Raw genomic sequence first — 96,937 nt, 5'->3', positions numbered from 1 at the left:
TAAGATACCTGCCTGTGTGTACTCATGTACAGGCTTGTTGGCGTGATTTTGGGAAGTTTTTATTTGGGGGAAAACGGGCGAGAAAGTCGGTTTGTAACTAGAAAAGAGGACGCGCGATGAGGAAGGAGTTTAACCGCAGATTACGCGGATGGTCTTTCTCTTGAAATGTGAGAGAGCGGGTACCTGGTTCGCACGCCCAAGCGGACTTGGGCGTGGCACCCGGATGATTTTTCGAATTGTTCCGTTGGTACTTGGTTCGCTGGTGTGCCACTGTCCTCTGGCCAGTGCGTCATGGGTACACGGTTACCATTCTCGATCAAGCTATAAGAGCACTGGCCAGAGGACAGTGGCACACGGAAGACTTTCGCTTGCCGTCTTCTTATCAGCGTAATCCGCGGTTCTCTTCCGAGCAGATCGAGCGACTTACCATCGCCCGCCTACAGATACATCCCCATGAAGCCTTCGTCCGATTCGCTTTCGGCTTTGATCTTGGCGATTCGTTCTTCGGTTTTCTTCAGGTCGCCGGCTTGGATGTAATGGTCGAATTCGACGGCGACACTGCGCTGGACGGTTTCCTGGAACCAGTGGACGATTGGTTCGGAAAGCCAGGTGCATGTTTCTTTGACTAGTTCCACTTCCAGATCGCTGCCGCGGGTGGTCATGTCGTCGGCGTCGGTCATGACGGTGCCGTGGAACTTGAACTGAATCATGCCGTCGACCGGGTGATTCAGCAGGTGGTAGGTGCACTTGGCGTTGTGCAGGTAGTACGTGTTGTGCGAACCATGCTTCTCCATAGCCGCTTTCACCCGCAGACAATGCTCCTGAAACTTCGGCGAGGCATCCATCGGAATATCGAGCCGATCGATGCTGCGCAGTGGAAGACAGTCGAATTGAATTTCTACCCAGCGGTCCATGAGCGCTCCTTCGGAGCTTTGGTTGGAAGTTTTCATTGTTCAGTTTTCAGTGAGGAGATCAGCTTCGAGACCGATTGGCCACGGCAAGCGAAGACACGGTTCATGGTCGAACGCGTCTCTTACTGAAAACTGAACCACTTCACACTGAAAACTCGCGACGCGGCTTAGTCTACCACAGAAGTGACTTCCGTCGCAGCGGTTGGCGTGGGAGCTTCCAGACGCCAGCTTCCCACAAACCATCCTGGCGTGACGGCCAGGGACGAAATGCGGAGGGTACCGGCCTTTTCCCACTGGCCTTCGAGCTTGATCCCTTCGCCAACGATCTCCTGTTTGAAGACTGCTTCAAACTTCTTTCGCAGGAAGGTCTTGGCAGTCAGATCGAGTGGGCCCAGGCGTTCCTGGGTGGGGAAATCGACCACGACGTCGCCGGTTCGCGTCAGCAGGGTACCGCTTTCCCCTTTTTCGATCTTGTAATCGGCGCTGATGGCGATGGTGCGATTCACTTCGTTGTCGCCGCGGGTAAACTGCCGCCCGCGGATGCCGATCTTGACGGTGTCGTTATCGAAGACAACCTGAATCGGGCTCTTGTAGTCGAACGTGATCGACCAGGGATCGGTATCCGGCGTGATCTGCAGTTCTTCGGGAATCTCGGCACCCCGTTCTTTGAGCAGTTCAACTAACTTCTCGTCGGTCAGCTTCACACCGGCCAGAAACGTTTCGCCGTAGTTGTTGACGATCGACTCGTGCAGTTTCAGCGTCAGGTCGGCCTCTTTGTCCTCGGTAGCCGGAGCAGGACCAGGGGCGGCCAACTGCGACTGGCTGGCTTGCATCACTTCCAGATTCAGATGGTCGGTGGTGGTCGAAACGTTGATTGCGTCGGGGAATTCATCGCGACCGATCAGCGGGCGGTATAGCTTTTCCTTCAGCCGATTGTTGGCATCGGCGACGAGATCTTTCGTTTCGTTATCGAAGCGATTCTGAATCCGAAATTCGGTACGATCGGAAGCGATCGCTTCGGCCTGCGATTTCTGCTGATAAGCCCTTTTCGTCGCAATCTTCTGCACCAGCTTCATCTTGGCGCAAATCGCGTTGAAGGTCGTGCTGGTGTCGGCATTGGCGACCGACGGATTGGCCGTCAGGCCGTCTTTGTCGACGCTTAGCAGCTTGGAAGCCCCGATGGTGCTGAAGCCGGTCGAGTAGATCGTCGCAGGTCCGTTCACGCCGACATTGTCGGACGAGACGGTACCGGTCAGCGAGAGCTCGATGAGCCCTTTGGTCTTGCTGGGCACCAGGTTCACGTCGACATCACCCACCATGTGTGCCGTTCCCCGGACGTTCGTACCGAGGATGATTTCGTGCACAGGGTTCACCTGATCGACTGGGCGACGGATACCACCGGCGATCAATTCACGGGAAACCGAAGCATAGAGGTTGGGCTGATCCAATTTATTTCGGATCGTTTTGACGGAAGAGGGCACCTGGTTGCCTTGTTCGAGCCAGCCGAGAATCGCGCCGATCGCGCGGGCATCGTCTCCGGTGGCCATGTTCGAATAGCGTTTTACCGCATCAGCAAGCGATTTTATCTGCATATCGAACAGTTGCTTGTATTTATCGACCTGCGAGAAATAGGCCAGGTTGATGTACGTGCGCAGGGCCTGACGGGCCTCGATCACTTGCCGCTTGTCAAGGCCCGCATACGACCCCTTAAATTTCAGGTAGATTTCTTCCAAGGTTCGCATGTCCGGTTTTTCGGCCGACAGCTGAGCCTGCAGGTCATCCCAGCGCAGATAGTCTTTCCAAGCTTTTTCGTTCTCGGACGAACCATTGGAAAGCAAGCGTTGCAGCGAGTTGAGTTTGGCTTGCAGCGTAGATTTAGCCGCAGCGACATCCTCGGAAGTAACCGGCTTGAAGCCTGACTTTGCGTTTTCGATCGACTGGGTCAAATCACCAGCAGGAGTCGGCTCTTGAGCCAGGACATTGCCTGTGAGAATGAGAAATCCTGAAGCCAGGATCACAAAACTGTGCGCCGCCGTACGCCGTAGATTCCAAATCATGATGTTCCTCATCCGTGGGGGAAGGGGCTGAATACGGTTTGTGAGGTTTAGGCAGCCCACAAGATATACCGATTAGGTGATCTCGTGAAGCTTTCATCGCCAGCATTCTCTCGAAAAGCCGCCTAATACACAAACAATTCCAAGACCACATCCTTTTTCTATAATTCGCCATTTACCCATTTTAACGTCACAGCAAAGATCTGAGGAAATTCCATCTCTCAGGTGTCCATGACGGTACTAGTAGATTGACTGCTACAACTGACCCACTTACCTTTACGTAAACAACTTGACCGGTATATCCAGCTTTTTCTGCCTAAATGCTGGAAGCTTTACCATCGATATCGCTCCCTTTAACCTCCCCCGATCTCCATGAACAATTCACTTCGCTCACTTTGCCTGCTGGCCAGTCTCTTGCTGCTTGCGAGCTGGAACGGTACCGCAACAGCGGAAACCTCGGAACTGCAATGGCACGACGATTATTCGAGTGCCGTGAAAGCTGCTTCGGCAGATAAGAAGATGTTATTCATCGTCTTCAGCGATGAATCGAACGCGGCCACGCGCTTTGAAAACGAAGTCCTCACCGATCGTCGCGTCAGCCAACTGCTGGAAAACTACGTCGTGGCGAAGCTTTCCGTGGATGCCAACGTGAAGGTCGATGGCAAGCCAACGCGTGTCTTGAATCATGGTGCGTTCAGCTACATGTACGGAAGTGCCGGGATCGCAATCATCGATTACACGAACAACGACCCTTCGCAGTACGGACAGGTGGTCAGCCAGTTCAACTTCCGTTCGGCCCAGGGACGTACCGTGCAAGAGATGGAAGTCATTCTGACTTTGCCTCCTGGATCGCTGACGCAGCGGACATTGATCTACGCCGTGCGGATGCATCCGGAAAAGCCCAGCAGCACCAAAGGCATCTTCCGCCGACTGCTGGCCCTCGAAACGTTTCGACATAGTCGCAACCAGGCCAATATGCAGCTGCAGGGACATCACCAGTGGGAATCGCGGTTCCACCAAATCAAGGCGCAGCTTCCCGGTGGCCTGGTTCCCACCGAAGTTTGTGCCGAAAGCTGGCCAGGTCAGCGACTGGAAGACGCCGCGATCGAATGCGTTCGCAGCTGGCGACACTCGTCGGGCCACTGGTCGGCCGTCAGCGACAGCAATGTTTATTACGGCTACGACATGAAGCGAGGCCGCAACGGTATCTGGTACGCCACGGGTATCTTCGCTCGTAACCGCTAACCAGCTGGGCCGCAGGCCTTTCAATCTGAATAACCACTTCGACCCGTGCAGTTTGCGTAACTGCACGGGTCGCGTTGTTTTTTCTCAACATCGCATGATGAAAAAAAGCCGCATGTTGCCTAACCGCGTGCTAAGTTTTCACGGCTTGTCATTCTGGGCAAGCTGCGTAGGGAACTCCACGTCCCAATTTTGGAAACAGTCATGCGGTGGTCAACTAGCACGAAGCGAACGTTGCTCCTTACGACGCTATGGATTGCGATCGTCAGCTCCGGCTGCGCGCCGCTTCGCGTTCCTCGCATCGATCCAACTGGACAGCGTATCTTCACGCACGACACCACTCCGGTCGAATGCAACCTGGGCTGCTTCAACCAGCAGCCAGCCTTCCGGCAGCCACCTCCCCTTTCCCCCTGCCCTGCTTCCGGCGTCACTCCTTTAACTCCCCTGCCGGCACCGCCCAAGGGCGTTGTCGATACCGAGGCCCTCCAGCTTTCCCCTTCCCGCGTGGTGGCTCCGGTTGGTACCGAAGTCGTTTTGGTGGCCGGACTGAATCGCAAGAAGCACCTGCACGAAGCAGGCCGCCCGGTGAACTGGATTTTGTCGCGTGAAAGCGTCGGCTACATCACCGAAGTAGGCAAGGACTCGAACATGTTCGATCTGGTCTCGAACCGGGACTACGGCGTTCAAGGTCCTGACTTCGCGACCAGCAGCACGCTGCTTTGCGATAAGACCATCGACCGCGGAACCGAGCTTCCCGGCGACGACGTGCGTGTGCTGAAGGGGCAAACCTGGATGTCGATCAGTTCAGCCGCGCCCGGCGTAAGCCGCGTGACGGCGTTGGCCCCGACGTTTGAAAACTGGCCAGCTCGCCAACAGACGGCCACCATCTATTGGGTCGATGCCCAGTGGCAGTTCCCTGCCGCGGTAGTTGTTCCGGCGGGCGATAAGGCCGTTCTCTCCACCACGGTACTCCGACAAACCAATCGCCAACCGGTGGAAGGTTGGAAGGTCCAATACGAGGTCCTCGACGGTCCTGCTTCCGCATTCCTGGTCAATGGACGCCCTGCCGAGCAAGGTGCTCCGATCGAAACGCGTAGCGACTCAAACGGCTTCGCCACGGTCGAGCTCGCGCCATTGACCAATCAGCCAGGGACTGCGCAGGTTCGTGTGACCATCATTCAGCCGAATCTTGATCCCGAGAGCAACGCCGAGAACCTCATGCTCGGTTCAGGCGTGACGACCGTGACCTGGAGTGCTCCGCAGTTGGCAGTCGACATGACCGGTCCGCAGGTTGCCGAGTTCAACGCCCAGGCCGTTTACAATATTAACGTGCAGAACGGCGGCGACGTCGCGGCACGCAATGCTTTGGTCAGCGTGATCCTGCCGGATGGTTTGAAATATGAGTCGAGTGTTCCCGCTGCACAGCAATACGGTAACCGTCTGGAATGGTCGATCGGCGATCTCGAGGCCCGCGGCTTCCGTCAGATTTCGCTGACTACCCGGGTGCAGACATCCGGCACCGTGGAAAACTGCGTGACCGTCACCGCCGAGCCAGGATTGCGTAGCGAAGATTGCACCAGCACCCAGATCTCGGTCGATGCGATCCACCTGGAAATGACCGGCCCTGAAGCGGTCACCGTGGGAGATCCGGTCGAGTACGTAGTGACGATCCGAAATACGGGAGACCGCGCCCTGACGAATATGAAACTGGAAGATGTGTTCGACAACGGTCTGATCTATCCGAATCAACAGAGCCCCATGTATAACGACCTGGGAACGCTGGGTATCGGTCAGGCCAAGACGATTCGTTTGAACTTCCAAACCCAAGTTCCTGGTCGCTTCTGCCACCGGTTGACCGTTTCGGCCGACGGTGTGCAAGGAAAGTCTTCCACGGCATGTGTTTCCGTCAATCCGCCACCACCGGAACCGACCTTCACGCTGGAACTGCGAGCCCCAGCCAGCCGCGAAGTAGGTCAGCCTATCCTGTTCCGTGCAGTGTTAACCAATACAGGTGCGACGCCACTGACCAATGTGGTGGTCGAAGAGCTGATCGATCCTGAGTTCCAGATCACGGGACGCACCGATCCGGCTCGCGACGAACAGAACAAGGTCATCTGGACGTTCCCACGCATCCTGCCCAATCAACAGGCGATCCTGGAAGTTCAATGCCAGGCGAACCGCCCGGTAGGTCAGGCATGCAATCGCATCTCGGCCCGCACCGACGAAGGGGTATCGCAGAACGCTCAGACTTGCACCACGGTCACCCCGTCTAGCCAACCGGCAGCCGAACCGCCACCGGCGGTCGGTCAGAACGGACAACCAGGTGCTGGCGGTAACCAGCCAGTTACCGGCCAGTTGGAAGTAACGATGACCGAACTGCAAGACGGCATCCCAGCCGGCCAGAACGTTCGCTACTACCTGACGATCAAGAACAGCCGAAACGTCGACGACGAGAACGTGCAGATCATGCTGCGGCTGGGCGAAGGAATGCGTTTTTTGCGACTCAACGGGCCGGTGAATCCGCAAGTATCGCAGTCGCCTGATGGGCTGACTGTCGGGGTGCAGCCGCTGCAATACCTCAGGGCCGGTGAATCCGTCAGCTTCCAGGTCGATATCCAGACCGCCACGCCAGGCAAGAAGATCGTCAAGGCAGAAGTTCGCAGCCAACGATCGCCGCAGGGAGTTTCGGTCCAGGAAGATACGACCGTATATTAAAGTAATGCCTCGCTTCGCCCTACTTCATCACGTTACGCCAGAGTGTGCCGAGAAGCCGGATCACTACGACTTGCTTCTCGAAGATGGGGATGTGCTGAAGACCTACACGCTGTGGAGTTTCCCCAGCATGGGCATACCGGCGGTAGCAGTACCCGACTTCGATCACCGGATGATCTACCTCGACTACGAAGGCCCCATCACAGGCAACCGGGGTGAAGTAACCCGGGCCGACGAAGGAACCTTCAGTTGGATCATTCGGCAAAACGAACTTGTCACGGTTCACCTGCAAGGGCAGCGGCTCCAGGGAAGATTAATCCTGGAGATTCAAGATTCCGCCGGCGGCTCTGGCGGTGGGGAAGAAACTGGCGAAGCTTGATCTGCATCGGCCGCTTCGACTTTGAGTTCTTCCTCGCTCTTGATCGTTTCGCCAGAAAGTAAGATCTCGCCATCTTTGAATTCGAGCGCATCGATGCGGATCTCTCCTTCGATCTCTTTACCGGTGCTGGGGATAGTGATCAGAGCAACCGGGTCTCCATCGCGCTGCTGCCAGCGGATCGGAATGTTGGCTTTGGTGGCGTAGGTATCGATTTCAGAAATCAACTGCCCAATCGGAATCGGCAGCGCCCCAGCGGTCACGTTGTGAAGCTGGATCCCCACGACGTTGGGTTCCCCTTCGACCAGGAAGCAGTCGAGCGACACCGCCAGAATCGAATTGAGGGACTGGCCGTTGTACTTGCACCCGACCAGCAGCGCCTTCCCCTTCACAGCGATGCGGGGGTCTTGGATGTGCTCTGGCAGAAGCTCGGGGAACTTCTCTTTCAGGTCGACGGCCAGCCAGCTGTTGATTTGCTTGTCAGTCAGACTGAGCGACCAGGGCCGGGGCTTTTTGACCTGATTGGAAAAGGCAAAGACTTGCTCTTCCAGGACTTCGCCTGTTTCGTGAGCGGTTGTCGGTTCGACGTAAAGGGCTTCGGTGTAGAAGTCAGGCACATGCTGCGTGGCGTTGTAGACCGCCCCGGTCACTGCCGCGATAAGCACTGCCGCACCAACGAACACCACTAAAAACGTTTTCTTCCTCGCCAATTTCGACCTAGCCGTCTGGGAGAATGCCCCACCCCAAATAGGAACCGCCTGGGGGAATGGTAGGAGTTTGCCGCCCAGGCGTCAATTTGGATTGAGCCATCGCTAGCAGCTTTGTTCCAAGCTACGCATCTGACCAAGAGGCTCTCAAGGCCTGGCAGGGCAACCGAAACTCAGCAAATACTGCTTCGGGTGCCCTGCCAGGCCTTGCTTGTTTTTCACTTACTACCAGGTGCTTTCGCCCCTGGCTACATTCGACCGGGCCTCCTGCCCTCAAGAGGACACTCAATCGCGACTTAAACGAATCGCAGCAGGGCGTACTTCTTCTTGCCGCTGCGAAGGACCATGACCGTTTCGCTGGCCAGGTCTTCGGTAGCCAGTTGCCTCTCGCCCTCTTCCACGCGACGATTGTTGACGTAAGCTCCGCCCTGCGAGATGGTTCGACGAGCGTCTCCCTTGCTTTTGCAGAGCCCCGATTCGACCAACGCATCGACGATGTTCAATCCATCATCTGCGGTCAAACGGTCGCGGCTCAACTCTTGGCTGGGAACGTCCGCGAAGATCTCGATGAGCTGCTTATCGCTCAGGTTGTCGATCTCGCCTCCGAAGAAAATCTCGGTGGCTCGCTGGGCACTCGCAACCCCTTCGCTGCCGTGTACCAGTTCGGTGAGGGCCTCGGCCAACCGCTTCTGGCTTTGCCGCTTGTGCGGTTCCTCTTCCCGAGCTTTATCGAGCGATTCGATCTCTTCGCGATCGAGTTCGGTCAGGAAACGCAAGCACTTGCCGGCATCTTCGTCGGCGACGTTGATCCAGTATTGGTAGAACGCGTAAGGACTGGTGCGGTCGGGCGAAAGCCAGATGGCACCTGACTCGGTCTTGCCCATCTTGCTGCCGTCGCTCTTGGTCAAAAGCGGACAGGTCATGCCGAAAAGCTGGGCCGATCGCATGCGGCGTCCCAGGTCGATCCCGGCGGTGATGTTCCCCCACTGATCGCTTCCGCCGATTTGCAGCGTGCAGCCGTGCTTGTCGAACAGGTGCACGAAGTCGTACGCCTGCAGCAGCATGTAGCTGAATTCGGTGTAGCTGAGCCCAGAGTCTTCACGTTCCAGCCGCCCTTTGACCGAGTCTTTCGCCATCATCACGTTGACCGGGAAGTTCTTCCCAATATCGCGGAGGAAGTCGAGGTAGCTGAAGCTTTGCATCCAGTCGAAGTTATTGACCAGCACGGCCCCGCTGCCGGCTTCGTCGAAGTCGAGGAACTGCCGCATCTGGACTTTGATCGCGTCGACGTTGGCCCGCAGTTGTTCGACCGACAGCAAATTGCGTTCGGCGCTCTTCCCGCTGGGGTCGCCGATCATGCCGGTGGCACCACCGACCAGGGCGATCGGTTTGTGGCCGGCGGCTTGAAAGCGGCGCAGCAGCATCAGCGGCAGCATGTGCCCTACGTGCAGGCTCTCGGCCGTCGGATCGAACCCGGCGTAGACGGTCCGCGGCTGCTCATTCAGCCAGGTGCCGAACGAGTCGTCCCCGGTTGTTTGATTGATCAGACCACGCCACGAGAGTTCTGCGAAAATATCGTTCATCTGCCCAGGTTCGCCACCGTTAAGGGTTTGGTTGCCTTGTGAAACCGGCATTCTAAGAAAAATTGCCCTAAGGAACTACGGGACGACACCGAAACTCACCCCCAGGTTCAACTTACGTCAGCCAGAAGCTGCTCGGCCACGACCAGATCGTCCTTGGTGGTGATCTTTAGATTCTTCAGCCCGCCACGCACCACGGAAACTGGGTGGCCAAGCCGCTCGACCAGGCTGGCATCGTCGGTGGCAGGCTCGTTGCCGAACTTTTCGTACGCTTCCAGAATCAGTTGCCGCCGAAAGACCTGCGGAGTTTGCGCTTCCCAGACCCCTTCGCGGGGAACCGTTTCGACGATCTTTCCTTCAATCGAAACACGCTTGAGCGTGCCAGGTACCGGCAACGCGAGAATCGCGGCACCACTTCCGGCGGCCGTGTTAAAGACTGCGTCGATCATCGCGTCGTCGATCCCAGGGCGGGCCGCATCGTGAATGGCGATGAACTCGCCAGGGGAATTTAACGCGCGGATCCCGTTGGCGATCGAATCGGTGCGGGTTTCCCCTCCGAGGGCAATCTGAATACCGAGCTGGTCGCAGACATCGGCGAACTGTTCGCAGAAGTAGACTTCGTCATCGGGAGAGATGACCACCACCACACCACGAACGTCTGGCCTCGTGGCGAACCGCTTGGCGCTGTGCAGCCAGACCGGCTGACCGTGCAGGGGGACGTAGACCTTTTTCAGCTCGCCGCCGCCGAAACGCGTGCTGCGGCCGGCGGCTGGCAGAATGACACTGAAGTGAATCACCGATACGGTCCTTCCTGGCAAGGTAGTAACAAAGCGTTACTTATCATACCGCATCAGGATTTCATCGGGGGGAGCGCTGACGCCGGGGAAGTTTCCTTCGGCAACCATGCCCCCCACTTCCGACACGCGGCGGAAGTAGCGATCGCTCGGCCGGGTGAGCAGGATCTTCCGCTTCAAGTCGCGGCAGGCGATATCGGCCGCGGCGCGGATCGTTTCGTTTTCCTGCTTCGCCGCGTACAGCGCCGTGCACAGAATGGTCATCAGGTCCTGCACATTGGCCGACAGGTACGACATACGGCACTGCCGATCGGCCAGCTTCAGCTGATGCTTGCGCATCGTGCCGGAGATGTGCAGCGGCATGTCCTGCAGACGATCGGCGGCGAACTGGGCGTGGGCCTTCAGGTCGTCCGGCATCTGCGGGAACTTGGGACGCGGCTTGCCTCCCATGTACTCCTTCATCATCCAACTGGCATAAGGTGCCAATGCCCCTTTGAGTGCCCAGGCATGTGCCGGATTGAGGGGGTTCGGCTTCTTGATGCCGGCTTCGTGCAGGGCCTTGCCGATCGGTTCGAAGAACTGCGTACCGTGCTTCTTGACCAGCGACTTGAAGAACGCCATGCCGAGCATCTCCCCTTCCCCTTCGTAGATGCAAGGGGCGAGGTACTCGTGGACGTTGTCGCCGAACATGTGCCCATGCAGGAACGAACGTCCGCCGTGCGTCTTCATGAACAACTCGATCGCCGCTTCCTTTTGCGATTCGCTACCGAAGATCTTGGCAATGATGCATTCCATCTCGCCGCGGTAACCGGAATCGATCAACGTGCTGCACCAGGCCACCAGCGCGTCGGAGGCCACGATCATTCCGGCCAGCTTGCCTAAGCGTCGCTGCACCAGTTCTCGCTTGGCGATCGGCTCGCCGTATGTTTCGCGGAAATGGACCCACGGAATCATGCTGGCCATCATCAGCCGCATCGTACCGGCCGCGTTCGCGCACAAGCTGATACGACCGAGATTGAGCCCGTGATAGGCGATCGTCAGGCCATTCCCCTTGCCGGGCAGCAAGAGGTTCTCTTTCGGCACACGTAGGTCTTTGAAGATGATGCCTTGGTTGTAGGTGTGCTTCAGCGCCCAGATGCCGTACTTGCGCAGCTGGAAATTGTCGTTCTCTTCGGCCGGAAGATCGACAACCAGCACCGCGGGAACCTCGTCGATGAGGCACACCACGCCGATCGTTCGCCCTGGCACCACGTTGGTGATAAAGAGCTTCTCGCCGTTGAGAACGTAGCTGTCCCCATCGAGCCTGGCAGTCGTCCGTAGGGCGGTCAGGTCCGAGCCGGCACATGGTTCGGTGAGAGCGAACGCCGAAAGCTTTTCGCCGCTGGCTAGTTTAGGTAAGTAGCGTTGCTTCTGCTCTTCGTTACCGAACGTGCTGACCGGATCGACCGCACCAATACAGCCATGCACCGAAGCGAGACCGGCCAAGGTCGGATCGACCATCGCCATCTCGGTGAGGAACGGAGCGAACGCCCGAAATGGCGTGCCGCTGCCGCCGTACTTCTTATCGACCAGCAACCCCCAGTAGCCAGCATCGGCCAGCCCCTGGAGGACCTCGTTGCGGATCTTGCCCTTCTCGTCGGTGATGGTCTTGCTCTTTCGGAAGCCGCGTACGACCTCCAAGCTATCGTCCATTACCTTGCGAATTTCCGGCGGTGCCGCGATTGGATCGGCCTGGAACAATTCGATGGGAATGCCACGATCCCATACCGCACGATGTGCGGGGCTGTTGGCCGTTTGATACTGCGGCTGGAAGAGCTTTTCGACTTGATCGTCCGCCGAATCGATCGCCCCGGTGCGTCGCGCTTCGTCTTCACTCTTACCACCCAGCTTGAGCGCGGTTTCGGCAAACGAGGTCTCTTGTGCTTCGGCTGGCTGGGATTCTTCCGGAACCGAAGGCTTGGTCGTGTCACTGCTCATGGCTGCTGCTCCTGCCGGGGTTCGAGTGTACGCGTAACGAGGGACTCACCCCCATTAGCAATGCTTCCTGGCTACCTAACTCTACCTTATTTTCGTTCGGCTGGCTTCCCACAGGACACCAGAACTATCCATAACCTATTGCAAATCCAGCAATTACGACGTCCACAACCTCCACCAGGGCCGCGACACTTCCTGGGGCTTGTACATTTGCTCGATCGTATCGTGGTAATTTTTCACAATTGCATCTCGGCGAAGACTTAGTTTGGCGGTCATTTCTCCGGTCGACGGGGTGAATCCTTGACCGAGAATGGTGAACGGTCCGACCTGTTCGTAGTCGGCGCGGTTGGCCAACTGACAGTCGAGCGCATCGCGATACCAACCGCGAACGGTCGGGTGCTGCAAGGCTTGCTGTTTGGAAAAGATCCACAATCGGGCCTCTTTGATTCGACGGCGTAGTTGCTCGGGATCTGGCACAATCAGTGCCGAGAGGCACTTGCGACCTTCGCCGCACACCACAACCTGAGCCACCAGCGGATCGCTACCGATGGCCAGTTCGAGCGCCGCCGGGTTGACCTTCCGCCCAGTTGAAAGGACGAGCATTTCTTTCTGCCGGCCCGTGATCCAGAGGAAGCCTTCGTTGTCGATCAAGCCGATGTCGCCGGTCCGTAGCCAGTCGCCATCCATGACTTGCCGCGTGGCTTCGTCGTCGTGGTAGTAACCCTTCATCACGTGCGGGCCGCGCGTTTCGAGTTCTCCCTGTTCAGAGATACGGACCTCAATGCCATCCAGCTTCATGCCCACGCTGCCAGCACGATGGGCTCCTTCGGTCGAAACAGAGATTACCGGCGAGGCCTCGGTCATGCCGTACCCTTCCAAGAGCGTCAGGCCCTGTTTCTCGAACGCTTCGATCACCCAGCCGGCCAGGGGAGCGCCACCGCTGGCACACATGCGGACTTCGCCACCCAGCGCTGTTTGCAGTGTGCCAGGTGAATTGAGTTTGCCTTTCGCTTTGAGCCCTTCGACCACCTTTTGATAGAAGTACGGCACGCCGTTGATCAGCTTTGGCTGAATCGCCTGGCAATCGGCCAGGATCGTTTCGCGGGAATGGGCCAGCGCCAACTGCGATCCGCGGGCCATCCAGGTGTAGACATCGCAGGTCCGAGCATACAAATGGCTGAACGGCAGAAAGCTGAGCCGCTTGTCGGCCGGCTTTTCTTCGTACGCATGCACGACCGCCAACGCATCGAAAGCCAAATTGCGATGCGTCAGCATGACTCCTTTCGGTGGACCTGTCGTCCCGCTGGTGTAGACCAGCGAGCAGACGTCGTCCGGATTGATGCTTTCCGCCCGTCGCTGTAAATCGGCCAGCGCATGCTGGGCGGTCAAAGTCGGTGCGTCCGCCAGCTTGGACATGACCCGTGACGAGGCCTTGCCGTCATCGTCGAAAGAGATTGTGATGACCGACTCGGTAATATCTTGGGCGATCCAACCATCTTTCAGCGTCGACTCGACCACAATGATGGCCGGGTCGCAGTGATCGAGTATCTGCCGAATCTGGCTGGGGGAAGCGTGTGTGCTGATTGGTACATGCCAGGCCCCGAGAAACTGCAGGGCCAGGTCGAGCACGATCCACTCGCGGCGATTTTCGCTCAACTGAACAACGCGCGTGCCGCGGGTCACGCCTTGTTGCTCGAGAGCATCCGCGACGCTGGCAACTTCGAGAAGAAGTTCTTCCCAGGTGGTCGCTCGGTAAGCGGTATCGGCGGTTCGCGTCCACAGCGCAGACAATTTCGGCCCTACGCGAACTCGCTCTAAAAAGATGGTCGCGACCGAATCGGCTTGCTGGATCTCTTCCCCCGTGTCCATCCGAGATCTCCGGCGTGGCGTTAGTCGAGTCGCTCGAAGATGGTCGCGATGCCCTGCCCGACACCAATGCACATGGTGGCCAGTCCGAAGCGAGCCCCGCGGTCGCGCATCGCATGAATCAGCGTAGTGCTAATGCGAGCGCCCGAGCATCCCAGCGGGTGACCAATCGCGATCGCTCCGCCGTTGACGTTGACCTTGTCGACGTCGAGCTTAAGGCCGCGAAGGCAGGCGAGGGATTGAGCCGCAAAGGCTTCGTTCAGCTCGATGAGGTCGATCTGATCGAGCGTCATGCCGGCTCGCTTCAGAACTTTGTGCGTTGCGGGAATCGGGCCGGTTCCCATCACCGAGGGCTCGACGCCAGCGACCGCGGTAGCAACCACCTTGGCGATGGGCTTCAAACCTAATCGCTTAGCGCTCGCGTCTGACATCATGAGCATCGCGCACGCGCCGTCGTTGATTGGCGAAGCGTTACCGGCGGTGACCGTTCCCCCGTCGGGCATGAACGCAGGTCGCAGAGCCGCCAGGGCTTCCATGCTGGTATCGTCGCGGACGCACTGATCGGCCGTGAGTAGCTTTCGCTGGCCGGCTTCATCGCGTCCATGCGTGGGGATGATCTCTTGGTTGAACTTGCCGGTGTCCTGTGCGGCGATCGCCTTTTGATGGCTGGCCAGGGCGAACTCGTCCTGCTCTTTTCGCGAGATTCCCTGCGTCTGGGCCAGGAACTCGGCCGTGATTCCCATGTGCAAAGCGGCTTCGGACGTGTGGCGGTACAACTTGGGATTCACGTCGAGGGCATGATCCATAGGAACATGCGTCATGTGTTCCAGGCCACCCACGATCTGCACGTCTTCGGCCCCGGCAGCAATGCTATGCGCTGCCTGATTAAGGGCTTGCAGGCTGCTTCCACAAAGCCGATTGATCGTGGCACCGGCCACCGTGACTGGCAGGCCTGCGGTCAGCCCGAGGATACGCGTGACGTTCAAGCCTTGTTCCAGCGTTTGCTGCGTACAGCCGAACAGAACGTCTTCGATCTCGTGTGGGTCGATCCCGGTTCGCTCGATCAGGGCCTGCACGCAGTGCACGGCCAGGTCGTCGCTGCGGACGTCGCGATAATAGCCGCGCTCGGGGTGGGCACGACCGATCGGAGTTCGCAAACAGTCAATGATTACCGCCTGATTCATGATGATGCCTTCTCTACTTTCCTCGTGCGTTTAGTCCGAGGTCCGGTCGTAAAACTTACTGCTCTCTTTGGCCATATCCAGAAGCATGGGGGTCGGTGCGAACCGCTTGCCCAGTGCCTGGAGCGGCTCGAGCCACTCGACCAACGCCTTCGCTCCGACGGTATCGGCCCAGAACAACAGCCCTCCTTTGAAAGGTGGGAAGCCAATCCCGAAGATCAGTCCCAGGTCGACATCGCGTGGATCGCGAACGATCCCTTCGTCGAGGGCACGCGTTGCTTCCAGCAGCATGGGCAAGATAAGCCGATGCTGGATCTCTTCGTCGGTGATCTCCCGCTCAGGTGCGTCGACATACCGAGCGATCAGTTCCAAGGCCATCGGGTCGGGCTCGGGACGCCCCTTCTTCTTTTCGTGGTTATAGAACCCGTACCCCTTCTTCGTGCCGAGCCGTTCGTTCTTGATCAGCGCTGGCAGAATTGGGGAAACGAGCGTCCGATCGGGGAAGGCATCGTACATGGTGCGGCCTGCGTAGAAGGACGTATCGATCCCCACCATGTCGTATAGGGCGATCGGTCCCATGGGCATGCCGAACTTCACGGAAACCTTGTCGATCCGCTTCATGTCGACGCCGTCTTGCAACAGCTGCGTCGCTTCGTTCATGTACGGGAAGAGCAATCGATTGACCAGGAAGCCAGGGCCGTCGTTGACCACGATCGGGAACTTACCGAGCCCCTTCGCGTAAGCGACAGCCGTGGCGGCCGTTTCGTCCGAGGTCTTCTCACCGCGAATCACTTCCACGAGCTTCATCTTGCGGACTGGGTTGAAGAAGTGAATCCCCACGAAACGCTCGGGGTGCTTCAGATTCTCGGCCAGCTTGGTGATGGGTAGCGTCGAAGTGTTGCTTGCCAGGATCGCCTCAGCCGGAAGCTTATCTTCCAGGCCGGCGAAAATCTTGCGTTTGAGTTCCAGGTTCTCGACGACTGCTTCGATAACGATGTCGGAGCCGATCAGTTCGTCGCCGCTGGTGGTGCTGTGCAGGCGACCGGCGAAGTGAATCGCGCGTTCGACGCTTTTACTGCGGGTATCTTTATCGAACGACACTTCATCCAGCACGCTGCTGGCACCACGTTCGAGCGCTTCGGGATTGGCATCGTTCAGCGTGACGGTTAAGCCTCGCTTGAGATTGGCTGCGGCAATTCCACTTCCCATGATGCCGGCACCGATGACACTAGCCGACTGAAGCTTGCGCGGCTGGGGGCCGTCTCCTTCAACACCGCTATCTTTCTTGTTGCGGTCGGTCAGCAGAAAGACGTTGATCAACGCCGCATTGACCGGGGTGCCAAACAACTTGGCCATCCCCTGGGCTTCGGCTTCCAAGGCCGACTGGGCATCGACCATCGCTCCGCCGAGCAGCGTTTCTAATGCTGCCAACGGTGCAGGATACTGCCCCTTGGTTTGCTGCTGGATATAGGCCGAAGCGGTGGCACCGAGGAAGCCGAGTTCCGTTTCGTTGATCGCGATCGGCTTGATGCGTTCGGCGCGATCGTTCAGGTACTGGCCTGTTTCCTGTTCTTCGCGAATCATGCGAATGGCCGCCTGCACTAACTGATCGGCTGGCACCATGTCGTCTGCCAGGCCCAGTTTCAAGGCCATCTGGGGCGAGACACTTTCGCCGGAGGTGATCATTTTGACAGCGTTGCCCAGCCCAACCAGACGCGAAAGGCGAACCGTTCCACCCCATCCGGGATAGATCCCTAGCTTTACCTCAGGCAGGCCGATTTCGGTTTTCTCGTGGGTCGAGACGATTCGTCGATCGCAGCCCAATGCGAGCTCCGTTCCACCTCCAACACATGTGCCGTTGATCGCCGCGACGGTCAGCCACTTGTTGGCATGCAGCCGACCAAACAAGTCCTGTCCTCGGCGGCTCATCTCGTAGGTGCGTTTTTCGTCGACTTCCATCGAAGCCGCGAACTCGTTGATATCGGCACCGGCAATGAAGATGCTGGGCTTCGCCGAGTCGATTATCACGCCGACAATATCGTCGCGATCGGCCAGCGTATCGAGGTGACCGGCGAGCTCTTCCATGACAGGATGGCTCAGAATGTTCGCCCCCTTGTCAGGCAGGTCGAATGTCAGGCAGGCAATGTCCTGTTCAGGGAAGCTAAGCTTGATGCTGGAGTTGGGGGCCATGTCTGGTTCCGTTTCGTCCCGGGCCAGGCAAGCACGACTTGCGTGACCACGTAACTAATCTTGGGGAGCGCAACATGTGGGGTGCTCCCAGACGTTGGAATTATAACGCGCCAGCCAGAGGAAGGTTGAGTAGGTTAGCCCTGGGGCGATAAGAATTCGCGTTGGGCCTGGCCTGCTTGCCGGTCGAACCAGTTTTTCCAGGCAGCACACTTGGCTTCTAAAGAAATTGCGTCAGAAATCGTCTCGGGCCATTGATCTTTCGGCACAATACTGGACAGTCCGTCGAGAGCCGTCGAGCGAATTGCCGTTTCATCATCCAGAGCACGCACCAGGACAGCGATATCACTTTCCTGCTGACGAGCCGCAATGGCTTGCACCGCTTTCAGACGCACCGACTTGGATGACGAGTAGGTCATGCGGCTCAAGTGGTCGATTCCTCGCGGGTCGTTGTGGGCATCTAGCGCGTGACAGGCGGCCAGTTGCACATCGATATCGCTGTCTGTCAATCGCCGGACGAAGTCGTTGATACTTTCCTCGCCCGCGACGCTGGACAGTGCTTCGATTGCTGCGACTCGCACGTTCGGCATCTCGTGGTTCAATCCATCTTTGACCGGCGAAGTTGTGCCATCCAGTGGAAAATCGGCGATGTAACGATAAGCGGCAATTCGCACTTGAGGACTGTCATGCGCCAATGCCCGCCGCACGATTTGCTGTGCGGCCTCGCGTTGGTCACTTCGGATCAATTCCATCAGTACTGGCCATGTCATCGGCGTGAACTGTTCGATATGCGAGTTCAGTCGCCACAACACAAGCTCCGGCAGCATTTCCTGGCGAGCCTGCTGTTCGAGCTTCCGCAGCGCCGAAAGGGATAGGGTCGGATCGCCGGAGGTTGCCTCTTGCAGATAACGATAAGCAGGGTCGCATTGAGGAAGCAGTACGTCAAACAGGTAGGGATTTTCGTACGAGACCAACGGTTTGGCTGCCTGATCGACCGCGGCGAGGACTGCTTCTGGCTGCAGCAATAAGTCCCGCCGGGCTTCGGTTCTTTCCATTTCGACGGTCGCGTGCTCGGCCTTCTCGATCAGGTCGAGAACGGCCATCGCCTCTTCCGCGGTCAGCGTGGGGATTTCTTTAGGACTGGTTACCTGGGGGGACTTCACTGGTCGCTTCTGTTGGGCGACCAGTTCCGGTGAACGGTGGACCATGGCCTCGCGAACCTGGCGGCTGTTGTCATCTTTCAGGCGAGCGAAGACGTCTTGGTACTTGGCCTGCAATGGTACGAGTTCTGCGACCGCCAGCCGCACGCGCCAGGAAGACGATTCCGACAAGCGAGACCACTGATCATGACCAGGAATCAAACTCCAGGCGAAGACCGCCGCAACCTGGACGAGGGCAGGATCTTTGTCGCCGATTTCCTTCAGCATCGCTTGAGCCGCCGCCGAGCCGTCTCGGCCGAGCCCGATGATGGCGCTCGATCGGGTTGGGAACTCGGGAGAACGCGTCTGTGCGATGAGTGTTTCCAGCGGAGCCACGCTGCGGAGATAGGGCTCCCAAAGCCCAAGCCTGCGCATGGCCTGCGGCGAGAGCTGCTCGAAGTGCTGGGTAATCTCGTCACTCTCTGCCGAGCGATAGAACAGGAGCAAATCGAGTAGTATGCCTTGCTGTTGGGGCGAGGACTGCAAGAACTGCTCGGTGAACAACGCGACTTGCTGTTCCGGCGGCAGAATCCAAGCCAGCGATATCCAAAACTGTTGCTGGAGCGCCTCGGTAGCGGAGGTATCGGTCGATTCGGCAGCAGCAAGGAGCTTGTCACGCTTTTGGAAAAGCTGCTCGACGATCGGCTGGGCCTGCTTGGGAGAGGTCGTCGCCAAGGCTTCCAGCAGAGCGGCTTTCGTGGTCAGCGCGAGCTCGTCGTTCTCGATCAACTCGGCCAGTCGCTGCGGCTCGACTGTCTCGTCACTTCGTACCAAACCAATGAGCGCGGTTGCAGCGATTTCCGGGTTAGATGACTTCGCTCCACTAGCAAGCGTGGTGAGCGGCGATTCAGGCTGATCCAACAGCGACTCCAGTGCTGGATGACGCCAGCGTGGGCTGCGTTGAGCGACGGCCTGATAGATAGGCGTGCCGTGATCGAGATACCAACCACGCGACTCGATATGTTGTGGGCGGAGGGCATTCTCCGAGGTTTGAACGACGCTGGCGGCCAGCACTCTTTCGGCCGCTTCGACAGCCGGATCGTTTTCGGCGGCCGGTGCAGAAGCAGTAATGGGCCGGGATGTCGGCTCAGGCTTCGACTCTCGCGGGGTCGAGGCCAACTCGGTCAGATCTCGGGAACGGTCGACAACACTACGACACCCTTGCCCCGTAACGAGAGCCAAGGTCATAGTCACTGCTAGCAGAGCAGCGAGAACCGGAGGGTTGCGAACGTGATCAGCGGTCATGCCGCTGCTTTTAGCTGGCAGCGGCAGCTACGACAAGAGCAGTCGCGACGGCTTAGCTGGGAACGTCGGCGGCAGGCCCGCCTGGGACGTCTTCCATTGGGGCCGGAGCGGCACCTGGGACATCAGCGGGTGCCGCACCAGGAACATCGGCTGGGGCGGCTCCTGGCACGTCCGCAGGAGCTGCGGCTCCGGGAACATCGGCCGGAGCACCGCCTGGCACGTCGGCTGGAGGACCAGCTGGACCGCCAGGGATATCCGCAGGAGCAGCGCCACCTGGAACATCTGCCGGTGCAGCCGCGTCAGGCGAAGCGATCTCGACGGCGGCCTTCGAGGCCAGCTTCTGAGCGGCGATGGTGAGCGCGTCAAGACGCGTCTTCGAGTTCTTGAGCAAATCGTCTTCCCATAGCTCGTCGTCATCGACGGTTGCCAGCATGGATAGCATCGACTTGGACAGATCGACGATCAGTGCTCGATCTTCCGCGTTCTTGGCGTAGCGAATGAGCCCTTCGCGAATCGAGCTGCCGTCTCCTTGGATTTGCGTGGTCTGGCCGACCAGAGCTTGCTTGCAATCATCGAGGTGGGTCTTCACACGACGACGGAACAAGGTCTCCATGCGGACCATGATGGGATCGCGGATGATCTCAGGCTCCATCATCTCTTCGCCCGGACCGCCGAATTCGCCATATTCGCTCGGAGGCCCCGAGGTGCCGCGATTACGAGTCGAACGAGAAGGACGCGACGGGCGTGGCGAGGTAGGACGTGCCATGGGGCCTATCATCCCGCCACCACCGGGACCATATTCGCCGCCCATCATGCCGCCGGTACCGCCTGGGGCCATCAGCGCTTTGAAGTATTCGGTCATCGTATTGTCGTACCAGGCGACGTCGGCAGAAACGGCTTCGAGAGCCACCTTGCCGATCTCGGCAGATTCTTTGGCGACATCGAGCTTGGCTGCCGTTTGTGCGTCGTAGTTGAGATGCCCTATGGCGGCGATGGCGTTGCATCGCATTTCGATCGGCAGGCTTTCATCAAGAATGATGATGTTCAAAGCGTTGGCCAACGCGCCATCTCGGCCTGCGTTACCAATGCTACGTGCCACGTCGATCGCACGTTTTCGCATCCAGGTATGAGCGTCCGCTCCGCGACCTTCCGGCGGTGCTTTCTCGCTCAATGTTTTGACAACCAGGTCCATTACCTTGGTTTTCTCGGGACCGGCCATCGCTCCGAGATTCACCCCGTACAGTTGGCACTGTTCCATCAGACCAATCCAAGCACCGACCTTCACGGCATCGCTTTGATTCGGATCTTCCAAGGCCGACAACAGAATAGCAGTTGCCGGGGCATAGGGAACTTCCGGGGTTTGGTTGATGTTGTCCATCTCCTTCGACCGGAGATCGCCCACCAGCAAAATCGCGTTATAGCGAAGCACTGGGTGATAGTTCGGCTTGATGTATTCGCGCATAAACTCGACCATGATCTCGTTGACCATCGCACGAGCTGCCTGATCGGAGTAGAGAGGGCCGTAATAGGCACGCAAGAACTCTTGGCGTTTGGCACCGGCTTGCGTCCAGTTCGCCTTGCTGGTCCAACTCTTTAGATAGGCATCGCGGAAGAATTTGCGAATGAGTGTCCGGCCTTGCTCGTCCATCGTTTTACCGCTGAGGTATTCACGCACAGCGGCTTGAGCCTGACCGAATCGAATACGCGTTTGCGTATCACGCGAATCAGGATCGATATCGGTGGCCGTAACCGGAATCTCGTTGTACTGAGCCCAGCTGGTTTGCGCACAACAGGCCATGATGGCGAGTACCAGGGTCGAGACAGCAACTCGTTTCATGCCACGGTGTTCCTATTAATGAGAGTCATCCCACCTCAGTCTGGCTGAGGTAGCGATTCGACGAGAGGAGCGAGGGAATTAAGGGAGATCTTTCCCCCAATCGACAAGTAATGTAATCATACCCTCTGACTTCGGTTAGGTTAAGAATAGTTGCTCCTACGATTTCGTGTCAACGAATTCGCACCAGCCCCCCAGAAGAGCCGCCATCGGCCATGACCAGCCTGCTTTATTACCACGATCGCTATCTTCAGCACCTCACCGGCAAACATCCGGAATGTCCGTTGCGTCTGACGACCTGCGCGACGCAGCTTCGCGACAAAAAAATTTGGGAAAAATGGACCGCTCCAACCTTCGAGACAGCCACCACCGAGCACGCCAAACTAGTTCACGACCGCGAGATGATCGATCGGACACGTGAGCTGGCAAGCCGCGGCGGGGGGCACCTCGATGCCGATACGATTGTTTCGCCCGAATCGTACAAGGTCGCTTTGTTGGCGTCTGGTGCGGCGATTGATGCCACCCGAAAGGTCGTGCAGGGGGAAGCGGCCAACGCGTTTTGCATGATTAGGCCGCCAGGGCATCACGCCACAGCCGACAAGGCGATGGGGTTTTGCCTGCTTAATAACATCGCCATCGCGGCGACTGTAGCGTTACGGGAACTGGAAGTCCCCAGGATCTTGATCGTCGACTGGGACGTTCATCATGGGAACGGTACGCAAGACATTTTCTGGCGCGACGAGAACGTGGCGTTCTTTTCCATGCATCGCTATCCCTTCTACCCGGGATCGGGCGATCGGGATGCGATTGGCGAAGGGCCTGGTAAGGGCTACACGTGGAATCTGCCCATTCCGTACGGGACCGATCGCATGGCTACGCTCACGATGTTCGAGTACCAGTTACAGGAGTTCGCCGAACGGGTTCAGCCAGACCTGGTAATGATTAGCGCCGGCTTTGATGCCCACAAGGACGATCCCGTCGGTGACTTGGGTCTCGAAACCGAAGACTTCGCCACGTTGACCAAAATCGTCCAGGAAGTGGCTGATGCCTGGTGCGGCGGGCGCATCGTCAGCATGCTTGAAGGGGGATACAACCCGCCGAGGCTCGCCGATTCGATCGAAGTTCACCTTCGTGAATTAGCCAAGGCCGCGGCGAAGAATAATCCATAGCGTCCGTTCTTACAGGTCGATATCCTCTCCGTCAGAGATCTCGTCCGCCACGCTCAGCATCTTGAGCAGCACCACAACGTATGGAGTGTCTGGGTGCGGATTGGCTGGAAGTGGCCGCGAGAAAGATTCCATATCCAGGCCTGGATTGGAATCGGACAGAGGCCACTCAAAGTGGTTGACGTTGCAAACCATCGATGCGTCTTTCAACAAACCGGGGGGAGACGAGGGGTGATTAGCCGTTCCATTCTGCAATCGGAATGCCAAATTCCCGGAATGACGTCCAAAATTATCTCAAGTCGCTAATATGCGAGATTCTCGATGTCGCCCCTCAGGCGGCACAATTTGCCCGGTTTATGCCTTCGGATCAGCCCCTCAAGTCGATGGAAGAAATTGCAATTCGCTTTTGCAAAACGTACCAGAAAGCCTACTTCCGCGCTTCTTCAATCGCTTCGATCGCCAGCTGTAACTGGGGATCTTCAAAGTCGAGAAGCTCTTGTTCGGCTTCCGAGATTTCTCGCTGGGTGGCCTCATCCGGATTCGAGAAGTTGGTCCGGTCGATGTCGTGCAAACGCCTCGCTTTGATGACTTTCGTCAACGTCTGGTCGTCCAGTTCCAGTTCGCGTCCCTCGTCCGGGCTTACGCCCCAGTCGTCTTCTTCCTTGGAATCGGGAAAACGATGAATATTGCTGCCGTTGGGTCGCCAATAGGTGGCCGTGGTGATTTTCATGGCCCGACGATCCCCATCGAGCGGGAAGATACTTTGTACGGTGCCTTTACCGAAGGAACGTTCGCCGACCACGATCGCGCGGTCGTGATCTTGCAAGGCAGCCGCAAAGATCTCGCTCGCGCTGGCACTGAACCGGTTCACCATCACCACCACCGGCAGGTTCTTAGGTACCATCGTTCCACCAGCCGATGCCTCGTAGACGTCGCGAATGCGGTTGTTGCGGGTACGGGTTGTGACAATATCCCCTTCGTCGAGGAACATGTCGACCATATGAATCGCCGCCGTCAAGTAGCCCCCGGCGTTGCCTCGCATGTCGATGATCAACCCTTCGGCGTCACTGCCGATCGTTTCGAGAGCGGCTTCAAAATCCTCGGCGGTGCGGTCCCCAAACGAGTCGACGCGGATGTAGCCAATCTTTGGGTTGGTGGCGAGATGGAAATCCCACTTCCCCCCATCGCCGTGTGTATCCCCCATGACCGATTCGACCATGATATTGGCCCGGGTCATGGTAATATCGACCGGGTCTTCCTGGCCAATGTGCTTCACGGTTAACGTTACCGGCGTGCCAGTCTCGCCGTGCAAGCGTTCCAGCGACTTGTCAAAGTCTTCCCCATTCAGGTCGACTCCGTCAATCGCCAGAACGATATCTCCGGCCTGAATCCCTGCCTCGTAAGCAGGAGCCCCGGCTAGTGGCGTGATGATCACCATTTCGCGGGTTTCTTCATCGAAATCGACATGCACGCCAATACCACCGAATTCCTGGCCAAGTTCGCGGCGGAAATTGGAATAGCGAGGTGGCGCAATGTAGACCGAGTTCTGATCCAGCGGCGCGGTCAGCCCTTCCATGGCGGCGTTGAAAAGGTCTTCATCCTCGACCGGACGCACATAGTAATCCGAGATCGTCCGCAGTCCCTGCTGAAACATCACCGCATAGCGTGATTGAGCCGCGGACTGATAACAAATCATCGCCACGACAAAGGCGATACAAATCACGATCAGGTTTCCACGCGGCATGGAACACTTCAACCTAAGAGATTGGAGAGAAAGGAACCGATGGTTCTATCGTACCCCTTTGCCAGAGACGGTCCTAGTGCCAACCTCGGGCCCCAGCGAACTAGGCCCCCAAAAATGGTACCGGGACCAGGAACGCATGCTGCTCCAACAGGCTATCGGCCCCGCGCCACGAGATGTAGAGAAACAAGTACATGAAGAAGATGTAAGACACCACGACGGGAATCGCCGCCAGGCGGCTCATCCAGCGCCAGACGAAGTGGGCTGGCTTCTCGCGTTTCTTGGCCACGGCAACCGCCCAGCCAGAAAGCATCCGGGCCGGAAAGATGAAGACCACAAAGAACAAGCTCGGCAGCCAGGCAATCTCGCGATCGATCATCTCGATCTTCAGCAAATACAGTGGCAACGCAAACAGCAGCGTAGTAAACAGGGCCAGCCACCATGCCAGGGGTGCCTGACGAAACAAACCGCGAATGGCCCGAACTTCAAATAACGCCTTGAAGCGATTCTCGGCAGCAAAGCGAGCTTGCAGAAACGGCAAGTACAAAAGGACGAACGCAAACACGAACATGCCTGGCAAGCTCACGACAAACGCCGCACCAGGATCGTTAATCTGCCGAGCACCTATCATCCACAACACCGGCACCAACAGCCATAACAGCGTTCCGACAAACCCTCGGGCACCCAGCGAAAAGTAGTGCCAAAGGTGTAGTTCTTTGATGAACGTCAGCGTTCCTTCCCGGGCCTGGGCATACATCCCACCGTGGAAGATCGTTTTGAAAAACTTGATCGGAGCGGGCCAAAGGAAATGCCGCAGCCGTCCCCCTCGGTAACATGCCCACGCCACGTGCAGGCTCACGGCCACGGTGGCGATCATCGTAACCACCCACAAGTTCCGAGTTTGAACGCTTTGCGGATCGATCAGCCAGGCACTTTGCCACGCATCGGATAGCAGCCGCAGCGGTAGAAACATCAGCCAGGTCCCGGCGACGATACTTCCGATGCGGGCCGCTTTGCGAATGCCTACGAACCCCTGCGTGAACTTGCCGGTCCGAACGATCCGCCCGCTCACTTCCAGCAAGTAACCCAGGCTCATCAAGTTCAAAATAGGGACGGTTGCCAGAAACGCCAGAATAACGATCATCGAGACGACGCCAAAGCACCACTCCCAGGCGCTCATCAGCCCGTGGGCAATTCGCCAAACGACATTCTTTTTCGGTGGCGAATCCGCCTCGACCAGGGCTTCGCCTGCAGATTGTTCCTGCATATCGCCAAGCGGGGCAATGATTTCCTCAGACAGGTCCTCGGAGGGAACCAGCGTTTCGTCATGCCAGGTTGAATTGACCACAGACATTGGGGAGATCCAGGAATCGATGAGTCGGGAATCCGCGTAATTCCTTATGTCTGTTCTACCTAACGCAATGTCGGCTTGGTTTTGATAATTCTATGAAAACAGAAAGTTTTCTCAACAACAGGAAACAAACAGGGGCAAATCCCGGTAAGAATAGGTACTTAGCCGTCCCTTTTCTTTGCTTGAGAGTCTCAGAGCGAGTCTCCCCATGTGGCTCAAGAATATTGCCTTTATCGCCCTGGCCACCGTCGTGCTGGCATCGATCGCCAACTGGCTGCTTTCGCCACCGAAGGTCGAAGCGGTCGATGATCCGCATGTTGTCGTGTCTGATGATTTCCAGGCAACTCAGGAAGCCGTCGACGCGCAGTTTCATGAAGTGTGGAAGGCCCGCGATTTGGAACCCGCACCCCAAGCCGATGACCTTACCATCGCCCGGCGTATCTCGCTGGGGCTAACTGGTTCGATTCCTTCGCTGGAAGAGATTCGCCTGCTTGAGAATCGCCCTGAGGAAGATCGCCTGGCCTGGTGGGTCAATCACCTGCTGGAAGATCGCCGCTATGGCGACTACATGGCCGAGCGTCTTTCGCGTGCATACGTCGGCACCGAGAACGGTCCTTTCTTGATTTTCCGCAAGCGGCGATTTGTCACATGGCTCAGCGATCAGTTGATGTCCAACCGCCCTTACAACGAGTTGACGCAAGACCTGATCGCCGAGTCGGGACTATGGACCGATCACCCCGCGGTCAACTTCATCACCGCCACGGTCGATCAGGATGGAACCAAAGAGCCGGATGTCGCGAGGCTGGCCGGTCGTGTGACGCGGGCTTTCCTGGCGACACGAATCGACTGCGTGCAATGTCACGACGACAACCTGGGGGGCGATCTGAAGCAAACCGACTTTCACGAACTGGCTTCGTTCTTTAGCGAAGCGCAAAACTCGTTCGTGGGAATCATGGACCAGGAAGGGAAGTCGTACGAGTACAAGTATCTGCATGCTGAAGAAGAAACAACCGTCCCGGCCCAGGTTCCCTTCAATCAGCATCTGCTGGCCGAATCAGGCGGCACACTGCGAGACCGCCTGGCCGGCTGGGTCACCCACCCCGAGAACAAACCGTTTGCCCGAGCACTCGTTAATCGCGTGTGGGCCGTAATGACGGGCCGCCCTCTGGTAGAGCCAGTGGACAACATTCCGCTCAACGGCAGTTTCGAGAGTGGCAATTACCCGGCTGGGCTCGACCCGCTGGTCGACGACTTCATCGCGCACAACTTCGACCTCAAACGACTGATTCGCCTGATCGCGGCGACGGAAGCCTTCCAGCGTGATAGTCGCGCCGAACATCAGATCACAGCCCAGCACGAACAGGCCTGGGCTTCCTATCCGGTAACGAGGCTGCGTCCCGAGCAGATCATCGGCAGCATCAATCAGGCATCCTCGCTTAGCACGCTCAATGCCGATAGCCACGTGCTGACGAAGCTGGTCACTTTTGGTGAAACAAACGAATTCCTTAAACGATACGGGGATGCTGGCGAAGACGAATTCAGCATGGATGGCGGCACCATCCCACAGCGTCTGTTGATGATGAACGGCAACCTGGTCAGCGAGCGGACGAAACAGAACTTTGTTCGTAACGCCGCTACGCGAATTTCTCAGCTCTCGCCCGACAACAAAACCGGTATAGAGACGGCCTTCCTGTGCGTACTGACACGGCGACCGACCGAACATGAGTTGGAACACTTCGTCCACCGACTGGAAAGTGACGAAGTGAAATCAAACCGTACCCAAGACTTCGAAGACATTTACTGGGCACTGATGAACTGTACCGAGTTCGCCTGGAATCACTAGGAAACGCCATGAAACGCTTTCAACATCTTCTCGGCCCCGAAGGTTGTGGTTCGCTCGGTCACTTCAGCCGCCGTACTCTGCTGGGTGCCGGTGCCGGCCTGGCCTGGCTCACACCTCTTTCGCAGCTATTGGCCGCTTCGTCTGAAGAGAAGTCGAGCAGCGGTCGGCCAAAGTCGGTCATCGTCCTTTGGATGCAAGGAGGTCCCAGCCAATTGGAAACATGGGATCCACACCCCGGCAAGATGATCGGGGGCGATACCAAGGCAATCGACACTTCGGTACAAGGACTGCAAATCGCCGACACGATGCCCCGCACGGCGGAGGTGATGCACGAGATGTCCCTGCTTCGCTGCGTGACCAGCAAAGAAGGTGACCACGAGCGGGCCACCTACAACATGCAGACCGGCTATCGGCCTGACCCGACGCTCATTCACCCATCGATCGGGGCGATCCTTTGTCACGAGCTTTCGGCCGAAGGGGTTGAGATCCCGCGTCATGTTTCGATCTTCCCCTCGGCGTTCCCGTCGCGCGGCGGCTTCCTGGGCAACCAGTACGACGCGTTCAAGATGTACGATCCCACCGGCCCGCTGCCAGATCTGCCCAAGCGTGTCCCGGAAGATCGCTTCCAGGCCCGACTCGGCGATCTCGATATCCTCGAATCGAGCTTTGCCCAAGGGCGACGATTCGATCTTGAAAAGAACAAAACCCTGCACCGCAAGACGGTCGATCGCGCCACCACCATGATGACATCCGACCAGATCGATGCATTCAACATCGATGGCGTACCGACCGAAATCAAAGAGCAGTTCGGCGACACACCCTTTGGCCGTGGGTGCCTGTGTGCGACGCAACTGATCGAAACCGGCGTACGCTGCGTGCAGGTAACGCTCAACGGCTGGGACACGCACGCGAACAATCACGAACTTCAATCGGCCAGGGCTGGTGATCTGGATGCCGCACTCAGCGCGACAATCAAGCACCTTAAGGAGCGTGATCGACTGGAAGACACGATCGTCCTTTGCGGCGGCGAGTTCGGCCGCACCCCTAAAATCAACCCAGCCGCAGGCCGCGATCACTGGCCGCACGGCTTTAGCGTGGCACTAGCCGGGGGCGGTATTCGCAAAGGGGTCGTCCTTGGCGAAACGGATCCCGAAGGAGAGAAGATCACGCCTGAAACAAAGCATGCCGTGCGTGTCGAGGACATCCACGCCACGATTCATCATGCCCTGGGCATTAACATCGATAAGGACTATCAAACGCCGATTGGCCGCCCGATGGCCATCTGCCAGGGGACGGCCATTTCGGAAATCATCGCCGACGCCTAATCGACCGGGCGTTTCCGCTCGAACTCCAGGATCGCGTCGAGCGTCATGTTCGATTGCTGGTATTCGATGACCTGCAATTGTGGCTGCTTGAGAAGCGTCTTAATCGCAGCGTTGGTCACCGGTGTATCGGTTAGCCCAATCCCGACCAGCTTCGGCAATAGTGGCAGGCGCTTCAGGTCTTCGTCGGTCACTTCGCACCCAGCCAGGTTGATCTGCTCGAGATTCGGCAGGCCGGCCAGCATTTCCAACAGTTCCGGGCGATAGCGTTTCGGGGGAATCTCGACCGCATAGACCGTGCTTTGCTCTTCTCGACGAAGCATCTTCACGCCGGCCCGAGCCAGCAGAAAACGAACCCGGCGGCTCTCGACTTCCATGCCGAACAGTTCGTCGTTGCTCCCGTGCACGAACTGCTCGCGAGTCTGCTCGACCAAGTTTCCCTCGCTATCCAGTACATAGTATCGGTCCCCCAGCCAGGGCCGCGGTTCCGACAGATGAAGCTTATCGCCCGGCCGTGACGAACGCTGAAAGTACAACGTCAGCAGACGCCGCTCGTTGGGAAACGGCACGCATAGGTCTCCCCATCCGTCGATTCTTTTGGATCCTTCGTGCGTCGTGACCATGCCTTCCGGTAGATGATTCGAGTAAAGCACGCTGGCAATCCCATGATCGACCAGCCCCAGGTAAAACCCGGCAGGGTAGACCAGTAGTAACGCAGCGGTAATCCATTCCCAGCGAAACTGCGGACGATTGCTTGGTGCGTTCCACATCACCCAGCAGCCGATCGTCGCTGTAGCCAGGTTCCAGGGGATCACGCTGAAGTTATGGTTGTAAAACAAGGGGGAAAGAAACGCGACGATCCCCCCATGCATCAGCACGCACGGTATCGCCGCCCAGCGGGGTCGGAAGATGGCCAGCAGTCCGACGGCGATCTCTCCCAACGAAACTCCGTAGGCAAATAGCATCTGGAAGTCTTCCGGATCCACGTGCAGCGACTTCACCATGTACCACGAGCCGAACGAAAACCAGTCTGGCGACAAGAGCTTATGCGTCCCTGCCCAGAGCCATAACGACGCCAGAAACCACCGCACAATGACCGGGCCCACACTTTCCACCGCTGCCAGCATCAGAACGGCATTGGCAATGACCTGCGGCTGCGTGCGATATTGATCGAAGACGAACGACAGCAGCAGCGAAGCCGCATGAACGGCCAGCCCCATGCGTGGTCGACCCAGCACAACAATCAACGTTACCAGAAGCCACCCGCCGAAGGAGATCTGCGGCAGATCGATCAGCGGCATGTGAACCGGCGTATCGCGAACCTGCCACAGGGGCCACGTGATTAAGATCGTCGCGGCCTGGGCCACCACGGCTACCATCAGCAAGGCATAACGCATCGGCGGCAGCCCCAGCACCAGTGGCTGAGCTACTTGCGAGATGTCGGTAGTTTCTCTCTGGGTGGCCGCAGGCATGGTTTCGTCTGATGGCAGGGATATTCGCTATAACCCTTAACCATAGCACATAAACGGTCATTTCCCGGAGGATCGAGAAATCCCAGTGAATCACTTGATAGAGGGGGTCGCCTTATCACACAATGGGGGACACCCAGGTATATCCCCAATGACGACAACAAGGAATCCGCCATGCTGGCTCAACTACGCACCTACTCGATGGCCGGCATCGATGCGATTCCCGTGGAGGTGGAAGTCGACGTTTCCCCCACTGCCTTGCCCAAGACGGTGCTGGTCGGCCTGCCGGAAGCGGCCGTGAAAGAAAGCGTCCACCGCATCGAGCGGGCGATCGTCAACAGCGGCTTCTTCTGCCCTCGTGATCGCGTAGTGATTAACCTTGCCCCGGCTGAACTCCCCAAGAACGCCGCCTCGTTCGATCTGCCCATCACGCTTGGCATTCTGCTGGGCAGCGGGCAACTCGAAAGTGATCGCCTCAGCGAATACGCAATCGTCGGCGAACTGGCCCTCGATGGCAGCACACGTCCGATCCGCGGCATTCTCTCCAAGGCGATGGAAAGCGAAAAGCAGAAGTTGCGCGGCATTATTGTACCGGCGGAAAATGCCCGGGAAGCGGCCGTGGTGGAAGGAATCGAGGTCATCCCGGTCGCCAGCCTGACCGAAGCGGTCGGCTTTCTTTCCGGTCAACTCGATATTGAACCGGTCCCACCCCAGATCCACGCTCTGCTCGAAGAGAACTCGACCTATGAAGTCGACTTCGCCGACGTCCGCGGGCAGGAACTCGCCAAGCGAGCCGCCACCATCGCCGCGGCTGGCATGCACAATATTTTGCTCGTCGGTCCGCCCGGTTCCGGTAAAACGATGGTCGCCAAGCGGGTCCGGACCATCCTGCCGGAACTAACGCCGATTGAATCGGTCGAGACAACACGGATCTACAGCGCCACCGGTCGCCTGGCCACCAATCAGCCGCTGCTGGCAACGCGGCCGTTTCGTTCGCCGCATCATACAATATCAGAGGCAGGCCTGGTGGGGGGTGGCAGCAATCCGGCCCCTGGCGAGATTAGTCTTTCGCACAACGGAATTTTGTTCCTCGACGAGCTGCCGGAGTTCAATCGCCGCACGCTCGAACTAATGCGGCAGCCGCTGGAAGATCGCCAGGTCACCATCAGCCGGGCCCTGCGAAGCGTCACTTTTCCGGCCGACTTCATGCTGGTCGCGGCGATGAACCCCTGCCCTTGCGGCTTCCGCAACGACCCTCGCCGAGACTGCCGCTGCACCGTTCCGCAGGTCGAAAAGTACGTAGGAAAGATATCGGGGCCACTTCTCGACCGTATCGATATCCAGATCGAAGTCCCTGCGGTTCCCTACCAGGAACTGGCCAGCCAGACCGACGGCACCAGCAGTAGCGAGCTGAAAGAGATGGTGATCGCGGCCCGCAAAATCCAAACCCGCCGCTTCGTCGGCAGCCGTACCCGCTACAACGCCCAGATGAGCAGCCGCGAAGTCCGCAAGTTCTGCCACGTGGAAGAAGACGCCGCTGCCTTGATGAAACAAAGCATCAGCAACTTCGGCCTGAGTGCCAGGGCCTACGACAAGATCTTACGCCTGGCCCGAACGATCGCCGACCTGGAAACAGCGACGATGATTTCAGCCGATCATGTATGCGAGGCGATCAACTATCGGATGCTGGACCGGAGTCTGGTGGGGTAGAACAATCCGACATGTCCATTGAAACCCCAAGAGGTCCCTGCTCCCTCTTATTATTAATTCATATCGTCGGGCCGCGAAATGCTGGCAGCCTGCTTCCAGAAATCGTCTCCCATTTCCGGGCAAAACTGTTTGAGCAGGCGTTTCGTTTGAAACATCTTTGCTTCAAGTAGGCCTTCGGATTGGGCCCTTTTAGCCAGATACCGCGGGTGCAGAATCATATGGGCGAACGTTTCTGCTTTGTCCTCCTCCACACCTGTTGTAGAGTACTTAGTGACAAAGCCCGACACATCGTCCGTAAGCAACGACATGGTTTTATCACCCATCGCATTTCGTCCCCCATTCCCATACTTAAACGTTTCCGGCAGCAACCGTTTCCAGGCATCATCTTGGTATAGGCGACCATCGTCGTGGACATCCACCATATGAAACAACTCGTGATGAATGACGAGTTGTTTGTATTCAACTGGCTCCCAATACACGACATCGTAGTAAAGCGTGTCGTTCTCCCAGTCCGGAATGGCACTGCGTTTCTGTCCATCGAATTTAAGACCGTTACACAGGATAATGTTTCGGACTTTGGCCTTTTGGAAACACTGTGAAGGATACAGCTTAATCTCCGGCAGAAACACCTTCAGATATTCGACTAACTGTTCTTCGTTTACGCCGTCTCCTTTGATCGTTCCGTATGTGCACTTCACACTGAAAGGATCACGCGCGCATTTCAATTCAAACACATACCTGTCACCAAGTTCAGCTGGCTTTAACACTTCGGCGACAGTGAGATTTTCCGCAACGGCCGGTGAAATGAAAGCTGCGACAAAACAGGCGAACAACATTGACAAAGGGGGTATATAACTCCTGCTCATAAAGGAACCACCTTTGCGTTTGAAATTCAGTTGGGGGTAGGAAATATCGTGGCCGACTAGCGGCCAGGATTACCATCAGGCTGGGCCGGCATTGACATGGGTGAAGAAGAAGGAGATTTAGGCATTTTTGGAACACGCATGTTTGATTGTTCTTCAGGCGATTTACCTGAGTGTGGAACGGGTTCAGGGCTTGAATAACAACCACACGTTGCCAGGAGACAAAGCATTGCGGAAACGAACACGCCTCGACTTGAGAGCCCGGTACAAACCTTCATATAGATATCCTATTCAATAAGAAGCCAACAGCATTGAACCAAGAGACAGAAGATCGAAGGTCGGGAGGACCATAGAGGCTGTGCCCTCCCGACCTTCATCCCGATGATCTAGATACCGATGTGCCTTAAACAATCGACTAGATCACGGTGCACCTCCTAAGGGTCTAGTAGCCTCCTACGACGATGCCATCTGCCAAGCCTGCCAAACCGATATATGTCGTGTAGTCGATAGTGATTGGAATAAACTGAACCGAACCATCCGCCATGGCAAACTGCACACCTCCAGGATGCTCTGAAGAATTGTGATACCAATCTGCACTGCGTGGGTTTTCCAATCCCCAGGCACTGTTAAAAGCTCCGGCCCCCATCCATGTGAAATTCAACGTATCTCCTCCCGTTGTTTCTCCATAGAGCAACGTGTTACTCGTTCCGTCAGTAACATCTCGTATCCTGGTTTGTGACCAACCACCAAAAATCCCAGCCCACGCGCCATTGGTATTATCGAGCCTCCCGAGATATCCGCCAACCGGCAAGTAACTGGTCAATGCATAATCTTGTGTGTTGCCGACGTAGCCTGAGAAGTCATACGAACTACCCGAGGCCGAGCACTTCGATCCTTCCGAACCGCCATCTTTGCACCAGGCCTGCAAGTGCAGATAGGCTTTATCACCCCGGAACGTATCCGAGGGACAGGTAAATGCATTGACTGGTATTTTCGACGCGGCTTTTGTTCCTGGGTTCGAACTGTAGTTCCAGTGGTACATATAACCTCCCTCGTAGCCATAACACCAGGAAGCGGTTCCCTTTTTTCCTGCCTTGCGGTGCTCGACAGACTTCCACGAGTCCATTTGGTTGTAGAGATTATCTTGCTCAACATATGGCAATAAGACACCCAGCGAGCTTACACCACTGTTGTATTGGTACGAATTAGATAGCCCGCAATTGCCATCTGCCGAGACGTCGCCAGGTTGAAACGAGCCGAACGTGTCGTGAAATGTAATCGAAGCGAGCGCAATTTGCTTTAGATTGTTTCGGCATTCTGTTCGTCGTGCTGCTTCTCGCGCTTGCTGGACCGCTGGCAATAACAGAGCCACCAAAACGCCGATAATAGCGATCACCACCAACAACTCGACCAAAGTGAACGCGAAACGTCGCGCATGACCAAACATCCGCATTGAACACTGAATCATGGATTTTTCCTTAATAATCAAAATAAAGATAATAAAGACAATGGGACGACGTGCATGCAGGGGCTGAGTATGCATCAGCTCAGATGGTCAGACAGAGGGAATAAATAACGCTGCAGTTATGGTATCCCAGAATCAACACTCAAGTCGTGGCGATTATCACGATCGTCCATGCGGAATTCATACAACGCTTGCCTTTTAGGCACGCGCAGCAGGCAAATGCCCACGCTTCGAAATCAGGCGATTTGAAGATCTTCTAAATAATGCGTTCGCCCAATAAAAGAGTAGAGAAGAGCGAAACTCCCGACCCGCTGCACGGGTTTATACGTACATAAGATGCTTCCTTTGTATGCTTCGCACAAATACAAGTGATCAAGCGACCTGCCATCTATTGGGGAATGCCATGCATCTCGACGAGGGAGACGAGAATCCGCATTGCTTGCCCCGATAGGCGAAATTAGGGCTATCGATCGATTAACGTAAAATTGATCACATCTGCCAATGCGAACCGCATTTAGGGGACTGTCTAAATTACGGGCGATAGATGCGGAATTTAGACAATCATGTTGAATGCATCTTCTATAGCATTTGCGATTGCAGTAAGAATCATCTATGCGAACTGAAAAGCAGCAAGGGCTTCACTCCCGTAAACTTATTTTCCAGAAATTTCCAGGCATCGCCGAAGCGGAAAAGCTGTTCGACGCGTTAGATGATGTTCTGTTCTGTGTGAAGAACCGCAGCCTTCAGTACATCGGCGGAAACGACGCATTCATTCGATCAGCCGGCGTTCGTTCGCGTTCGGAACTGTTAGGCAAGTCCGCGTTTGACCTGTTCCCGAAAGAGCTCGCAGCCTGCTACGAGCAACAGGACGAAGAAATGTTATCTCGTGGCAAGCCTCTGAACGATCGTTTGGAGATGGTCACCCGTCGTGATGGGGAGATTGGATGGTTTGTGTCGCAGAAGACACTCATCAGCGACAGTGACGGGACGTTTCTCGCTATCTGTGGCATCTCGCGAGACCTTTCTTTGGTCGCCTCCGGCCCACGAGAGGAGAAGTTGGACGCAATTGCCGAATCGATTTCTTTGCTGCATGAAAACTACGCAGAACCACTTCGGGTAATGGAACTGGCTCACAAGGCAGGATTATCGGCCAGCCAGTTCGCACGAAGAGTCCGTACCATGACCGGCCTCACCCCAAGGCAACTGCTCACCAAAGCACGTGTTGAAGCAGCCGCAGTCGCTTTACGCGATACGAATTTACCTCTCGGCGTAATCGCGACAAACTGTGGCTTCTACGATCAGGCTTCACTTACTCGCCATTTCAAAGCGGCCACTGGTAGCACCCCTGCGCAATACCGCAACGCTTTTCGGGCAGCAGGCAATACGTAGTATTGCCTAGCCTACGGCTAAGCTGGTGCCCTGACACCTTTCCTTCACTACGCTCGGCTCTCCCTTCCCCGGACAAGGCATTGCTGCGGACCAAGTAACTGGAGGCCTGATTGGCATCAACCGGCAAGAGCGTCGGATTGTTTTTGCCGAGCGTGAGAAGTAAGACTTGCGTTGATGATTTACCACTAAGCGGTCCTCGCCCTTCACCTAAGACGATTCAAAGCCGCCAAACTCTAATGCCTTTCTTACGTAGTCATCCGGAATATCTGAATTGCAAAGAGCGTTAAGTGCGAGTTTCCGTTCCGTATCGCATTCACCGCCTATAGATAGACCGACCAAATCCTTGTAGATCTCTTCTACATTTTCCGAAGGATTGTTTTCCGTGTAATTCTCGTAGGCATATGACATCCGAAACCACAGAATCAACTCACGGTCTGGGTTAACGTCACGCAAGAATCCCAATTCCCACTGCTCAAACGATGGGTAAATAAACTTTCCCAAGCGGTCGTAAGTGAACCGGGCCATGGCCAATAATTCGCCTGAGAGAGGTTCATGACGAATCGGTCCCGGGCGTAAGTCGTTGAGGCTTACTTCCTCTGGTTCATCGGACATCGTGTAAATCCGACTGCTAAGATTCGCTAAGCAGTTTCATGATAACGTCGACCAGGTCTCGGCCTACCAGATCGAGGCGCAAAACGAAATCCATGATGATGTCACCAATGCCCATGACATGTGATCCTTATTGTCGACTTACAAACAATTTGTGCGGTTTATTATGGGACAGCACGTTCCGCCAAAGCAAACATTAACGTGAAGAAAAACGGGACAGGCGTATTTCGACGTAGAAAGTTTAAGCCCACGTTCCCTCAAGCCACTGGGAACACGTATCGTGTTCAAACATCAACCTGCCGCAGTAGACCGACTCGTGATTTCGGCACCAACCCCAGTCGGTGTCAACCCTCTTGAACTTGCGACATCCGCCGCACTGCTCAGCGTGAAAGTGGTCCCGTTCGTCGTTGGTGTTGACGGCTCGTGAGCAGCGATCACACCAAATAACCGTCAGGTGAGCGCGATCGGTTTGGGGATGGAACGCCATGCTGGCTTCCTCTTGTTTCGATAACATCCTAAGCACACAAGCAAATTGCCTGAGCCTATAGGACGTTTGCTCAACGTCGAGGTTCACCGGCGTCGGCCAGGACGGCCAGCAGATGAAAGACTACTTCCCCAGCTCGCGTAACTCAATCTTCCGAATCTCCGCTGCACTCTGCCAGGCAGCGATTCCCATGGGGTGCGATAGATCGACCTCGTTGCGTGTCGAGATCTTCTTGCCTTCGATGTTCGCGTCGACCACCTGTTTGTCGTCGATCCAGGCTTCGATCTTTTTGTCGGTGACGCGGACTTTGAATTGGTACCACTGGTCGTCTTTGAAGGCGATGTAGGTGGTCGTTTCGTTTTCCGAGGCGTCTTCCCCGTCGATGTTGCTCAGGCCAACAACCGCTCCGCCCCAGCCGCCGGGGATGAAGCTGCAGTGGCTGTCCTTCACTGGGAACGTGGCGGCGGCGAAGAAGTCGATCCCCATCGTACGTCGGGCTTCCCAGGTCAGCTCGTAGTTGGTCTTCGGGAAGTCGTCTCGCTTGTAGGTGATGCCGGTTAGCATGGCCCCTTGCCCCATGCTGATCACGCCGTCTTTGACTTCGACCTCACCATCGCCGCCGAACTGCGGGACCTCGAAGTTTTCGAGCGTCTTGCCGTCGAACAGCGGCTTGGCCTTCGCCTTCTCTTTGGCTTCCTCGGCCGAGAGAGTCGTGGAAGCGATCAGAATGAGAGCAAGACCGAAGGCAATGGTGGCGGTACGCATAGCTGAATTCTTCGTTGGCGAGTAGGAAAGTGCCGCTGCAGGCGATGATTGCCTGAAGCGGCGGACTCTACCAGCGTACCAAGCCGCCCGGCCCGATTCCATTAGCCGTGCCAACTGCGGAACCAATCGACGTATTCCTGGATGCCGTCCTCAATCAGTACTTTCGGGCCGTACCCCAACAGCTTTTCCGCCTTTTCGAGATTGGCATAGGTGATCGGCAAGTCTTCGGGACGTTCAGGCTGGTAATCGATAACCGCTTTTTTGTCGAACGACTTTTCGAGCAGCTCGATCAAGCGGCGCATCTCGATCGGGTCGCTGTGCCCGAGGTTGATCTCCTGGCCGACGACCCCTTCCGCCGTAAGAGCGGAAATGAAGCCTTGGCAAATGTCGCTGACGTGGGTGAAGTCGCGGCGGATGCTGCCATCGCCGAACAAGGGAATCGGGGTCCCTTCGTGGACTGCCTTGGCGAAGATGGTCAGGGCCAGGTCCGGGCGAAGTCGTGGTCCGTAAACGCTGAACGGACGCAGACACGCCGCCGGCACGCCGTGCAGTTGGTGATAGGTCAGGCACAATAGTTCGGCGGCCCGCTTGGTTGCGCCGTATGGACTGGCCGGAATGCCAAGCGGGGCATCTTCCCGAAACGGAATACCGGCCCCTTTGCCGTACACCGTGGAAGACGACGCCAGCAGGAACCGCTTCACCGGATGATGCCGGGCCGCTTCCAATAGGCTCAAGGTCCCGGCCACGTTGGCTTGCTGATACATCTCAGGCTTCTGCACACTGATTCGCACGCCGGCCATCGCGCCCAAGTGAACGACCTGGTCGATATCGTGCTCGTCGAACAGCCGCTTCATAGCCGCCGAATCGCAGAAGTCCCCTTCGATCTGCGTGACGCGGGGCTCATTGGCGACCGGCTTCACGTTTTCTCGCTTCAGCGCCGGATCGTAGTAGTCGTTGAAGTTGTCGATCGTGACGAGCTGCGCGTCCGATTGCTTTAGCAGGATCTGTGTCAGGTGACTACCAATGAAACCGGCTCCGCCGGTGATCAGAATGGCCATGCGTTAATTTGGGGGTTGTACTTGCGAACAGGAAAATTTCCCAGAACCTATAATCGCTACAAACCATACTCAATTCGGGCCGATTCTCGCAAGACACAACGTGGTTGTGAGCCCCTAGGGCGTCGATTAGTCTGGAGACTGCTCGTTTTCACCTGCCGGGAAATCCATTGATGTCGCTGCGAAAAGTCCCTCTGATAGCCACCATCGTCCTGATTGGACTGTGGGCGATTGCTTTCACGGCGACGCATTTGCCGATGGATCCCAACAAGGAACAGTTGTTCCCGCACGTCGATAAGTTCGTGCATGCCGGTATTTACGCGATTCTGGCCTTCACGGCCCTCTTCGCTGCAACTGCCTGGAACTACCGCTGGTCGCTACTGTTGGCAGCGACGGTCGCGCTGGCCCTGGTGGGGTTAGGCATGTTCGACGAACTGACCCAGATGTTTGTAGCGGGGCGAACGGCCGACCCGCTCGATCTTGCGGCCGATACCTTAGGTGCGATCATGGGAATCTGCGTGTTTGGCTTGGCGAAAGGTGGTCGCGGGCAACAGGAACTGCCTGCTAGCGAGTCCCCCCTGAAACCCTAGGTCCGGCTCGGATGGCCCCTACTGATCTTCATGAAGTTGCCAACACGTTCGCAACAGGTATCCCGAATCTGATCGACCAGGTCGATCAACTGGTTCGCGCGATCCCAGTGGGCTCGGTGGCAACCTATGGTGATCTGGCGAAATCGCTGGGCGACTCGGTCGCGAGCCGCTGGGTGGCGACCTATCTGCTCGATCCGGCCTGTGGTGTGGCAAACCTTTCGCACCGTGTTGTTCGCTCGACCGGGGAAGTGGGTCTGCACTTCTCAGAAAGTATTGAGGCGAAGATCGAGCTACTTCGCGGCGAAGGGGTTGTGGTCGTTAACGATTCCATCGATCTCAAGATCTACCGCGCCCAACTGCCGACGATAGTTCCTTCGCTGGCCAAGCTGAAGGCCTGGCAGCGTGATTTTGAGTGTCCCGTGGAAACTGACTTCGCGGTTGCCAAGATTCAAACGATTGGCGGGATCGATGTCTCGTATGGAAAGAAGCAAGCCGTTTCGGCCTGTTGTCTTTTGAAATCCAGCGGACAAACGAAGATCGCCACGCACACCTACACAGGCATCGCGAATTTCCCCTATATCACCGGCTATCTGGCCTTTCGCGAGATACCGCTGCACCTGAACCTTCTGGCCCAGATGCAATCCGCCGGCACGCTGCCGGATGTGCTACTGATCGATGGCAACGGACGGCTGCATCCGCGGCGGATGGGGATTGCGACGATGCTGGGTGCGATCACAGGCATCCCAACCATTGGCGTGGCCAAGAAGCTGATCTACGGTGTGATCCAGGTACCCAAGCTAAAAGTGGGCCAGTGGGAACCGATCGTCGCTTCGAAGGACGAGCCTGACGAGATCCTCGGTTATGCCATCATGCCGCATACCAAGACGAAACATCCGATCTATGTTTCACGAGGTTTCGGCATAGACGACGACTCGATGAAGGCGATTATCGAGCGTTGCCTGGCGGGACATCGCTCGCCGGAACCGATCTACTGGGCCGATCGCGAAAGCCGCAAGATTGCTAGCACGTTATAAGCGATTCGTCTGGACCTCGGCTGGGCGATTTGGGTATGGTTCGCGGCAATCGTAGCTTTCCCACCTGAACGACTTTTTCGCCGAGCTGATCGAACCCGTGAAAACTGCATCGCTATCGACCGCCGTACTGACCGCTTGGGCATCTATCGTGTGCGTGAGTGCCGCAGCCGACTTTGAAGTGACCACGCAGATCTACCGAGGTAACGCTCGGATTCCTGCGGTCACCTATCAGACGGTTTTTCAGGGGAAAAAGGTTTACGACGTCGTCACCACGCCGCCACGGCAAGCAACCATCATCGACTACGATGCAGGGCAAATTACCCTGTTGGATCCACAGCGGCAGGTTAAGCTCACCATGAGCATACAAGACGTGCTACAGCACTCGGCCTATTTCAAATCACATGGAAACTTCCCTGAGAGCCCTCTCTGGACGTTCCTGCAAGATCCGAAATTCGCGGCCAATTACAATCCGCAGAATCAGGTGCTGAAGCTGGCCGGTGATCCGCTCACCTACGAGGCCGACTTGACCCCACTAAAGGATCAGCCGACGGTTGATTCCTACGGGCAATTCTGCGATTGGTCTGCGATGCTGAACTTCATCTGTGCCGGCAGCGATTTGCCCCAAGCACGTATCGAACTGAACAACCAGATCCGAGCCAAAGGGGCCGTTCCGGCCGAAGTTCGCAAAACGATCCGGCATGCCGACCCCACCAAGAGCATCTCGCTGCGTAGCACCCACGAATACCGCTGGAACCTGCAGAATGATGACGCTCAGCTGATTCAATCGATTGAGACCGACTTGGGCAAAGCCAAAGTCGTTTCTTTCGATGAATACGTCAAATCAGCGTTCTAAACGGCTCAAAAGTAGAGGGTTGCTGGATTGCGGAATATCTCTCAGGTAGGATGAGAACAGTTCCCCATGTTGGACTGTTCACCTATCCCACCCGTTTTCGAAGGATATGCCGCGCATGATCCGTCTGTTTAGCATTCTGCTACTAGTTGGCTTCTCGTCTGCCTGTTTGGCTGAAACGTATGAAATCGTCGAAGAGAGCGACGGCCTAACCGTTCATTACGACGGTAAGCTTCTGACCCGATATTTGATCAAGAGCGGCGCGAAGCCGATTCTGTACCCTCTGCTGGGCCCTGACGGCCTGCCGATGACGCGTCGCTATCCGATCGAATCGGTGGGTGAGAGCGAGCGAGACGACCACCCCCATCATCGCAGCGTGTGGTTCACCCACGGCAACGTAAACGGCACCGACTTCTGGCTGGAAAAGGACGGCGTTGGCGGTCAGATCATTCATGAGAAGTTTGAGAAGGTTATTGATGGCGAAAACGCTCAGATCGTCTCGCTGAATCGCTGGGAAACGCCTGACGGCAAGATCCTTTGCCGCGATCGCCGCAGCATCACGTTCGGCCAAGACGAAGGGCGTCAGTACTTCGATTTCGACATCACCGTCACCGCTGGGGACGAGCCGGTCACCTTTGGCGATACGAAGGAAGGTGCCTTCGGTATCCGTGTCCCTGGCACGATGAAAGTCGATGCCAAGAAGGGGGGCACCATCGTCAATGACAGCGGCCAGAAGGATAAAGATGCCTGGGGCAAGAAGTCAGGCTGGGTTGATTACTACGGACCGGTGAAGGACAAGACGGTCGGCATCACGATCATGAACCATCCTTCCAGCTATGGCTATCCAACGTACTGGCACGTCCGCACATACGGCCTGTTCGCCGCGAATCCCTTCGGCGTACATGACTTCGTGGGCAAGGACGCCAAGTCAGGCGACTACACGATCGAGCCTGGTAAGTCGATGAACCTTCGCTATCGCGTTTTGCTACACGAAGGAACCACCGAAGACGCTGAAATCGCAGCTGCTTTTGCTCGCTACGAAAAGGTCAAGAAGTAAGACGGTCCACGTCGTAAATCTCGCTAATTCTTCGGAAATAGATCAAAGCCCAGGCAATTCGGTTGCCTGGGCTTTTTGTTCGCGCATGGGAAACAAATTTCCCATACTTCCTAGTCTATCTATGTCAAACTTTGACGCGTATGCTGCCGATACCTAACTTTGCAAACACTTAACCCAAGTTACCCAACCAGCCCATTCTCGATGGCGATTGAGTTTGAGCCGGATAGATACGGAGCATCCCCAACCTATGGCCGCTGAATCCCCGTGTTTCACGCAGCTGGAACACCTTCGGCAGTACATTTACCAGATTCTATGTGACAAAGAACAACTCGAGCCGGGCGTATTCCCTATGACCGAGCGTGTCATCGTGCGAGCCCAAGATCCATGCGGGATCTACTTTTGCTTGCACGGACCACGGAGCGTCAAATGCACGGCAATCTGGGAGACTGATACCAACACAATTTTGTTCTATGGAGCCAGTGGCGAGCGGTTCCTCAGAACGCAACTGTCGAGTGCTTCCGCCTTACAGGTGGCTGCCTGATATCAGGACCTCGGTCAATGGATTGGCCGACTGTCGCAAGATTGCTGGATCCTACTTTCATTCTTACAAACGCATAAACATGGAGGTTTATTCATATGCTAGTGCTTTCCCGCAAGGAAGGTGAGAAGCTTCGACTTGGCGAAGAGATCTTGATCACCGTGGTTAAAGTCGGTGCTGACAAGGTTCGCCTGGGGATTCAAGCACCTTCGAATTTACTGATTCTGCGCGACGAACTGGAGCTGCACGATCAGATTGAGGCCGAAGACGAAGAACGCATCACGCTGGTTTTCACGCAGGAAATCAACCAGCCGGTTGTCAAACCGATGCGGATCGCGGCCTAACGCGATTCCATGCAATGCGGTAGCGACTTGGACGCAGGCGAGCACGCCCAGTCGCTACACGCAAGTTCATGGAACCGCGATCATCATGCCGGCGACGGGCATGATTGCAGAACACGTAGGGTGGCTACAGCCTAACAAGAGCGAATGCCATCTTCCCAGTTTGGTGCGTCAGGCGGACGAAATGATGGCCGTCTGCCAGTACGCTGGTAGCCATCCTACGAGACGTGCGAGATCAGTAGTCGTACCGAGAGTTGCTCACAGCGCATAAAAAAATGAGGGGTATATACCACCCCTCATTCATCCTGTATCATCCGATACGTTCTCGCTAAATTACTCGCGAGGACGGATGGCACCCGTCAAACCGGAGTAATCGCAACGGTCTTCGTCGTGCCACAGTGGCAGACCTTGCTCGACGCGACGGCGAAGAACTTCAATCTTGGCTTCAGAGCCAGCTGGAGCGTCGGTCGGGATAAACTCATCACCAGCATCTGGGACGAAGTCTTCATCGTGGCCGAACTTCAGGATCGCATCGAAAACGTTCTTGATCTTCTGCATCTTCGTAAATACCTACTTTCAAACAGGGGCGCACTGGGCGTGATTTGGTACGGCTGACACAGCCGGATGGTTCATATCGATCAAGGCCAGCAGGGCAGAAACTCTGCCAGCTAACCTTTGCGGGTATTAAGAGCAATATCCGTTCGCTCGTGAGACAGCACATTGCCGACTCTGCTTCATCAACACGAGTTAAATGTTCGCGTTTTGAAAGCAGTGAACTAAAGGGCTCCAGACCCAAACAGTTCTCGGCTTGTAATGCTGACGACCTCCACTTCGACCATTAAAAATCAATAAATTCTTTGTGGGTCGAGAGTGTCTTGAGATTTGGCCGTTGATCTTCCCTAAGGATCCTCCTCAGGTCTGATCAAGCACACGATTATTTATCGATCGCTTAACGTGTCAATAGAATTTTCTGCGCCTTACCGCAAGGCGTGTTTTCCTACTAAGGTCAAACGACGACTTACCTTCCGATCTAAAGGATATGTTTGATTTCCCAAAAGGCAAAAACCTTCTAAGAACAACCAGCTAGAGCGGCGTTAGCTTCTTGTTAATGGAGATTTAACTTGCATTGATGGTTCACCGCACGGGTTGCCGAAACTGGACCGATCCGTGAAGCTGTATGGTTTACTCGGCAAGGCCCCTTGCCAAAACTTTTTTCCTTGCTTCGAATTTTTCCTCGCCCAGAGGTCCACTTGGGGGGCCGAAATGACCTGGATTCAAAAAGAAATCACACTCCGAGCTCGCTCGCGCGGCTTCCACCTGGTGACCAGAGAGATCCTTGCCGAACTGCCGGAACTGCGTGAATTCTCGGTAGGCTTGCTGAATGTCTTCATTCAGCACACGTCGGCCAGTCTGGGTATCAACGAGAATGCCGACCCAGACGTACGCATTGACCTGGAGATGGCCTTCTCGAAGATCGTTCACGAAGACTTCCCCTACGTCCACACGCTGGAAGGCCCCGATGACATGCCTGCCCACATCAAAGCGGCCATGATCGGTAGTAGCCTCAGCATTCCCATCACCGACGGAAAACTGAACCTGGGTATCTGGCAAGGCATCTATCTGTGCGAACACCGCAGCCACGCCAGCGGCCGTCGATTGGTGCTAACCATACAGGGAGAGCGAAGTTAGCTTCTGGCCACTTACGGCACAAAAAAAAAGAAGGTCCGCAGCACGGACCTCCCTTCGACATTAGTCGGATGATCTTTTGAATATGCCACTACTGGGCCGGGATCTGCATCGGCGGTGGAGGCAGCTTAATCGCCCCGTTTTCAGCCGCCATCGCCGCCAGGGCATCAGTGTAGGTGATCAACAGTCCATGTACATGCTGGAAGTCCGGTCGCTGCGTAAGCGGGGCATAATTGGCGTTGCCGGCAACCTGGTCGTAGCGGGCAATGCAGGCCTGTAGGATCTGGGGATTAGGGTGCGGACCTTGTTCGTAGATCTGCTTAGGTAAGCCGAGATATGCTTTCCACTGGTCGTCGAGCATGCTCCCCAGGCGATTCGAGGCGGCGGCTAACTCCATCCGCAACTGATCGACGCTGATACTGTTTTGCGGCGGTATAGCCGGAGTCAGTTCGACCGTTTGCTGGGGGACTTCATAGGCACCGACTTGTGCTGGTTCGACCAAAACGTTGTCGGAGTACTTTGTCAGCGTGGTCAGCAGTTCGGCCGCCGAAGCCGGCAGTACCGGCGTGTTGGTCGCTGGCTGCCCGGTTGGTGTTAAACCGGTGCTGGCGTAGTAGTTTCGATTGGCCCCTGGATCGATCTGCAGCGAACTGCCATCGACCGAAGCCCCGACGAACAATCCTCGGCTGCGGCTGTACGAATAGATCTCGCTCTTCAGGGATAAATCGGTCCCTGCCGAAGCATTTCGCCCCACGGGCCCTGCGGAAGCGGCCGCATCGACACCAATGGTGAACTTACCGTTGAGCAAGCCCTGAATGCTGTTACGGGTCATGAAGACCAAGACCACGTCGGTAGCTTGAATACCGGCTTGCCAGCCCACGCTACCACCGGTCATGGTGACGAACTGAGGTGGCTGCCAGGCTCGATTCTCGTCGCGAATCATCACCACGCCACGACCATGACGCACGCCAACGACGAAGCCCCCTTTGATCATATTTGGGATGACGACCACCCCTTCTGCCTTGGCGAGCATCGACTGTGGAATCCCACTAGCGGGGATCGCCATGATTTCGTTCAGGACGCCGGTGGCCTGCTGAACGATCATGTCTTCGCGACCTTGCTGAGCAAGGGCACTATGCACGGTAAGCAGCGAAAGGGTGATTGCAGCAAGAGCAACAGATGTGTGCCTGGTCATTTTTGAATTCTCCTCCGTGAACATGAACTGCCGCTAGCATTGGTAGCAGTGAGGCGACAGCCTGGGTTCGCCCAATGTATCGTAGCGGCAACAAAGGACAAACCTCGATTTGCCACGATTGAGTGGGCCTGGCTCCTTTTAGGTACTACGAATCGCATACCATTCCGTTCGCATCTGCCCCTTACTCTTCGGTGTGAAAGACGACGTACTTCTTCAACTTCACATCGACCCCGGGGATAATCCGCGCGGCGTTTTCGTGGTAGATCTTCTTCAAAACATCATCCGGCAATCCTATGCCGTAGATGTACCACAGCCCTTGCGGTGGCGGGACTTTCTCGGAGTAGGAGAAATATTCGTCGAAGGTCTCGAAGAACCGCCAGTAGTAGTGCAGGCGTTCTTCCGGCCAGGGACCATCGGTACCGAACAGTATCCGATCCTGGTACTTCATCACGAAATCACGCGACGTGTATGGCTGGCGTCCCAGTTCCGATATGCGCGATGCTGGTTCGACGTAAAGATTCGGGTATTTCTCGAGCCACTGGGCCACGATGGCCAGGTCTTCCGAGTCGTTTGCCATGTGGGCTCCAATGAAGATTGTCTCGGGGTGACGCTCGATCACCCGATTGCGTGCCGCCAGCAGTTCTTCCCGCGACGGGAACTTATCGCCGTAGAAACTCCAGTCGGGATGTCGCGATAACTCTTCCCAGCGTTCGTTCGTTTTGTCGATCGGGCGGAAGAAGGCCTCGGGATCGGCCGTATGAATGATCACCGGCAGCCCCAACTCGCCGCAGGCTTTCCAGATGGGGTCCCAGCGAGGATCATCAATCTTCAACAGCGATCCGTCGGCATCCTTGTATCCCAGCCCAAACTGCTTGAAAAGCTTGAGCCCGCTGGCCCCTTTCTTCTTCACTTCAGCCAGTTCCAGGGCCATTCGCCGACCAAACTCGGGACGCTGACAGGCCCATGTCTCAGGCTTCTCAGCGTCTCCATCCCCTTGCCAGTCGATATTCGCGTAAATCAGAAACCGATCGGGATACTTGGTCCACAGGTATTTGGCATGAGCGTCGAAGTCGTCCCCCAGCTTTCCATCGAGACTAACACATAACGCGATATTGTTGCGATCCATCACCCCGACGAAATCGTCTAGTTGTTCAGGCGAGTGTTTCAAGCGATAGCGGAAGTGGGTGTGATCGTCGACAACGGGGAACTTGGCTCGCGTCAGATTCGTCTGGCGGACCTTCAGCATCGCCTCGGGGCGAAACTCGCCAATGGCCAACGGACGTCCATTTTCGCCATCCAGCGGTGGGTCGGTCTCATCGTTCTGGCCGTAAGCGACGCTCGCACCGCTGGCAATAACAACCAGCAAACACCACAGCGATCGCAGGCGACGAGGGGGACAAAGCATGAAACTTTCCTTTCGTTGTCAACTTTTTTTGCCAGCCAGGGATAACCCTAGCAAGGCATTTTCTGTTGTCTAGCAGCAAGGGCGGACTTGTAGTGATTGGTACTCAAGCAAAATGGCCGTAAAATGTGGCGATCTACCCAATCTTCGAACTCTTGCGATGTTATGAGCCTCGACGAAACGCAAAAACAAACTCCGGGGCAACTAAGTGCGGCGAAACATCTCAGCCGCCCCAAGGGTCGCCCCCCTTGTGAGATACCTGGCTACGATCTGGATTCGTTGTTGGGGCGCGGAGCTTACGGCGAGGTCTGGGTCGCCACCGACCAGAACACCGGTCGCCGGGTCGCCATCAAAATCTACCACCACCGTGGGGCCCTGGACGAAAGCTTGATTGCGTCGGAAGTCGAGAAACTCGTCTTCCTGTCGGCCGATCGCTACGTCGTCCAGTTACTGGAAGTGGGCTGGAACGCGGAACCTCCCTATTATGTCATGGAATACCTTCCCAATGGTTCGCTGGAAGATCTCCTGCGTCGAGGGGGAGCCATGGAAATCGAGGCCGCGATTCAAACGTTCAAAGACGTCGTCATTGGTCTGTTGCATGCTCACGGGAAAGGCATTTTCCATTGTGATCTGAAGCCGGCCAATATCCTATTGGACCAGGACGGAAAGGCACGTATCGCCGATTTCGGCCAATCGCGGCTCTCTAACGACCAGCGACCGGCTCTGGGAACCTTGTTCTTCATGGCCCCGGAACAAGCCGATATCGAGGCCTCGCCCGACGTACGCTGGGATGTGTATGCATTAGGGGCCCTGCTCTATACGATGCTGGTTGGCGAGCCTCCGTTTCGCTCTTCTTCCAGTGTTGGAGAAATAGACTCGACATCAGGGCTACGCGATCGCCTGGAAAAATACCGCCGGGTCATTGCGATTTCCCCTCCGCCAGAGGCACACAAGAAGATCCGCGGTATCGATCGCGAACTGGTCCATCTCATCGACCGGGCCATTGCGGTCAATCCACGCGAACGATATCGCAATGTTCAGGAAATCTTCGATGCGTTGAACGAGCGAGAGCGCAATCGTTACCGCCGCCCACTTATCCTGCTGGGGATCTTGGGGCCGGCCATCCTGCTGACCATTGGCCTGTTCTTCGGCTGGCAGAACTACAAGGCTGTCATGCGTACCAGCGAAAACGCCATGATTGCCAAGACGTACGAAAGCAATCGTTTCGCGGCCGAGTTAGCCGCCACGAACGTCTCCAACGCGATCGAAGATCGCTTCAAAGAGGTGGAACGTCTTGCAACGGACCCCGAATTCGTCGACCTCTATCTCAATACCGTTTACGATCCAGACCTGAGCAAGCTACTGGAAAAGCTACACGAAGAGCGGGCCACCGGGGCAAATCAGACCCCCGAACGCATTGCGTTTCAAGAACACCCCAAGCGGCAAGCGTTGCAGAAGCGAATCCGCGCCCAGTTCGAGCTTCCTTCGCAAAAGAACACGGCCAGTTGGTTCGTGACCGATGCCCAAGGATTTCATATCGCCTCGTCGTTCGACGTCGATCCGTCCGTGTCGCCCATTGGTGGTTATTTCGGCTATCGAACGTATTTCCACGGGGGCAGTGCCGATCTCGCGCCGACAGACCCTACGCCAGAGCCGATCCACGATACGCACCTTTCGGCCGTGTTCCTCAGTACCGCGTCGGGGACGTGGAAGGTCGCCATGTCGACTCCCCTGCGTACCAATGGCAAGATCGTGGGGATCGTGGCGATGTCGATCGACGTTGGGAAGTTCACGAGCCTGGAACCGGCCGAACATCAGTTTGCCGTTTTGGTCGACGGACGCGACGCCCCCACCCAAGGAGTCATCCTGCAGCACCCCCTCTTTGACAAGTTGCTCGAACAAGGCGAAATCGTCCCGATCCGCTTTTCGGAAGAGGACAAGTACCGCGTTAAGCTTGGCAAGTTCGAAGCCGGAATTCCGGTCGTTGGCCAAGATCCGATTGGTCGCGACAACCTCGGCAAAGAGTATGACAAGTCGTGGATCTTCGCTGCTAAGCGTGTCTCGCTGCCTCATCGAACGCAACAAACCGAGCAAGACCCCGGTTCCACCGGCCTGGTCGTGGTGGTGCAGGAAGACCACCGGTTTGCCGTGAAACCGATCTACGAACTGGGCGATCAGCTTTCGCGACAGGCCATCCTGGCGGCCAGCTTGATTATTCTCGTCATTCTGACGCTATGGTATTTTGTGGTAAGGGCTCTGCGTCGCGTGAAAGTCGGAGCCATGGCCATCGGCGATACAAGCAGTGTCATTCCACCCCATGAATTGACGACGATTATCGCGCCGGCCAAGACAGGCAAGAAACCATAATCCAGGGGCCAGAATGGCTGAATTGTTCGCCCGAGATACGCTTTCCTCGCAGCGTTGGCGACGACGGCTGGTTCCCAATCAGCCGTTTGTCCTGGGGCGTTCGACACCGTCCTATCCCATCTCGTGGGACAAGCAGGTCTCGTCGAAGCATGCCCAACTGAACTGGAACGGCGTGCAGTTGGAGATCCGGAAGTTCGAAGAAGCTGGCAACCCGATCTTTTATGATTCGCGGCCGCGTATCTCGTTCATGCTCGACCCAGGCGAGCATTTCGTCATTGGGCACACCGAGTTTCTTCTGGAAGATTCCGAGCCGACGATGCCGTTGCCGCATCGCAGCCCCCGCACCGAAGTCACCATCCGCCCCGAAGAGATCCGCCGAACCTCTTTTCGCAAAACGCCGGGCCGGATCGAGATGCTGACCGATTTGGTCTCGAAGATGACCGCTTCGACCGACCACGAACAGCTCATCACGATCACACTACAGCAGCTTTTACATGGCATTCCGCACGCCACCGATGTTCAGCTTCTGGAACAGACCACCAAAGACGAGCCTCATAGCTTCTCCCCGATTGCCTGGGACAGTCGCGACGGCGTATCGACGCCGGGGGGTTCGAGCCAAAGCCTGATCGAGAACGCGATCGGTTCTCAGATGTGTGTCTTGCATGTCTGGCCCAACGAACCCGACCCGGCTGATGCTGAATTCACGCAAATCGCCGGGCATGATTGGGCGATGTGCATTCCCTTGGAAATCAAGCTGCATCAAGCGGCCGCGCTGTACATTTCCGGCAGGCGAGCACGGCTCGAAGGCAATCTATCCGAGGTCGAGATCCTGCAAGACGACATCAAGTTTGCGGAACTGGTCGGTTCGACGTTCGCTAATCTCTCGCGCAACATGGCCCTCGAACGCCGGCAATCGCAGTTGAACCAGTTCTTCACGCCGGGTCTCTTGGATCAGGTTTCGACCGACATTGAAAGTTACCTGGCTCCGCGAGAAGCTGGCTTGATGGTCCTGTTTTGCGACCTGCGGGGTTTCTCGACCGCCACGGAAGAGAACATCGATCGCCTGATTCCTTACCTGCATCAGACCAGCGAAACCCTTTCGATCATTACTTCGGCAATCCTGGCCCAGCAGGGAGTTATCGGCGATTTCCATGGGGACGCGGTCATGGGCTTCTGGGGCTGGCCCATTGCGACATCCGAGAACCCGCTAGGCTGCATTCAAGCTGCCTGGGAGATTGTGCAAGCGCTCGCCGGGACCGAGTTCCTTTGCAGCGATACACCAGCCCAAGCCGGCATTGGTATTGCCGCCGGGCAAGCGGTTGCCGGCATGATCGGTAGCCGCGACCAGGTCAAAGTGACCGCCTTTGGTCCTCCCGTCAATTTGGCTTCGCGAATCGAAGGCATGACCAAACCGCTGGGCATTCCCCTTCTGCTGGATGAACAGGCCGCCGTCCAACTGCAAAGCCATCCGTCGATGCCCCCGAATACGTTCTTACGCCTGGGAAGCTTTCGGCTGTCGGGGCTGCGGCAAACGACGCAGATCTTCACGATCAATTCCGGCGAACTCCCCTGGTTGCCGAATTTTTCGCAGGGGCTGATCTCGTTCGAGGAAGGCAACTGGCCGCGGGCGATCTCGACGCTTGAGTCGCTGCCTATGCAGTTCGGTCCGCGCAACCTTCTGCTGCAGTTTATGCAGAGCTACGAGAATCAATGCCCTGCTGATTGGAGCGGCACCATCGAGCGACACACCAAGTAGCTACCGCGTCGCCGGAGAAGCCGCCGGCTGCGTATCGGCACCCATCTCGCGCCAGAAGCGTTTGAACTCGGCCGCGATAAAGAACGAACCAGTGACGACCAGCACATCGTCCTTACCGGTCGCTGCCAACGCTTCATGAAACGCGACCTTGGCCTCGTCGGCCGTATATATCGGCAGCGAGCGATCGCACTCGATCGACTCGATCACCTTCAGAAGCTGTTCGGGACTGGTGGCCCTGCTGCTGAAACCATATTTAGTGAGCCAGGCCTGATGAAACACCCCGAGCAAATGCGAGAGAACGGCGGCATGATCCTTATCGCCACTGGAAGCAAAGACCAGGTGACGCCGTCGATCCGGGAAATGCTTATTCAAAACCGTTACCAGCGCAGCAGCTGAAGCATCGTTGTGAGCCGCATCGACTATTACCACCGGACGCTCCGATAAACATTCAATGCGTGCTGGCAGTTGCGTTGTGATCAGCCCGGTCGGCAGGGCTTCCGGCGGAATCGCGTGCCCCATCTCGCGCAGCTTTTCAACGGCTGCAATGGCCAGCCCAGCGTTGGCAACCTGGTGATCTCCCTTAACGCCAATTGCCAGCTGCTGCTTCGGTTTCGCGTGCCACTGGAATTCAAACGCCTGCTGAAAGAGCCCAGCGGCCTCCGCTTTCTGCCAAGAGTCGGGCAAAGGAACACTGGTAAACTGATCGCCGAGTTGTTCGAGCGTCGAATCGTTCCGCCGGGAAACGTCGATGATCACCTGCTGAGCTTCCGCGGCCATCACACCACTGACGACCGGGATGCCTGGCTTGATGATCCCAGCTTTCTCTCCGGCAATCTCTGCGAGAGTGTTTCCTAAAAGGGCCGTATGATCGCGGCTGATACTGGTAATGATGCACAGCAGTGGTTGGCACACGTTGGTCGAATCGAGTCGGCCACCCAAGCCCACTTCGATCACAGCAAAGTCCACGCCTCGCTCGGCAAACAGCAGAAAGCCCATCGCCGTGGTTATCTCAAAGAAAGTCAGACGGTCGTCGGCGCTGGCGGACTCGTCCATCTGAGCCACAACCGGGCGAACGGCATTCACCAGCCCGATAATGTCCTCGGCAGTGCAGTTCCCTCCGTCGAGCCAATAACGTTCTTCAAGCCTCTCTAGGTGGGGCGAGGTGAACCGCCCGACATGGTAGCCTGCTTTCCACAGAATGTTGGAAAGAAACGCCGAGGTCGATCCCTTTCCCTTCGTACCGGCGACGTGCACGATCTTTAGCTGGTTTTGGGGGTCCCCCAGTCGCTGCAGGAAGGCCTGCATCCGATCGAGCTTGAAATTCCGCGACCGGTAGGGAATGTCGGTGGTTCGCTCGTAATTGATCCGCTGAAACAACCAGTCCAGTGCTTCCTGGTACTGTTGCGAATCGGTAACGGATTGACTGGCGTCCAACGAGGTGACTTTCTCGGAGCGGAAGCGGGTAGTGGCAACGAATGTCACTTCCTATCTTAACGAAAAAGGGGCTCTGCCTCACCGGCATCCACTGTTCCCACGGTGAAAACGGCAAACTGAACGCGCGGGCCAAGAATAAAAAAAGGCCGGTTCACTGCGGGGTGAACCGGCCTGAGTCAGGAGACGGACGTTTTGGTTAACGGGGGTTCGTTTCGTTGGACGGACGAAACGAAAAGTTGGAGGTTGCACGATGACGTTCGGGGGAACATTTCGTACGAGCTTGTCCTAGAGCAAAGCATCAGGCGTGCCAAACCTGCCAACAATCTTTCCTCGAAAACTACAAAGCGTTTGATTTCAACGGGTTACAAATTGTCTCGCAAAATTTCTGCTAGCAGCGCGAGCGTTCCCATTTGTAACGTTTGCAATTTGTACAAACGACCTTTTGAAGTTCCTACGCAAACCAGGCGTCCAGGCGATTACAACTTATTGCGAAGCGAGACCTCGCCACCAAATCGAGTGGCGATCGTGCGGTAGACGTTTAGGTCAACCGTTTCGGTAACCTTGCTCACGCTACCGTCGACAAACGCGACGTTGACCACGCCAGGGTGGAAGCTACGAGCCGTGACGGCTGCCATGCAAGGGTTCTGATCAACGTCCCCAGCACCTTCCGCGTTGTTCACAAAGTCGGCCGGCTGCAAACGACCATCGATGTTAAAGATGGTATTCGGGGTGAAAAACGCCGTATAACCCGTTTGCTGGACATTGCCACTAACCCATTGCGTATGCCCTGCCGGAGCCGTGCTCGAGGTCACATTGCTGTTGATTTCACCAGCGACCGCGGAAAGGGCCGGAATGCCGGTCGAGTTGTCGTAGACCGAAGATGAGTGGAATCGCGTAAACGCGTTCACCTCCGAAAGTGCCATTGTGTTGCTGGTACCGTCGGCGAATTCCGCGATCCGTGTAAAGCGATTCGCTCCGAAAGCCCCGTCGCCCGACTGGGACCCGTCATAAACCAAAAAGGTTCCGATCGACATCGCATAGTTCGACGGGAAGTGATCTGGAATACCATCACCAGTGACGTCGACCGAGCGGAGGTTCACCTCGGAAGGACACTTGAGCATGTCGAGTTCAATCGCCGGCAGAGGAACACCCACGTTCAAGACGTTCGAGGCCGATCCGTTCGATTGATAGGCCGTGTAAGAGGTTCCCCAATCGATGGCTGCCTCCAGCGGGCCTTGTTCGATGAATGGCAAAAGTCGGGCAAACCCTGACCACTGGCCACCGTTGTCCCACGATGGGGGAAACGAGTCATAGGTATCGTGATAGGTAAGACATGCCAGCGAAAGCTGCTTAAGATTATTGGTGCACTGTATTCGCCGAGCCGATTCGCGTGCCTGCTGCACAGCCGGCATCAGCAGCCCGACCAGCACACCAATAATGGCGATCACAACGAGTAATTCGACAAGCGTGAAACCGTGACGATGTTTCATTCGAGACGACCCTTGGAAAAGCTCAGGCAGGGAGTAGGGGGGAACAAGAAACTTTCCCCCGCGCTAGGTACATGAATGATACCCACCTATGCCACATAAACCGAGTGATTTTGCTACGATTTTCGTCGTTATTTTAGCAGGCGGGGCTAGCTCAGGCATTAAAAAACGCCACCTCGGAACGATTTTCGAGGTGGCGATGCTGATTTTAAGGCTCAGACTCGGTCTCAACAACAATCGCTACAGGTCGTTGCGATTTAAGACTTCGCCGTTGTTTCGGGTTGCCGCGGCTCGGTAGACACTCAGGTTAACCGTGTCCGTCACACGCGAAACCGAGCCATCCATGAACGCCACATTGACGACGCCAGGGTGGTAACTGCGGGCAGTTACGGCCGCCAGGGTCGGATTCGAGCTCAGGCCACTTCGATCTTCACGATTGTTGGTGAAGTCGGCTGGAGTTGGACGACCGGCACCGATGTTAAAGTCGGTATTGGGCGGGAAGAAAGCGGTGAAACCGGTTTGATGCGTCTTACCATCGACCCACTCGGTGTGTCCTGAATTTCGGGTCGCGGTGGTCACGGTCGACTCGATATACGAAGCGACATTCGGGAACGAATTGATCTCGGCGGTTCCGTAGGTCGCGCTGTCGCGATCGTAGTGAGTGTAGGCCTTCACCTCGGAGAATCCCATGGTGTTGCTGGTCCCATCAGTCATATCCGCCATTCGTAGATTCTTACTGGGAACGAACGCCCCTTCACCCCCACTGGATCCATTAAATACGTACCAGACACCCATGTTGATGGCGTAGTTCAGGGGGTAGTTCTCGGGACGTCCCGAGCTATCAAGTCGCTGCTGATCCTTCACTTCCGAAGGGCAAAGCAGAGCATCAATTCGCAATGCAGGCAGCGGAATACCATTAATCAGTGTCTCGCGCGAACCGCCGTAGTGGTATTCGTGGTAGTCGACGCTGTAATCGATCTCGGTCTCGATGGCCTTCTGCTCCAGGAAAGGAAGCAAACGAGCCTGAGCCGACCACTGATTGTTTCCGCCCTGAAAGCTCGTCGGAAACTTGGTGAATGTGTCGTGGTAGTTGTGCGTAGCCAAGATCCATTGCTTCAGCTGATTGGTGCACTGCATCCGCCGAGCGGCTTCACGAGCCTGCTGTACGGCAGGTAGGAGCAGTGCAATCAGAATGCCGATGATGGCAATCACAACCAACAATTCAACAAGGGTAAAACCTTTTCTCTTCATCCGGCGGGGGCCTTCTCTATACGGGATCACTGTGGGAGTTGAGAACTCGATAGGCCAACAAAGCAGGGCTTTATGATACAAAGTCTCAGTCCATTTAATAGACCTGACGGGGGATTCACACCTAATTAATCTCGAACTATTCCCCTTACCCCCGATTGGCGAAGAGGGGGACCTAAACCCAATCCTGGCCCCTATAAGCGGTAGAAGTCGGACATTAAGTAGGGAAGATCGTGTGAAGTCCCGGCCAGACGCCAGCTTGGTTCCTTGTCACTTTGGCACAGCGGATTTATAGTCGGACTTTTCCCTCTTTTGTTCTTCCTTAGGCAGAAGGAAAGAGAAAAGCAGCCACCGCTAGCCGAACCAAGCTGGCTGAACTGCGTAAACAGGGGATATCGGCTCGAAACGCCCTCTTTGTAAGGCACATCGGCACGCCATCATCCACTGCTAATCCTTTCCTCCTCACTATTAAGCACCACCGTGGCTTGAAACAGGTTCCATGGCATCGGTAGAAACTCAACCGCAAGCGTCTAAATCCTCGTCCGACAACGAAGTCATCATTGAAACGCGTAATCTGACCAAGATTTACCGCGACTTCTGGGGACGTCAAAAAGTCCGAGCCCTCAAGGCACTCGACCTGGAAGTGCGTCGCGGCGAAATCTTCGGCCTGTTGGGGCCGAACGGTTCCGGCAAGTCGACCACGATGAAGCTTCTGCTAGGTCTGCTCTTCCCTACCAGCGGCCAGGCCCTGGTCTTTGGGCAAGATCCGTCCAGCATCGCCACGAAGGAACGTATCGGCTACCTGCCGGAAGAGTCGTACCTGTACCGCTTTCTCGATGCCCGCGAAACGCTCAACTTCTACGGCCAGCTGTTCAACATGCCAGCCGATGTTCGCCAGAAGCGGGTCAACGACCTGATCGAGATGGTCGGGCTGAAGTGGGCCGAACGCCGCCAGTTGAAGGAATACTCCAAGGGTATGACCCGTCGTATTGGTCTGGCCCAGGCCCTGATCAACGACCCCGAGCTCATCTTCCTCGACGAACCGACCACCGGTTTGGACCCGATCGGTATTCGCGAGATGAAAGACCTGATCCTGAAATTGAAGGACGAAGGCAAAACCGTCCTGGTCACCAGCCACCAACTGGCCGACCTGCAGGACGTTGCCGACCGTATCGCCATTCTGCACCAAGGCGAACTGAAAGAACTCGGCCGCGTCGATGCCCTGCTGAAGGTCAGCGACGAAACGCAGATCCGCGCTAAAGGGGTCAGCGAAGAAGCCAAGGCTGAAATCCGAGCAATCCTCGAACGGGAACATGCCGAGAACATCTCGGTCGAGAACCCAACCACCACGCTGGAAGAACTCTTCCTGAATATCGTCCGCGAGAGTGAAGCCCGACCTGGTCGCCGTGCCGGTTCGGACCGTTCTTAGTCCCGTCGCCTACGCACCTAGGCCCAACCTTCCACGCGAATCATCGATTAAGAAATAGTCACCATGGGGATTGAAGATACCATCCAGCCGCTCAGCGAGTGGCTCCTTCCCATCCCGGGGCAGCAACTCGGCGGACTCCTCACGTTCCTGATTGCCATTGTCATCCTGATCGTCTGCGGTCTGGTGTTCGGGTTTATCGTGTCGGTGTTCCGCAATGGTCCATTCGAGGCCTTTTACGCGGTCTTCGGGACGGCTGTGAAGGCGGTGCCAGAGCTCCTTTCGATCTCCCCTCGCCGCGTGTGGGCAATGACCTGGCTCGCGTTTCAGGAAGCGATTCGCAAGAAGGCTCTCTTGGTCTTTGCGCTGTTCATGGTGGTGCTGCTGTTCGCTGGCTGGTACATCAACCCCAGTGCCGAACAGCCTGTACGTCTCTACCTTACCTTCGTGCTGACGTTCCCCAAGTGGCTGGTCCTGCTGCTGGTGATCGCGTTGAGCGTGTTCAGCCTGCCAGACGATATCAAACGCCGTACGATTTACACCATCTATACGAAACCTGTTCTGCCGAGCGAGCTGTTCCTTGGCCGTCTGTTTGGTTTTGTCGGTGTGGGGACGATCGTCTTGTTCGCGATGGCGTTGGTTTCCTACGTCTTTCTGCTGCAAGGCTTTAACCACACCCACTACGTCACTGCCGACGACCTGGTCGCTGGCGAAAACGGTACCTTAATTGGTGAAACCACGGAAGCCGCCGGTCACAAGCACGCGATCACCATCTATCCCGATGGCAACGGCGAAACCGACCGCACCCACGAGCACCGTCACGCGATCAGCACCAACGAAGGGGCCAGCGGCGACGAGAAGTACGTCGTGCACGGCCCAACCGATATGTTCCAGGCCCGCGTGCGTCACATCGGTACGGTCCGTTTCCTTGATCGTGCAGGTAAAAATGCAGCCCCGCGCGGCATCAATGTCGGTAAGGAATGGGAATACTTCAGCTACATCGAAGGGGGCTCGTTCGGTGCCGCGATCTTCACCTTCGAAGACGTCAATGAAGGAATGCTCACCGAAGTTACCGACGGCGACCAGACAAAGCAGATGCTGCCGGTCGAATTCAACCTCAGTGTGTTCCGTACCTACAAAGGGATCATCACCGAAGGTATCCGCGGTAACTACTACCTGAAGAACCCCGAGACAGGTGCTCGCAGTATCGCGATCCCCTTCACGGCCAAGGAAGTGTCCGATCTGCACTACATTCCACGCACACTTTCCAACTTCAAGGCCGACTCCGACAAGCCGGAACTCGACCTGCTGGAAGACCTGGTCACCGAAGATGGAGGCCGCCTGGAACTGTGGATCCAATGCGTTGAACCAGGTCAGTACTTTGGTGTCGCCCAAAACACCGTGTACATCCTGGAAGCCAACCGCAACTTCACCATGAATTACATCAAATGCTACTTGGGCATTTGGTTCCAGGTGATCCTGGTCATCACGTTCGGCCTGGTATTCAGTACCTTCCTGAATGGTCCGGTGGCCTTGCTGGCCTCGTTCCTGGCACTGGGTTACGGCAGCATCGCTGGTGAAGTGAAAGGCCTGGCCCGAAATGTGATCTTCGGCGAGAAAACTGGCTGGTACGGGGGTGGTCCCGCGGAAGCCATGGTGCGACTATTCACACAGAAGAACATCATGACCGAACTGGGCGACTACTTTTGGGTAGACGTCGTCAAAGGGATCGACATGGTATTCGCGTTCATGATTTATGCATTTGTGAACATGCTGCCTGACTACGGCATGTTCGACACACAAGGTTTCGTGGTCGACGGTTATAACATCCCCATCGCAGTCGTCGCGCAACAATTTATCACGGTTCTCGGCTTCCTCGTCGCCCTGGTGGCGGTGGGTTACTTCTTTCTGAAATCGAAAGAAATCGCGGCATGAACAAGAATAAATCTTTTCAACATAAAGTTATCTACGGCGTTTGCATGATCGTGATCTTGATCGCGGTCTCGCTGATCAGCCGTCCGGCGACTTCCGACCAACCAGGCGGGATGCTCGCCCAGATGCGTCGCGACTATCACATTTCGGACGCCCAACTCGGTAAGGTCGATCCGGCTAGCGAAGCGATGCGTTTGTCTCTGCTGGGTCTCGACGGGGTGGCGATCACGTTCCTCTGGAGCAACCTGAACGAGTACCAGAAGACCGAGCAGTACACCTTGATGGAGGCAACCGCCAAGACCATCTCGTACTTGAACCCTCACCTTTTGAAGGTTTGGGAATTCCAGGCCTGGAACCTCTCGTACAACGTCTCGCGTGAGTTCGACAACTACGAACACCGCTACCTGTGGGTTAAACGCGGGATCAACTACCACATGGACGGGACCGAGTACAACTACAATGAACCACGCATGATGAACTCGATTGCCCACTTCTTCGGCAACAAGTTCGGTAATGCAGACGAGAAAGAACAGTACCGCGAACTCTTCCCCGAAGATGATCTCTTCCACGACGAAATTCAAAAGCACCTTGAAGGCACCGCGTACTCGGTGACCGAAGATGCCGAAGGGGTCCAGGAAGGCAAGCCCGATCACTGGCTCGTCGCACGTCTGTGGGATAAGTGGGCAACCGAAGTGGTCGACAATGGTCTAGGTAGCATCGGGGCCATGTCGCCGACGATCTTCTACCAATATCCTGCCAAGCGTCTGATGAACTTCGGTGAAGCGATCGAAAAAGAAGGCCATATCTCCGAGAAAGCTCAGGCCGCCTGGGCTCAGGCACTTGAAGAATGGAAAGAATATGGCGATCACGAACTCCCTTCGACCTACGGCATTCCGATCAAGCTGAACGACGCAGTTCGTTTGGGCAAAGAAATCGACGAAGCCGCCAACAACTTCGACAACACCTACAACGACTACTCGACCGAAGTCCAGGACGAGAAAATCGCCAAGCTTCCCGAGGAGACCAGAAAGGCACTCGACACGCCGGAAGAAGACCGCACTGAAGAACAGATTCAGCTGATCAAATCGGTTCAACACACCTTGCAGGTTTCTCGAATTGAAGTCGTTAAGAAGATCCAAGACAAGGCCAACGCCTTGAAGAAGGAAAAGCCTGACTCCGAAGAAGCGAAGACGCTGTCGCAAGCTGCCTTGGAAGCATCGCGTGAAGCAAATCGCCTGGACGAGATGGAGTTCCTCAAGGGGGTCATCGATCGCCAGAAGGACATCGTCGCGTTCAACTATTGGCAAACGCGGGCTCAATCGGAAAGCACCGATCGTACGATTGAAGCGCGTCGTCTGGTCTATGAAGCCCATGAAGCCTACAAGGACGCTAACCTGGTCAAGGCACGCGAACTGTACGAACAGGCCTGGGAAAAGTGGATCGCCATCTACGACGACTACCCAGAATTGCGAGATGACGCCTCGGCAGACGTTCTATCCGATTCCATCAAGGAATACCGGGCCCTGCTGAACCAGTTCGACCAAGACATTTCGCCGAACTTCCCGTTGATAGACATCCTTCGTTCCAACTCGGACATCTTCGTCGAACCAGTCTGGAATCCCGATGACGCCCCGACTCCGGCGGCAGCCATGCCGGAAGAAGAGAAGGAAGCCGAAGCATCCGACGACAAGCCGATGGATGCCGAGAAGCCTGCGGCAACCCAGGAGAAACCAACGGAAGAAAAGCCAATGGAAACTCCGACCAAGGAAGAAACATCCGCGGAATCGCCAGCCACTGAGAAGCCAGCTGAAACGTCGGCGGAACCAGAAGCGAGCGAAGCCAAACCGGTTGAAGAGCCTGCCGAAACCCAGGAAGAAGCGGTGCCGTCCGCAGAATCGACCTCTGCCCAGTCGTAAGGCGGAACTCGAGTGAGCAAGACCTCTCCCGAAAATAACGAGGCTCGATCCCCGGCGGATCGAGCCTTCTTCCTTTACCAGCGGCTGGTTGCGCTGTTTCTGTTGATCCTGGTCGCCGTGACCTATCCGTTGTGGATCGACCAAACCGCGTTCCCCGCGGTTCCTGTTGTAAGCGAGCTGTGCGCTGTCCCTGGCCTGGTCGATGTCATCCTCGTGGCAGTGCTAGTCCTGATCGCGGTGGCCAATGTGTGCCTGGGCCCCCAATCGCCCGCGTCTTCCAAGCTATGGATCGCCAACAGTGTCGTGCTGATTTTGTGCTTCCTGCTCAATCAACATCGCTTCCAACCATGGGCCTATCAGTTTGCGGTTCTCGGATTGATTTTCGGCCTGGCTCCGGCCAGAAATGCCCGGCAATTGACGATGTGGATTACGCTGAGCATTTACTTCTACTCGGCACTGTCGAAGCTGAACCCTTCGTTTGCCAACGAACTGGGCTCCGACTTCCTGGTCACAATCAGTTCGATTGTGGGAGCCTTCCTTTCACCCGATCAACTCGCGTCGTGGAAGTGGCTGGCCCTAGGCTTCCCTCTGTTTGAACTGTTGGCGTTTCTCTTTCTGCTACTACCGCGAACCAGAAAACTAGGCGTCGTTGCGGCGTGCATCATGCATGTCGGCCTGATCGTGGTGCTGGGGCCTCTCGGGCTTTCGCATAGCTGGGGCGTGCTGCTGTGGAACGTCTTCTTCTTCACTCAGGCCATCTTGCTGTTTGGATTTACCCAGTCTAACAAAGAAACCGAAACCGCACCGGCCATCTCCACTCGCCTGAGAATCGCCCAGGCAATTTGCGGCCTGGTGATTTTGTTTCCCACGCTCGAAATCATCGGGCTAGGCGATCCCTGGCCTGCCTGGGGACTGTATGCGTCGCATGTCGGGCGAACACACTTGTTCCTTTCCCGGCACGCCGTCGAGCACCTCCCCAGGTCGCTGCGGAGCTATGTCGATACCGAATCGTCCGATGACCTGTTCGTCCCGGTCCATCTCGAACAATGGTCACTCGAGGCCACCGGTGCCCCCATCTACCCTGGCCAGCGTTTCTCGCTCGCGGCCGCGCGAGCGTTCATTAACCAAACCGATACAGCGAGTGCTGCACGGGTAGTCATCGAGTCCCCCGCAGGCCGCCTGCAAGACGATCGCGAAGCAGACACGTTCTCCGGCGATAAGATCGCCATGGAAGCAGACCGTCGTTTCTGGTTGAACACGAAACCACGCGACACTTTCTTCAGCAGTCGTTAGTGTTTTCGGCCTGCGAAGAGGGCGACTGACCCCAGTTGCTCGATCTCGACCTCTACCAGGCACGTCTCCAGAACTTCCCTGAGCGATGCCTGCGTGTCTTCCTCGTTGCCAAAGATTCCCTTGCGGTTGTACGAGGCCATCACCTGACGTCCCAACCACGAGCCAGGCCTGGGCTGGCCCAAGATCGTTGCGCCGAAAAGCTTTCCTTCGGCCACCAGCGCCGAAGTGGCATGCGCGACAACTTGCTGCCGAAACGCCACATCTCCCGGCAAGCAGTGCAGCACGTACATCAGAGACACCGACGTGAAGGGCACCATCTGCGAATCGAACGGCTCGGCCAGGTTGGCTTCGTACGTTTCCACTTGGTAGCGTTTTAGCTTCGCGGCAGCCGCGGCCAGGCAATTGGGATTGGCGTCTAACAATCCGATTCGGGCATTGGGCGAAAACACCGAACAGTGATCAGGAAAGAAGCCTGTCCCTACGCCGATATCCAGATGATTGTCGGTCGCGTGCTCGTCGAACCAGGCTTCCAACATCGAGGTCGGACAGCTCCAAAACCATCGATTAGACACCCCATGCACAATCAAGTCGTACCAGCGCAGCAGCCTGGGAGTATAGATCTTATGTCCGGAATCGACATCCAAATTATCGGTGTTTGTCGAAGTCATGACAAAACGAACCGTTTTCCAAAATTGAGGGAGGAAAGCAGAAACAATCCGTTGATTTCCCGAACAAATTGGTGTCTGCTGATAGGACACCCCCGCTTTTGAGCTAATAGCAAGCGACATTAATTCGTCGCGCAACCACTATGAAAGACGATACCACGAGGGGAGTCTGGTTCCCTTTGTATCAAGAATTCGTCGAGCGTTGGGCCGCGGACTCTCCGCCGGACCTTGGGGGTTTCATTTCCCGCGTTTCTCCAGATGAACGTTTCGATCTGTTTCGTCAGTTAGTAATGCTCGATGTTTGCGAGCGTCAGAAGCGGGGTCTCGAAGCAGGCAAAGCGTATTACAGTGCCCGTTTCCCTGAGTTCCAACCGCTGATTCAAAATGTCTTCGATCGGATCGTGGAAGAACTGGGCGAAACCCGCGGCTCCGGTTCCACGTCGCGCGATACCCACACGAACTTCTCCCTCGATCAAACCTCATCCCACGGCGACCCTCACACTCAGCACTTGTGGGAAGCGCTGCAAGACTGCCAGGCTCACCCCAACGAAGTTATCGGGCTGCAAGCGGGCGAATATCAGTTCCTGGAACTGATCGCCCAGGGAGGCATGGGCACCGTCTACCGAGCTCGCCACCGCACACTCGACCGCCTGGCGGCCATCAAGCTGATGCGTCCGGAAGCCTCGACCGACCGGTTCATTCGCGAAGCCAAGCTGCTCGCCCGCATCCGTTCGCCGCACGTTGTTTCCGTGTACGACTTCTCGGTCCTCCCCAAAGGTTCGCCGCTGATCGTGATGGAATGGATCGAAGGGGTCGACCTGAAACGCATCATCAAAGATAGCCCCGATCACATCCCCGAAGAAAAGATCATCCAGTGGATGCAGCAGGTTTGCGAAGGGATGAACGCTGCGGCGAAGCTCGGCGTGACCCATCGTGACGTGAAGCCTTCGAACATCCTGATCGACCGAGACGGCTACGCCCTGGTGGCCGACTTCGGCTTGGCTCGCAGCGGCATCTCGTCGACCGACTTCTCGATCTCCGGCAACATGATGGGCACACCGCTGTACATGGCCCCCGAACAAGCCGAAGACCCACGCAACGTCGACGTTCGCAGCGATATTTACGCGTTCGGCGGTACGTTCTACCACGCCGTTACCGGCCAGCCCCCGTTTGTCGGCGAGACCGCGTTCAGCATCTTGTTCAAGCACAAGATGGAACCGATCGTGCCTCCCAAGACCCACAACCCAAACATATCGGATCGTGTGAACGACATCATCGAACGCTGCCTTGCCAAGAGCCCGCGAGATCGCTTTCAGTCGTTCGACGAGATCCTCTCGCAGCTCCGCAGCCCGGCCGACAGCGTCTCGCCGTGGCAGTTCAGCGACAGCAAGATCCTCCAGTCATTCCGGGCGATGTTCGAGGATCAGAAGAACGACTACATCCACCACCCAGAAAAGTTCCTGCGGCCCGATCCCTACTATCTGCCCAATGGACGGCGTCTGGAAATCGTGTGCGGCGATGTCACCAAGCAGCATGTCGACGCGATTGTCAGTTCGACCGATTGCCGCCTGTCGCTCGACATGGGGTTAGCTAAAGCAGTCGCCGACGCAGGCGGGCCACTGATCGAGTTTGACATACGACGACTGGGCATCAACCGCGTACCGCCAGGACGCGTCATCGTTACCCCAGGCAGCGAACTACCGGCGCTCTACGTATTCCATTCGATCACCCGTAGCGAAGTGACCGGCGTTACCCCGAGCCGCGACTTGATCTCCGAAATCGTCTCGAACTGCATGTATAACGCCACCACGCTCGGCATCGAGTCGATTGCATTTCCGCTGATTGGTACCGGAATCAGCCGCTTCACGGAAGAAGTCTGTCTCGATACGCTCTTCCGTAACCTGGTCCGTCGCCTTCTTTACGAGCCCACCAGTTTGAAGATCGCTCGCATCGTCATCCGTCCGACCAAGGACAAAGAGCAAATCGTCTAGCGTTCGCTCTCAGGTCACTTTGGCGCGGTTGTAACGATTGCCCCTCCTTTCGCCGCTGAAAAGTGGCTACGCCTTCTACCATTCTCATTTGCACGCAGGTCAGGGCTGCAACTTTTGCGACCTATGGTTGAACAATGGGTCTGTCCCCTACCAGCCGTTAGGTCCCTGATATCGTGCAAGAATTGTCTTCCAATCCGAACCCATCTACTCCGCGTCCCTGGTCGGCATGGGCCATCGTTGCCGCCACCCTGTTGGCCGCTGCGATCGCCGTGAGTCCCAATGGGGCCGATCCCGATTTATGGGGACACGTTCAATACGGCCGAGATGCTCTGCACGAAGGACTCGCCCGTACGACCACTTACAGCTACACCGCCAACGGCTACCGCTGGATCAATCACGAGAACCTCAGCGAACTGGCCCTGGCCATCGGTGTCGACACGATCGGCCCCGCCGGATTGCTGGTCCTGAAAACTCTACTCGGCCTGGCGATTTGCCTGGTTCCGTTCTGGAAGACGAAAGACTTCGCCAAGAATCCGCTGCCGGTTGTTGTCGTCTCGCTGCTGATCGCGGTGAACTTGACCAATCACTGGAACGTTCGTCCGCAGCTGTTCAGCTTTGGGTTCTTTGCCTTGCTGCTGCTGTTGATCGATTTCGCGTTTACCGGCTGGCAAGGACATTGGAACTTGCCGTGGCTAACGTCACTGCGTCGAGGCGAATCTGTCGATGCTTTCAGCTGGAATCACCGCTGGGTGAAGCTGATGTGGCTGGCCGTTCCGCTTTGCTTCCTGTGGACCAACACGCACGGCGGCTTTATGGCTGGCGTCGGTGTACTGTGCGTTTACCTGGCATGCCGTATGATCGAAGCCGCCACCATGCGTAAGTGGCAGGCCGCCGGAATGCTTCGCCGTTTGGCGCTGATGATTGTCGTCGTCCTATTGGCCACGCTCATCAATCCGTATAGCATCGGCCTGCATCAATGGATGCTGGAAGCCCTTCGGGAACCCCGTCCCGAAATCACCGAGTGGCATCCGCTTTACTCGTTAGACATGTTCAGCGTCGCGTTTGTTGCCATGACTGGCATCATCGTGTTGTCACTGTCGTTTTCCCGTAAACCGCTCGACTTCACGCAGTTGGTAGTCTTACTGCTGGTCGCCGCTCAGGCCGTTATGCACCAACGTCACGCGCCGTTTCTCGCCATGCTGTGCGGGTTCTGGGTGACGCCGCACGTGGTGAGTGCCTGGCACCGTGTCACGCAGCGTTCAGACAGCGAAGAACGAAGTCCTCATCCGGCGATTGCCTGGGGTGTGGTCATCGTCGGTGCCGTCCTTTTCGCCGTGCCGCTATTTCATCGCTTGAGCGTGATGCCCGTCTACCGCGACACCTACCCCGTGTCGGCCATTGAGTTCCTCGATTCACACCAACTGCACGGCAAAACGATCGTCTCGTACAACTGGGCTCAGTACTTTATCGCCGCGCGATGTGGCGAGGGAGACTCAAGAGTTCAGTTCGACGGACGATTCCGAACGTGCTATCCGCAAGCGGTCGTCGATCGCCACTTCGACTTCATCCTGGGAGACGCCCCCGGCATGCGAAATCGCAAGCTCGCTGGCCCCGTCGATCCCACGGCGGCACTCGTCGAAGGAGACCCGAAGCTGGTCTTACTCGATCGCGGGCAACCTCACTCCGAACAAGTGATGGAACACGTCGCCGGATGGACCCTGCTATACCAAGATTCTCTCGCACAAATCTGGGGGCGTAGCGACTTGTTCGACGAACCTCAGTCACCCGAGTACCTCGCCCCACAACAGCGTTCCATTTCTGACGCTGCACAATCTGGCTACGTTGCCTGGCCTGCGATTCCTCCGCACAACGGCAGCGATCAACCATCATCGCAACTGGCACGTGCCGACGGCACCACCACCTCAAGAGGGCAACCATGAGCACCAGCTTACTGACACCGAACTGCGGAGCATCGACCTGGGAACCAATCGACGACCACCCGCTCGATTTGGCACCGTGCGAATTTCGCCTGGCCGACTGCGAACTGCTGGCAGATGACCTTCTGTCATACGAACACGATGCGACCCACGTCGACTATCCACTGCCAAGTGACTTCCGCCTGTCGGTGATCGTGCCGGTTTACAACGAAGAAGCAACGGTCGCCGCCGTGATCCAGCGACTCCTGCAGTTGCCGTTTCGCACAGAAATCGCCATCGTCGATGATGGCAGCACCGATGGCACCCGTGACGTGCTGGCCCGCCTGGCTCACTTCTGCGATTTGAAAATCTTCTATCACCCAACCAACCGCGGCAAAGGGGCGGCCATTCGTACCGCCTTGCCGGAAGTGACCGGCGACGTTGTGGTCATTCAAGATGCCGACCTCGAATACGATCCTCAAGATCTCGTGCAGGTCATTCGCCCGATCGTGACCGGCGAAGCCGAGGTCTCCTACGGTTCGCGATTCCTCGCCCACGATGGCAAGAGCAAGGAAACGTCCTGGATTCGCCAGCTCGGCAATCAAACGTTGACCTGCATTTCCAACTGCCTGACCGGCCTGCACCTGACCGACATGCAGACCGCGCTAAAGGCCTTTCCCCGCAAGGTCATACAGCAGGTTCAGCTGCAAGAGAACCGCTTCGGCATCGAACCGGAGATCACCGCCAAGCTCGCCAAACGAAACTATCGCTTCGTCGAACGCCCGGTGACCTACAACGCCCAAGCGTGGTCGGCCAGCAACAAGATCAGCTGGAAAGACGGCCTCGCCGCCCTGTGGTGCATCCTCCGCTACCGCCTGGTCGACTGACATTCCTTTCCCCTCTCCCCGCCGGGGGAGAGGGGACGGGATTTGCTGCGTGCTATGGTTTCTGCCATCCCCATATGCCCAGATCACTTCACTCCGCCCTTCCCTGCGCCCGACAAACACGGCGGCAATCCACTTTTCCACCGCCGCGCCAGCACAGATCTCAAAAGGTCTACTTCCCCTATTCGTAAACATCTGCACAATCGGCCGTTAAATTTGCTACCCAAGACCCTCCAAATCCCCTGTTTTAGTGGTTTTCCGCACCTGAAAACGTGCCGATTCGGTTGAACCTTGAGCCGTTAACGCCTATCCTTATAGTTTGGACTAATATCCCCACACTCCTTCTACGGGCACAGGGCCTTTCACGAAGGAGTCGGGCAATCTACATCGTGTGCTCGGTAGGCACCTGGATTGGGTCTAAGAGGAATCTGTTTCAATCACCGGAGAAAATCTGTGAGTACTTCGACCGAAAAATCTACGAAAAACCAAGTCATGCTAGGCGCCGATATTATGATCGAATCGCTGGTACGACATGGCGTAGAAGTACTCTTCGCTTATCCCGGCGGTTGCAGCATGCCGCTTCACCAGGCCCTTACACGCTACAAAGACAAGATCCGCACGATCCTGCCGCGTCACGAACAAGGTGGTTGCTTCGCCGCTCAAGGTGTTGCCCGCTCGACCGGTAAGGTCGGTGCCGCCATGGCTACCAGCGGTCCCGGTGCCACGAACCTGGTTACGGCAATCGCCGACGCCAAGCTCGACAGCATTCCGCTGATCGCCATCAGCGCCCAGGTTCCGCGTGCCGTTATCGGTAGCGACGCGTTCCAGGAAACGCCCATCGTGGAAGTGTGCCGCGGGATCACCAAGCACCATTACCTGGTGACCGACATCAAAGACCTGTGTCGGATCATGAAGGAAGCGTTCCACATCGCCACGACCGGCCGCCCTGGCCCCGTGCTGATCGACATCCCGAAAGACGTTCAGCTCGAACAAACGGTTCCTGATTGGGACTGCGAAATGAACCTGCCTGGCTACAACATCAGTTCGCGCGTTGCCAAGCCGGAACAAATTCGCCAGGTGGCTGCCGCGATCAAGCGTGCCAAACGCCCGATCATTTACGCCGGTGGCGGTATCATCACCTCGGAAGCTTCCGAAGAACTTCGTGAGCTGATCAAGAAGACCGGCATTCCAACCACCATGACGGTCATGGGCTTGGGCGTGTTCCCAAACTCTGATCCGCTTTCGCTTGATATGCTCGGCATGCACGGCACCGTTTACGCCAACATGGCCGTGAGCGAGTGCGACCTGCTGATCGGCCTGGGCGTTCGTTTCGACGACCGCGTCACCGGTAAGCTGAGCGAGTTCGCCAAGGACGCCAAGATCGTTCACATCGACATCGACCCAGGCGAACTGAACAAGAACAAGACCGCCCACATTCCGATTGTCAGCGACCTGAAGCCAGCACTGAAGATGCTGAACGAAGTGGTCGAAGCACCCGAAGATATTTCTGCCTGGGTGGCTCACTGCATGGACATGAAGAAAAAGGATCCGTTGACCTACAACAAAGAGTTCGACGGCATTCTGCAGCAGCACGCCATCGCCGAGCTTTCGCGTATCACGCAAGATCGCGAAACGATCATCTCGGTGGGCGTGGGTCAGCACCAGATGTGGGCGGCTCAGTTCTATCAGTTCAAGAAGCCACGCACCTGGATGTCCAGCAGCGGCCTGGGCACGATGGGCTTTGGCCTTCCGGCTGCCATGGGCGCTCAAGCAGCCAACCCCAATGCCCTGTGTATCGACATCGAAGGGGACGGCAGTTTCCAGATGAACATCCAGGAACTGGCCACCTGCTACTGCGAAAATCTGCCGGTGAAAGTGATGTTGCTCAACAACCAGCACCTGGGCATGGTGGTTCAGTGGGAAGATCGCTTCATGGCCGGTAACCGAGCCCACACCTACCTGGGCCCGATCCATCACGAAGAATGGTACGGCAAGGGTGAAGACATCTACCCGAAAGAGACCTACCCGAACTTCGTCCAGATTGCCAAGGGCTACGGCTGCGGTGGTGCCACCATCCGCGCCAAGAAGGACCTGCTTCCAGCCCTGGAAGAAATGATCGCTTACGACGGCCCGTACGTGCTGGACGTTCAAGTTCCTTACCAGGAACACGTGCTGCCAATGATCCCAAGCGGCATGACCGTGAAGGAAATGATCAAGTCGTAAGACCGATCAGGCATATCGAATTTACAAGACAGGGAGCTAGAAATGGCTCCCTGTTTTCGTGTGATACTTGCCGACTAAATCTAAAGTTTTGGAATCGGTACCTTCTGGTCGCTCTTGCGGCGGCGGAGGTCGAAGTAGTGCGGGACCAACGTCGAACCGAAGCCCCGTTTGACTTCCCAGGCAGCTCGCGTTGCCCAGGGGGTACCCGCGTAATCCTTCGTTACCTGGGTAAGCAACTTCGTCGCGCGGTCGGCGTCGGCCTGGGTTTTGTCGGCAGCCACTAATTCCTTGCGCGTTCGCAGCTCCCAGCCGCGGAACTCCATATATTCCGCTCGATTAGGATCTGGCGGCGTAGGATTCTTCAGAAACTGTTCGCTGCTGACTCCGTACTCGTAGGCTCGGCAGCGATAGGCATACAGCTGACCGAGAATGAGATCGAAGTTCGCCTTCCAGCGATTTGAGGTCGACTCGTCACGCAGATGGACATTCTTCTCCATCACCTTGATTGCTTCGTCCAGGTAGCGGCCGTAAGGCATGACCTCGGTTTGCTCTCGGCGAACCTGGCTGACCATCTCCTGTGGATTGCGGCTGTACCAGTGACGGATGGTCAGCACGTCGGCCCGATCTTCCTGGAAAGGATTCAGATCGTACACGACTTTGGTTACCAGGCTTTTCAGTGGGTCTCCTTTGATCTCGGCCACCTGCTCGGCCCGCGGACGCAAGTCCGGCCGGTAGTAGTCCATCGTTTTGGGATCGAACTTGCGATCGGTCACGCGGTGGATTTTGTCTTCCTGCCCAGGAAGCATGAAGAAACGCCCGCCCGTTTCCTTAGCCATGCGAACCTGTTCGTAGGGACCGAAGCCAGCGGTCATCGCATCCCAGCGTTTGCCGTAGCCGTCGGTTTGCAGCTGTTCGACAAAGGCCGTCTCAGGACCGCGATCGATTTTCAGTAAGTGAACTTCACCATCGAAAGGATGCCGCCACTCATAATGGGCATAGGGATAACCAAACATCGCTTCGCGACCCAACACGAACAACCGGCAATCCATCTGCTGGGCCGCTTTAATCGCGTTTTCCAGCTGCGACTGGTTGTCGGCCGTGTTGCCACTTTCGTCGGTAACAAGAATGAGAGCGATCTTGCGGTCAGCAATGTTGGCATACTTCTTGTGCTGGGCCAACGCTTCCATGATGGCCGAACAGCTCATCTCCTCGCCTGAATCATCGACCTGAATCTGGTCGATTGCTTGCTGAATTTCGCTTAACACTGCCGACGGGGCTGGCGTGAGCAACTGAAAACCTTGACCATAACAGGTGATCGCGGTGGTCAGCATATCTCCCTGGCCTTCCTCGGTCAGGCCGATTTCTTGGTACACACGCATGATCCGATCGCGAATAATCTGTTGATCGTCCTTCATGCTTTCCGACTGGTCGAACAACCAGATCACAAGGACCTTGTCTTTGGAAAGCATCCAGATCAATTCCTGCGCGATCTGGTCCATCGCTTCCTGATAGTTGGAAACGACTTCCTGCGCCGAGCCAATTGTGCCGGAGGGAATTTCCTGAATCAGCGAGTCGGTATCCTTTGAGATCATCGCGATGTCACTCAGCTGAACATCGACGGTCTCCTTGGGATCGACTGCCTGTTCAATCAGCACGGGGGCCGACAACGAAGCTGCCACCAAGCCTCCCATTCCCATTTCCGCTACCGGTATCGACGCTTCTGCCATTTCCGTTGAAATCTTGTCCATCGGATCAAGTTCGATTTCAAACATCTCCAGATCTTGCGTCATATCCGGCTCGATCACGGTCACCAACGGACGCTGCCGAAGCGGATCGACAAAGGTGAACATCGCCAACACAACTACTAACGTAAAGTGAAAGATGAACGAGGCCAGAAACGCCATCGATTGATAAGCCGCGCAGGCCGCGCTGCCGAGCAGCCCGCGTGGTGCGGCATCGTGAATTTCGATCTGGGGAGTTGGCGAAGGGGGAGAGGCTGGAATGCTTGACATGGCATCAGGTCGCGAAAGGAGTCAAACGTCAAGTCAACAATCCCAACCTATCAAGCAAATGCTATTCCTTGCACTTGTTTTGCGAGAATTCGCGCCGAAATCACGGCTAAGAAGTCCTTGCGCGTCGAATCAACCGACGATGGTGCCACCTGGCGCGACACGTCTCGCTTAGTACCCCAGCAGCCGCAGCGCCGTGTCGACCTGGTCTTCCAGTTGTTTTTTTGTGGCCTTAGGGGTTCGGCCGAACAGCGCACCCAGGTGATTGCGAGCCAAAGCTGCCCCCAGCAGCGTGGCGGTCATTTGATCGATGTCGTCGATCCGCGGGCCGACCCCTTCATCACGCGCTCGCTCGACTGCTTCGCCCAGGTAGCGGCGTGCTTTCGAGATCACGCGGTCATGAAAGTCCCGAGCCAGCTTGGGGGTGCGTTCCGCTTCCGAGATCAACAGCCTCGTCAAGCGAACCTGCCGCGAGGTCATGATGAACTGCACCATCGCATGCAGCCGACGACGCAGTTCAACTCCGGCGTCCTCGGCCTGGGTGGTGTCGTTTTCCCACGGCGAATCCCCCAAACCGCCGACCATCGCGGCGAACAAATGCTCTTTGTCCGGGTAGATCGCATAGAGTGTCTTCTTGGACATGCCTGCCGATTTGGCAATTTCCTCCATGGTTGCCGCGCCGTAGCCAGTCGAGGTGAATACCTCTTCGGCCGCCCTTAACAGACGCTGACAGCGCTCCTGTTCGGTATAAACCGGCGGTCGGCCTGGTTTGGCCTTCTCGGGCTGGTCGGATGTGGGTTTGGTCATAACCGTTGACTCTTACGCGGAAGACGGGTATCGTTCCATTTAAGAAACGACATCGTTTCCAATAACAAAGTTCAAGAAAAAAAATCGTACACGCTGACTTTAAATCGCAGGAAGCACCATGGCCTCGCGGCAAATTCACCCCTGGTTGATCGCTCCCATCTTGGGAATTCTAGGGGCGGTTGGCCCCTTGGCGATCGACTTATACCTGCCAGGCATGCCGCAAATCACGTCCGAACTGGGTATCAGCGAAGGGGTCGTCCAGTTCAGCCTGATGACCTTCCTGGCCGGGCTGATGATGGGACAGTTATTCTATGGCCCCCTTTCCGATCGTGTCGGGCGTAAGCCGATGATCGTGGGTGGCCTGCTGCTGTTTATCGTCGCGTCGCTGGGGTGTGCATTCGTGCAAAATGGGGAACAACTCCTCGCGCTGCGTTTCGTCCAAGGACTGGGCGGGGCGATTGGCCGTGTCGCTGGCATGGCCGTCGTACGCGATCTTTACACCGGGCCGACCGCCGCCAAACTGGTCGCCATGATGATGCTGGTGCTGGGGCTGGCCCCAATTCTGGGTCCCTTGATGGGCTCGGCTATTTTGATGTTCGCTTCCTGGCGATGGATCTTTGTGTTTCTCGCGCTGTTTGGGGTTGGTTGCATCGTGCTCGTGATGACGCTGATGCCGGAAACCCGCCTGCCGCATCAGCGAACTTCCAGTCACCCGATCGCTGCCCTGAAGAACTACGGCTCGCTACTGGTTAGTCGGCAGTACATGCCGTATGTGGCAACAATGGCCTTTGCTCAGGCAGGCATTTACGCCTACCTGACCGGTTCGTCGTTCGCGTTCATCAACATCCATGGCATTTCGCCAACCCTTTTCAGCTGCATCTTTGCATCGAATGCGGTTGGACTGATGATTGGTGCTCAGAGTGGTACGCGACTGCTGGGGCGTTTCAGTGCCGAAACCATCATCCGCAGGGCGCTGGCCACCTACATCCTGGCCGCCGTGACACTCCTTTCGCTAGAGCTGGCTGGCGAAATGAACGTCGTGCTGCTGCCAGTCTTGCTGTTTGTGATCATCACATCGATCGGCTTCGTCTTGCCCCTGTGCGGTGTGATGGCGTTGGAATCCCAGGGCAAGATCTCCGGCACCGCCGCCGCGCTGATGGGTGCCTGCCAGTTCGGCTTCGGTACGATCGCGGCGCTCGTGATTGGCCTGACTGCTAACGGAACCGCGATTCCCATGGCTGTGACGATTGCCCTGGCCGCGATTGCCGCAGGCATCACCGCGAATTGGGCGTTTCCCAAGCCAGAACCAAGCGAAGAACTTTGTCTGGGCGAGAAGAGTGTCTAAGGATTGGCCGTCTCGTCTTCGGGCACTTTAGGAGCCAGCCACACCATCATTCCCGCGCACGTCCTGGGTGCGTCGTCGTCGCTGGTTGGATCCTCTACCGGGTAAACCCGCGTGCGACGGAGAACGATCGCTTCGTCCGGATCGAATGTAGTCACCACGTACTCGGGGTCCTGGATCAGACCTTCGTTTCGCGTGCAATACCACTTCGGGCCCCCGTCGTGTCGAGCAACCGCACGAGACTCGCCGCCATAATGAAGCAGCCATGAGGCCTCGCGTGGCGATAGTCCATGATACAGCATCGTTTGCACGGCCTGGGCTGGCACAACGTAGCGGCCGCGTACTGTTACGGTAGTAGGCAAGTCCACTTCCGGTTCAATCGAAAGATTGATTCGAACTTCGCCGTTGGTGAGTGATTCAACGTGGATGGGATCTTCAGGAAGACCCTCCGCGGGAAGATGCGTGAAGGCCACGAATAGGTCGTATTCCTTCCCTTCGGGAATCACGACGTGCCATTCCCAAGAGGCGTTTGCCAACACCGGCACACCGATCGCCGTGACTTTAGTTGAGTCGGTGACTAGAGGAATCCCTAGTGCCTGCGAGAGCTGTTCGGTTCGCACTTTTAACCGAGAAAGCTGCTGGGATTTCTGCCAATTAGAGATCGAGAGAGCCACGACCGTAATCAAGAGAATCATCGAGAGCAACGAGAAGCGAATACCCCATGACTTTTTTCGCGAAGGCGGGACATCAGCACCATGCTGCTCGGAAGCGGTCATTGATCGAGTTCCTCATGCCAACAAAACATCGACTGCAAGTCATCGCCTAAGACCTTCTGACGGATGAGCGGACATGGAAGTAGATTCGCTGAACCATCTGGCTGCGGCTCGCGTTCGATCCATAATCGAAAAACTTCCAGCGGCAGGTAATCGACGGGCTCTTGGTCTGCGGGAGAGAGAGGCTCGTCGACTTTCCAGAGGAGTAGCGGGACTTCTTCATCTGGCTCGTAATCGATGTCCGATATCGTTGCAGTACGCAGGTTTATATAAAGGTTGTTATCTACTACCATGCCAACCTTTCGTCCTGGTTGGTTATTGCTTTCACCAGGCAAAGTGTATTCTCCGGAAGGAAGACCTCGGGCCTCAAGCCACGGGACATCTTCACGAGACACACTGCCCCCCGCCTGCAAACTCACATAGGGATTATCGACCGCTAGAAGAAATCTCCACTGGGGCAAAGCGAGCGTGGGATCGAAGACGAACATCTGCGTGATCACGTAGGTGCCCGGCGAAAGGGTCAGGGACGAACGCGCTGCAGGCTTGGGTGTTTTGGGTGGAATGCTGTCATAGTTATTTTTGATTTGATAGGTGCTCCCCTCCGGCAGATGGACCCGCCATTGCCACATGTTATCGGCAGGCACTTTTAAGGGGCGAACGTAAATTTTGCTTTTGTCTATAACATCCAGCAGCTGATAATCGCGTCGCATCTGCTTCAGTTGAGCATTACGATCGGCAAGCTGCCACTGCGACTGAAAATACGCCAGCGAAAGTCCTACGATCGCCGTTACCAGCAGGATGGTGAGAATCGAAAAGCGAAAACGAAGCGGCGAGATCTCTTGATGATCCACGCGGTTCTCCTTCGTACTATTTGAATCGCTCACGGCTGGACGGCTCCTTTGACTTCTTCAATCCAAATCAAAAGGCCTTCGTTCCCTTGATTGTCAGGCGTGGGACGCTGTAGATCGACTAGACGGAACAATTGAAATTGCTGTTCGTCGAGCGGAGCTTCACAGGTCAAATCCGCAGGTAAAACGCTGTGCGGGAAAGTCACTGCTTTGCCGTCCACGTCTCCCAGCCAGGGAACATTGGGGTTGGTGATTGGTGGAAAGCCATATTTGCCCACTTCCAGCCACTTGGCACCTTCGAAATTCAGTTCGCGCGAGTCAAATCTTCGCTGGGCGTTTTGCTGTTGGTCGTCCTGCTTCCAATCAATAAATCGTAAAGCTTTCCATGTTCCTAGTTCACTGCGTACCAGTTGAATATTGAGCAGGTTGTCGCCCGGCATCAGTTCCAACGGCCACGACTCAGGCGGATAACCGTCACGCGGCACGACTTCACTTAGGCAGACAAGATACGACTTGCCAGGGGGTACCTGGATACGCCACTGCCAGACATGCAGTAGTGGTTGACTGATCGAACGAACATACACACGCTCGTCATTGGGAATATGAAACATCCCAGCGGCAGCATACGCACGACGTGCATCCTCTTCGACAACCATTAACTGTCGAGAAGTCATCGCGTGCGAAAGAACGATTGCAACAAGGGCGGTCACCAAGATCATTGTCCCAATCGAAAATCGGAACCCCCATTTCCTGGTTTGCCTGGCAGGCGGTTGCTGCAAGGGTTCAGTCGTATCCATACGAAGTATCCTGCATGATGCGTGTTGCTGATTTACTTACGGAAGCGGTACCGGTTCGATCCATAATTCCAGCCCCTCCGTGCGGCCATCCTCATGCCGAAGTCCCATGGAGAAAAGGTTGGCGTTTTTCGTTGGATCGTAAGGGCCTTGGAAGTGGTTTGCATCTCGTTCGATATGGCTGATCACGTAATCGTCTGGCGATTCGACCACCAGCCGATGAATAGTCCGCCAATAGAACTGGGAAATAGCCCCTCGACTTGCGTTAAAATCGTGCGTCGAAACACGGCGTGTTGGAACGACGCCTGATTGAGAGCTTGACCAATCGGTGGTCAATTCTCCTTGAAACAATCCATTCGTTTTCTGGACGACTCGAAATGTGAGAATCCCGGTACCGGGCTCCAGTAGCACTCGCCACTTCGCCGAGTCATCGTCCAAATAGACGTCTCCATCGAGTGATAGACAAAACTGATAGTTACGCCCTGGCGGGAGATAAACTCGCTTTTGGATATAAAACGGCAATTGCTTCGCCATGGTCAATTGGTAAATCTGGCTCGGATCCTGTACATCGAGCAATTTGAAATCCTGGCGAACCTCTCGCAGGTTCCGTTCGGCATCCGACAACTTCTTCGACGTCCAAACATGCGATACCAACAGCGTTGCAAAGACCATCACAACCAAGAATGTCTTAAACGAGAAGTTCCATGCATTGCGAAAGAGTTGCTGCGGCTTGTGCAACTCTCTCACTTGCGGGTCAGGCTGTGCCTGATCGGTTTGGAAAAGCGGATCGCTATTCATGGGGCTCAGTCTACCCCACGTGTTTGGTCGAGACCATCATTTTTGCGGTATCGTGGCACTAGCAATCTTGTAAGAAAAATGGACGACCCAGGCGCGGCATTTAGCCCTCGCCGTTCAAGCGTAGAAAAATGCTTGCTCCTGCGTTTCCCAGTGCCAAGCCCAGACAGATGATCGTGATCCAGAAGATCATGCTACCAATCGAGAACCGCACCCTCTGATATTCCAGACGAGAAGGATCGAAGCGTGGGCGTTCGTCGTGGGGGTGCTCGGTATCCATGCGGCCAGTCTAACCAACAGATCACGGAAAAACCAAACACTTCGTGGCGAATTGCCTCGCGCGTCCCGGCAAGTTAGGATAAACGTTTTTCCAACTCCCTCTCCATAATCAACCCATCCCATATTCGGAGCTTCCCCCATGCGTGTTTCCTCCCTGGCACTAACTTTGCTGACCTGTGCGGCGATGGCTGCCACGGCCATAGCTGATGATGTTAAAAAAACGATTGGCGAGATCGAACGGCTTGACCCTGCGTTTGATGAGTTGGTTCCCAAAGATGCCAAAATCGAAGTGCTGGCTGATGGGTTCGAGTGGTCGGAAGGACCGGTCTGGATGCCCAAGGGTTTCCTGCTGTTCAGCGACATCCCCAATAACCGGATCGTGAAGTACAAGCCTGGGCACGGGACCGATGTTTTCATGCAGCCTGCCGGGTACACCGGGATGCCCAAGTTTGAAGGGCAAGAGCCTGGCACCAACGGCCTGGCGATCTCTCCGGAAGGGCACCTGACGATGTGCTGCCATGGCGATCGCAACATCACGCAGATGATCGACGGCGAACGCAAGGTGCTGGTCTCGCACTACGAAGGGAAACGCCTGAACAGCCCGAACGACTTGGTTTATCACTCCAACGGCGACCTCTACTTCACCGATCCTCCGTACGGCCTGCCAGGCGGATTGAACGGGAAGGAAGCCGACCTCGATTACTGCGGCGTTTATCGCTTGGGCAAAGATGGCAAGCTGACGCTGTTGACCAAGGAATGCCCTCGCCCCAACGGCATTGCTTTCTCACCGGATGAAAAGACCCTGTACGTGGCGGACTCGCAAGAGTGCCACTGGAAAGCGTTCCCAGTGAAGGAAGATGGCACGCTGGGCGAAAGCAAAATGTTCTACGACGCGAAACAGTGGCGTGGCAAGCGTCCAGGTGGTAGTGACGGCATGAAGGTCGACACCAACGGCAACGTCTGGGCAACCGGTCCAGGCGGCGTGCTGGTCTTCACCCCAGAAGGCAAGCTGCTGGGTCGCATCAGCACCGGCGAACGCACCGCCAACTGCGCCTTCGGCCCGGACGGCACGCTGTACCTGACGGCCGACATGTACCTGTGCCGGGTGAAGACGAACGCGAAGGGCCTGATCGGGTCGAAGTAATCAGTTTCGCCTCGTTCCCCTCAATAGAAAATCCGTAAGATGGCTACACCTTGGTAAGGTGATAGCCATCTTTTCTTTTAGCGGCCATCGTGTCACGATTGATGGCTAACGATGATCCTAGAAGCCATGTCCCTTTGACGAAGTACTATGTCTGCAGCACGACAAACGACTGGAATTCCCAAGCTGGATGAGCACCTCGGAGGAGGCCTGATTCCTGGCACGCTGACGCTAGTGATCGGTGCGACCGGCATTGGCAAGACGCAAATGGGAGTTCACTTCGCCCACGCCGGGCAGGAAGCCGACAACCACAAGGGGATCTTCTTCGACATGAGCACGCGGGGAGACTCGCAGAGCCATGTCGAGTACGCCGAGCGAATGTTCGGCTGGGCACCGATCGAAGCCGACTCGCATAAGCAGCCTGACCTGGAGAACTTCTTCGAGTCGGACCTGACGCACGGCGAGATGCTGCATGTGTTCGACTACCAAGGCAAACGAGTCTCGCGCCGCGAGATGGACTGGGACGAACTGGGCCATTGGCAGAAGCAAATCAACGAGAAGCTGGCGACCACAATCGGCTACCTGTACGGCAATTTCACGCGAGGTTGCCGCCGCGTGGTGATCGACGGGCTGGAGCCAGTCGACGTACCGGCCGAGTCGATTCAGATCGAGCTATTCGAGTACGTCTATCACCAGGTGCTCCGCAAAGACCCGATGTGGGTCGCACGCGATCTCTTTCGCCAGGCATTTCGCCGCAACAGCGAAGCGGCCGAGAAGCACAACTACGACAGCCAATCGATCGGCTGCATGATGCTGCAGACGTCCAAAGAAGCCATGCTCGAGCACCTGATCTCCCGCAATCTGGACGAAGGGGATTTGATCAGCGGTGCGAACACCGTCATTTACATGGGCAAGATGCTCGAAGGCACCAAGATCCGCCGAGCCATGTATATTAGCAAACACCGCGGCAGCGCCGCGACCGATGAGATTATCCCATACCACATCGACGATGCTGGGATTCAGATCGACGGGTAAAAATCCCGGTTCCCTGAAGGACCTGAACCCAAGCCGTGCATCTTGGGCAAACCGGCGAGATGCCCCCTCACCCTAGCCCTCTCCCCCACAGACGGTGGAGAGGGAACAAGATGAATTACATGCCACCGCGCGAGACATCGGAGTGATGCTTGGCCTGTTCGGCCTTCTCGATGTACTTCGGATCGCGGGTTGCCTCGAAGGCCTTTTGGTAGGTCACGCTAAGGGCCGTGAAGTTGAACGGTTCGGTCGGCTCCAACTGACAGGCCATCTCGGCGTGGTAGCAGGCATTCTCGAAGTCGTTCAGATTCCCGTAGGTCACCGCCAAGGCCATATGCGACAGGACATGTTCAGGCTTTGCTGCCAAAACCGCTTTGAATTTCTCGACGGCTTCGGCATATTTACCTTCGTCTCGAAGCTTTTCGCCTTCTTTGTACAGGGCAGACGTATCGGACATGGTCTCGCAATCATTGGTAAAAGACGCAAAATGGGTTCGGGAACGTCCCCAGATTATAGGGAGGATTACCCTGTTTGACACGACCCTGCCTGCTGGCGGTGCTAGCGATTCCGATTGCGGGAACTCCCGCGCAAATCGACAGTTTCGATCGATCGGGGTGGACAGGTTTTACCGATAATCGTATCTAGGAATGCCAAAGCGCAAAGAAATGCGGCCAGGAAGGCCCTTTCCCGCGGCTGCGAATCATCGATACCCATCTTCGACCTTCAGCAAAAGGATTTGCTGTGACTCAGATCCACCCTTCCGCAATCGTTCATCCATCGGCGGAAATTGGCGAAAACGTCACGATCGGCCCATTCTGTGTCGTTGAAGAAAACACCAAGGTTGGGGATGGCTGTCAGCTGAATTCCTTTGTCTCGATCAAACAAGGCACCCGACTTGGGGCCAACAATAAAGTCCACGAACATGCCGTCATCGGCGGGCCTCCGCAGCACCTACGTGCAGGCAGCGACTTGGGTGACGTGATCATCGGTACGGGCAACGTCATCCGAGAATTCACCACCATCCACCGTGGCTTAGCACCCGGCAAGGATACGGTCATCGGTGATAACAATCTGCTGATGGTTCAAGCCCACGTCGGCCACGACACGATCATCGGCAACAACACCATTATCACTAACAACGTAATGCTGGGCGGTCACGTCGTTATCGAAGACCGAGCCTACGTCAGTGGTGCCGTTGCTGTGCACCAGTTCTGCCGCATTGGCCGCAACGCTATGGTCGGCGGTCAGGCACACGTCGTGCAAGACGTCGCCCCGTATGTCACCGTCGATGGCTGCAGCAGCCTGGTGGTGGGACTGAACATCATCGGCCTGAAACGAAGCGGATTCTCGCCAGAACAGCTTTCGGAATTGAAGCGGGCCTACCGCATCATCTTCCGCTCGAACCTGACCAATCGGGAAGCCCTGGAACGCGTTCGACGCGAATTCCCGATGAGCCCAGCGGTTCACTTCGCCGACTTCCTGGCCGAAAGCGAACGCGGCTTTATCCAGGCCCGCAGCCGTGGCCGCGGTGTGGACGTCAGCCGTCCGCAACTTCGTGTTCTGTCGAATGGCGAAGACAACACCAGCGACGCAAGCCGCCGTGCTGGTTAAGTCAAGTTCGTTGTTTTGACATCGTATGCGTGATAGGGTGAGTACATAAGCATCTCACCCTTTTTGCGTTTGGAATTGGCCCAGCGGATGCCCAAAGCGATGTCGAATCTCAACGATCAATCGCAGGAAAACAACGGCTACTCCGGCTTCATCTTCGCCGCGTTCTTGGCCATCTTCTTCTGCTTCTTACTCTTCCTGGCCATACCACTGCTGGCTCTGGCGATTTATCTGCTTTGGATACTACCGAGCCTGATCCATGCGTGGGTTAATATTACTCGCCAAAGTCGCAATCTGCCGCTGCCATGGGAAGACCAGTTTGCCGCGTTGATCGTGGCATTCATCCTGCAAATTCCCCTATGGCTGACCGCCGGATTCCTGGGCTTTCTGCTGGGCGCATTAGCATACGACCTGCTGGTTCAAGCTTCGATTCCCAATATACCGCCGAGGTTGGGAGGCTATTTCCTCTTCTGGAGCGTGACAACCTTGGGGGTCTATCTCACGTTGTTCTCAGCCGTGCTGCTATGGACCACGATTGGCAGTTATAGCAACGACCAGGACTCGAAAACCGTCAGCATCCGCGACGCCAAGCCGATCTATCACCCGTTTTAATTTTCTTGAAACGCCCCTGGCATAGCGGTAGACTGGCAAAGATATCTCGTAACATCACCTCCCCAACGAGACCCTTCCTGCCTGGACCTGGCTATGCGAATTCCTTCCTGTGCGTTTGTTCTCGTGTCGTTCCTTACGGTAAGCCTGGTCCAGGCCGAGGAGTGCTCGACCGCGTTGTGGAAGCCCTACAGCCCGCGCGACGAGATTCGTCCTGAGTTCCAAATCGACAAGCAAGGTGGCCTCGACGGGCAGCCTGGGTATGTCATCGTTCATGATCAGCGGGATGCTCTCGACGGTGCGTGGAAGTGTGAATTGCCGATTGAAGGGGGGCAGTACTACCAGCTTTCGGTCGCTGCCAACCTCTCGGAAGTGAGTGAGCCTCGGCGCGGTGTGTATGCGGAAGTGTGGTTCACCAACGAAAAGGATCAGGTCGTAAAGTATGAGTCCGGCGATCAGTCTCGCCCGTATTACGCGGCGGCCGCCGAGCCTGATGAGGCTGGCTGGACGCGGTTCACAGGGACTTTCCCAGCACCCAAGTCGGCCACCAAGGGGGTCGTGAAGCTGCAGCTTCGCTGGTCACCGGAAAGCCGCGTGGTATGGAGTGATGTTTCGCTGCAGAAGGCCGATCCGCCGAAGGCTCGGAAGGTCCGCCTGGCGGCGATCAACTATCGCCCTCGCAACAGCAAGTCATCGCTTGAATCTCTCGCTCAATGCGAACCACATCTTGCTGAAGCATCTGATCAGAAGGCGGACCTTGCGGTACTTGGAGAAGTGCTGACAGCGGTTGGCAGACCTGATTCGTTTGAAGAGGTTGCCGAACCGATTCCCGGTCCGACAACCAATCGTCTCGGTGAATTGGCGGCCAAGTATGACATGTACCTGGTGACTTCGATTTACGAAAAATCTGAGTACAAGATCTTCAACACGGCGGTGCTGGTCGGGCCTGATGGCAAGCTGGTCGGCAAGTATCGCAAAGTGTGCCTGGCGCGGGACGAGTACCGCAAAGGGGTCGCTCCTGGCGATAGTTTCCCGGTGTTCGACACACCGCTCGGAAAGATCGGCATGATGATCTGTTTCGACGTGCACATGCCCGAAGTAGCTCGCGGCCTGGCGGCCAATGGGGCCGAGATCATCGCCATGCCGATCATGGGGGGCGATCCGAACCTGGCCAAAGCACGCTGCATCGAGAACCAGGTTTACCTGGTAACGGCGTCGTATTCGATTAACGATGACTGGATGCAGTCTGGCGTGTGGGATCTCTCGGGAACGCTTCGCACCAGGGCCACTGCGGAAGACACGGTGGTCATCGCGGAAGTCGACCTCGCCCAACCGTACCTGTGGCGAGCCAACATGGGACAGTTTCGCCCCCGGCTACGCCACGAACGGCCTGGCAATATTCTTCCTCCTTAAAACGTCGAAGACTGAGGCGGGCAGTGGCAACCGGTAATTGGCTTCAGAACGCCTTGTTTTGCCGCAATTTACGCAATAAGTACACACTTCCGAGGGTGACTTGCCAGCGATTGAAACGAGGCTCATTAAGAGAGCAAAGACACGCAACACATCCAACCAACTATTCAACAGAGTTCAATCGGTCGTCTGAGAGGTCGAGCTGGTACATCATCGTATTGTAGTCGTACCGTGGTGTCGCGACCTGAGTGGCAGAGAACTGCTTGGTGTAGGTGCCGTCGAAATAGATCAGCTTTCCATCGGCCTGATCAAGGAAGTCGTGGTGCACTGGATTGTAGAAGGTGTACTTGTCGTGCGTGACAATCTTCTTCGCCTTTTCCCAGGTGCCTGGGATTGACTTGGAGGTGAGGAAATAGACTTCCCCCAGGTTCGATTCTTCGCCGTAGATCTCGTTGGCGATCATCACCCAGCATTCGAGATAGTCGTTCCATCGCACCGAACCGCGATGGAGCGTAATCTTGCGTCCCTTGTCAATATCGATCGTTTGAAGCCAACCTTCCCCGGCTTCAATGTGCCCTGCCTGTTCAAGTTGACGCTGCCGCTGGGCGTCGACCAGATCGGTATCCTTACGCCAGGCATAGTCGAGCTTGCCGTTGGCATCGCGAACAAGTCGCGGGCTGCACGTGTCGAACGTGGTCCCCTCTTCCAGGCATGTCCAGGCTTCATACTGCTTTGGATCGAACACTGCATCCCAATTGGCCGGCACACGCAGGATTGGGTAGGGAGTCGCGAAGTAAATGTATGCCTGGCCGTTGTCGGTATGCCGAAAGGTTTGCCCCTGAGGATACAGTCGAGAGTCTGGCGAAAACTGGTTGATCTGCTGGAACAGTTCCTTATCTTCGTTGAATACGGCGATGCCGCTGCGATGCTCTTTGCCTAGTCCTTCGCGTACCGAGTAATGCGTGACCGCGCGGGTCTGCCCCTGGTTGTCTTCGAGAGTGAAGATGCCGTGCATCCAAATGACTGTTCCACCGATGTCATTTTTGAACATCGGTTTGCTGAAGCCGCTGTCGTCGACCATGTAGGTTTGACCGATCCCAATCGACGGATCCATGCCGCCACGGTTGGGCAGTTCCGACCAGGCCCCAGAGGTAGCAAAGTTACCCAGGGGATACGATACACGCGCCGTGTCTCCCCATGTCCATAGGATTCGATCTCCTAAGACAACGGCCTGGGTCGAGTCCTGCCCCATCACCTGGGCGTTCATATTCGGATGACGCCAAGGGGTCGGCAGGCCCAAGCGAGTTGAATGGTGAAACTGCCCCTGGCCGGTCACGCGATAGAGCCGCTGGGCAATGTTATTCCGCTTGATCTTTAGCTGGACCGTCTCACCAGGCCGCACTTCTAACGCTCGGCCACGGTTGCCGAAGCCATCGGCGGGAAACTCGTAGCCGTGCGAATCGATCGAGAAGTAGACCTTCTGACCCATCAGCCCTGGCTCGTCGACAGCAACCCATCCGGCATTGTCGGTGACCAGGCGAATCTCGTTAGTCGTGCGAAGTTCTACCAGGGGCACGCCGCGACCGGTCGCTTCGTCAATGACTTGAATGCCAAAGGGATGATGCACATCCGAAGGCTGAGTCGGCAGGCCCTGCGCCGAAAGGACGGCACGCAGAACCAAGGCCAAAAGCAACGAAGCGAGGATCATGACCCAATGGGCACGGCGGCGTAACATGCGAAGCTCGGAGGGGGATTATGCAGGAATGCACGCACCGCTATGCATGCATTTAGGGGAGGGAGTCGCGAAGGGAAATCGATGGAATCGATGAACTTCTATGTTAACTAGTTTCCCCGGAGGGATGCCAGAGAATAAAATTGGGCATTCGCTAATCGCTGAGAGACAGACCAAAGTTTTTGCTAGCGAGATCTCCCCGAGCTAGCAGAATATCCTTCCTGTGGCTCGTTTCGATGCAGCTTGCCATCCACATCAAAGCAAGAGCCCCAGCTTGCCCTGCCATAAGGAACAACGCATGTGGATTGGTGAATTTGCTTGTAATCCCAATGCATCGTCATGAAGATGGGGACAGAAGGGGACACCGTCGGCGGATAAGATAACCGCCGAAACCAAGAAAGGGATTCTCCACGTGTTTGCGCTTGCCTATGCGAGTTATAGTACCATCGATAGTGCCGAACTTGATCTCGAAGGATTAGCCCGTCACGCCGCCTCGAAGAACGCCGCTCTGGAAATTACAGGCTACCTGTGTTACGACCACGGCGTCTTCTTTCAGTATCTCGAAGGAGAGCGGCAGATTGTTTTGGACCTGATGGAGGTCATCGAGAAAGACAGCCGCCACGATGTGGTCAACACCGTCGAGCTCGGCGAATATGACGAACGCATTTTCCCCGACTGGAACATGCGGTACCTGAACCGTAGCGACCTGCGGCGTGTCGATTTAGAAAATGTCCTGGAACATTCGCTGTTTCACATGGACCCGAAGCTGTACGGCCAGGAGAATATCGTGGCCCTGATTAAAGCCCTGGTGGCGAATATTTCGGCTCGGCAGAACCATCTGAAAGCGGTTTAAATTCCCATAGAACGTTGTTCTAGACGGGTTGAATTGGTTTTTCAGGCAAATCTGGGAAGACAGACCATTTTTTGCCCCCTGGGGTCCTTGAAAAAAGAACCATCCCGAGGCATAAATAGCTGTTTCCACCTGAGAACACAGGCCGAAGTGGCGGAATTGGCAGACGCGCTAGGTTCAGGTCCTAGTGGGGGTTAACCCCGTGGAGGTTCAAGTCCTCTCTTCGGCACTACTTACACCATAAGGGTTTGCGTAGAATTCAACGCAAGCCTTTTTTCATGCGCTTGCAGCATCCTGACGCCCAATTGCGGACGTTTTGTGGACAACATTTCGCTCACAGGGGACTGCCATGGCATCGCTCGAATTACGGGGTAAAAAGTACGCGGTTATTTTCCGTTTCGGAGGGTTAAAATTCTCTCGTTCGCTCAAGACGAGCAGCGAGTTGGAAGCTCGATCCAGACTGTCCCGCCTAGAAGAAAACCTGCGGCTGGTGGAAGCAGGGCGGCTCGTCGTGCCTGATGATGCCGATGTCGCCACCTTCCTGTTATCTGATGGTCGCATTAATCAAAAACCGCAGCTTCTTCGTCTGACGCTTAGCGAGCTATTCGAAAAATTCTTCCAGGAGATCCCCGAAAACTCCCTGGAGAACAATACGCTCGCGACGATGAAAATCCATCAGCGGCACTTGGTCAATAAGTTGGGCGGCAAACTAGACATTCTAAGACTCTCCCTGAGCGATCTGCAGGGCTACGTCCGAGCACGTAGCCAAGATGACGGCCAACGTGGCAAGAAGGTCGGAGCAACGACGATCAAGAAGGAGATCGCTACATTCCGCGTCGTCTGGAACTGGGCAATCGACCACAAGCTTGTATCAGGCTCGTTCCCCAACAAGGGGTTACGAATGCCAAAGACAGTTGAACATCCTCCGTTTCAAACCTGGGACGAGATTGAGCCCTTGGTGCAAGGTATGGAAGAAGTCGAGGCGAAAGCCTACTGGGATTGTCTCTACCTTCGCGTCGAGGAGACTGAAGAGATCCTCAATTTTGTCCAAGAGCAGGCCCGGCATCCGTTCATTTACCCGATGTTCGTGATAGCGGCTCATACCGGGGCACGCCGTAGCGAAATACTGCGTTCGCAAATCGGCGACATTCAGCGGGATACGCTGCTGATTCGCGAGAAGAAGCGAAGGAAGGGACAGGAATCGACACGCCGCGTCCCGATTTCCGGGCGGCTGAGAACGGCACTGGACGATTGGCTTGAAAACCATCATCCAGGAGGAGGGCACACGTTTTGCTTTGGAGAGATGGCCCGGAGCCGGACGCGAAAATCGAATGTTCGTCCCATCACCGGCGACGAAGCCCAAGACCATTTCAACCGCACGCTGCAAAGCAGCAAATGGAAAGTGCTCCGAGGATGGCACTGTTTCCGCCACAGCTTTATCAGCAACCTGGCATCACAGGGCGTCGACCAGCGATTGATCGATGAATTTGTAGGACACACGAGCGAAGAGATTCGACGACGCTATCGTCACCTTCTGCCTGATGTGAAACAGGCCGCAATCCAATCGGTTTTCGGTTGAAGAGAATCGCGGTGCTTTCGGCGACTGCCCAATATTGGCAAATACGACCAAATTGGTTGCAATTCCCCCTCCGTCCGGTTATCAAGGCGTGTACCAGGGGGCAGTCACTAGCCCTATAGGGGATCTCATCAGGATAATCGACGGTTACCATGGACGCTCAAGCTCTTCAGCATGGACTTTCACTGGCTAAGCGAAATCTCAGTTGCGCGGTTGAATTGCCGGGAGCCGAGATGCTTGATATTGATGAGTGCCTTGAAGAACTCGCGGAATGGGCTCATCAAGTCGAAAAATTCACCCTGCGATTGATGCCACGCTTCCAGAGCAGCCCAGAACAATTCGAGGAAACAGAAGCTCGCTTTCGTATGCTCTGCCTGACAACGTATTTGCAAAGAGACCTGGGCATCGGCTACGACCAAACATGGAAAGAGATTCCACTTGAAGACGATGCCCTGTTCGATGACTCACAGCGTCTGTTTTTGCATGGAGTGATTTACGAACGGCGAGGCACCTGCAATTCCCTTCCCGTGCTCTTTACCGTTGTTGGACGCTGCCTTGGATATCCTCTCTACTTGGTCAAGTCAATTGGCCATACTTTTGTTCGGTGGGAAGATTGTTCAGACCGTTTCAACATTGAGACAACATCGCCAGGCTTTCGGGCACTTGATGATCGGCATTACCATCGTTGGCCCAAAGCAATGACCCATCAAGATACTCAGGCGACCTACCTGTTACGCAATATGAATGAAGAACAGGAAAACGCGGCGTTCTTTGCACTGCGTGGCCATTGCCTGACAGATAACCGCCGCTTCACCGACTCACTAGCCAGTTATCAAGAAGCTCAACGCACCGATCCGGACGATCCCAATTACCGTGGACATTCCGCAGTAGCAACGCTCATGGCGTCGATTGAGTCGCGAGCGATGTTCCATGAAATCGATGGTGCGGGAAACTTATTGAACGTCGTTTACCGTCGCCAGGGCGGGAACACAAAGCGTCCTGCAGCGTGGTGGGAAAAGAGATCGTTCCCACAAGCTCGAAAGCAATACGAATTCATTATGAAGAGTTGGGCGGACCGGGATACGGATGCCGCATTGGAAGACTTTTAATCGTTAACGGAGATCAGTTCCATGTTCGATCCCACCATTGGCCGTTGGATTAGTGAAGACCCGATTGGATTTGAAGCAGGGGATGAGAATCTTGCTCGGTATGTTAAAAACGCGTCCCTAGATTCAACCGACCCCAGTGGATTGCAAGTAGGTTTTTTCGAAGAAACAACAAGCGAGGTGACCTACTCCAAAGAGTTTTGGTATTCGATCGGATACCCTAAGAATAAAACAAACATCGATCTTAAAGTTAGAAAAACCAAACTACTCCCTCTAGATCGTAGTAAATGGGGCCATCTAAAGGAGAACGATATTGTCCTGGGCCCTGAAATACAAAGAGGTGAAGACGGCTTTAATCCATCGGTCACAAAACAGGAGATTACTCAGGGCACGAGGACGAGCGTTAGAGAGATAGAATTAACACTCACAAGCATTCGAGAAGTGTGGATTGTCAGAGAGGCAATTCCAGATCCTATGAACATGGAAGCCATATTATGTCGGTTGACATTGGTGGACCGCATAGCCCGTGTCCGAACATCGAAATGGTCGACCTTCAAACTGAAAAAGGACCAAGAGGGTAAGCATACTACTGAAAAACAAGAGTTTTTTAACGTGTTAACGCCTTTTGATACTCCAAATTCAATTGATGACAACAATTGGTTTCAACTTAAAAACTATCCAGGAATTAAGATTCTTCCAGGATACCATGGTGCAATACCTCCCCAAAACTTCTCAATTGCGCTTTCGATCGGCGTTAAACCTGGCGACAATAAATAGGTGCAGTCCAAACATTTTTTGCATAAACTTTGTAAGCATAGATTGACGAACGCGATCGACATTTGTAGCAAACCATCCTTGGTCTTCCATGCTCGGAAAGGCAAGGCAAGCCGTGATCGATTCTAATGCCGAAATGAACCACTTTTTGGCTTTGGGGATTGCCGTCTCCTTTGAGCCTTCAAGTTTTAGCCGTTAAACATGTCCTTATAGTGCGAAGATTGGCCAGATAATTCGAACATGATTCGTCGCTTCTTAATTCGTTTCCGATTATGGCACATGCTGATACTCATTGCGGCGGTCGGATTCACCACTCTAGCTTTAAAGTCATACTTAGCGAGGGGTGACTCCGATACCTTAGACCGATTAATGGTGGTCGGCGGATTTGAATGGGATTGGGAGATGGACCGGAATGGCCGCATCGTATCCTTGTCTTATTTCGGAGACAGGTACACTTCGAAGTGTACGTGGGAGTTAGCTAAACTTACGGAGCTCAAGAGTCTTTCTGTTGGAGATACTAACCTGTCGGTGTATTCAATTGAAACCCTTTTGTCTATGGACCAGTTTGAATACTTAGACTTAGGCAATACCGAACTAACTGAAGCTCAGTTAGTTGAATTTCGTGCGCGAAACCCTAAGTGCAAGCTTGTCTGGAAAAAACGAGAATAGCTATGAGGAAAGAAAAGCGGACTGGGGCGATTGCACCTCACATCACTTTCCCAGCAGGTACTTGTCTTACCTGCCTGCTTTTGTTCGTTCTTTCGTCGGAGAACTGTGCGGCTACCCAATTTGCTTTCGGATAGGAAGCGGCCCTTCGTTCTGAATGCGGGTCAGTTCCTCATGGCTCACTCGCCATTCAGTCGAATTACCACAGCCAACGCGGCTCTTTTCGGCGAGAATGCGATGATGCCTGGCCCACTCCCGAACAGTGTACTCAGATCGTCCTACGATCTGCGCGACCTCAGATATGGTGTAATACTCCTTCCGTACACGTTCAGAAGAAAGGTCGAACAGAAGGCTTTCAATTCGTTCTAGTCGTGCAATGATTTCGTTCATGATTAACCTCAATCGTGGATGAGAACAATTCCGCATGGATCTGAAATGGTTGAACTATCTTTCAGTGACATCTGCATGAGGGATGGCTAAGTCGGCGTTGTCCTGTAGGCGAACGACACCTGGCGCGACTTCCACAACAAGGCTCGTTTTGAGTATTGCCTTAAAGACTCGCGCGAAGCCGTTGATTGAATTGCCACAATTCTTAATTTGGTCCTTCACGCTCTCCTGAAGCTCACTTGTTTCCAGACTCTTTCCGTCTGCCAAGACCGCTTTGATAATGCCACGAACTTCATCATGAGAACATTTTTGCTTTCGCCGCTGACGCCGGAGTGCTTTGGATTTAAGTTCGGTCAATGTTACTCCCAACTGCTCCCGAACTTCCTGAACATCTAACAATTGCTCCTTGAGTTGGTCTTCTTGAGTTCGCAACTCATCGAATTGGTTTCTTAGTTGTTGTTCAATACGTTGGATGACTTCGTTCATAGCTGGCTCCAATCTAGTGTTCATGATCGTGCTCGGAGCTTTCGCGATTGAAACGCTCTGCCCGATCATCTTCCAGGCGATTCTGGTAAGCGTCCCAGTCACGTTCCGCACAGAAGTCTTCGTATTCTCTTGAAGAGACTTCGTCCCATTCCTCCCGCATCGTTTCAAACTCAGGCTCTTCTTGACGCCCCCGCTCCTGAGCTTCAATGATCGATCGGCGAGCGGCCTCATCGATCTCGGCATGCACGTCACGTTCAAGCTGTCCGCCTGGCCTGAATTCAAGCGTTGGATGAAGCTCAGAAGGCTCGATTTCCGGCTCTTCAGTCAACTCCCAGTCGATCGCATCATGTTCAAGGGGCTTCTCTTTCTGATTGGCTTTCTTGAATTCGTCACCCATACCGGGTGTGTTATCGAGTCCACTCATTTCATTCTCCTGAAAATAAAAGGGAAGGTTGTTAGGAAATGGTCCCGTAGAATGACTCACGTGTAAGTCCGTCATCAAAATGCCCATCCAAGGGCAAAGCGTTATAGCGACCTCCGTCGTTTAGCCGAAGAGGCTTGAAAGCAACTCGCTCCAGTCGCATCGGGGCTGCACCCGCAGGAAATGTGAATGCAAGCGGACTTGTCAGACGTAGCTGATTACTCACTTCAGCAGGAGTGAGCACATCAGTTGCTTGAATCCCACCACGACCGTTGTCAAAGGAATGTTTGCCAAGACGACGACTGATACGTTCTGCTGTGAGAATGTCGTTCACCGCGAAGTAAGTCATGGTCGAGGATGATTCGATTTCCGCAGCGCCATGTTCACCAAACATCTCAATTAATTGGGAATGTGACTGGACGTACAAGACCAACTTGACATTGCTCGATCGAAGGATCACAAAACCGTACTTCACGGCAGAAATGTCCTCACCCCACTGTCGATATTCGTCACCGACGAACAATGTAGGCGTCTTTGGAACTGGTTCCTTATTGGCAAGGATTTCTAGACTCATCTCTGAAATCGTTCGTAGCCAAGGAATGTCTTCTTGAAACGCGGCTCGTCCTTGACGCGGAATGATATAGACCGTGACTGGCGACTCCTCCTCACCTACCCAATGAAAGCTAAAATCACTTCCCGAAAGTTGCTTTCGCCAGGTGCTGTCGAGCATCCATGAAAGACCATTCGCAGTTTCGGAAAAGATCGAGCCAAAAGCCTTTTCGCCCAAGTTGTAGATATTACTGGCCCCCGTTTGCAGAAGACCATTCATACCATTGCACTGAAGGATCTGCTTCAGGAGCGATTCAAAATACTTGGGGCTGGCAATCCCGGTCTTGGGATCAATCCCTAATGTACGCTCCGCAATCCAGGGCAAAGTTCGGTGTGCTGGATTGGGATCAGTCAGGCAAACGTAGCCACATACCGACGCAAAGAGAGTTCTCGCCGTGAGTACGAACCATGGATCGGTTGAACAGTTCTTGGGACGGTCTGGAAAACTTCCACGAGCCAAGGCCATTAGCCTGGACCAAGCACTATCCTTGGTGAAATCGATATCATTCAGAAAGCCATAACGACAGGCGGGATAGACCGATTGATTACTGCCAAGAACGAAGGCTCGACTGTTGGGGATGTGATAACGACATTGACTGATTCCCGCAGGGTTGATGCCACGTTCGTGTTCCGCGAAACGCCCTTCCAAGAAGATACGTGGATCGACTCGACGCCCTAGAGTCAAATCGGCAAGAGATGGCTTCGGCGAGATAAAAATGCCACTCCCTTGGTGCAAGCTGGCAAGATGGGCTTCATGGGTAATATGCTTTCCTCCCCCTGTGGCGGCACAAACCACAGAATGCGCGTTGTCGTAAATGAATACCTCTTGTCCTCCGATACCGTCATCTTCGAACAGTGTTCGCCCAACAAATATCCCTTTTCCCAATTGACCGGCATAAGCATCCGGATTCGAGGGAAGAGGGCGAATAAACTGTCGGAAATGTACGGCAAGAATCCAAGAGGCGATATGGCCGCGATGTGCTTGAAACCATCTCCGCAAGAAGGGCGTGGCCTTGAGTTGCTCACATATTTCTAGCCAGATCTGTGGTATCCAAATCACGACCATCGGAACAGCAAGTTTTTGGAGAAGCTCGATGGCAACAGCTTCCAAGGAACTCCAAGATAATTCGACGGCAATCATTGCCGCGTGGGCACATTCGATAAGTCCCCATATGAAATACGGCAAAGCCACAAGCACGACGAGATTTACGGTTTGCCCGAACCATCCTCGCTTAGCCATCCATGGCCGTACGAAGATGTAGAGCCAAGCGACAAGGACCACCCTCATCATTCCATCCTGAAGACCGTCCACAACTATCATTTCGGGATGGGTCCACCACCGGTCATCAGATGGCAGGTACTCAAGTAGCACAAAGCTTCCGCAGCCCACCACCAACCCAATGAGGTGGGCCGCAATCCGCCGGAAACCGTAATGCCTAAGGAGACTTTTCATGATGAAGGGTTTCCCAATCAGATATCGATTTAGACCATACGTCCGATTAACCACGTGCTGAGAACGGTTTCCTAGATCCGCTCCCAGCTTTTATCCCAGACAACCTTTTTCCAGGCCGGGCTCAGGTCACGCTTGTCGATATCTTTCGCTCCATCGCCAGGTCCTTCGATTCGGTAGATTTTCTGGCGGCGAATGCCTTTCCAGATACAAACAACCCGAACCGTGGCTGGCTTGGTCCCTTGATAACAGTTCAGGTAAACCGATAAGTCCGATAGGCGATCGTTCTTAACGGTCAACACCTCCCAGTGAAGCATGTGAGCCATGTCGTCTTGAATCCACGAGGGGGTGCGAACATCTTTCTTTATGTTTCCGTATTCGGTTCGCATATTTCTGAAACTGATTTCCTCGTCATGACCTCGCGTGATGCCGTAGACATCCATGTCACAATGGGGGTCTTCTGAGAACCAATCGATTGCTACGGTAATCGTTTCTAAATCGCCTTCCACTTCTCTCAGATGTTCTTCCATCGCGGGAGGAAGCTCTGGTCCCGGAGGAGCGATCTCAGGTTCGTCTGGCGCGGCAACGACACTTGAATCGACTTTGACTTTGACAAGATCTTGGTGAGGGACTCGTACCGTTCTGGCGGTCTTTTGGCCGACGAATTCCATCTGGTTGCCATCATCTTTGGCAACGAGCTTTGTGATTGAATGCTCGTACGCCTTGAACGCGACATCTCCACCTGCCGTGATCCGTGAGAGTTGCGCACCCTTCGCCTGAGCAAAGAGTTGATAGAAGCGTTTAACGGCAGAGCGATGCCTCTCTCCTTCGCCCCAGGATTCGCTTGGCGAGAGCCAGGCAATTGTCGTGTTCTTCGGGAAATCAGAAGCGGCGTGAAAGGGACAAACAGGATTATTAAGCGATCCATCTTGCGGCACATAGCCACCACTCATCTTCCACCCTTGCTGGTGCGGATCATCGTAGAGCACGTCTCCCACGAGGATGACACGCGGCGAAAAATGGGTGCTTCGCAAAGAATTGACCGTTGAAGCCACACTGGGCACGCCCAGTTGGCCATTTCCGGTCGCATCAGAGCCATCAAACAGCAGCTTGATTTTCGGTAGTTGACTGCGAACATCCGAATGTCGTAGCCGTGTGTTCCGCCCACCGACTGGGACGACAAGCGATGCAACAGGCTGCTGGCTTGGAGCAGCGATAAAGTGAATCACATCGCCTGGCGATGCCGTCTCGCCAAGCAATTTTTGGAAACCGTGAGCGGCTTCATTTCGAGTTGGTTCGTCGATCCCATCCGCGATGAAGATATACCACTCCGAGTTTGACGGTGGATCGCTACCACAACCGGCGACAAGCCAGGCGAACGAAAGAATCCAAAGCGTACGAGTCATGCTTTTCATTTGATTGTTCCCTGTGAATTAGGAGTTAAGTGGATCGGTGCCGAGGTGGGCCTGCTTTGCCGCCAGTGCGGCATGCTGGCGTTTTAATTCCGCCAAATATGTCATTGCGAATGCCTGGCGCTCTTTGTCCAGTTGGGTCACGACTGCTTGCAACTTGGACTGAAGAAACGACAACGTCGCGATATTGGCGTCCAGGCGAGCCATTTCATTCGTCGTGTCCGAATAGAGAACAATCGGACGAGTTGTTGTCCGGTATAGCGATACGACGGACGCGTTGAGCAAACTAGCGCTCATCGCCGTCATCAAGGCCAGCAGCATCATCGACGCTCCAAAAAGCCAGTGCAGTGGCGGCGTCCAATCTGCGGCTTCTTCCGCTGCAAAAAGATCGACTTCGGAATGCGAGGCACCAAGCGACCATGCGAAGAGAACCATGGTGACAAGGCAGAGTGGCAAAGCCACACGGTTCATGGCGATGATGTATTTCTGGCGACCGCGTTCCGTTAGATTTCGCTCGAGGTATTTCAATACCGTGAACGCCCCGAGAACGGTTGGTAGGACAAAACAGAAAGCGCCCAGCCAATCTTCCTCGAAACCGAAGCCCGAACTCATCGCAAGGAACGTAGCGTTCTTGATTTCGCCCAGAAAGGACAGTGCAAACACTCCGGCCCACCCGGCGATTTTGGCTACTTTCGGAATGACGGTTAGGTCCCAAATCAATTCCATCTGTGTGGATAGAACTTCCTCAACGCGTGGCCGGTGATTTCGTACCTCTTCTTCGCGTTGACGGTCTTTTTCAGCATGATGCAGTCGTTGCTGAATTACCCTGACACCTTGCTCTGCCGTAGTTCGCTTGTGTGCTCGACTGGCATCGCTGTCCAAGGTCGCAAAGGCGTGCTGGATAACACGACTTTCAGCGTTCTTCACCCCTACAAACGAACGTACCGTTTGAGGATCGATTTCAAGAGAAGTCAGGGGTTGCGTAACGCACTCGGCGTAGACAACAGGAAGGTTCTGGTACTGAAACATCTGTTCGATGTTTCTCGGTACAGAATGAAGAGTTTTTTGGAACACATCCTCCGTCGGTGTTCCAGGAAGATACTTGTGATCTTCCTGGTAATCATCGTCGTGTGGCAGGCTCATTTGCATGTTTGCCATCTCACTTTTTAAGGGCTGAGTCATGATCGCGGCCTCCTCACAACAGACGGAAGTCTTCCCGCGATCACTCTTGCCCTTACTAATGTTTAAGAAACGCCGATTGCGACAAAGAAAATCAAGAACTCCTGAGTACGTGACCGGAACTCATTGCTAGAACACGCTTTACAGCGAGAGCTCTATTTCCATCTGCTTGACCAGACGAAGTTGACGCCTAGAAACCCCAGCAAGCAAATTGATTTTTAGAGGATTACAAGTACGTCTATATTGACGATGGAAGCACGAATGCGATTATTTTGTTGCTTCGATGCTATCTCGGAATGACTGAAATGCCCTTAATGTCTCAGCTGAGAGAGAACCAAATGTCAGAACATGGCTCGGTAACGGAGTTAGTTAAATGTCTCCAAACGGAGATTTGAAATGCCCCAAAAACCTGGCCCACCGTTATGAGAGTTCGGATTGGGTAAAAGGAATCGCAGTGGGCTGCTGGAGTGAGGGCGTAGCCCGAACGGAAGCAGGCCACTGCGACGCGAAGTCTGCG

At 55.7% G+C, this 96,937-nt stretch carries 76 protein-coding genes and 1 tRNA gene; 35 read left to right on the top strand and 42 right to left on the bottom strand.

Annotated elements, in window-relative coordinates; all coding sequences use genetic code 11:
* Positions 1-437: 437 nt before the first annotated feature.
* Together C5Y96_RS00395 and C5Y96_RS00390 are read right to left on the bottom strand one after the other, a co-directional pair.
* Complete coding sequence (locus C5Y96_RS00395) at positions 438-914, bottom strand: hypothetical protein (RefSeq protein WP_105349573.1); 477 nt, start codon at positions 912-914, stop codon at positions 438-440.
* Between the two features lie 164 nt (positions 915-1,078).
* Entirely contained in the window at positions 1,079-2,968 is a 1,890-nt protein-coding gene (locus C5Y96_RS00390; RefSeq protein ID WP_105349572.1) for a hypothetical protein, read from the bottom strand.
* Positions 2,969-3,337: 369 nt separating this feature from the next.
* Between C5Y96_RS00390 and C5Y96_RS00385 the strand changes: the two genes are divergently transcribed.
* The 3 genes from C5Y96_RS00385 (at position 3,338) to C5Y96_RS00375 (ending at position 7,298) form a co-directional block, all read left to right on the top strand.
* On the top strand, positions 3,338-4,210 hold the full coding sequence (locus C5Y96_RS00385) for a hypothetical protein (RefSeq protein WP_105349571.1): 873 nt from the start codon (positions 3,338-3,340) through the stop codon (positions 4,208-4,210).
* A gap of 201 nt (positions 4,211-4,411) precedes the next feature.
* Positions 4,412-6,922 (top strand): DUF11 domain-containing protein, encoded by a 2,511-nt coding sequence (locus C5Y96_RS00380; RefSeq protein ID WP_105349570.1) that lies wholly within the window; start codon positions 4,412-4,414, stop codon positions 6,920-6,922.
* 4 nt (positions 6,923-6,926) lie between these two features.
* Positions 6,927-7,298, top strand: coding sequence for a DNA polymerase ligase N-terminal domain-containing protein (locus C5Y96_RS00375; protein ID WP_105349569.1), 372 nt, complete (start codon positions 6,927-6,929; stop codon positions 7,296-7,298).
* Here the strand turns inward: C5Y96_RS00375 and C5Y96_RS00370 are convergent.
* The 9 genes from C5Y96_RS00370 to C5Y96_RS00330 form a co-directional block, all read right to left on the bottom strand.
* The gene (locus tag C5Y96_RS00370) at positions 7,247-7,981 is read right to left on the bottom strand and encodes a hypothetical protein (protein WP_105349568.1); all 735 of its coding nucleotides are present in this window, start codon (positions 7,979-7,981) and stop codon (positions 7,247-7,249) included. The genes C5Y96_RS00375 and C5Y96_RS00370 overlap by 52 nt on opposite strands.
* Positions 7,982-8,298: 317 nt before the next feature.
* Positions 8,299-9,585, bottom strand: a complete 1,287-nt coding sequence (tyrS, locus tag C5Y96_RS00365; RefSeq protein ID WP_105349576.1) for a tyrosine--tRNA ligase — start codon at positions 9,583-9,585, stop codon at positions 8,299-8,301.
* 107 nt (positions 9,586-9,692) lie between these two features.
* Complete coding sequence (ispD, locus tag C5Y96_RS00360; RefSeq protein ID WP_233198672.1) at positions 9,693-10,379, bottom strand: 2-C-methyl-D-erythritol 4-phosphate cytidylyltransferase; 687 nt, start codon at positions 10,377-10,379, stop codon at positions 9,693-9,695.
* 36 nt (positions 10,380-10,415) lie between these two features.
* The gene (locus C5Y96_RS00355; RefSeq protein WP_105349566.1) at positions 10,416-12,353 is read right to left on the bottom strand and encodes an acyl-CoA dehydrogenase family protein; all 1,938 of its coding nucleotides are present in this window, start codon (positions 12,351-12,353) and stop codon (positions 10,416-10,418) included.
* A 153-nt stretch (positions 12,354-12,506) separates the two neighbouring features.
* Complete coding sequence (locus tag C5Y96_RS00350; protein ID WP_105349565.1) at positions 12,507-14,219, bottom strand: AMP-dependent synthetase/ligase; 1,713 nt, start codon at positions 14,217-14,219, stop codon at positions 12,507-12,509.
* Between the two features lie 20 nt (positions 14,220-14,239).
* Entirely contained in the window at positions 14,240-15,400 is a 1,161-nt protein-coding gene (fadA, locus tag C5Y96_RS00345; RefSeq protein WP_105349564.1) for an acetyl-CoA C-acyltransferase FadA, read from the bottom strand.
* Between the two features lie 30 nt (positions 15,401-15,430).
* Positions 15,431-17,587, bottom strand: a complete 2,157-nt coding sequence (locus tag C5Y96_RS00340) for a 3-hydroxyacyl-CoA dehydrogenase NAD-binding domain-containing protein (protein WP_105349563.1) — start codon at positions 17,585-17,587, stop codon at positions 15,431-15,433.
* A 134-nt stretch (positions 17,588-17,721) separates the two neighbouring features.
* On the bottom strand, positions 17,722-20,028 hold the full coding sequence (locus C5Y96_RS00335; protein ID WP_105349562.1) for a HEAT repeat domain-containing protein: 2,307 nt from the start codon (positions 20,026-20,028) through the stop codon (positions 17,722-17,724).
* 52 nt (positions 20,029-20,080) lie between these two features.
* Positions 20,081-21,865, bottom strand: a complete 1,785-nt coding sequence (locus tag C5Y96_RS00330; RefSeq protein WP_105349561.1) for a hypothetical protein — start codon at positions 21,863-21,865, stop codon at positions 20,081-20,083.
* 212 nt (positions 21,866-22,077) lie between these two features.
* Here C5Y96_RS00330 and C5Y96_RS00325 point away from each other — a divergent pair, with 212 nt between their 5' ends.
* Positions 22,078-23,031 (top strand): histone deacetylase, encoded by a 954-nt coding sequence (locus tag C5Y96_RS00325; protein ID WP_105349560.1) that lies wholly within the window; start codon positions 22,078-22,080, stop codon positions 23,029-23,031.
* A gap of 9 nt (positions 23,032-23,040) precedes the next feature.
* Here C5Y96_RS00325 and C5Y96_RS00320 read toward each other — a convergent pair whose 3' ends face one another.
* The 3 genes from C5Y96_RS00320 to C5Y96_RS00310 form a co-directional block, all read right to left on the bottom strand.
* The gene (locus tag C5Y96_RS00320) at positions 23,041-23,223 is read right to left on the bottom strand and encodes a hypothetical protein (RefSeq protein ID WP_146115457.1); all 183 of its coding nucleotides are present in this window, start codon (positions 23,221-23,223) and stop codon (positions 23,041-23,043) included.
* Between the two features lie 232 nt (positions 23,224-23,455).
* Positions 23,456-24,772 carry a S41 family peptidase gene (locus C5Y96_RS00315; protein WP_105349558.1) on the bottom strand — a complete coding sequence of 439 codons (1,317 nt, stop codon included), beginning with the start codon at positions 24,770-24,772 and terminating at the stop codon, positions 23,456-23,458.
* 100 nt (positions 24,773-24,872) lie between these two features.
* Positions 24,873-26,123 carry a DUF4013 domain-containing protein gene (locus C5Y96_RS00310; protein WP_105349557.1) on the bottom strand — a complete coding sequence of 417 codons (1,251 nt, stop codon included), beginning with the start codon at positions 26,121-26,123 and terminating at the stop codon, positions 24,873-24,875.
* Between the two features lie 205 nt (positions 26,124-26,328).
* On the opposite strand from C5Y96_RS00310, the gene C5Y96_RS00305 reads away from it, so the two are divergent.
* A complete protein-coding gene (locus C5Y96_RS00305) occupies positions 26,329-27,963 on the top strand; it encodes a DUF1549 domain-containing protein (protein ID WP_105349556.1) in 1,635 nt (544 codons plus the stop codon).
* 8 nt (positions 27,964-27,971) lie between these two features.
* Entirely contained in the window at positions 27,972-29,288 is a 1,317-nt protein-coding gene (locus C5Y96_RS00300; protein ID WP_105349555.1) for a DUF1501 domain-containing protein, read from the top strand.
* Here C5Y96_RS00300 and C5Y96_RS00295 read toward each other — a convergent pair.
* Positions 29,285-30,757, bottom strand: a complete 1,473-nt coding sequence (locus tag C5Y96_RS00295) for a MauE/DoxX family redox-associated membrane protein (RefSeq protein ID WP_105349554.1) — start codon at positions 30,755-30,757, stop codon at positions 29,285-29,287. The two genes, C5Y96_RS00300 and C5Y96_RS00295, sit on opposite strands and share 4 nt — an antisense overlap.
* A 171-nt stretch (positions 30,758-30,928) precedes the next feature.
* Here C5Y96_RS00295 and C5Y96_RS00290 point away from each other — a divergent pair, with 171 nt between their 5' ends.
* Complete coding sequence (locus C5Y96_RS00290; RefSeq protein WP_105349553.1) at positions 30,929-32,464, top strand: YifB family Mg chelatase-like AAA ATPase; 1,536 nt, start codon at positions 30,929-30,931, stop codon at positions 32,462-32,464.
* 53 nt (positions 32,465-32,517) lie between these two features.
* Here the strand turns inward: C5Y96_RS00290 and C5Y96_RS00285 are convergent, their stop codons facing one another.
* Together C5Y96_RS00285 and C5Y96_RS00280 are read right to left on the bottom strand one after the other, a co-directional pair.
* A complete protein-coding gene (locus tag C5Y96_RS00285; RefSeq protein WP_146115456.1) occupies positions 32,518-33,306 on the bottom strand; it encodes a hypothetical protein in 789 nt (262 codons plus the stop codon).
* Positions 33,307-33,769: 463 nt separating this feature from the next.
* Positions 33,770-34,774 carry a DUF1559 domain-containing protein gene (locus C5Y96_RS00280; RefSeq protein WP_409994405.1) on the bottom strand — a complete coding sequence of 335 codons (1,005 nt, stop codon included), beginning with the start codon at positions 34,772-34,774 and terminating at the stop codon, positions 33,770-33,772.
* A 630-nt stretch (positions 34,775-35,404) separates the two neighbouring features.
* Here C5Y96_RS00280 and C5Y96_RS00275 point away from each other — a divergent pair.
* Entirely contained in the window at positions 35,405-36,181 is a 777-nt protein-coding gene (locus tag C5Y96_RS00275; protein WP_105349550.1) for an AraC family transcriptional regulator, read from the top strand.
* 207 nt (positions 36,182-36,388) lie between these two features.
* On the opposite strand, the gene C5Y96_RS00270 is transcribed toward C5Y96_RS00275, so the two are convergent.
* From C5Y96_RS00270 to C5Y96_RS00255, 4 genes are all read right to left on the bottom strand, one after another.
* A complete protein-coding gene (locus C5Y96_RS00270) occupies positions 36,389-36,793 on the bottom strand; it encodes a hypothetical protein (protein WP_105349549.1) in 405 nt (134 codons plus the stop codon).
* A 238-nt stretch (positions 36,794-37,031) separates the two neighbouring features.
* Positions 37,032-37,277: a hypothetical protein gene (locus C5Y96_RS00265; protein WP_146115455.1), complete on the bottom strand. Its 246-nt coding sequence runs from the start codon at positions 37,275-37,277 to the stop codon at positions 37,032-37,034.
* Between the two features lie 120 nt (positions 37,278-37,397).
* On the bottom strand, positions 37,398-38,039 hold the full coding sequence (locus C5Y96_RS00260) for a DUF1080 domain-containing protein (RefSeq protein WP_105349547.1): 642 nt from the start codon (positions 38,037-38,039) through the stop codon (positions 37,398-37,400).
* 101 nt (positions 38,040-38,140) lie between these two features.
* Complete coding sequence (locus tag C5Y96_RS00255) at positions 38,141-39,097, bottom strand: GDP-mannose 4,6-dehydratase (RefSeq protein ID WP_105349546.1); 957 nt, start codon at positions 39,095-39,097, stop codon at positions 38,141-38,143.
* 170 nt (positions 39,098-39,267) lie between these two features.
* Here C5Y96_RS00255 and C5Y96_RS00250 point away from each other — a divergent pair, with 170 nt between their 5' ends.
* The 5 genes from C5Y96_RS00250 (at position 39,268) to C5Y96_RS00225 (ending at position 43,507) form a co-directional block, all read left to right on the top strand.
* Positions 39,268-39,684 carry a VanZ family protein gene (locus C5Y96_RS00250; RefSeq protein ID WP_105349545.1) on the top strand — a complete coding sequence of 139 codons (417 nt, stop codon included), beginning with the start codon at positions 39,268-39,270 and terminating at the stop codon, positions 39,682-39,684.
* A gap of 11 nt (positions 39,685-39,695) precedes the next feature.
* The gene (locus C5Y96_RS00245; protein WP_105349544.1) at positions 39,696-40,718 is read left to right on the top strand and encodes an endonuclease V; all 1,023 of its coding nucleotides are present in this window, start codon (positions 39,696-39,698) and stop codon (positions 40,716-40,718) included.
* A 97-nt stretch (positions 40,719-40,815) separates the two neighbouring features.
* The gene (locus C5Y96_RS00240) at positions 40,816-41,571 is read left to right on the top strand and encodes a hypothetical protein (RefSeq protein ID WP_105349543.1); all 756 of its coding nucleotides are present in this window, start codon (positions 40,816-40,818) and stop codon (positions 41,569-41,571) included.
* A 115-nt stretch (positions 41,572-41,686) separates the two neighbouring features.
* Positions 41,687-42,625: a PmoA family protein gene (locus tag C5Y96_RS00235; protein WP_158261016.1), complete on the top strand. Its 939-nt coding sequence runs from the start codon at positions 41,687-41,689 to the stop codon at positions 42,623-42,625.
* Between the two features lie 636 nt (positions 42,626-43,261).
* The gene (locus tag C5Y96_RS00225; protein ID WP_105349540.1) at positions 43,262-43,507 is read left to right on the top strand and encodes a carbon storage regulator; all 246 of its coding nucleotides are present in this window, start codon (positions 43,262-43,264) and stop codon (positions 43,505-43,507) included.
* 330 nt (positions 43,508-43,837) lie between these two features.
* On the opposite strand, the gene C5Y96_RS00220 is transcribed toward C5Y96_RS00225, so the two are convergent.
* The gene (locus tag C5Y96_RS00220) at positions 43,838-44,062 is read right to left on the bottom strand and encodes a hypothetical protein (protein ID WP_105349539.1); all 225 of its coding nucleotides are present in this window, start codon (positions 44,060-44,062) and stop codon (positions 43,838-43,840) included.
* Positions 44,063-44,767: 705 nt separating this feature from the next.
* Between C5Y96_RS00220 and C5Y96_RS00215 the strand changes: the two genes are divergently transcribed.
* On the top strand, positions 44,768-45,193 hold the full coding sequence (locus C5Y96_RS00215) for a secondary thiamine-phosphate synthase enzyme YjbQ (protein WP_105349575.1): 426 nt from the start codon (positions 44,768-44,770) through the stop codon (positions 45,191-45,193).
* A gap of 88 nt (positions 45,194-45,281) precedes the next feature.
* Here C5Y96_RS00215 and C5Y96_RS00210 read toward each other — a convergent pair whose 3' ends face one another.
* Both C5Y96_RS00210 and C5Y96_RS00205 read right to left on the bottom strand, forming a co-directional pair.
* Positions 45,282-46,385 (bottom strand): lipid-binding SYLF domain-containing protein, encoded by a 1,104-nt coding sequence (locus C5Y96_RS00210; protein WP_158261015.1) that lies wholly within the window; start codon positions 46,383-46,385, stop codon positions 45,282-45,284.
* Positions 46,386-46,566: 181 nt separating this feature from the next.
* On the bottom strand, positions 46,567-47,790 hold the full coding sequence (locus tag C5Y96_RS00205; protein WP_105349537.1) for an amidohydrolase family protein: 1,224 nt from the start codon (positions 47,788-47,790) through the stop codon (positions 46,567-46,569).
* A 162-nt stretch (positions 47,791-47,952) separates the two neighbouring features.
* On the opposite strand from C5Y96_RS00205, the gene C5Y96_RS00200 reads away from it, so the two are divergent.
* A complete protein-coding gene (locus C5Y96_RS00200) occupies positions 47,953-50,154 on the top strand; it encodes a protein kinase domain-containing protein (protein WP_158261014.1) in 2,202 nt (733 codons plus the stop codon).
* Positions 50,155-50,167: 13 nt separating this feature from the next.
* Entirely contained in the window at positions 50,168-51,910 is a 1,743-nt protein-coding gene (locus C5Y96_RS00195; RefSeq protein WP_105349535.1) for an adenylate/guanylate cyclase domain-containing protein, read from the top strand.
* Here the strand turns inward: C5Y96_RS00195 and C5Y96_RS00190 are convergent, their stop codons facing one another.
* The 3 genes from C5Y96_RS00190 to C5Y96_RS00180 form a co-directional block, all read right to left on the bottom strand.
* Positions 51,911-53,392: a bifunctional folylpolyglutamate synthase/dihydrofolate synthase gene (locus C5Y96_RS00190; protein ID WP_105349534.1), complete on the bottom strand. Its 1,482-nt coding sequence runs from the start codon at positions 53,390-53,392 to the stop codon at positions 51,911-51,913.
* A 428-nt stretch (positions 53,393-53,820) separates the two neighbouring features.
* Entirely contained in the window at positions 53,821-54,834 is a 1,014-nt protein-coding gene (locus C5Y96_RS00185) for a DUF1559 domain-containing protein (RefSeq protein ID WP_105349574.1), read from the bottom strand.
* Between the two features lie 237 nt (positions 54,835-55,071).
* The gene (locus C5Y96_RS00180) at positions 55,072-56,082 is read right to left on the bottom strand and encodes a DUF1559 domain-containing protein (RefSeq protein ID WP_105349533.1); all 1,011 of its coding nucleotides are present in this window, start codon (positions 56,080-56,082) and stop codon (positions 55,072-55,074) included.
* Positions 56,083-56,578: 496 nt separating this feature from the next.
* On the opposite strand from C5Y96_RS00180, the gene C5Y96_RS00175 reads away from it, so the two are divergent.
* From C5Y96_RS00175 to C5Y96_RS00160, 4 genes are all read left to right on the top strand, one after another.
* Positions 56,579-57,508 carry an ABC transporter ATP-binding protein gene (locus tag C5Y96_RS00175; RefSeq protein WP_105349532.1) on the top strand — a complete coding sequence of 310 codons (930 nt, stop codon included), beginning with the start codon at positions 56,579-56,581 and terminating at the stop codon, positions 57,506-57,508.
* Between the two features lie 63 nt (positions 57,509-57,571).
* Positions 57,572-59,440: an ABC transporter permease gene (locus tag C5Y96_RS00170; RefSeq protein WP_105349531.1), complete on the top strand. Its 1,869-nt coding sequence runs from the start codon at positions 57,572-57,574 to the stop codon at positions 59,438-59,440.
* Positions 59,437-61,353 carry a hypothetical protein gene (locus C5Y96_RS00165; RefSeq protein ID WP_105349530.1) on the top strand — a complete coding sequence of 639 codons (1,917 nt, stop codon included), beginning with the start codon at positions 59,437-59,439 and terminating at the stop codon, positions 61,351-61,353. Before C5Y96_RS00170 ends, C5Y96_RS00165 begins: the two co-directional genes overlap by 4 nt.
* A gap of 12 nt (positions 61,354-61,365) precedes the next feature.
* Positions 61,366-62,646, top strand: coding sequence for a MauE/DoxX family redox-associated membrane protein (locus C5Y96_RS00160; RefSeq protein ID WP_105349529.1), 1,281 nt, complete (start codon positions 61,366-61,368; stop codon positions 62,644-62,646).
* Here C5Y96_RS00160 and C5Y96_RS00155 read toward each other — a convergent pair.
* Positions 62,643-63,314 carry a methyltransferase gene (locus C5Y96_RS00155; protein WP_105349528.1) on the bottom strand — a complete coding sequence of 224 codons (672 nt, stop codon included), beginning with the start codon at positions 63,312-63,314 and terminating at the stop codon, positions 62,643-62,645. The genes C5Y96_RS00160 and C5Y96_RS00155 overlap by 4 nt on opposite strands.
* A 176-nt stretch (positions 63,315-63,490) precedes the next feature.
* Here C5Y96_RS00155 and C5Y96_RS00150 point away from each other — a divergent pair, with 176 nt between their 5' ends.
* The 4 genes from C5Y96_RS00150 to ilvB all read left to right on the top strand — a co-directional run bounded on the left by C5Y96_RS00150 (position 63,491) and on the right by ilvB (position 70,325).
* Positions 63,491-65,302 carry a serine/threonine-protein kinase gene (locus C5Y96_RS00150; RefSeq protein ID WP_158261013.1) on the top strand — a complete coding sequence of 604 codons (1,812 nt, stop codon included), beginning with the start codon at positions 63,491-63,493 and terminating at the stop codon, positions 65,300-65,302.
* 173 nt (positions 65,303-65,475) lie between these two features.
* Positions 65,476-67,242, top strand: a complete 1,767-nt coding sequence (locus tag C5Y96_RS00145; protein WP_105349526.1) for a hypothetical protein — start codon at positions 65,476-65,478, stop codon at positions 67,240-67,242.
* The gene (locus C5Y96_RS00140; RefSeq protein ID WP_105349525.1) at positions 67,239-68,105 is read left to right on the top strand and encodes a glycosyltransferase family 2 protein; all 867 of its coding nucleotides are present in this window, start codon (positions 67,239-67,241) and stop codon (positions 68,103-68,105) included. The genes C5Y96_RS00145 and C5Y96_RS00140 overlap by 4 nt, the downstream gene beginning before the upstream one ends.
* Before the next feature lie 489 nt (positions 68,106-68,594).
* Positions 68,595-70,325, top strand: a complete 1,731-nt coding sequence (gene ilvB, locus C5Y96_RS00135; protein WP_105349524.1) for a biosynthetic-type acetolactate synthase large subunit — start codon at positions 68,595-68,597, stop codon at positions 70,323-70,325.
* An 80-nt stretch (positions 70,326-70,405) separates the two neighbouring features.
* Here the strand turns inward: ilvB and C5Y96_RS00130 are convergent, their stop codons facing one another.
* A complete protein-coding gene (locus tag C5Y96_RS00130; protein ID WP_105349523.1) occupies positions 70,406-72,337 on the bottom strand; it encodes a vWA domain-containing protein in 1,932 nt (643 codons plus the stop codon).
* Positions 72,338-72,505: 168 nt separating this feature from the next.
* Complete coding sequence (locus C5Y96_RS00125; protein WP_105349522.1) at positions 72,506-73,141, bottom strand: TetR/AcrR family transcriptional regulator; 636 nt, start codon at positions 73,139-73,141, stop codon at positions 72,506-72,508.
* A 118-nt stretch (positions 73,142-73,259) separates the two neighbouring features.
* On the opposite strand from C5Y96_RS00125, the gene C5Y96_RS00120 reads away from it, so the two are divergent.
* Positions 73,260-74,486, top strand: coding sequence for a multidrug effflux MFS transporter (locus tag C5Y96_RS00120; protein WP_105349521.1), 1,227 nt, complete (start codon positions 73,260-73,262; stop codon positions 74,484-74,486).
* On the opposite strand, the gene C5Y96_RS00115 is transcribed toward C5Y96_RS00120, so the two are convergent.
* The 4 genes from C5Y96_RS00115 to C5Y96_RS00100 all read right to left on the bottom strand — a co-directional run bounded on the left by C5Y96_RS00115 (position 74,483) and on the right by C5Y96_RS00100 (position 77,696).
* A complete protein-coding gene (locus C5Y96_RS00115) occupies positions 74,483-75,259 on the bottom strand; it encodes a hypothetical protein (protein WP_105349520.1) in 777 nt (258 codons plus the stop codon). The genes C5Y96_RS00120 and C5Y96_RS00115 overlap by 4 nt on opposite strands.
* Entirely contained in the window at positions 75,256-76,140 is an 885-nt protein-coding gene (locus C5Y96_RS00110; RefSeq protein ID WP_105349519.1) for a hypothetical protein, read from the bottom strand. The genes C5Y96_RS00115 and C5Y96_RS00110 overlap by 4 nt, the downstream gene beginning before the upstream one ends.
* On the bottom strand, positions 76,137-76,814 hold the full coding sequence (locus tag C5Y96_RS00105) for a hypothetical protein (protein ID WP_146115454.1): 678 nt from the start codon (positions 76,812-76,814) through the stop codon (positions 76,137-76,139). Before C5Y96_RS00105 ends, C5Y96_RS00110 begins: the two co-directional genes overlap by 4 nt.
* Before the next feature lie 123 nt (positions 76,815-76,937).
* Positions 76,938-77,696, bottom strand: coding sequence for a hypothetical protein (locus C5Y96_RS00100; protein WP_105349517.1), 759 nt, complete (start codon positions 77,694-77,696; stop codon positions 76,938-76,940).
* A 415-nt stretch (positions 77,697-78,111) separates the two neighbouring features.
* Between C5Y96_RS00100 and C5Y96_RS00095 the strand changes: the two genes are divergently transcribed.
* Positions 78,112-79,116 carry an SMP-30/gluconolactonase/LRE family protein gene (locus C5Y96_RS00095; RefSeq protein WP_105349516.1) on the top strand — a complete coding sequence of 335 codons (1,005 nt, stop codon included), beginning with the start codon at positions 78,112-78,114 and terminating at the stop codon, positions 79,114-79,116.
* Between the two features lie 147 nt (positions 79,117-79,263).
* Entirely contained in the window at positions 79,264-80,148 is an 885-nt protein-coding gene (locus C5Y96_RS00090; RefSeq protein WP_105349515.1) for an RAD55 family ATPase, read from the top strand.
* A gap of 115 nt (positions 80,149-80,263) precedes the next feature.
* On the opposite strand, the gene C5Y96_RS00085 is transcribed toward C5Y96_RS00090, so the two are convergent.
* Positions 80,264-80,602 carry a scaffolding protein gene (locus C5Y96_RS00085; RefSeq protein WP_105349514.1) on the bottom strand — a complete coding sequence of 113 codons (339 nt, stop codon included), beginning with the start codon at positions 80,600-80,602 and terminating at the stop codon, positions 80,264-80,266.
* Positions 80,603-80,886: 284 nt separating this feature from the next.
* Between C5Y96_RS00085 and lpxA the strand changes: the two genes are divergently transcribed.
* The 3 genes from lpxA to C5Y96_RS00070 all read left to right on the top strand — a co-directional run bounded on the left by lpxA (position 80,887) and on the right by C5Y96_RS00070 (position 83,775).
* Complete coding sequence (lpxA, locus tag C5Y96_RS00080; protein ID WP_158261012.1) at positions 80,887-81,756, top strand: acyl-ACP--UDP-N-acetylglucosamine O-acyltransferase; 870 nt, start codon at positions 80,887-80,889, stop codon at positions 81,754-81,756.
* A gap of 63 nt (positions 81,757-81,819) precedes the next feature.
* Positions 81,820-82,365 (top strand): hypothetical protein, encoded by a 546-nt coding sequence (locus C5Y96_RS00075; RefSeq protein WP_146115453.1) that lies wholly within the window; start codon positions 81,820-81,822, stop codon positions 82,363-82,365.
* Positions 82,366-82,458: 93 nt separating this feature from the next.
* A complete protein-coding gene (locus tag C5Y96_RS00070; RefSeq protein WP_105349511.1) occupies positions 82,459-83,775 on the top strand; it encodes a carbon-nitrogen hydrolase family protein in 1,317 nt (438 codons plus the stop codon).
* Positions 83,776-83,935: 160 nt separating this feature from the next.
* Here C5Y96_RS00070 and C5Y96_RS00065 read toward each other — a convergent pair whose 3' ends face one another.
* A complete protein-coding gene (locus tag C5Y96_RS00065) occupies positions 83,936-85,507 on the bottom strand; it encodes a hypothetical protein (RefSeq protein WP_105349510.1) in 1,572 nt (523 codons plus the stop codon).
* 409 nt (positions 85,508-85,916) lie between these two features.
* Between C5Y96_RS00065 and C5Y96_RS00060 the strand changes: the two genes are divergently transcribed.
* From C5Y96_RS00060 to C5Y96_RS00040, 5 genes are all read left to right on the top strand, one after another.
* A complete protein-coding gene (locus tag C5Y96_RS00060; RefSeq protein WP_158261011.1) occupies positions 85,917-86,357 on the top strand; it encodes a BLUF domain-containing protein in 441 nt (146 codons plus the stop codon).
* A 141-nt stretch (positions 86,358-86,498) separates the two neighbouring features.
* Positions 86,499-86,583 (top strand) — tRNA-Leu (locus C5Y96_RS00055).
* 213 nt (positions 86,584-86,796) lie between these two features.
* Entirely contained in the window at positions 86,797-87,933 is a 1,137-nt protein-coding gene (locus C5Y96_RS00050) for a tyrosine-type recombinase/integrase (protein WP_158261010.1), read from the top strand.
* A 149-nt stretch (positions 87,934-88,082) separates the two neighbouring features.
* Positions 88,083-89,039 (top strand): transglutaminase family protein, encoded by a 957-nt coding sequence (locus C5Y96_RS00045; protein WP_105349507.1) that lies wholly within the window; start codon positions 88,083-88,085, stop codon positions 89,037-89,039.
* 21 nt (positions 89,040-89,060) lie between these two features.
* Positions 89,061-89,813: an RHS repeat-associated core domain-containing protein gene (locus C5Y96_RS00040; protein WP_105349506.1), complete on the top strand. Its 753-nt coding sequence runs from the start codon at positions 89,061-89,063 to the stop codon at positions 89,811-89,813.
* A 777-nt stretch (positions 89,814-90,590) separates the two neighbouring features.
* Here C5Y96_RS00040 and C5Y96_RS00030 read toward each other — a convergent pair.
* The 6 genes from C5Y96_RS00030 to C5Y96_RS00005 form a co-directional block, all read right to left on the bottom strand.
* The gene (locus C5Y96_RS00030) at positions 90,591-90,866 is read right to left on the bottom strand and encodes a helix-turn-helix domain-containing protein (RefSeq protein ID WP_105349504.1); all 276 of its coding nucleotides are present in this window, start codon (positions 90,864-90,866) and stop codon (positions 90,591-90,593) included.
* A 54-nt stretch (positions 90,867-90,920) separates the two neighbouring features.
* A complete protein-coding gene (locus C5Y96_RS00025; RefSeq protein WP_105349503.1) occupies positions 90,921-91,349 on the bottom strand; it encodes a hypothetical protein in 429 nt (142 codons plus the stop codon).
* Between the two features lie 13 nt (positions 91,350-91,362).
* Positions 91,363-91,773 carry a hypothetical protein gene (locus C5Y96_RS00020; protein WP_105349502.1) on the bottom strand — a complete coding sequence of 137 codons (411 nt, stop codon included), beginning with the start codon at positions 91,771-91,773 and terminating at the stop codon, positions 91,363-91,365.
* Between the two features lie 31 nt (positions 91,774-91,804).
* Positions 91,805-93,832 (bottom strand): type IV secretory system conjugative DNA transfer family protein, encoded by a 2,028-nt coding sequence (locus C5Y96_RS00015; protein WP_105349501.1) that lies wholly within the window; start codon positions 93,830-93,832, stop codon positions 91,805-91,807.
* 71 nt (positions 93,833-93,903) lie between these two features.
* Entirely contained in the window at positions 93,904-95,244 is a 1,341-nt protein-coding gene (locus tag C5Y96_RS00010) for a hypothetical protein (protein ID WP_105349500.1), read from the bottom strand.
* An 18-nt stretch (positions 95,245-95,262) separates the two neighbouring features.
* Positions 95,263-96,423 (bottom strand): hypothetical protein, encoded by a 1,161-nt coding sequence (locus C5Y96_RS00005; protein WP_146115452.1) that lies wholly within the window; start codon positions 96,421-96,423, stop codon positions 95,263-95,265.
* Positions 96,424-96,937 lie beyond the last annotated feature (514 nt).

This window comes from Blastopirellula marina, assembly GCF_002967715.1.
GTDB classification, from domain to species: Bacteria; Planctomycetota; Planctomycetia; order Pirellulales; family Pirellulaceae; genus Bremerella; species Bremerella marina_B.
This window is presented reverse-complemented; position numbering and strand designations above follow the sequence as displayed.

Excerpts from the sequence above, each read along its gene's own strand:
- C5Y96_RS00395 (WP_105349573.1), bottom strand. The coding sequence starts at position 914 with ATGGACCGCTGGGTAGAAATTCAATTCGACTGTCTTCCACTGCGCAGC.
- C5Y96_RS00390 (WP_105349572.1), bottom strand. The coding sequence starts at position 2,968 with ATGATTTGGAATCTACGGCGTACGGCGGCGCACAGTTTTGTGATCCTG.
- C5Y96_RS00385 (WP_105349571.1), top strand. The coding sequence starts at position 3,338 with ATGAACAATTCACTTCGCTCACTTTGCCTGCTGGCCAGTCTCTTGCTG.
- C5Y96_RS00380 (WP_105349570.1), top strand. The coding sequence starts at position 4,412 with ATGCGGTGGTCAACTAGCACGAAGCGAACGTTGCTCCTTACGACGCTA.
- C5Y96_RS00375 (WP_105349569.1), top strand. The coding sequence starts at position 6,927 with ATGCCTCGCTTCGCCCTACTTCATCACGTTACGCCAGAGTGTGCCGAG.
- tyrS (WP_105349576.1), bottom strand. The coding sequence starts at position 9,585 with ATGAACGATATTTTCGCAGAACTCTCGTGGCGTGGTCTGATCAATCAA.
- C5Y96_RS00355 (WP_105349566.1), bottom strand. The coding sequence starts at position 12,353 with ATGAGCAGTGACACGACCAAGCCTTCGGTTCCGGAAGAATCCCAGCCA.
- C5Y96_RS00350 (WP_105349565.1), bottom strand. The coding sequence starts at position 14,219 with ATGGACACGGGGGAAGAGATCCAGCAAGCCGATTCGGTCGCGACCATC.
- fadA (WP_105349564.1), bottom strand. The coding sequence starts at position 15,400 with ATGAATCAGGCGGTAATCATTGACTGTTTGCGAACTCCGATCGGTCGT.
- C5Y96_RS00340 (WP_105349563.1), bottom strand. The coding sequence starts at position 17,587 with ATGGCCCCCAACTCCAGCATCAAGCTTAGCTTCCCTGAACAGGACATT.
- C5Y96_RS00335 (WP_105349562.1), bottom strand. The coding sequence starts at position 20,028 with ATGACCGCTGATCACGTTCGCAACCCTCCGGTTCTCGCTGCTCTGCTA.
- C5Y96_RS00330 (WP_105349561.1), bottom strand. The coding sequence starts at position 21,865 with ATGAAACGAGTTGCTGTCTCGACCCTGGTACTCGCCATCATGGCCTGT.
- C5Y96_RS00325 (WP_105349560.1), top strand. The coding sequence starts at position 22,078 with ATGACCAGCCTGCTTTATTACCACGATCGCTATCTTCAGCACCTCACC.
- C5Y96_RS00320 (WP_146115457.1), bottom strand. The coding sequence starts at position 23,223 with ATGGTTTGCAACGTCAACCACTTTGAGTGGCCTCTGTCCGATTCCAAT.
- C5Y96_RS00315 (WP_105349558.1), bottom strand. The coding sequence starts at position 24,772 with ATGCCGCGTGGAAACCTGATCGTGATTTGTATCGCCTTTGTCGTGGCG.
- C5Y96_RS00310 (WP_105349557.1), bottom strand. The coding sequence starts at position 26,123 with ATGTCTGTGGTCAATTCAACCTGGCATGACGAAACGCTGGTTCCCTCC.
- C5Y96_RS00305 (WP_105349556.1), top strand. The coding sequence starts at position 26,329 with ATGTGGCTCAAGAATATTGCCTTTATCGCCCTGGCCACCGTCGTGCTG.
- C5Y96_RS00300 (WP_105349555.1), top strand. The coding sequence starts at position 27,972 with ATGAAACGCTTTCAACATCTTCTCGGCCCCGAAGGTTGTGGTTCGCTC.
- C5Y96_RS00295 (WP_105349554.1), bottom strand. The coding sequence starts at position 30,757 with ATGCCTGCGGCCACCCAGAGAGAAACTACCGACATCTCGCAAGTAGCT.
- C5Y96_RS00290 (WP_105349553.1), top strand. The coding sequence starts at position 30,929 with ATGCTGGCTCAACTACGCACCTACTCGATGGCCGGCATCGATGCGATT.
- C5Y96_RS00280 (WP_409994405.1), bottom strand. The coding sequence starts at position 34,774 with ATGTTTGGTCATGCGCGACGTTTCGCGTTCACTTTGGTCGAGTTGTTG.
- C5Y96_RS00275 (WP_105349550.1), top strand. The coding sequence starts at position 35,405 with ATGCGAACTGAAAAGCAGCAAGGGCTTCACTCCCGTAAACTTATTTTC.
- C5Y96_RS00270 (WP_105349549.1), bottom strand. The coding sequence starts at position 36,793 with ATGTCCGATGAACCAGAGGAAGTAAGCCTCAACGACTTACGCCCGGGA.
- C5Y96_RS00265 (WP_146115455.1), bottom strand. The coding sequence starts at position 37,277 with ATGGCGTTCCATCCCCAAACCGATCGCGCTCACCTGACGGTTATTTGG.
- C5Y96_RS00260 (WP_105349547.1), bottom strand. The coding sequence starts at position 38,039 with ATGCGTACCGCCACCATTGCCTTCGGTCTTGCTCTCATTCTGATCGCT.
- C5Y96_RS00255 (WP_105349546.1), bottom strand. The coding sequence starts at position 39,097 with ATGGCCATTCTGATCACCGGCGGAGCCGGTTTCATTGGTAGTCACCTG.
- C5Y96_RS00250 (WP_105349545.1), top strand. The coding sequence starts at position 39,268 with ATGTCGCTGCGAAAAGTCCCTCTGATAGCCACCATCGTCCTGATTGGA.
- C5Y96_RS00245 (WP_105349544.1), top strand. The coding sequence starts at position 39,696 with ATGGCCCCTACTGATCTTCATGAAGTTGCCAACACGTTCGCAACAGGT.
- C5Y96_RS00235 (WP_158261016.1), top strand. The coding sequence starts at position 41,687 with ATGATCCGTCTGTTTAGCATTCTGCTACTAGTTGGCTTCTCGTCTGCC.
- C5Y96_RS00225 (WP_105349540.1), top strand. The coding sequence starts at position 43,262 with ATGCTAGTGCTTTCCCGCAAGGAAGGTGAGAAGCTTCGACTTGGCGAA.
- C5Y96_RS00220 (WP_105349539.1), bottom strand. The coding sequence starts at position 44,062 with ATGCAGAAGATCAAGAACGTTTTCGATGCGATCCTGAAGTTCGGCCAC.
- C5Y96_RS00215 (WP_105349575.1), top strand. The coding sequence starts at position 44,768 with ATGACCTGGATTCAAAAAGAAATCACACTCCGAGCTCGCTCGCGCGGC.
- C5Y96_RS00210 (WP_158261015.1), bottom strand. The coding sequence starts at position 46,385 with ATGACCAGGCACACATCTGTTGCTCTTGCTGCAATCACCCTTTCGCTG.
- C5Y96_RS00205 (WP_105349537.1), bottom strand. The coding sequence starts at position 47,790 with ATGCTTTGTCCCCCTCGTCGCCTGCGATCGCTGTGGTGTTTGCTGGTT.
- C5Y96_RS00200 (WP_158261014.1), top strand. The coding sequence starts at position 47,953 with ATGAGCCTCGACGAAACGCAAAAACAAACTCCGGGGCAACTAAGTGCG.
- C5Y96_RS00195 (WP_105349535.1), top strand. The coding sequence starts at position 50,168 with ATGGCTGAATTGTTCGCCCGAGATACGCTTTCCTCGCAGCGTTGGCGA.
- C5Y96_RS00185 (WP_105349574.1), bottom strand. The coding sequence starts at position 54,834 with ATGAAACATCGTCACGGTTTCACGCTTGTCGAATTACTCGTTGTGATC.
- C5Y96_RS00180 (WP_105349533.1), bottom strand. The coding sequence starts at position 56,082 with ATGAAGAGAAAAGGTTTTACCCTTGTTGAATTGTTGGTTGTGATTGCC.
- C5Y96_RS00175 (WP_105349532.1), top strand. The coding sequence starts at position 56,579 with ATGGCATCGGTAGAAACTCAACCGCAAGCGTCTAAATCCTCGTCCGAC.
- C5Y96_RS00170 (WP_105349531.1), top strand. The coding sequence starts at position 57,572 with ATGGGGATTGAAGATACCATCCAGCCGCTCAGCGAGTGGCTCCTTCCC.
- C5Y96_RS00165 (WP_105349530.1), top strand. The coding sequence starts at position 59,437 with ATGAACAAGAATAAATCTTTTCAACATAAAGTTATCTACGGCGTTTGC.
- C5Y96_RS00155 (WP_105349528.1), bottom strand. The coding sequence starts at position 63,314 with ATGACTTCGACAAACACCGATAATTTGGATGTCGATTCCGGACATAAG.
- C5Y96_RS00140 (WP_105349525.1), top strand. The coding sequence starts at position 67,239 with ATGAGCACCAGCTTACTGACACCGAACTGCGGAGCATCGACCTGGGAA.
- ilvB (WP_105349524.1), top strand. The coding sequence starts at position 68,595 with ATGCTAGGCGCCGATATTATGATCGAATCGCTGGTACGACATGGCGTA.
- C5Y96_RS00130 (WP_105349523.1), bottom strand. The coding sequence starts at position 72,337 with ATGTCAAGCATTCCAGCCTCTCCCCCTTCGCCAACTCCCCAGATCGAA.
- C5Y96_RS00125 (WP_105349522.1), bottom strand. The coding sequence starts at position 73,141 with ATGACCAAACCCACATCCGACCAGCCCGAGAAGGCCAAACCAGGCCGA.
- C5Y96_RS00120 (WP_105349521.1), top strand. The coding sequence starts at position 73,260 with ATGGCCTCGCGGCAAATTCACCCCTGGTTGATCGCTCCCATCTTGGGA.
- C5Y96_RS00115 (WP_105349520.1), bottom strand. The coding sequence starts at position 75,259 with ATGACCGCTTCCGAGCAGCATGGTGCTGATGTCCCGCCTTCGCGAAAA.
- C5Y96_RS00100 (WP_105349517.1), bottom strand. The coding sequence starts at position 77,696 with ATGAATAGCGATCCGCTTTTCCAAACCGATCAGGCACAGCCTGACCCG.
- C5Y96_RS00095 (WP_105349516.1), top strand. The coding sequence starts at position 78,112 with ATGCGTGTTTCCTCCCTGGCACTAACTTTGCTGACCTGTGCGGCGATG.
- C5Y96_RS00090 (WP_105349515.1), top strand. The coding sequence starts at position 79,264 with ATGTCTGCAGCACGACAAACGACTGGAATTCCCAAGCTGGATGAGCAC.
- C5Y96_RS00085 (WP_105349514.1), bottom strand. The coding sequence starts at position 80,602 with ATGTCCGATACGTCTGCCCTGTACAAAGAAGGCGAAAAGCTTCGAGAC.
- C5Y96_RS00070 (WP_105349511.1), top strand. The coding sequence starts at position 82,459 with ATGCGAATTCCTTCCTGTGCGTTTGTTCTCGTGTCGTTCCTTACGGTA.
- C5Y96_RS00065 (WP_105349510.1), bottom strand. The coding sequence starts at position 85,507 with ATGTTACGCCGCCGTGCCCATTGGGTCATGATCCTCGCTTCGTTGCTT.
- C5Y96_RS00045 (WP_105349507.1), top strand. The coding sequence starts at position 88,083 with ATGGACGCTCAAGCTCTTCAGCATGGACTTTCACTGGCTAAGCGAAAT.
- C5Y96_RS00040 (WP_105349506.1), top strand. The coding sequence starts at position 89,061 with ATGTTCGATCCCACCATTGGCCGTTGGATTAGTGAAGACCCGATTGGA.
- C5Y96_RS00030 (WP_105349504.1), bottom strand. The coding sequence starts at position 90,866 with ATGAACGAAATCATTGCACGACTAGAACGAATTGAAAGCCTTCTGTTC.
- C5Y96_RS00025 (WP_105349503.1), bottom strand. The coding sequence starts at position 91,349 with ATGAACGAAGTCATCCAACGTATTGAACAACAACTAAGAAACCAATTC.
- C5Y96_RS00020 (WP_105349502.1), bottom strand. The coding sequence starts at position 91,773 with ATGAGTGGACTCGATAACACACCCGGTATGGGTGACGAATTCAAGAAA.
- C5Y96_RS00015 (WP_105349501.1), bottom strand. The coding sequence starts at position 93,832 with ATGAAAAGTCTCCTTAGGCATTACGGTTTCCGGCGGATTGCGGCCCAC.
- C5Y96_RS00010 (WP_105349500.1), bottom strand. The coding sequence starts at position 95,244 with ATGAAAAGCATGACTCGTACGCTTTGGATTCTTTCGTTCGCCTGGCTT.
- C5Y96_RS00005 (WP_146115452.1), bottom strand. The coding sequence starts at position 96,423 with ATGACTCAGCCCTTAAAAAGTGAGATGGCAAACATGCAAATGAGCCTG.